The sequence below is a fragment of the Trinickia sp. NRRL B-1857 genome (assembly GCF_050470685.1).
Classification (GTDB): domain Bacteria; phylum Pseudomonadota; class Gammaproteobacteria; order Burkholderiales; family Burkholderiaceae; genus Trinickia.
Genome location: NZ_JBFLUK010000001.1, coordinates 4,013,543 through 4,128,409 on the forward strand (window position 1 = coordinate 4,013,543; position 114,867 = coordinate 4,128,409).

At 62.6% G+C, this 114,867-nt stretch carries 105 protein-coding genes and 3 tRNA genes (2 of these 108 only partly in view); 60 read left to right on the forward strand and 48 right to left on the reverse strand.

What is annotated here, in order from left to right:
* The 9 genes from folP to phoR all read left to right on the forward strand — a co-directional run.
* On the forward strand, positions 1-643 hold the 3' portion of the coding sequence (folP, locus tag AB1286_RS17990; RefSeq protein WP_430364530.1) for a dihydropteroate synthase. 260 nt of this gene lie to the left of the window's left edge; the window shows 643 of its 903 coding nt (coding positions 261-903); its start codon lies beyond the left edge, outside the window; the stop codon is at positions 641-643.
* A gap of 56 nt (positions 644-699) precedes the next feature.
* Positions 700-2,058: a phosphoglucosamine mutase gene (gene glmM / locus AB1286_RS17995; RefSeq protein WP_430364531.1), complete on the forward strand. Its 1,359-nt coding sequence runs from the start codon at positions 700-702 to the stop codon at positions 2,056-2,058.
* A gap of 245 nt (positions 2,059-2,303) precedes the next feature.
* On the forward strand, positions 2,304-3,335 hold the full coding sequence (gene pstS, locus AB1286_RS18000; protein ID WP_430364532.1) for a phosphate ABC transporter substrate-binding protein PstS: 1,032 nt from the start codon (positions 2,304-2,306) through the stop codon (positions 3,333-3,335).
* A 97-nt stretch (positions 3,336-3,432) separates the two neighbouring features.
* Entirely contained in the window at positions 3,433-4,416 is a 984-nt protein-coding gene (pstC, locus tag AB1286_RS18005) for a phosphate ABC transporter permease PstC (protein ID WP_430364533.1), read from the forward strand.
* Complete coding sequence (pstA, locus tag AB1286_RS18010; RefSeq protein ID WP_430364534.1) at positions 4,413-5,309, forward strand: phosphate ABC transporter permease PstA; 897 nt, start codon at positions 4,413-4,415, stop codon at positions 5,307-5,309. Before pstC ends, pstA begins: the two co-directional genes overlap by 4 nt.
* A 15-nt stretch (positions 5,310-5,324) precedes the next feature.
* Positions 5,325-6,173, forward strand: coding sequence for a phosphate ABC transporter ATP-binding protein PstB (gene pstB / locus AB1286_RS18015; protein ID WP_430364535.1), 849 nt, complete (start codon positions 5,325-5,327; stop codon positions 6,171-6,173).
* 18 nt (positions 6,174-6,191) lie between these two features.
* The gene (gene phoU, locus AB1286_RS18020; protein WP_430364536.1) at positions 6,192-6,896 is read left to right on the forward strand and encodes a phosphate signaling complex protein PhoU; all 705 of its coding nucleotides are present in this window, start codon (positions 6,192-6,194) and stop codon (positions 6,894-6,896) included.
* 30 nt (positions 6,897-6,926) lie between these two features.
* Positions 6,927-7,628: a phosphate regulon transcriptional regulator PhoB gene (phoB, locus tag AB1286_RS18025; RefSeq protein ID WP_430364537.1), complete on the forward strand. Its 702-nt coding sequence runs from the start codon at positions 6,927-6,929 to the stop codon at positions 7,626-7,628.
* An 88-nt stretch (positions 7,629-7,716) separates the two neighbouring features.
* A complete protein-coding gene (phoR, locus tag AB1286_RS18030; protein WP_430364538.1) occupies positions 7,717-9,030 on the forward strand; it encodes a phosphate regulon sensor histidine kinase PhoR in 1,314 nt (437 codons plus the stop codon).
* 53 nt (positions 9,031-9,083) lie between these two features.
* On the opposite strand, the gene ppk1 is transcribed toward phoR, so the two are convergent.
* Complete coding sequence (ppk1, locus tag AB1286_RS18035) at positions 9,084-11,147, reverse strand: polyphosphate kinase 1 (protein ID WP_430365113.1); 2,064 nt, start codon at positions 11,145-11,147, stop codon at positions 9,084-9,086.
* A 346-nt stretch (positions 11,148-11,493) separates the two neighbouring features.
* On the opposite strand from ppk1, the gene ppx reads away from it, so the two are divergent.
* Positions 11,494-13,005, forward strand: a complete 1,512-nt coding sequence (gene ppx, locus AB1286_RS18040; RefSeq protein WP_430364539.1) for an exopolyphosphatase — start codon at positions 11,494-11,496, stop codon at positions 13,003-13,005.
* Between the two features lie 146 nt (positions 13,006-13,151).
* On the opposite strand, the gene AB1286_RS18045 is transcribed toward ppx, so the two are convergent.
* Positions 13,152-13,955, reverse strand: a complete 804-nt coding sequence (locus tag AB1286_RS18045; RefSeq protein WP_430364540.1) for a GNAT family N-acetyltransferase — start codon at positions 13,953-13,955, stop codon at positions 13,152-13,154.
* A gap of 139 nt (positions 13,956-14,094) precedes the next feature.
* On the reverse strand, positions 14,095-14,568 hold the full coding sequence (locus tag AB1286_RS18050; RefSeq protein ID WP_430364541.1) for a SixA phosphatase family protein: 474 nt from the start codon (positions 14,566-14,568) through the stop codon (positions 14,095-14,097).
* An 82-nt stretch (positions 14,569-14,650) separates the two neighbouring features.
* Here AB1286_RS18050 and AB1286_RS18055 point away from each other — a divergent pair.
* Positions 14,651-14,727 (forward strand) — tRNA-Pro (locus AB1286_RS18055).
* A 109-nt stretch (positions 14,728-14,836) separates the two neighbouring features.
* Here AB1286_RS18055 and AB1286_RS18060 read toward each other — a convergent pair.
* From AB1286_RS18060 to AB1286_RS18165, 22 genes are all read right to left on the reverse strand, one after another.
* Entirely contained in the window at positions 14,837-15,703 is an 867-nt protein-coding gene (locus AB1286_RS18060) for a glycosyltransferase family 2 protein (protein WP_430364542.1), read from the reverse strand.
* A 78-nt stretch (positions 15,704-15,781) separates the two neighbouring features.
* Positions 15,782-16,822: a glycosyltransferase family 2 protein gene (locus AB1286_RS18065; RefSeq protein ID WP_430364543.1), complete on the reverse strand. Its 1,041-nt coding sequence runs from the start codon at positions 16,820-16,822 to the stop codon at positions 15,782-15,784.
* Positions 16,819-18,153 (reverse strand): hypothetical protein, encoded by a 1,335-nt coding sequence (locus AB1286_RS18070; RefSeq protein WP_430364544.1) that lies wholly within the window; start codon positions 18,151-18,153, stop codon positions 16,819-16,821. Before AB1286_RS18070 ends, AB1286_RS18065 begins: the two co-directional genes overlap by 4 nt.
* 10 nt (positions 18,154-18,163) lie before the next feature.
* On the reverse strand, positions 18,164-19,234 hold the full coding sequence (locus tag AB1286_RS18075; RefSeq protein WP_430364545.1) for a nucleotidyltransferase family protein: 1,071 nt from the start codon (positions 19,232-19,234) through the stop codon (positions 18,164-18,166).
* Between the two features lie 90 nt (positions 19,235-19,324).
* Positions 19,325-20,482 carry a UDP-N-acetylglucosamine 2-epimerase gene (gene neuC, locus AB1286_RS18080; protein ID WP_430364546.1) on the reverse strand — a complete coding sequence of 386 codons (1,158 nt, stop codon included), beginning with the start codon at positions 20,480-20,482 and terminating at the stop codon, positions 19,325-19,327.
* A gap of 35 nt (positions 20,483-20,517) precedes the next feature.
* Complete coding sequence (locus tag AB1286_RS18085; RefSeq protein WP_430364547.1) at positions 20,518-22,650, reverse strand: hypothetical protein; 2,133 nt, start codon at positions 22,648-22,650, stop codon at positions 20,518-20,520.
* Positions 22,651-22,683: 33 nt separating this feature from the next.
* Positions 22,684-23,478 (reverse strand): SDR family oxidoreductase, encoded by a 795-nt coding sequence (locus AB1286_RS18090; RefSeq protein WP_430364548.1) that lies wholly within the window; start codon positions 23,476-23,478, stop codon positions 22,684-22,686.
* A gap of 64 nt (positions 23,479-23,542) precedes the next feature.
* Complete coding sequence (locus AB1286_RS18095) at positions 23,543-24,541, reverse strand: Gfo/Idh/MocA family protein (protein ID WP_430364549.1); 999 nt, start codon at positions 24,539-24,541, stop codon at positions 23,543-23,545.
* Between the two features lies 1 nt (position 24,542).
* A complete protein-coding gene (gene neuB / locus AB1286_RS18100) occupies positions 24,543-25,547 on the reverse strand; it encodes an N-acetylneuraminate synthase (RefSeq protein WP_430364550.1) in 1,005 nt (334 codons plus the stop codon).
* Positions 25,544-26,167 carry an acetyltransferase gene (locus AB1286_RS18105; protein WP_430364551.1) on the reverse strand — a complete coding sequence of 208 codons (624 nt, stop codon included), beginning with the start codon at positions 26,165-26,167 and terminating at the stop codon, positions 25,544-25,546. The genes neuB and AB1286_RS18105 overlap by 4 nt, the downstream gene beginning before the upstream one ends.
* Positions 26,164-27,255, reverse strand: coding sequence for a LegC family aminotransferase (locus AB1286_RS18110; protein ID WP_430364552.1), 1,092 nt, complete (start codon positions 27,253-27,255; stop codon positions 26,164-26,166). The genes AB1286_RS18105 and AB1286_RS18110 overlap by 4 nt, the downstream gene beginning before the upstream one ends.
* A 69-nt stretch (positions 27,256-27,324) precedes the next feature.
* On the reverse strand, positions 27,325-28,329 hold the full coding sequence (locus tag AB1286_RS18115; protein ID WP_430364553.1) for an NAD-dependent 4,6-dehydratase LegB: 1,005 nt from the start codon (positions 28,327-28,329) through the stop codon (positions 27,325-27,327).
* Positions 28,330-28,347: 18 nt separating this feature from the next.
* A complete protein-coding gene (locus AB1286_RS18120) occupies positions 28,348-30,141 on the reverse strand; it encodes a thiamine pyrophosphate-binding protein (RefSeq protein WP_430364554.1) in 1,794 nt (597 codons plus the stop codon).
* A 92-nt stretch (positions 30,142-30,233) separates the two neighbouring features.
* Positions 30,234-31,310 (reverse strand): NAD-dependent epimerase/dehydratase family protein, encoded by a 1,077-nt coding sequence (locus tag AB1286_RS18125; RefSeq protein WP_430364555.1) that lies wholly within the window; start codon positions 31,308-31,310, stop codon positions 30,234-30,236.
* On the reverse strand, positions 31,303-32,283 hold the full coding sequence (locus tag AB1286_RS18130) for a glycosyltransferase family 2 protein (protein WP_430364556.1): 981 nt from the start codon (positions 32,281-32,283) through the stop codon (positions 31,303-31,305). The genes AB1286_RS18125 and AB1286_RS18130 overlap by 8 nt, the downstream gene beginning before the upstream one ends.
* Positions 32,280-32,756, reverse strand: coding sequence for a GtrA family protein (locus tag AB1286_RS18135; protein ID WP_430364557.1), 477 nt, complete (start codon positions 32,754-32,756; stop codon positions 32,280-32,282). Before AB1286_RS18135 ends, AB1286_RS18130 begins: the two co-directional genes overlap by 4 nt.
* On the reverse strand, positions 32,753-34,072 hold the full coding sequence (gene rfbH, locus AB1286_RS18140; RefSeq protein ID WP_430364558.1) for a lipopolysaccharide biosynthesis protein RfbH: 1,320 nt from the start codon (positions 34,070-34,072) through the stop codon (positions 32,753-32,755). Before rfbH ends, AB1286_RS18135 begins: the two co-directional genes overlap by 4 nt.
* Positions 34,069-35,151, reverse strand: coding sequence for a CDP-glucose 4,6-dehydratase (gene rfbG, locus AB1286_RS18145; RefSeq protein ID WP_430364559.1), 1,083 nt, complete (start codon positions 35,149-35,151; stop codon positions 34,069-34,071). Before rfbG ends, rfbH begins: the two co-directional genes overlap by 4 nt.
* Positions 35,133-35,903, reverse strand: coding sequence for a glucose-1-phosphate cytidylyltransferase (gene rfbF / locus AB1286_RS18150; RefSeq protein WP_430364560.1), 771 nt, complete (start codon positions 35,901-35,903; stop codon positions 35,133-35,135). Before rfbF ends, rfbG begins: the two co-directional genes overlap by 19 nt.
* A gap of 296 nt (positions 35,904-36,199) precedes the next feature.
* Positions 36,200-37,009: an ankyrin repeat domain-containing protein gene (locus AB1286_RS18155; protein WP_430364561.1), complete on the reverse strand. Its 810-nt coding sequence runs from the start codon at positions 37,007-37,009 to the stop codon at positions 36,200-36,202.
* Complete coding sequence (locus AB1286_RS18160) at positions 37,006-38,253, reverse strand: acyltransferase family protein (RefSeq protein WP_430364562.1); 1,248 nt, start codon at positions 38,251-38,253, stop codon at positions 37,006-37,008. Before AB1286_RS18160 ends, AB1286_RS18155 begins: the two co-directional genes overlap by 4 nt.
* Positions 38,254-38,378: 125 nt before the next feature.
* Positions 38,379-39,617 (reverse strand): acyltransferase family protein, encoded by a 1,239-nt coding sequence (locus AB1286_RS18165; RefSeq protein ID WP_430364563.1) that lies wholly within the window; start codon positions 39,615-39,617, stop codon positions 38,379-38,381.
* Between the two features lie 269 nt (positions 39,618-39,886).
* Here AB1286_RS18165 and AB1286_RS18170 point away from each other — a divergent pair, with 269 nt between their 5' ends.
* The gene (locus AB1286_RS18170; RefSeq protein ID WP_430365114.1) at positions 39,887-41,605 is read left to right on the forward strand and encodes a sensor histidine kinase; all 1,719 of its coding nucleotides are present in this window, start codon (positions 39,887-39,889) and stop codon (positions 41,603-41,605) included.
* A gap of 30 nt (positions 41,606-41,635) precedes the next feature.
* Here AB1286_RS18170 and AB1286_RS18175 read toward each other — a convergent pair whose 3' ends face one another.
* The 4 genes from AB1286_RS18175 to wrbA all read right to left on the reverse strand — a co-directional run bounded on the left by AB1286_RS18175 (position 41,636) and on the right by wrbA (position 45,011).
* The gene (locus AB1286_RS18175) at positions 41,636-42,451 is read right to left on the reverse strand and encodes a metallophosphoesterase (RefSeq protein WP_430364564.1); all 816 of its coding nucleotides are present in this window, start codon (positions 42,449-42,451) and stop codon (positions 41,636-41,638) included.
* 79 nt (positions 42,452-42,530) lie between these two features.
* Complete coding sequence (locus AB1286_RS18180) at positions 42,531-43,967, reverse strand: FAD-binding oxidoreductase (protein ID WP_430364565.1); 1,437 nt, start codon at positions 43,965-43,967, stop codon at positions 42,531-42,533.
* Between the two features lie 10 nt (positions 43,968-43,977).
* Positions 43,978-44,412 carry a DUF2069 domain-containing protein gene (locus AB1286_RS18185; protein ID WP_430364566.1) on the reverse strand — a complete coding sequence of 145 codons (435 nt, stop codon included), beginning with the start codon at positions 44,410-44,412 and terminating at the stop codon, positions 43,978-43,980.
* On the reverse strand, positions 44,409-45,011 hold the full coding sequence (wrbA, locus tag AB1286_RS18190) for an NAD(P)H:quinone oxidoreductase (protein WP_430364567.1): 603 nt from the start codon (positions 45,009-45,011) through the stop codon (positions 44,409-44,411). Before wrbA ends, AB1286_RS18185 begins: the two co-directional genes overlap by 4 nt.
* 91 nt (positions 45,012-45,102) lie before the next feature.
* Here wrbA and AB1286_RS18195 point away from each other — a divergent pair, with 91 nt between their 5' ends.
* Positions 45,103-46,404, forward strand: coding sequence for a YihY family inner membrane protein (locus AB1286_RS18195; RefSeq protein ID WP_430364568.1), 1,302 nt, complete (start codon positions 45,103-45,105; stop codon positions 46,402-46,404).
* A 10-nt stretch (positions 46,405-46,414) separates the two neighbouring features.
* Here AB1286_RS18195 and AB1286_RS18200 read toward each other — a convergent pair whose 3' ends face one another.
* The 3 genes from AB1286_RS18200 to AB1286_RS18210 all read right to left on the reverse strand — a co-directional run bounded on the left by AB1286_RS18200 (position 46,415) and on the right by AB1286_RS18210 (position 49,040).
* Positions 46,415-46,735, reverse strand: coding sequence for an Mpo1-like protein (locus tag AB1286_RS18200; protein ID WP_430364569.1), 321 nt, complete (start codon positions 46,733-46,735; stop codon positions 46,415-46,417).
* 140 nt (positions 46,736-46,875) lie between these two features.
* Positions 46,876-47,712 carry an alpha/beta fold hydrolase gene (locus AB1286_RS18205; RefSeq protein ID WP_430364570.1) on the reverse strand — a complete coding sequence of 279 codons (837 nt, stop codon included), beginning with the start codon at positions 47,710-47,712 and terminating at the stop codon, positions 46,876-46,878.
* Positions 47,709-49,040, reverse strand: coding sequence for an O-acetylhomoserine aminocarboxypropyltransferase (locus AB1286_RS18210; protein ID WP_430364571.1), 1,332 nt, complete (start codon positions 49,038-49,040; stop codon positions 47,709-47,711). Before AB1286_RS18210 ends, AB1286_RS18205 begins: the two co-directional genes overlap by 4 nt.
* A gap of 181 nt (positions 49,041-49,221) precedes the next feature.
* On the opposite strand from AB1286_RS18210, the gene AB1286_RS18215 reads away from it, so the two are divergent.
* The 3 genes from AB1286_RS18215 to aroC all read left to right on the forward strand — a co-directional run bounded on the left by AB1286_RS18215 (position 49,222) and on the right by aroC (position 52,844).
* Positions 49,222-49,680, forward strand: coding sequence for a CBS domain-containing protein (locus AB1286_RS18215; RefSeq protein WP_430364572.1), 459 nt, complete (start codon positions 49,222-49,224; stop codon positions 49,678-49,680).
* A gap of 4 nt (positions 49,681-49,684) precedes the next feature.
* Entirely contained in the window at positions 49,685-51,622 is a 1,938-nt protein-coding gene (locus tag AB1286_RS18220; RefSeq protein ID WP_430364573.1) for an MFS transporter, read from the forward strand.
* 121 nt (positions 51,623-51,743) lie between these two features.
* Positions 51,744-52,844, forward strand: coding sequence for a chorismate synthase (aroC, locus tag AB1286_RS18225; RefSeq protein WP_430364574.1), 1,101 nt, complete (start codon positions 51,744-51,746; stop codon positions 52,842-52,844).
* A gap of 90 nt (positions 52,845-52,934) precedes the next feature.
* Here the strand turns inward: aroC and AB1286_RS18230 are convergent, their stop codons facing one another.
* Positions 52,935-54,608, reverse strand: a complete 1,674-nt coding sequence (locus AB1286_RS18230) for an electron transfer flavoprotein-ubiquinone oxidoreductase (protein ID WP_430364575.1) — start codon at positions 54,606-54,608, stop codon at positions 52,935-52,937.
* A gap of 187 nt (positions 54,609-54,795) precedes the next feature.
* On the opposite strand from AB1286_RS18230, the gene AB1286_RS18235 reads away from it, so the two are divergent.
* Positions 54,796-55,575 carry an SDR family oxidoreductase gene (locus tag AB1286_RS18235; RefSeq protein ID WP_430364576.1) on the forward strand — a complete coding sequence of 260 codons (780 nt, stop codon included), beginning with the start codon at positions 54,796-54,798 and terminating at the stop codon, positions 55,573-55,575.
* 77 nt (positions 55,576-55,652) lie between these two features.
* Positions 55,653-56,084 carry an acyl-CoA thioesterase gene (locus AB1286_RS18240; protein WP_430365115.1) on the forward strand — a complete coding sequence of 144 codons (432 nt, stop codon included), beginning with the start codon at positions 55,653-55,655 and terminating at the stop codon, positions 56,082-56,084.
* A gap of 34 nt (positions 56,085-56,118) precedes the next feature.
* Here the strand turns inward: AB1286_RS18240 and AB1286_RS18245 are convergent, their stop codons facing one another.
* The gene (locus tag AB1286_RS18245) at positions 56,119-56,664 is read right to left on the reverse strand and encodes a LuxR C-terminal-related transcriptional regulator (protein ID WP_430364577.1); all 546 of its coding nucleotides are present in this window, start codon (positions 56,662-56,664) and stop codon (positions 56,119-56,121) included.
* 234 nt (positions 56,665-56,898) lie between these two features.
* On the opposite strand from AB1286_RS18245, the gene AB1286_RS18250 reads away from it, so the two are divergent.
* From AB1286_RS18250 to AB1286_RS18325, 16 genes are all read left to right on the forward strand, one after another.
* Positions 56,899-57,603: a CoA transferase subunit A gene (locus tag AB1286_RS18250; RefSeq protein WP_430364578.1), complete on the forward strand. Its 705-nt coding sequence runs from the start codon at positions 56,899-56,901 to the stop codon at positions 57,601-57,603.
* A gap of 1 nt (position 57,604) precedes the next feature.
* Entirely contained in the window at positions 57,605-58,246 is a 642-nt protein-coding gene (locus AB1286_RS18255) for a CoA transferase subunit B (protein ID WP_430364579.1), read from the forward strand.
* A gap of 299 nt (positions 58,247-58,545) precedes the next feature.
* Positions 58,546-59,460, forward strand: a complete 915-nt coding sequence (locus AB1286_RS18260; RefSeq protein WP_430364580.1) for an alpha/beta fold hydrolase — start codon at positions 58,546-58,548, stop codon at positions 59,458-59,460.
* 87 nt (positions 59,461-59,547) lie between these two features.
* On the forward strand, positions 59,548-59,901 hold the full coding sequence (locus AB1286_RS18265) for a RidA family protein (RefSeq protein WP_430364581.1): 354 nt from the start codon (positions 59,548-59,550) through the stop codon (positions 59,899-59,901).
* Between the two features lie 45 nt (positions 59,902-59,946).
* On the forward strand, positions 59,947-62,181 hold the full coding sequence (locus AB1286_RS18270; protein ID WP_430364582.1) for a RelA/SpoT family protein: 2,235 nt from the start codon (positions 59,947-59,949) through the stop codon (positions 62,179-62,181).
* A gap of 69 nt (positions 62,182-62,250) precedes the next feature.
* Positions 62,251-62,327: transfer RNA gene (locus AB1286_RS18275), tRNA-Val, on the forward strand.
* Positions 62,328-62,622: 295 nt separating this feature from the next.
* Positions 62,623-64,530, forward strand: coding sequence for a threonine--tRNA ligase (gene thrS / locus AB1286_RS18280; RefSeq protein WP_430364583.1), 1,908 nt, complete (start codon positions 62,623-62,625; stop codon positions 64,528-64,530).
* Positions 64,531-64,580: 50 nt separating this feature from the next.
* Positions 64,581-65,102 carry a translation initiation factor IF-3 gene (gene infC, locus AB1286_RS18285; protein WP_102648581.1) on the forward strand — a complete coding sequence of 174 codons (522 nt, stop codon included), beginning with the start codon at positions 64,581-64,583 and terminating at the stop codon, positions 65,100-65,102.
* 236 nt (positions 65,103-65,338) lie between these two features.
* On the forward strand, positions 65,339-65,536 hold the full coding sequence (gene rpmI, locus AB1286_RS18290; protein WP_102648611.1) for a 50S ribosomal protein L35: 198 nt from the start codon (positions 65,339-65,341) through the stop codon (positions 65,534-65,536).
* 29 nt (positions 65,537-65,565) lie between these two features.
* The gene (gene rplT, locus AB1286_RS18295; RefSeq protein ID WP_004192938.1) at positions 65,566-65,925 is read left to right on the forward strand and encodes a 50S ribosomal protein L20; all 360 of its coding nucleotides are present in this window, start codon (positions 65,566-65,568) and stop codon (positions 65,923-65,925) included.
* Between the two features lie 142 nt (positions 65,926-66,067).
* Entirely contained in the window at positions 66,068-67,081 is a 1,014-nt protein-coding gene (pheS, locus tag AB1286_RS18300) for a phenylalanine--tRNA ligase subunit alpha (RefSeq protein ID WP_430364584.1), read from the forward strand.
* A gap of 91 nt (positions 67,082-67,172) precedes the next feature.
* The gene (gene pheT, locus AB1286_RS18305) at positions 67,173-69,605 is read left to right on the forward strand and encodes a phenylalanine--tRNA ligase subunit beta (RefSeq protein ID WP_430364585.1); all 2,433 of its coding nucleotides are present in this window, start codon (positions 67,173-67,175) and stop codon (positions 69,603-69,605) included.
* 65 nt (positions 69,606-69,670) lie between these two features.
* A complete protein-coding gene (locus AB1286_RS18310; RefSeq protein WP_430364586.1) occupies positions 69,671-70,069 on the forward strand; it encodes an integration host factor subunit alpha in 399 nt (132 codons plus the stop codon).
* 72 nt (positions 70,070-70,141) lie between these two features.
* Positions 70,142-70,573 carry a MerR family transcriptional regulator gene (locus AB1286_RS18315; RefSeq protein ID WP_430364587.1) on the forward strand — a complete coding sequence of 144 codons (432 nt, stop codon included), beginning with the start codon at positions 70,142-70,144 and terminating at the stop codon, positions 70,571-70,573.
* Between the two features lie 53 nt (positions 70,574-70,626).
* A tRNA-Pro gene (locus AB1286_RS18320) sits at positions 70,627-70,703 on the forward strand.
* 924 nt (positions 70,704-71,627) lie between these two features.
* Positions 71,628-72,086 carry a DUF2846 domain-containing protein gene (locus AB1286_RS18325; protein ID WP_430364588.1) on the forward strand — a complete coding sequence of 153 codons (459 nt, stop codon included), beginning with the start codon at positions 71,628-71,630 and terminating at the stop codon, positions 72,084-72,086.
* 141 nt (positions 72,087-72,227) lie between these two features.
* Here AB1286_RS18325 and AB1286_RS18330 read toward each other — a convergent pair whose 3' ends face one another.
* Entirely contained in the window at positions 72,228-72,608 is a 381-nt protein-coding gene (locus AB1286_RS18330) for a hypothetical protein (protein ID WP_430364589.1), read from the reverse strand.
* A 228-nt stretch (positions 72,609-72,836) separates the two neighbouring features.
* The gene (locus AB1286_RS18335) at positions 72,837-73,727 is read right to left on the reverse strand and encodes a LysR substrate-binding domain-containing protein (RefSeq protein WP_430364590.1); all 891 of its coding nucleotides are present in this window, start codon (positions 73,725-73,727) and stop codon (positions 72,837-72,839) included.
* Positions 73,728-74,355: 628 nt separating this feature from the next.
* Between AB1286_RS18335 and AB1286_RS18340 the strand changes: the two genes are divergently transcribed.
* Positions 74,356-75,642, forward strand: coding sequence for an SGNH/GDSL hydrolase family protein (locus tag AB1286_RS18340; protein ID WP_430364591.1), 1,287 nt, complete (start codon positions 74,356-74,358; stop codon positions 75,640-75,642).
* Positions 75,643-75,759: 117 nt separating this feature from the next.
* Here the strand turns inward: AB1286_RS18340 and AB1286_RS18345 are convergent, their stop codons facing one another.
* Positions 75,760-77,850, reverse strand: a complete 2,091-nt coding sequence (locus tag AB1286_RS18345) for a hypothetical protein (protein ID WP_430364592.1) — start codon at positions 77,848-77,850, stop codon at positions 75,760-75,762.
* A 382-nt stretch (positions 77,851-78,232) separates the two neighbouring features.
* On the opposite strand from AB1286_RS18345, the gene kdpA (AB1286_RS18350) reads away from it, so the two are divergent.
* The 7 genes from kdpA (AB1286_RS18350) (at position 78,233) to AB1286_RS18380 (ending at position 88,650) form a co-directional block, all read left to right on the forward strand.
* Positions 78,233-80,071, forward strand: coding sequence for a potassium-transporting ATPase subunit KdpA (kdpA, locus tag AB1286_RS18350; RefSeq protein ID WP_430364593.1), 1,839 nt, complete (start codon positions 78,233-78,235; stop codon positions 80,069-80,071).
* A gap of 267 nt (positions 80,072-80,338) precedes the next feature.
* Positions 80,339-80,431 carry a potassium-transporting ATPase subunit F gene (locus tag AB1286_RS18355; RefSeq protein WP_102648608.1) on the forward strand — a complete coding sequence of 31 codons (93 nt, stop codon included), beginning with the start codon at positions 80,339-80,341 and terminating at the stop codon, positions 80,429-80,431.
* Positions 80,428-82,236: a potassium-transporting ATPase subunit KdpA gene (gene kdpA, locus AB1286_RS18360; protein ID WP_430364594.1), complete on the forward strand. Its 1,809-nt coding sequence runs from the start codon at positions 80,428-80,430 to the stop codon at positions 82,234-82,236. The genes AB1286_RS18355 and kdpA (AB1286_RS18360) overlap by 4 nt, the downstream gene beginning before the upstream one ends.
* A gap of 13 nt (positions 82,237-82,249) precedes the next feature.
* Positions 82,250-84,379, forward strand: a complete 2,130-nt coding sequence (kdpB, locus tag AB1286_RS18365) for a potassium-transporting ATPase subunit KdpB (RefSeq protein WP_430364595.1) — start codon at positions 82,250-82,252, stop codon at positions 84,377-84,379.
* Between the two features lie 92 nt (positions 84,380-84,471).
* On the forward strand, positions 84,472-85,053 hold the full coding sequence (gene kdpC / locus AB1286_RS18370; protein ID WP_430364596.1) for a potassium-transporting ATPase subunit KdpC: 582 nt from the start codon (positions 84,472-84,474) through the stop codon (positions 85,051-85,053).
* Between the two features lie 82 nt (positions 85,054-85,135).
* Entirely contained in the window at positions 85,136-87,949 is a 2,814-nt protein-coding gene (locus AB1286_RS18375; RefSeq protein WP_430364597.1) for a DUF4118 domain-containing protein, read from the forward strand.
* Positions 87,950-87,951: 2 nt separating this feature from the next.
* A complete protein-coding gene (locus AB1286_RS18380) occupies positions 87,952-88,650 on the forward strand; it encodes a response regulator (protein WP_430364598.1) in 699 nt (232 codons plus the stop codon).
* Here the strand turns inward: AB1286_RS18380 and AB1286_RS18385 are convergent.
* From AB1286_RS18385 to AB1286_RS18400, 4 genes are all read right to left on the reverse strand, one after another.
* Positions 88,626-88,910: a hypothetical protein gene (locus AB1286_RS18385; RefSeq protein WP_430365116.1), complete on the reverse strand. Its 285-nt coding sequence runs from the start codon at positions 88,908-88,910 to the stop codon at positions 88,626-88,628. The two genes, AB1286_RS18380 and AB1286_RS18385, sit on opposite strands and share 25 nt — an antisense overlap.
* Before the next feature lie 85 nt (positions 88,911-88,995).
* Positions 88,996-89,505, reverse strand: a complete 510-nt coding sequence (locus AB1286_RS18390; RefSeq protein ID WP_430364599.1) for an ureidoglycolate lyase — start codon at positions 89,503-89,505, stop codon at positions 88,996-88,998.
* Between the two features lie 10 nt (positions 89,506-89,515).
* A complete protein-coding gene (gene alc, locus AB1286_RS18395; protein WP_430364600.1) occupies positions 89,516-90,532 on the reverse strand; it encodes an allantoicase in 1,017 nt (338 codons plus the stop codon).
* Positions 90,533-90,642: 110 nt separating this feature from the next.
* Complete coding sequence (locus AB1286_RS18400) at positions 90,643-91,968, reverse strand: C4-dicarboxylate transporter DctA (protein WP_430364601.1); 1,326 nt, start codon at positions 91,966-91,968, stop codon at positions 90,643-90,645.
* Positions 91,969-92,180: 212 nt separating this feature from the next.
* Here AB1286_RS18400 and AB1286_RS18405 point away from each other — a divergent pair, with 212 nt between their 5' ends.
* The 3 genes from AB1286_RS18405 to AB1286_RS18415 all read left to right on the forward strand — a co-directional run bounded on the left by AB1286_RS18405 (position 92,181) and on the right by AB1286_RS18415 (position 93,716).
* On the forward strand, positions 92,181-92,885 hold the full coding sequence (locus tag AB1286_RS18405) for a FadR/GntR family transcriptional regulator (protein WP_430364602.1): 705 nt from the start codon (positions 92,181-92,183) through the stop codon (positions 92,883-92,885).
* Between the two features lie 232 nt (positions 92,886-93,117).
* Positions 93,118-93,390 (forward strand): type II toxin-antitoxin system Phd/YefM family antitoxin, encoded by a 273-nt coding sequence (locus AB1286_RS18410; protein ID WP_430364603.1) that lies wholly within the window; start codon positions 93,118-93,120, stop codon positions 93,388-93,390.
* Complete coding sequence (locus tag AB1286_RS18415) at positions 93,390-93,716, forward strand: type II toxin-antitoxin system RelE/ParE family toxin (protein ID WP_430364604.1); 327 nt, start codon at positions 93,390-93,392, stop codon at positions 93,714-93,716. Before AB1286_RS18410 ends, AB1286_RS18415 begins: the two co-directional genes overlap by 1 nt.
* Here the strand turns inward: AB1286_RS18415 and AB1286_RS18420 are convergent.
* Positions 93,713-94,705 carry a LysR family transcriptional regulator gene (locus AB1286_RS18420; protein ID WP_430364605.1) on the reverse strand — a complete coding sequence of 331 codons (993 nt, stop codon included), beginning with the start codon at positions 94,703-94,705 and terminating at the stop codon, positions 93,713-93,715. The two genes, AB1286_RS18415 and AB1286_RS18420, sit on opposite strands and share 4 nt — an antisense overlap.
* A gap of 78 nt (positions 94,706-94,783) precedes the next feature.
* On the opposite strand from AB1286_RS18420, the gene AB1286_RS18425 reads away from it, so the two are divergent.
* Both AB1286_RS18425 and AB1286_RS18430 read left to right on the forward strand, forming a co-directional pair.
* A complete protein-coding gene (locus AB1286_RS18425; protein ID WP_430364606.1) occupies positions 94,784-95,806 on the forward strand; it encodes a carbon-nitrogen hydrolase family protein in 1,023 nt (340 codons plus the stop codon).
* Positions 95,803-96,786: a threonine ammonia-lyase gene (locus AB1286_RS18430; protein ID WP_430364607.1), complete on the forward strand. Its 984-nt coding sequence runs from the start codon at positions 95,803-95,805 to the stop codon at positions 96,784-96,786. Before AB1286_RS18425 ends, AB1286_RS18430 begins: the two co-directional genes overlap by 4 nt.
* Positions 96,787-96,790: 4 nt before the next feature.
* On the opposite strand, the gene AB1286_RS18435 is transcribed toward AB1286_RS18430, so the two are convergent.
* Complete coding sequence (locus AB1286_RS18435) at positions 96,791-97,690, reverse strand: autoinducer binding domain-containing protein (protein WP_430364608.1); 900 nt, start codon at positions 97,688-97,690, stop codon at positions 96,791-96,793.
* Between the two features lie 130 nt (positions 97,691-97,820).
* On the opposite strand from AB1286_RS18435, the gene AB1286_RS18440 reads away from it, so the two are divergent.
* Positions 97,821-98,618 (forward strand): autoinducer binding domain-containing protein, encoded by a 798-nt coding sequence (locus AB1286_RS18440; RefSeq protein WP_430364609.1) that lies wholly within the window; start codon positions 97,821-97,823, stop codon positions 98,616-98,618.
* On the opposite strand, the gene AB1286_RS18445 is transcribed toward AB1286_RS18440, so the two are convergent.
* The 5 genes from AB1286_RS18445 to AB1286_RS18465 form a co-directional block, all read right to left on the reverse strand.
* Complete coding sequence (locus AB1286_RS18445) at positions 98,615-99,541, reverse strand: autoinducer binding domain-containing protein (RefSeq protein WP_430364610.1); 927 nt, start codon at positions 99,539-99,541, stop codon at positions 98,615-98,617. The two genes, AB1286_RS18440 and AB1286_RS18445, sit on opposite strands and share 4 nt — an antisense overlap.
* A 358-nt stretch (positions 99,542-99,899) precedes the next feature.
* A complete protein-coding gene (locus tag AB1286_RS18450) occupies positions 99,900-100,622 on the reverse strand; it encodes a lytic transglycosylase domain-containing protein (protein ID WP_430364611.1) in 723 nt (240 codons plus the stop codon).
* 15 nt (positions 100,623-100,637) lie between these two features.
* Complete coding sequence (sctR, locus tag AB1286_RS18455; protein ID WP_430364612.1) at positions 100,638-101,297, reverse strand: type III secretion system export apparatus subunit SctR; 660 nt, start codon at positions 101,295-101,297, stop codon at positions 100,638-100,640.
* A complete protein-coding gene (gene sctQ, locus AB1286_RS18460) occupies positions 101,290-102,486 on the reverse strand; it encodes a type III secretion system cytoplasmic ring protein SctQ (protein WP_430364613.1) in 1,197 nt (398 codons plus the stop codon). The genes sctR and sctQ overlap by 8 nt, the downstream gene beginning before the upstream one ends.
* Before the next feature lie 5 nt (positions 102,487-102,491).
* Positions 102,492-103,367 (reverse strand): helix-turn-helix transcriptional regulator, encoded by an 876-nt coding sequence (locus AB1286_RS18465; RefSeq protein WP_430364614.1) that lies wholly within the window; start codon positions 103,365-103,367, stop codon positions 102,492-102,494.
* Positions 103,368-103,630: 263 nt separating this feature from the next.
* Here AB1286_RS18465 and AB1286_RS18470 point away from each other — a divergent pair, with 263 nt between their 5' ends.
* From AB1286_RS18470 to sctT, 12 genes are all read left to right on the forward strand, one after another.
* Entirely contained in the window at positions 103,631-105,829 is a 2,199-nt protein-coding gene (locus tag AB1286_RS18470) for an FHIPEP family type III secretion protein (RefSeq protein WP_430364615.1), read from the forward strand.
* Positions 105,830-105,891: 62 nt separating this feature from the next.
* Positions 105,892-106,149: a type III secretion system export apparatus subunit SctS gene (gene sctS, locus AB1286_RS18475; protein ID WP_116136849.1), complete on the forward strand. Its 258-nt coding sequence runs from the start codon at positions 105,892-105,894 to the stop codon at positions 106,147-106,149.
* A gap of 8 nt (positions 106,150-106,157) precedes the next feature.
* Positions 106,158-108,203 (forward strand): type III secretion system outer membrane ring subunit SctC, encoded by a 2,046-nt coding sequence (gene sctC / locus AB1286_RS18480; RefSeq protein ID WP_430364616.1) that lies wholly within the window; start codon positions 106,158-106,160, stop codon positions 108,201-108,203.
* A complete protein-coding gene (locus AB1286_RS18485) occupies positions 108,204-109,376 on the forward strand; it encodes an FHA domain-containing protein (RefSeq protein ID WP_430364617.1) in 1,173 nt (390 codons plus the stop codon). It abuts the gene before it with no gap.
* Positions 109,377-109,535: 159 nt separating this feature from the next.
* Positions 109,536-109,745, forward strand: coding sequence for a hypothetical protein (locus AB1286_RS18490; RefSeq protein ID WP_430364618.1), 210 nt, complete (start codon positions 109,536-109,538; stop codon positions 109,743-109,745).
* Between the two features lie 100 nt (positions 109,746-109,845).
* Positions 109,846-110,307, forward strand: coding sequence for a hypothetical protein (locus AB1286_RS18495; RefSeq protein WP_430364619.1), 462 nt, complete (start codon positions 109,846-109,848; stop codon positions 110,305-110,307).
* A 71-nt stretch (positions 110,308-110,378) separates the two neighbouring features.
* The gene (gene sctJ / locus AB1286_RS18500) at positions 110,379-111,158 is read left to right on the forward strand and encodes a type III secretion system inner membrane ring lipoprotein SctJ (RefSeq protein ID WP_430364620.1); all 780 of its coding nucleotides are present in this window, start codon (positions 110,379-110,381) and stop codon (positions 111,156-111,158) included.
* A complete protein-coding gene (locus AB1286_RS18505; protein WP_430364621.1) occupies positions 111,148-111,882 on the forward strand; it encodes a SctK family type III secretion system sorting platform protein in 735 nt (244 codons plus the stop codon). Before sctJ ends, AB1286_RS18505 begins: the two co-directional genes overlap by 11 nt.
* Positions 111,864-112,511 carry a type III secretion system stator protein SctL gene (gene sctL, locus AB1286_RS18510; protein WP_430364622.1) on the forward strand — a complete coding sequence of 216 codons (648 nt, stop codon included), beginning with the start codon at positions 111,864-111,866 and terminating at the stop codon, positions 112,509-112,511. The genes AB1286_RS18505 and sctL overlap by 19 nt, the downstream gene beginning before the upstream one ends.
* A complete protein-coding gene (locus tag AB1286_RS18515) occupies positions 112,508-113,875 on the forward strand; it encodes a FliI/YscN family ATPase (protein WP_430364623.1) in 1,368 nt (455 codons plus the stop codon). Before sctL ends, AB1286_RS18515 begins: the two co-directional genes overlap by 4 nt.
* On the forward strand, positions 113,868-114,362 hold the full coding sequence (locus tag AB1286_RS18520; protein WP_430364624.1) for a hypothetical protein: 495 nt from the start codon (positions 113,868-113,870) through the stop codon (positions 114,360-114,362). The genes AB1286_RS18515 and AB1286_RS18520 overlap by 8 nt, the downstream gene beginning before the upstream one ends.
* 2 nt (positions 114,363-114,364) lie before the next feature.
* A protein-coding gene (sctT, locus tag AB1286_RS18525) for a type III secretion system export apparatus subunit SctT (RefSeq protein ID WP_430364625.1) crosses the window boundary here: on the forward strand, positions 114,365-114,867 show its 5' portion. It continues 286 nt past the right edge of the window; the window shows 503 of its 789 coding nt (coding positions 1-503); its start codon is at positions 114,365-114,367; its stop codon lies off the right edge, out of view.

Consider the following 114,867-nt stretch of genomic DNA (forward strand, 5'->3'; position numbering starts at 1 on the left):
CGAACGGGTCGTACCCGTCGTCGAAGCGCTCGTTACGGCCGGCGTGCCGCTGTCGATCGATACCTACAAGCCCGAAGTCATGCGCGCGACGCTCGCCGCGGGGGCCGATCTCATCAACGATATTTGGGGATTTCGGCGTCCCGGCGCGCTCGATGCCGTTCGCGACAGCGGTTGCGGGCTGTGTGTGATGCATATGCTCGGAGAGCCGCAGACGATGCAGCGCACTGAGATCGACTATGAGGATGTGGTGGCGGACGTGCGCGCGTTCCTGCAAGGGAGAGTCGAGGCGTTGAAGGAGGCGGGGATCGCTCGTGCGCGTATCAGCGTCGATCCGGGCTTCGGTTTCGGCAAGGCAACGCGCGAGCACAATTACGCGTTGCTCGCCCGCCTGCGCGAGACGGCGCCCCGGCCCGCAGCCGGCGAGGCGCCGTATCCGATTCTTGCCGGCATGTCGCGCAAATCGATGTTGGGCGCGGTGACGGGGCGATCGGCACCGGCCGAGCGCGTCGCGGCGAGCGTGGCGGCGGCTGTCTGCGCGGTCGAACGCGGCGCGGCGATCGTGCGCGTGCACGATGTCGCCGAGACCGTCGACGCGCTCAAGGTGTGGGCGGCCGTACGCGACGCGCACAACGCCGTGCGCTGACGGCGAGGCGCACGCGGTCAATCATTCAATACGTTTGGAAGCGGGGGAAGTGGACAATGGCACGTCGTTATTTCGGCACGGATGGTATTCGGGGCAAAGTGGGCGAGAGCCCCATCACGCCCGATTTCGTGCTCCGGCTGGGCTATGCCGCCGGCAAGGTGCTGGCGCAAGCCGATCGATGGGCGAAGGCCGGCTCGCGGCCGACGGTGCTGATCGGCAAAGACACGCGCGTCTCGGGCTACATGCTCGAAGCCGCGCTCGAATCGGGTTTTTCGGCGGCCGGCGTGGACGTCATGCTGGCCGGGCCGATGCCTACGCCGGGCGTCGCTTATTTGACGCGCGCGTTGCGGTTGGCGGCGGGCGTGGTGATTAGCGCTTCGCACAATCCCTACTACGACAACGGCATCAAGTTTTTCAGCGCCGACGGCAACAAGCTGCCCGACGAAGTCGAATTGGCGATCGAAGCGCAGCTCGAGCAGCCGCTCGCTTGCGCGGCGTCGGAGCAGCTTGGCAAGGCACGTCGGCTCGACGACGCAGCCGGCCGTTACATCGAGTTTTGCAAGAGCACGTTTCCGGCCGCGTTCGATTTGCACGGACTGAAGTTGGTCGTCGATTGCGCACATGGCGCCGCCTACGACATTGCGCCGCACGTGTTCCATGAACTTGGCGCCGATATCGTACCGATCGGCGTGGCGCCGAACGGTTTCAACATCAACGACGGCGTAGGCGCGACAGCGCCGGACGCGCTGATTCGCGCGGTTCGCGCGAATCGGGCCGACCTCGGGATCGCGCTCGACGGCGATGCGGACCGCTTGCAGATCGTCGACTCGTCGGGCCGGCTTTTCAACGGCGACGAGTTGCTTTACGTGCTGGTCAAAGACCGCATGGCGACCGACGGCAAGGTGCCGGGAGCCGTCGGTACGTTGATGACGAATATGGCGGTCGAAGTCGCGCTCGGCCGCGAGGGCGTGCCGTTCGTGCGAGCAGCCGTCGGCGACCGTTACGTTCTCGAGCAACTGCGCGAGCGCGGCTGGCAACTGGGCGCCGAAGGCTCGGGCCACATCTTGTCGCTCGATCGGCATACGACTGGCGACGGCATCGTCTCGGCGCTGCTCGTGCTCGCTGCGATCAAACGAAGCGGCCGCACGCTGGCCGAGCTGCTGGACGGCGTGACCCTGTTTCCGCAAAAGCTCATCAACGTTCGCATGCGGGGAGGCGCCGATTGGAAGAGCAGCGCCGCGATCAAACAGGCCGTGGCCGACGCGGAGCAGGCATTGGAGGGCAGCGGCCGCGTGCTGATCCGGGCCTCGGGCACCGAGCCCGTGCTGCGCGTGATGGTCGAGGCGAGTCAACATGATGCAGCAGTGCGTCATGCGCAAGAGATTGCTCGGGTCGTCGAACAGGCCACGTCGTAACCGATCCCACAGAAAAGCGCTGCATCGGCGGCGCTTTTCTCCTACGCTAGTGTCAGCGGCGCAAGGGGCGCCGTGCTCTTATCTTCCCCTAATTCCTCACATCTAATGCTATCTTCATGACAAATCTTTCATGAAGTAAGGTAGCTGTCACGTTACCTTCATCGACAGTCATATTACTGTCACAGTTTCGACCTAATCTTCGCGGTGTCGCGTTTTCCACGACCACACCACTAGGGGTTAAATTCATGAAATTGATGCAAACCGTGTTCGCTGGCCTGGCCGGCGTGCTTTTCGCCGTTTCCGCGCAAGCCGCCGACATCACCGGCGCAGGCAGCACGTTCGCCGCTCCGCTCTACACGAAGTGGGCCGATTCGTACGTCAAGTCGGGCGGCGGCAAGGTCAACTACCAGGGCATCGGTTCGGCTGGCGGCATCAAGCAAATCGAAGCGAAGACCGTTGATTTCGCTGGCTCGGATATGCCGCTGAAGGACGACGAACTCGCCAAGCAAGGCCTGTTTCAATTCCCGACGGTGGTCGGCGGCGTGGTGCCGGCGGTCAACCTGCCGGGCGTGAAGTCCGGTGAGCTGACGCTTTCGGGCGAAGTGCTGGCCGACATCTACCTGAACAAGATCACGAAGTGGAACGACCCGGCGATCGCCAAGCTGAACCCCGGCGTGAAGCTGCCGGATACGGCCATCGCCGTGGTGCGCCGCGCCGACGGTTCGGGCACGACGTTCATTTGGTCGAACTACCTCTCGAAGGTTAGCTCGGAGTGGAAGTCGAAGGTCGGCGAAGGCACGACGGTCAATTGGCCGACGGGCACGGGCGGCAAGGGTAACGACGGCGTTGCCGCGTTCATCCAACGTCTGCCGGGCGCGATCGGTTATGTCGAGTGGGCCTACGTGAAGCAAAACCACATGGTCTACACGAAGATGATGAACCACGACGGCAAGGTCGTGACGCCGGATACGGCAACGTTCGCCGCCGCCGCGAAGGGCGCCGAGTGGAACAAGTCGTTCTACCAGATCCTGACGGACGAGCCGGGCGCACAAGCATGGCCGATCGTCGGCGCGACGTTCGTGCTCGTGCACAAGTCGCAAGAGAAGCCGGCGGAAGGCGCGGAAACGCTGAAGTTCTTCGGCTGGGGCTTCAAGAACGGCTCCGACGCCGTGACGTCGCTCGATTACATCCCGTTGCCGGCATCGGTCACGGCTGAAATCGAGAAGCAGTGGAAGGCGAATGTGAAGGATGCATCGGGCAAGCCGGTCGCTGAATAAGCGCCGTAGGTAGGAACGGCCCGGCAAGGCGAACGCTTTGCCGGGCATCGCCATCGCTTGCGCCCATCCCGGGCGCCGCAATCGTAAACGGGTTCACATGTCCGACACTCGACTCATGTCGACGGCCCCCGCCGAACACGCGCAACGCGCGCCGAGCCAACTCGGCGATGTCATTTTCGGCAATCTGGCGCGCCTCGCAGCCATCGTCACGCTGTTGCTGCTCGGCGGCATCATCGTGTCGCTGATCGTCGAATCGCTGCCGTCGATCCAAAAATTCGGGCTCCACTTCCTCTGGTCTGCCGATTGGGATCCGCCCAACGATAACTACGGCGCGCTCGTGCCTGTGTACGGCACGCTGGCGACGTCCATCATCGCACTCATCATCGCGGTGCCTGTGAGCTTCGGCATCGCGCTTTTTCTGACCGAGCTTTCGCCTGCCTGGTTGCGCCGCCCGCTCGGCATCGCCATCGAACTGCTGGCCGCGATCCCCTCGATCGTCTACGGCATGTGGGGCTTGCTCGTGTTCTCGCCGATCTTCGCGACCTACTTCGAACAGCCGATCGGCAACGTTCTCGGGTCCATGCCGATCATCGGCGCGCTGTTCCAGGGACCGCCGATCGGTATCGGCATCCTGTGCGCCGGCGTGATCCTCGCGATCATGATCATCCCGTACATCGCCTCGGTCATGCGCGACGTGTTCGAAGTCACGCCCGTGCTGCTTAAGGAATCCGCGTACGGCATCGGCTGCACGACTTGGGAAGTCATGTGGAAGATCGTGCTGCCCTTCACGAAGAGCGGCGTCATCGGCGGCGTGATGCTCGGCCTCGGCCGCGCGCTCGGCGAAACGATGGCGGTCACGTTCGTGATCGGCAACACCAACTTGCTCAGCAACATCTCGCTGTTCTCGCCGGGCAACAGCATTACCTCGGCACTCGCCAACGAGTTCGCCGAAGCGGGCCCCGGTCTGCATACCGCCGCGTTGATGGAACTCGGTTTGATTCTCTTCGTCATCACGTTCATCGTGCTTGCCATCTCGAAGATCATGCTGCTGCGCCTCGAAAAGGCAGAGGGGGCGAAATGAGCGGTCCTTCGATGCAAATCCCCGGTTCGGCGAGCCCCGAAGCGTTCGCCGCCACGCGCGACCGCTTGCAGCGCCGCCGGCGCGTGGTCAACGCGATCGCGCTGACGATGTCGCTCGCCGCGATGGCATTCGGCCTGCTGTGGCTCGTATGGATTCTTTACACGACGCTTAGCCTCGGTGTGGGCGGTTTGTCGGCGTCGCTGTTCACGCAATCGACGCCGCCCCCGAACACCGACGGCGGCGGCTTGGCCAACGCCATCGTCGGCACGCTGATGCTGGTGGGCGCGGCAACCGTCGTCGGCACGCCGATCGGCGTGCTCGCCGGCGTCTATTTGGCCGAGTACGGCCGCAAGGGCTGGCTCGCCAGCGTCACGCGCTTCATCAACGACATTTTGCTGTCGGCGCCGTCGATCGTCGTGGGCCTTTTTGTCTATGCGATCATCGTCGAAAAGATGGGCCATTTTTCGGGGTGGGCAGGCGTCGTCTCGCTCGCGCTGTTGCAGATTCCGATCGTGATCCGCACGACCGAGAATATGCTCAAGCTCGTGCCGAATGCGCTGCGCGAAGCGGCTTTCGCGCTCGGCGTGCCGAAGTGGAAGATGGTGCTGTCGATCACGCTGAAGGCGTCGATCGCAGGTGTGGTGACGGGCGTTTTGCTCGCCATCGCGCGGATTGCCGGCGAAACGGCGCCGCTGCTGTTCACGGCCTTGTCGAATCAGTTCTTCTCGGTCGACATGAACCAGCCGCTCGCGAACCTGCCCGTCACGATTTACAAGTTTGCAATGAGCCCGTTCCCGCAGTGGCAATCGCTCGCGTGGGCCGGTGTGTTCCTGATTACCCTCGGCGTGCTCGGACTGAACATCCTCGCGCGTGCGATGTTCGGCAAGAAATAAGCCACGGAGCGTTTTATGAATATGGCTGAAAGTCACCTGTCCCAAGTCGAGCGTCCCGCCGCGCCCGCCGGTTTCGAGCCGGCCACGAGCGATCGTCCGCTGTCTCCCGTCACGCCGAAGATCGAAGTCAAGGATCTGAACTTCTTCTACGGCAAGTACCATGCGCTCAAGAACATCAACTTGAACATTCCGGAAGGCAAGGTGACCGCGTTCATCGGCCCGTCCGGCTGCGGCAAGTCGACGCTCTTGCGCACGTTCAACAAGATGTTCGCTCTGTATCCCGAGCAGCGCGCCGAAGGCGCCATCATGATGGACGGCGAAAACCTGCTCACGACGAAGCGCGATATTTCGCTGCTGCGCGCGCGCGTCGGCATGGTGTTCCAAAAGCCGACCCCGTTCCCGATGTCGATCTACGACAACATCGCATTCGGCGTGAAGATGTTCGAATCGCTGTCGCGCTCGGAGATGGACGACCGCGTCGAGTGGGCGCTCACGAAGGCGGCACTGTGGACCGAAGTGAAGGACAAGCTCAATCAGAGCGGCTATAGCCTCTCGGGTGGCCAGCAGCAGCGCCTTTGCATCGCGCGCGGCATCGCGATTCGCCCCGAGGTGCTCTTGCTCGACGAGCCGTGTTCGGCGCTCGACCCGATTTCGACGGGCCGCGTGGAAGAGCTCATCGCCGAGCTCAAGAGCGACTACACGGTGGTGATCGTCACCCACAATATGCAGCAGGCGGCGCGTTGTTCCGACTTTACGGGCTACATGTACCTCGGCGAGTTGATCGAATTCGGCGATACCGAGAAAATCTTCATCAAGCCGGTCCGCAAGGAAACCGAGGATTACATCACCGGCCGCTTCGGCTGATGGATTAAGGAGACAGCGATGTCGGACAAGCATTTGTCGAGCCAATTCGACGCAGATCTCAACCTCGTCTCGTCGAAGGTATTGGAAATGGGCGGTCTCGTCGAGGCCCAGATCACGCGTGCGATGCAGGCGCTGAACGACTTCGACATGGAGGTGGCCGATCAGGTCATCGCCGCGGAAGAGGTCGTCAACACGATGGAAGTCGAGATCGACGAGGAGTGCAGCAACGTCATCGCGCGCCGGCAGCCGGCCGCGCGCGACTTGCGTTTGCTGCTCGCGATCTCGAAGACGATCACGAATCTCGAGCGCGCGGGCGACGAGGCCGAAAAAATCGCCAAGCGCGTCAAACGTTTGATGGAAGACGGGACGTCGCGCACGGTCAATATCGCCGAGATCAAACTCTCGGGCGAGATGGCCGTGTCGATCCTGCGCCGTGCGCTCGATGCGTTCGCGCGCCTCGACACCGTGGCCGCCGCGCAGATCGTGCGCGACGACAAGGCGATCGACGAGGAATTCCGCGCGTTCGTGCGCAAGCTCGTCACGTACATGATGGAAGACCCGCGCACGATTTCCGCGGGGCTCGAGTTCTTGTTCATCGCCAAAGCGATCGAGCGTATCGGCGATCATGCGAAGAACATCGCCGAGTTCATCATCTACATCGTGAAGGGGACCGACGTGCGCCACAAATCGCGCGACGCCCTCGAGCGTGAAGCCCTTAGTTAAACGTCAGAACGTATTAAGAGGTAGGTGACGATGCCGAGCAGCATTCTCATCATCGAAGATGAGCCCGCGATTTCCGAACTGATTTCCGTCAACCTGCAACATGCGGGGCACTGCCCGATCCGCGCCTACAACGCGGAGCAGGCACAGGCGCTGATCAGCGACGTGCTGCCCGATCTCGTTTTGCTGGACTGGATGTTGCCGGGCAAGTCGGGGATCGCGTTCGCGCGCGATCTGCGCAACAACGAGCGGACGAAGCACATCCCCATCATCATGCTGACGGCGCGCGGCGACGAGCAGGACAAAGTGCTCGGACTCGAGATCGGCGCGGACGATTACGTCACGAAGCCGTTTTCGCCGAAAGAGCTGATGGCCCGCATCAAGGCCGTCCTGCGGCGGCGTGCGCCGCAGTTGACCGAAGACGTCGTCGCGATCAACGGGCTCAAGCTCGATCCGGCCACGCATCGGGTCGCCGCACATGGGTCCGGCAATGAGATCAAGCTCGACCTCGGTCCGACCGAGTTCAGGCTGTTGCACTTTTTCATGACGCACCCGGAGCGCGTGCACAGCCGCACGCAACTGCTCGATCAGGTCTGGGGCGACCACGTGTTCGTCGAGGAGCGCACGGTGGATGTGCATATCAAGCGGCTGCGCGCCGCGCTCAAGCCGGCCGGATGCGATGCTATGATCGAAACGGTACGCGGCAGCGGGTACCGTCTCGCCAAGAGCGCATAAGCGTAAAGGCGCCGTCCGGCGCCACGGGCGGGTGCGGCGACACTGCCGCTTGCGGCCGCCTCTTCGTTCTTCGGCTGATTTTGACTTCATGAACATCATTTGGGCGCGCTCGATCGTATCGCTTCTGCTGCTCGCGCTCATCTGCGCGGCGATTGCCGCCGTCACGAGCGTCCGCACCGCGTTGATCTTCGCGGTGGTGGCGCTCATTGCGCAGAGCCTTTTCACGACGTACCACACGCAGCGGTTGTGGCGCTTGCTCGATGCCCCCGTCTACGGCGAGGTGCCGAGCGCACCGGGCATTTGGGGCGAAATCTACTACCGCTTGCATAAGCTCGCCAAGCGTTGGCATGCGCAGGTTCGCCAAGTCGAACAGCAGCATTCTCGCTTCATTCAGGCGATCCAAGCGTCGCCGAACGGTGTCGCCATGCTCGACGATCACGACCAGATCGAATGGTGCAACGCCATTGCGGAAGTGCACTTCGGGCTCGATGCAAAGCGCGATCTGCGTCAGCACATCACCCATCTCGTCCGGCATCCGGATTTCGTGCGCTATCTCAACTCACATCATTACGAGCAGATGCTCGTCATGCGCGGGATGGGCGAGAAGCGGCAAAACGTGCTTTCCGTCCAAGCGTTTCCCTACGGGGAGAATCGCAAGCTCGTGCTGTCGGCGGACATTACGGAGTTGGAGCGCACCGATGCAATGCGGCGCGACTTCGTCGCGAACGTCTCGCACGAGCTCAAGACGCCGCTTACGGTGCTGTCGGGCTTTCTCGAGACGATGCGCGAGTTGCCGCTCGAACGCGAGGATCGCGAGCGTTACTTGGAGTTGATGGATCAGCAAGCGTCGCGCATGCGTAACATCGTCGACGATTTGCTGGTGCTGGCCAAGCTCGAGGGCAACGTGAAGCCGCCGAGCGATCAAGCGATCGACATGCGCGCCGTCATCTCGCATATCCGCGACGATGCGGCGACGCTATCCGGCGGGCGGCACGCCATCGAATTTACGATCGACGACGGCTTGACGGTCACCGGCGCCGAGACCGAAGTGCTCAGCGCGCTCGGCAATCTCGTGACCAATGCAATCCGCTATACGCCCGATGCCGGATCGATCAAGGTCGTTTGGAAGCAGGTGGGCAAGGATGCGGTGTTTTCAGTGACCGACACCGGCTACGGCATTCCCGCTGCCGACATACCGCGGCTCACCGAGCGCTTTTATCGCGTCGATCGCAGCCGCTCGCGCGATACGGGCGGCACCGGGCTCGGTCTGGCTATCGTCAAGCACGTGCTGCAACGGCACGATGCGACGCTCGACGTCAAAAGCGAAGAGGGCAAAGGCAGCACGTTCAGCGTGCGCTTTTCCGCCCAGCGAACGACGCGCCGCCAGCCGGTCAACGCTTAAAGCCGGTCCGCGCTGGGCCGGTGCATCGCTAGACGACGCACCGGCGCATTCGATCAGCAGCCGAATTTCGTGAGCAAGCTTGCCTGCGCGTTGCGCGAGGCTTTGCCGGGGCGGCTACGCCGATAGTGACCGTCGCTTTGCATGACCCACGCGGACTGATTGTCGCCGAGAAAGGCCGACAAGCCTTCGGCGACGACGCGCCGCTTCAGGCGTCGATCCTTGATGGGGAAAGCGACTTCGACCCGGCGGAAGAAGTTGCGATCCATCCAATCCGCGCTCGACAGGTACACGTGCTCTTCGCCGTTCGAGAAGAAATAGAAGATGCGGTGATGTTCGAGGAAGCGGCCGACGATGGAGCGCACGGAGATGTTCTCCGATAGTCCTTCCACGCCCGGCTGCAACGAGCAGACGCCGCGCACGATCAAATCGATCTTCACGCCCGCTTGCGAGGCCTCGTACAGTTCGGCGATGACGGTGGGCTCGAGCAGGGCGTTCATCTTCGCGACGATGCGCGCTTTCTTGCCGGCCCGCGCATTGTCGGCTTCCTTGCGGATCGCTTCGACGAGCTTCGGGTGCAGCGTGAACGGCGATTGCCACAGGTCGTGCAGCTTGAGTTCGCCGCCGATGCCGGTGAGTTGCTGAAACACGTGATGCACGTCTTCGCAGATACGCTGATCCGCGGTCATCAGGCCGAAGTCCGAATAGAGGCGGGCCGTGCGCGGATGGTAGTTGCCCGTGCCCAAGTGCGCGTAGCGCTTGAGCGAGGACTTGCCGTTATGCGTCGTTCGGCGCACGATCAGCATCATCTTCGCATGGCACTTGTGGCCCACGACGCCGTACACGACGTGCGCGCCCACCGCCTCGAGCTGCGATGCCCAGTTGATATTCGTTTCCTCGTCGAAGCGCGCGAGCAGCTCGACGACTACGGTCACTTCCTTGCCGTTGCGCGCGGCTTGCATGAGCGCATCCATCAGCGGCGAGTCCGTGCCTGTGCGATAGATCGTCTGCTTGATGGCGACGACGTTGGGATCTTGGGCGGCTTGCAGCAGCAATTCGAGCACGGGCTGAAAGCTCTCGTACGGATGATGCAGCAGCACGTCGCCTTGATCGAGGGTGTCGAAGAGGTTCGCGGCGTTCGCGAGAATCGGCGAAGTCGCGGGCACATGCGGCACGAATTTCAAATCGGGGCGATCGACGAGTTCGGGCAACTGCATGAGCCGCACGAGATTCACGGATCCGTCCACGCGGTAGCAGTCTTTCTCGTTCAACCCGCTTTCGTCGAGAAGACGGCGAACGAGATGCGGGGGCGTATCGGCCGACACCTCAAGCCGCACCGCGTTGCCGAGGTGGCGGGCGGGCAGCTCGCCTTGCAGCGCGACGCGCAGATTCGTGATTTCATCCTCGTCGACGAAGAGTTCGCTATTCCGCGTGATACGAAATTGATTGCAGCTACGGATGACGAGGTTCGGGAACAGCTCTTGGACGAAGCGCTGCATGAACGAGCTCAGCAACACGAACCCGTACGCGAAGCCCGACAGTTCCTGCGGCATGTGCACGAGCCGCGGCAACGCACGCGGCGCCTGCACGATCCCCATCACGGCTTGCCGGCCGAAGGCATCCTTGCCTTCGAGTTCCACGACGAAATTCAAGCTCTTGTTGAGCACGCGCGGAAAGGGGTGAGCCGGATCGAGGCCGATCGGCGTCAGCACGGGCAGCAGCTCGTCGAGGAAGTACCGGCGCGCCCATTCGGTCTGGGCTTCCGTCCAAGTGTCCCAACTATGAAAATAGATGCCTTCTTGCTCGAGCGCCGGCAAGACGGTTTCGTGCAACATGGCGTATTGCCGGTCCACGAGCTTGTGCGCGCGTTCGACGACGAGGTCGTAGACGTGCTGTAGCGACATGCCGTCGGGCGCGAGCGTGCCCGGGTTGTCGCGCATCTGCTCTTGCAGACCCGCCATGCGGATCTCGAAGAATTCGTCGAGGTTGCTGCTGGTGATGCAGATGAAGCGCAGCCGCTCGAGCAGCGGCACCGACGGATCGGCCGCCTGCGCAAGCACGCGCTCGTTGAAGCCCAGGATGCCTAACTCACGATTCAGAAGGGGATAGCGCAGCGACATCGGCAACGAAAGATGAGAGGGGTCGGATGAGGGAATGAACAGGCGCTCGGACATTCTCATGGTTCGATGTCATTTCGATGAAAAGTCATACTGTCACTCATTCTACGGATATTTGGTATGACTTGGACCGTCCGCGGTCGTGCGAGAGCGCAACGGTGCGCAAGTCTCGGGCCGCTCGGCATCGGGTGCCTGCCGAATTTGCCGCACCATTGGCGATGGACGAAGCCATATTCATCCACCGGTCGCAAATACTATGCGCTTAAAATGGCGTCTTTGAACAGTGACGCGCGTGCCGGGCGAGTCGCCCCCGGCTAGTTGGACGCGCGAACGGGAGCCTTCTTTCCTAATGCCCAATACCCCGCACCTTCTTGCATCGGTCGACCTCGGCTCGAACAGCTTCCGGCTTATCGTCGGCCGCGTCGAGGAAACGCCCGCGGGCGCACAGATCTACCAGGTCGATGCGCTGCGTGAGCCCGTGCGCCTTGCCGCGGGGCTCTCCGCCGACAAGATGCTCGATCGCGCGTCGCAGGTGCGCGCATGGGATGCGCTCAAGCGTTTCGGCGAGCGGCTGCGCGATTTCCATCCGGATCATGTGCGGGCCGTCGCGACGAACACGCTGCGGGTCGCGAAAAATGCGCCCGAGTTTCTCGTGGAGGCGCAAAGCGCCCTCGGGTTCCCGATCGAGGTGATCGCCGGGCGCGAGGAGGCTCGGCTGATCTATGCCGGCGCGGCCCATTCGGTGCCTGCGATCTCGGGCAAACGGCTTGTCGTCGACATCGGCGGCGGCTCGACCGAATTCATCATCGGCCAGCACTACACGCCGCTCGTCATGGAGAGTCTGTACATCGGCTGCGTCAGCCATAGCCGTGCGTTCTTTCCCGCGGGCAACGTCGACGATTACACGATGCGTCAGGCCGAACTTGCGGCCAAGCGGGAAATTCAAATCATCTCGCGCGAGTACAAGCAGGCCGGCTGGGATCAGGCGATCGGCTCCTCGGGTACCGCGCGGGCGCTGGCCGAACTCGTCGAAGCCAACGGCTTCAACGACCCGGGTATTTCGCACGGCATCTCGCGCGGCGGCCTCGAGCGGCTCAAGCGCGCATTGATCAAGGCCGAGAACGTCAACCGGCTCAAGCTGATCGCGCTCAAGCCCGATCGTGTGCCGGTCCTCGCCGGGGGCTTGTCGATCATGCTCGCCGTCTTCGAGGAGCTCGGTATCGATTATGTCGACACGACCGACGGCGCCTTGCGCCTGGGCGTGCTCTACGACCTGCTCGGGCGCACGCAACACGAGGACATGCGCGCCGTCACCGTGGAAGGCTTCATGCGCCGCTACGGTGTCGACCGGGCGCAGGCCGAACGCATCGCCGATCTGTCCGTGGGCTTTTACGATCAACTCGGCGAGCCCGATGCGGAGCGCTTGATCGAAGGGCGCATGTTTCTGGGCTGGGCGGCCGCGCTCCATGAAATCGGCCTATCGATTTCGCACAGCGCCTATCACAAGCATTCGGCCTACATTACGAGCAACGCCGATATGCCCGGTTTTTCGCGCACGGATCAAGCGCGGCTCGCCGTCCTCGTGCTCGGCCATGCGGGCAAGCTCGGCAAGCTTGCGCAAACGCGCGAGGTCGAATGGCCTTTGCTGTTCTGCTTGCGGCTCGCGGCGCTGCTCTGCCGCCGGCGCACCGATGCAGGGCTGCCCGGGATCCGTGTGGCGAAATCGAACGGCGGATACGAAGTGCGCTTGCCGAACGAGTGGGTGTCCGGCAATCCGCTGACCGATTACAGCTTGATTCAAGAAGCGGCCGAGTGGGAAAAGGTCGGCATCCGCTACCGCGTCATCTATACGGACGAATGAGCCATGGCGGCGGTCGCCGCCGTTTAGTGGCAAAGGCTGCGAAGGCCGTCAAGGCCATCAAGGCCGCAAAACGAACGGCCCGTGCGCTCATCGAGCGAACGGGCCGTTTTCGTTATGGATTCGGCGCCGCAGGCGCCGCGCCGGTTTTAACCGAGGAAATGGCGGGCGTAGCGGGCGTTGATGTCCGACAAGCGGAACAGCGTCAGGAAGTCCGCGCAGTTGAAGTCGGGATCCCACGCGGGCGCGCCGCAAATCTTCGCGCCGAGGCGCATATAGCCTTTGACGAGGGGCGGCGGCGCGACGCGCGCGCCCGTGCGCAATTCCTCGACCGGTAGCGGCGTGTGCGGGAAGGCGCGATACTCGGGGCTCGTCAGCGCGTTTTCGCGCAGCGATTCGTACAAGTTCGCTGCGAAATGGCCGCCGTCCGCCATCGGGACGCTCGCGCAGCCGAGCATGGTCTCGTAGCCGTTTTGCAGCATGTAGGTGCCGAGCCCGCCCCACAGCGACATGATGACCGAGCCGCTGCGATAGTCGGCATGCACGCACGAGCGGCCCACTTCGACCATCTTGGAGCGCAGATGCGCAAGGCGCGACAGGTCGAATTCGCCTTCGGCGTAAAGGCGCCCGATGCGGGCGGCTTGATGCGGCGGCAGCACGCGGTACGTACCGACGACCTTCAGCGTTTCGAGGTCGCGTACGAGCAGATGGTCGCAGTAGGCATCGAAGGCGTCGACGTCGAGGCCGGACGGTCCCGAGACGCTCGCGCCCATTTCGTCCGCGAACACGCGGTAGCGCAGGCGCTGCGCTTCGCGAAGCTCCTCGTCGGTACGCGCCCAGGCCACTTGAAGACGATGCTCTTGTGTGACGGTTTCTCTCTCGCGCGGCAGACGGCGGCGCGAATCGAGCGGAATCGAAGCGAGGGGCAGGGTAGGCGTCGGCAGATCTCGCATGGGGGTTCCTGGTTCCGAATGACTATGAAAGGAATGCTTCGGTCCCTGCCAATGTAGTAACGGGGCATGACGGTCGCGTGGCAAACGCGTGTCGCTACGATGACATGTCGCGCGCTGGACACGCGGCTTTCACGATGACTCAAGTCAGATCGGGCGATAACACTGCCCGCACGACCACTTGCACGGAGCCGTCGCGCCGGGCTTCGGGGCGCTCGCGGCTCGATAGCCACCACAGGCCGCCCTTTTTGATGGTCCATTCGGCCGCCTCGCCGGCGACGAGGCGGGACGCAACGAGGCCGAGCGTAGGCTGGTGCCCGACGATGACGACGGTGGGCGCGATTCCCTGCGGCCACCCCGCGGCGGCCAGCAAGTCATCGACGCTCGCGCCCGGCGCAATGCTCTCCACGGTTCGGTATTGATCGGTCAACGATTCCACCGTCTGGACCGTACGGGCGGCCGGGCTGGCGAGGATCACCGCGTCCGGGTCCAGGCGCGAGCGCAGCCACTTCGCCACCGCTTGCGCCTGCTTGCGGCCCCGCGTGGTCAGCTGGCGGGCGCTATCGCTTTGGGCGGTATCCTCGGCTTCCGCATGGCGCCAGAGAATCAAATCCATGTCGTCGTCTCCTAGAGTTGGGGCGTGCAATCTCGCCGTGATTGACTGCGCGATAGTGGCGAGGCTACAATCCATGATTCGTCGGAGCGTAGCGCAGCCTGGTAGCGCATCTGATTTGGGATCAGAGGGTCGAAGGTTCGAATCCTTTCGCTCCGACCAATGGATTCAAGCACTTAGCCCAGTCATTTCGACTGGGCTTTTTGCTTTTGGATCACCTGTAAACATACAAGACGAAACCACGTGCAGCACGTGGCGTGCTCGGGCGCGTCTAGGCCAGCTTCCAACCGAACCGGTTGAAGAATCGGAATGCGGACACGCTGAACATACGAATGTGCGCGAGGCCCTTTTTCGCGGCGCCTCCGCCCACGTGCAAGATGCGCACGGTCGGCACATAAGCGATGCGCGTCACCGCATGCGCGCGTAAGCTCAGGTCGTAGTCCTCGAAATAGAGGAAGTAGCGCGGATCGAAGCCGCCCAACCGTTTGAGCACGTCGGTGCGAAACAGCATGAAGCAGCCGCTCACGATCGGCGGATCCCAGACCACCTCGCGATCGTTGATCACGTCGCGCATTTCATAACGCGACAAACGCGAGCCGAACAGCGCTCGGCGGTCGCGCGAAATGAAGCCCCGCGTGAAAAGCACAAGTACCGTGGGGTAGCGACGGCACAGATACTGCATCGTGCCGTCACCGCCTACCACCTGCGGCGCCAAGAGGCCCACCTCCGGATGCATCTCTAGAAAGTCGAGCGCATTCGAGATCGCATCGAAATGGACGTCGACATCGGGGTTGAGCACAAGATGGTAACGGCTCGATACGCGCTCGATCGCAATGTTGTGACCTCGGCCGTAGCCGACGTTGCCGTTGCCTTGGATCGTCGTGCATCGAATGCGGAAACCTTCGAGCAGGTCGCCGCTCGGCTCGCGGGCCGTTAGCCCGCCGTTGTCCACGATCAACACATGAACCGGAATGTCTTCCCTTCGATACGATCGCATCGCGACCACCGAGTGGCATAGGCTCGTCAATGTTCGGGCCAGCCGCGGCAAATTGGACTGATAAACGACGATCGAGATCGTCAGCCCGAGCGTGCAATCCGATTGACTTGAAGTCGTGATCGTCACTTTGGTCGGTCCCATCGTAAATCGCCGATTCGATCGACTTCCGCCCGGACGCTCGCGTATGGCGGCGTCCAACGCAGATCGAGGCGAGAAGCGTCAGTGTTCCGTTCGATTCCGCTGCGTCAAGCGATGCCAGGCGAACGCGATACCGCGACGTAGATCCCCGTTCGATACACGCCCAGCCACGGTTGCGAAGCCGCCCCAAACCAGCGCTGCCGGCCGGGGCAACACGATGATGGGCGCCACCCATAGAAGGAATGCGAGTCGCCGGCCGAAGCGGGCACTGAAGCGTCGATATGTTTCGCGCGCGCCGAGCGTATTGGCGACGCGCTCGCGAAGCAGATAAAACGGGTGGTACGAGAGCAGCATCCTCGCCTCGAATCCGCGGATGTCTTGGTCCGTTAGTCCATTCGCGCGGTAGCTGTCGAGAATGCCGCCTAAGCGGTCGACGAAGATTTCGGGGGCGCCGTATCCGCCGGAGTTGTTGCGTTTGCAGGCGAGCGCGTATTGCGTCGAGACCGCATTGCGGCGCGCCGCGAGCGCGGCCTGCACGACCAGATTCACTTGGACGAGATGCGTGCCGCAAAATTGGCGCGCATCGACGTCGGCTAACAGCGTCCGGTTCACGATCATGGACGAGATGAAGGTGATCAGCGCGCCGGCGGCGCGCAGGAAGCTTCCCGCGCCGACGAACTCGCGAACGGGGCCGCCTCCGCCCGGACATTCGCGATCGGGGTCGCGTTCGTAGCCGAAGGGGCGCAGGCACAAGACGCCGTAATCGTTTTGCCGCAGCCAGGCGAGTACCGTCGCCAGCGCGCCGCGTACATATAAGTCGTCGTCGCCCATGATCTGCACATATCGGCCGCGCGCCTCGTTGAAACATTGGGCGATATTGGCATCCGAGCCGAGGTCGAGCCGGTTGCGGATATAACGGACCGGCAGCCCGGCCTTCACCGCTTGTGCGACGACGTCGGGCGTTTCGTCGAGCGAATGATTGTCCGACACGATGACTTCGACGTCCCCGGGCGGTAGCGTGTCCCACTCTTGCAAGAGCCGCAGCAGGTTCATTCGCAAGTAGCCGGCGCGATTGAACGTGGGAATGGCGATCGTCAGCTCGGGCGATCTGGCGCGCGTCATGGCGTTGCCCTCCAATGCCGATTGCAGCGGTACCAGATCGCGATGCCGGCCGGCAAGGTCAGCGCGACGTTGATGCTCGCCAGGACCGCGACGAGACCTGCGGACGAGTAAAGCCGCGCGGCGTATAGGGCCGCGGGCAATGTGATCGCGGTCGCGCACAGGTTGAGCCAGACGAGCGGCTCGCGCCGAAAACTGCGCAGTTGGAGCGCGAGGCCGCCGATCAGTTGCGCGGCGAATGCGAAAACGACGAGCCCGGCCAGTTGCGGCCAAGGTAGCAGCCGATGCGCGATAGGCAAGCCGGCGATCAGGCGCGCGACGCCGAGCAAGGCGGCGGAGCCCGAGGCGAATACGCCGAGCGTCATGCCGAAATCGCGCCAGAAAAGGCGGTCGAGCCTACGCCAATCCCGCGTCGCGGCGGCTTGCGCCATGGCGGGCACGCGCCGCATCAACCAGGACTGGGAGACGAGCGCAATCGTATTGACGACCGTCAGCGATAAGCCGAACTGTCCTGCCACGACGGCGCCTTGCGTATAGAACAGATACGGTGTGTAGATCTGCGTAAGCAGGTACGCGCATAGCCAGTTCAGACCGAGCCGCCATTGCAGCGGCCACACCTCGTCGCGCCACCGGTAGCCTTGTCCCGGATCGTCGCGCGCGAGCGCAACCAGCGGGCGATGGCGGCACGCGAGCCACACGAGCGGTACGCCAAGCGCCATCGCCGGCGTCATCGCGGTGGCCCAGAGGCGGCCACCGGCTGCGAGTGCGGTCCAACAGGCGAGAGAGCCGAGGACGGCCGTGGCGAGCCGCACCGAATACACCTGCGCGATCTGGCCGCTCCCCTCGAGCACGGCGAGAAACGGGAGCACGACGAGACCGCCCGCGGTGAACGTGCACAGCGCCAGCCAACAAGGACCCCATACGATATCGGCGGATGCCTTGGCGGAGAAAAAGGCCCAGCCGCCCGGCAAGAGCAGCGCGAAAAACGCGATCGCCGCAATCGCGTACCAACGTACGGATTTGCCGAGCAACGATCTAAACCGTGCGGAGCGTTCGCCCTCGAGCCGATTGCCGCTTGCCCAGCGCAGCCCGACGAACGAGTGGGCCGCGATTTGCAGCAGTACCGTAGACAACCCTAGATCGAACAGGGTGTAAAGCGATGCGACGCTCAGGAAGCTGTAGTACCAGCCCTGCAACTCCGGTGTGAGGTAGTGCACCGCGAGCAAGGTCGAGACGAGACCGGCAAGCGCCTGCCAAATGCGCAAGGCGAGAATCGACACGAGCTCGGGCCGCCAGCGCCGAGCCAACGATGCGATCGATTGCGGCACGCTCATAGCAATACGTTCAGAAGAGCTTGGCTGCGAGATCGTAGTCGCTCGGGCGACCGACATCGAGCCAATGTTCGAACACCGGGAAACACGAGACGCGTACGCCGCGGCGAATCTGCTCATGCGCGACGTCTGTCATGTGATAGGCGCCGTCCTTGGGCAGCGTGGCGAAGACCTTCGGCGAGAGAAAATAAATGCCGCTATTGACGAGAAAGCTCAGCGTCGGCTTTTCCTCGATATGCGTGACGCGCGATTGCGACGCATCGATAACGCCGAACGGCACTTGAAAGCTGTACCGCGTTGCCGCGATCGTCATCGCCGATTCGGTGCGTAGGTGATAGGCGAGAAACATGCCGATGTCCAGATTGGTGAGGATGTCGCCGTTGAAGACGAGCGTGGCTTCGTCGCGATACGAAAGGCGCGAGAGTGCGCCGCCGGTGCCGAGGGGTTCTTCTTCATGAATGTAGTCGATCGGCACACCGAACCGTTCGCCTTTACCGAAGTGATCGACGATCTTCTCGTGCAGATAGTGGGTCGAAATGAAGATGCGATTCGCGCCGTGGTTGACGAGCTTCTCGATACTGATTTCCAGCATGGGCCGACCGTTGATATGCAGCATCGGCTTCGGTGTGTGTTCCGTTAGCGGCCGCAGCCGCATGCCGAAGCCGCCCGCCATTACGACGGCCGTGAAATGGCGGTTGCAGTACGACGGCGAGGAATCGATGCTTCGATGATCGATCACCTCCACCGGTTCGCCTAGGCGGTCCACGAGGATCAGTTGGCGCAGCGAATGCTCGCGAAACAGCGCGCAGCGTTCGGCGCGGGACGAGTCGGCCCGGACGACGATGGGTGTCGGCCGCGCGGTTTGCAGCTTGATGCGGTGGACGTCGCGCGCGGTCGCGTCGAGCTGTTTTCCTTCGAGAAACGCGCGGCGAACGTCGCCGTCGGTCACGATGTTGACGAAGTGTCCTTCGTCGTCATAGATCAGCGCGCATCCCAGCGACCCGCTGGATTGGATGCGGCTCACGACATCGGCCAGGCTGTCGTCGAGCGAGACTCTGAGTTTGTCGATCTGCGCGTTTTTCATGGTTGTCTTTCCCGCAAACAAGTCGTTCTCGAAGCAATTGGGGCGTGGCCGTTAGGGGCACGCCAAACGTCGGCGCCTAGGCTCGCGCGGCTAACATCGGTCGTGAAACGTTTTGAGCGACATCGCGGTCAGATCACGCGACACGAGTTCGCGCACGATCTTGGCGCTGGTGCCCGGACGGTCGTAGGGATTGGCGGCGCGCGCGGCAAGGTCGCGAAATCCGGGCGTCAGCGCTTGCCTGATCGCCTCGACGATTCGAGCGCTGTCCTCGCCGCAGGAAATGACGCTTTCCGCGCGCACGCGCCCGGCTTGACGCGGGCCGATGTCGACGCTCGGCACCCCGAGCGACGGTACCTCGATGATCGCGCTCGAAGAATTGCCGACGACAGCCGACGCGTGGCGCGCTGCGGAAAGATAAAGCTGCGTCCCGAGCGACATGAAAAAACGATAGCGTTCGGGATTGCGCGCCGCGCGCTCGGCCAGACGTCGATTGATCGACAGGCCACCGGCATCGGCATTGGCGCCGGTGACGACCACGACGTGGTCCTCGAATCGATCGAGCGCGTCGAGCAAAGCGTCGAGCTGATCCTCGGCCGACAGCGCGGACCGCGTTGCAGGGTGAAACGTCGCAAGCAAATAGGGTTGCCGAGGCTCGAGCCGCAGGCGGCGCGCGGTCTCATATTCGTCGTGCAGCTCGACGGATCGCACGTTTTCTACGCCAAGCGCACCGACGGCGAAGACGCAATCGGGGTCCTCGCCGAGTTGAATGATGCGGTCCCGATAGGCGTCGGTGCTTGCGAAGTGCAGGTGACTCATTTTCGTGATTGCGTGTCGGAACGAGTCGTCGATTGCACCGTACGTGAGTTCGCCGCCATGCAGGTGTGCGATCGGGATAGTGCAGACTGTTGCGGCGGCCGCGGCCGAGAACGCTTCGTAGCGATCGCCGAGCAGCACGAGCAGATCGGGGGCGATGCGCATGAGCGCATCGCCGTAACGGATCATGCCCAGCCCCATCGCGGTGTACACGCCGGCGTGCGTCGCGCTGTCCATCAGCACCTCGATGCGCTCGTGAACCGCGATGCCGTCTTCCGCGATTTCTCGCCAGGTTGCCCCGTGGGTATCCGCGCAATGGGAACCCGTGACCAGCAGCCTGACGGCTATCTCGGACTCGCGTTCGAGCGCGCGGATCAACGGTCGCAGCAGGCCGTATTCGGCCCGCGTGCCGGTGAAAATGCATATCGTGCGCATAACGAAGCTCCTCTCGGATGGATGAGTCGATGACCTCACCAGTTTTTCGCGCCCGATGTCCAGGTGCCGTAAGCGGCCCGCACCGGATCGATCAACGCCGGATGGGCTTGCTTCGCGTAGGCGAGGTCGGGCGGATCGGCGTACACGAGCTTGAAATCGAGACCGTCGGAGACGTACAGATAGGTTGGCTCGCCGCTCGGATGCGGGACCATCGACGCGCAGCGCGCCATGTACCGTGGAAACAAACCGGGAATATCGCCGCGCGCGATCGGCGGCCCGATGCGCTCCGAAGGCGAAAGCGTATGGAAGGGGATGCCGTTCTCGGGCGCTTGGGCGGTCGAGGGGTACTGGCCGTGATCGAGCTTGTAGGCGTCGAGCGCCTCGACGATACGAAACAGCTCGGCAACGCGTTCTTCGGCTTGCACACGTTCGAACGCCATGCTGACGTCGATGTATTGGCCGAGCGTCCGTTGCCATGGTTCGCCGCGCAAATAGGCGCGCACGATGGCGGCCACGCGCAGATTCGTGAGCGGAACGACACCGTTGCGTACGGTGATGATCGCGTGCGGTTTGGCGAAATCGTAGTCGTTTAGGTTAAAGCGTTTTCTTAGCGATGGGTCGCGGATGAGCGGCACCTTGGGAGGCCAAGTCGCATACTCGTCAACGGAGATGCCGAGCCGCTCGCGCGTGTGATAGACGGCGAACAGGTTGCCGGTGTACTCGTAGTTCCACAGTTTGCGATCGTCGATGCGATGCGCCGCGTCGTCGAATACGAACGTGCGTACCTCATCGAGCGCATCTTGATGTGTGCGCACGAAGTCCATGATCGCGCACTGGCGGATCCAGTCGCGCCAAAGGCTGAGCCCATTGATGATGCCGCAGCCCAACGAGGCGCCGATAACATAGGCGAGGAGCAGGTCGCGTCCGGCGCTGCGCAAGACCGGCACCTTCGCGAATGCAACTTCGGCGAAGTTGACGAAGGCGATGAGAACGAGCGCCAAAGGACCGAGGGCGGGCAGGATGTTGCGGCTCTCGTAGAAGCTCGTTAGAACCGGCGGCTTATCGGCAATCAGATAGGGATAGACGGCGGCCGCGAACAGTGCCCAACCGAGCGCCGCTTGGATCAAGGCGATGCGTGCCGAGGGCCGGGATGTCTTTCGCGGTGCGACGCGAAGCAGCAAGAAGCTGACGACACAACAGGAGATGAGCACGGGCCAGGGAACGGCGCGCGCGGCAATGGCGAAGTAATCGCGCAGCACGGGCCTAATCGTCGTGAACGCGTCGACGATCGACGACAGCAGCGCGTGCGATCGAATGTCGTTATAGTCGCCGTAAAGCTTCGAGTTGACACGCGTCAGGCGCTTGAGCAACGCAAAGGCAAGCGGAAGTGCGAGCAGCGCGGCGTTTTGCAGCACGTAGCGACGAAGCGGCGCCCGGCTCGCGTGCAAGAGCGTCCGCAACAGAGCGGGTGAGGTCCGCGCGTTCGACGCCAGCGCACGCCAACTCGGCAGCGGAGTGGCTCGGCGGACTTCCCGGGCGACGTAGCAGGCCGCCAAAATGATCAAGATCGCCAGATACAAGGCGATCAGCGAGTTCAGATAGAACGAAAAGAAAAAGAACGGCAGGCCGAGCCACGGTGTACGGCGCTCGTTCGTTGCCGTCGCCAAGCACGTGCAGCCGATCCAAAACGATGCGATGTAGACGTTGTACATCGAGACGCTCGTTAGGAATCGGATCGGTGCCGCATGCGTTGCCGCGAGAATCAAAAACAGCGCGAATGCATCGGCGCCCGACACGATGCGCGATCGGCGCAAGACATAGGCGGTTGCGGCGCCCGCGACCACCCATGCCGCAAGCGCCGTGATCCGCATGGCCAGCGCGGGGTCGGCAAGCGCGTTGATCGCGTTGGTCAAATAGCCGCCCCAGAAAATGCCGAGTTCTTTCGCAATACGTATGCTTTGAGCGGGCGGCTGGAAGCGCCATGCCCAGTCGTCCCAGAAATAGCCGGGGTTGCAGACGATGAGCGCCGTGCCGAAGAAGATCGCGACGAGGGCGATCGGCGCGCGCCTGCAAAGCACGACGATCCTTGCGAGAAGCGGATGGAAATGCCCTCGCCGAGCAACGGAGCGTTGCCCCGCGGCAGGCATTTGCCCGATTTTCGATGCCATCGAGAGTTCGTCGCTATCGTTCATCGACGTCGCTCACCACGCTGTCCAACCGCCATCGACGACGATGTTTTGTCCCGTGACGTAGCTCGACATATCGCTGGCCAAAAAGAGCGCGGCCCCCTTGAAATCCTCCTCGGTCGCCATGCGGGCGAGCGGTGTGCGCTGCTCATAGCGCTCGACGAACGCGGCCGGCTGATTGCGCCATACGCCGCCTGGGCTCAACGTATTCACTCGCACGCGCGGCGCGAGCGTGGTCGCGAGCCATTGCGTCAGTTGCGCAAGCGCGCCCTTGCTTGCCGCGTAACCCGCGGGATTGGCCATTGCCGTGCCTTCGTATAGCCGCCAGTCAGGCCCGACAACGCCATAAAGAGACGATACGTTGATGACCGAGCCTTTGCCCGACTGCTTCAGGTACGGCAACGCTTGTTGAACCAATTCGAACGCGGCCGTGACGTTGACCTCGAAGGCGGCGCGCCATGCGGCGCTACGCTGTTCTTCGAACGGCGTCGCCCATCCCTCGAGCTCGGTCGTGCCGACGAACGCCGCGCAATTCACGAGAATGTCCAATCCCTTGCAACGCGCAACGACCTGGGCGGGTAGCGCGCGCACGCTTGCCTCGTCGGCGAGCTCGACTTCGAATGTCGCGAGCCGGGCATGAGGGATGCGCTGAGCGCGATCCTCCAATGCGGCAAGCCGGCGATCCGCCAGCGCCACCGTCGCGCCGGCTTCGGCGAGCGCTTCGGCGATGGCTGAGCCGATATGACCGGCCGCGCCGGTGATCAAGGCTGTTCTGCCCGACAAGGACATGAGCTCGGAGATCGTTCGCATCGTGTCGTCTATCGCGTTTCGGTTCAGGGTGGGATTTGGCGCCGATAGGGCGCGGCTCGCTCGGTTAAAGGCATACCCAACATCGGTTCGCCGCGGCCGTTTCGGCGGCGGCGATGAGCCGCATGACTTCTCGCCCTCCATCCAGATCGCACATCGTCGACGGATCGTTGGCGAAGAACGCCTTCAACTGTTCTTGGTAGGTCACGTCGCGCTCCACATGACGGACCGTGACCTCGTCGTTCAACGTCAACGTTCCGCCGACGAAATCGACGGTCGCGGTGAGATCCCGCGCATTGATCGTCAGCACGCGCTTAGGTGTGCGATCGAGGTAGTTGATCGAGATCGCTACGGCCGCGCAGCGCTCGTGGCTCGATAGGATCGAGTAGACGTCGTCGCTGTCGATCTCGAGGTTGCTGAGATGGCCGCCGACCGCGGTAATCGAACGCGCGCGGCCGCAAATCCATAGCGCGAGGTCGATTTCATGCGAGAGGTCCCGCAACACGCCGCCGCCTTGATGCTTATTGGCCGAGTAAGAAGCGCGATAGTCGGTGCCGACCCGCCACTGCGGCAGATACTGGCCCGCATAGAAGTTCGCGCTATGCAGCGGCCGGGCCGCGAGCGCGTCGCGCAATGCATGCACGAGCGGGTGAAAGCGCAGGTTATAGGCGACGCAAACTTGAAACGGCAGCATGGCCGGCATTTCGTCGAGTGTGCCGCAAAACGGTTTCTCGACCAGCACTTGACCGTCGAATCCCGCATCGGCGAGCGCTTGCAAGGCCTGCGCGTGATAGCTCGTGGCATTGGCAATGACGACGTGCCGAGGCCGCGTTTCGGCAAGGGCTTGAGCGATGCTTGCATAGCGCGGGAACGGCTCGCACGCTTGACTCGTCACATACGCGACCTTCGCGCCGAGCGCGGCCGCCAGCCTGCCGTGGCGCGCGCCGATGGAGCCGTGACCGACCACGAGCAGCGACGGGCTTGACGCACCGAGCCGGGCAAGCTCGGATGGCGGGGCCGCCGCTTGCACGGACGACGGTTGCGTGAAGGGAAGTGGCTCGCTCATGTCAGATCGGCTCGTCGGTGGCATAGGCGCGCGTGGCCGGCGTGCCGATAACGCTGTCCCAGCGCGCCGGCGAAATGCCCGAACCGGGGCGGCGCACCGCTAGGTTCTCGGACGAAAATGTCTCGCCTCGCTCGATCGGTCGGCTCGCAACGATCGATTTGCGCGCGGCGATACGGTTCGGCAACTCGGAGCGCGACGGGCGTTTGCGGCCATCGCCGAGCGCGGCGCTCACGCGGCGCACGGCTTGCACCATGCGGGCGAACTCGGGCGGCGCAAGACTCGCGCGATGATCGGGGCCTGCCATCGAACGATCCAGCGTCAGGTGCTTTTCGATCACCCGGGCGCCGAGGGCCGCGGCGGCGATGGGAATGTCGATGCCCTCGGTATGGTCGGAGTAGCCGATCGCGACCCGCGCGAACGCGGCGCCGAGCGTCGCCATGGCGCGTAGGTTCACTTCGTCGAACGGTGCCGGGTATTCGGTCGTGCAGTGAAGCACCGTGATTTGCTCGAACGGCGTGCCGGCCGATTCGAGGGCCTCGAGCGCATCTTCCACTTCGCCGAGCGTCGCCATGCCGGTGGACAGGACGATCGGCAAGCCCATGGCGCCGAGCTGGCGCAGGAAGGGGATGTCCGTGAGATCGCCCGATGCGACTTTCAGCGCACTCATGCCGAGCCCGGCGAGAAAGTTTGCCGATTCGATGTCGAACGGCGTCGACAAAAAGGCGATGCCCGTTTGCGCGCAGTGGGCGACGATGTCGCGAAATGCCGACTCGGGCAATTCGAGGCGTTTGAGCATCTCATACTGCGACTCGCTTGCGCCGCACGTCTGCTTTTGGTAGTCGGCTTTCGGCGCATGGCGCGTGACGAGCTTGTCGGCGCGAAACGTTTGGAACTTGACGTAGTCGGCGCCGGCTTGAGCGGCTTCGTCGACGAGCCGCAGCGCCAATTCGGTCGATCCGTTGTGATTGACGCCGGCCTCGGCGATGATCGCGCAGCTTGGCTTCATCTCGCTTGCCCTCCGATGAGCCGGGTGCCGTCCGGCAGCGGCTTGAAGACACGTTCGCCCATCGCGACGAGACAGTCCGCACCGATCGTCAGCCCCTCTCGGCACAGCGCGCCGCTGCCGATCAGCGTGCGGTCGCCGACCTTCGTACCGCCGTTGATCACGGCGGCGGTGGCCACATGCGCGTGGCTGCCGATTTCGGCGTCGTGCTCGATCAGCGCGCGCGTATTGACGATCGTGTTCGCACCCACACGCGCGCTCGGGCCGACGCACGCCGCATGCATGACGATCGTTCCCTCGCCGATCGTTGCGGAGCGCGCGACATGCGCGCTTGGCGAGACGATGGCCGGCAAGGCGAAGCCCGCGGCTTGCAATGCGTGAAAAAGGCGCATCCTCGTCTGTGGCGAGTGAATCTGCCCGCACGCGACGAGCGCGAACGGACAGCGCTCGCGTAGCGCGGGCAGGTCTTCGTCGAAGCCGACCACCTCATAGCCCATCACTTCGTCGATATGCGTATCGCGACGCTCGACGATGCCCGCGATGCGCCACGCCGACGTCGCTTCCAGCACGTCGATGACGGCCTTGCAGTGACCGCCGCCGCCGATCAGCAAGATCTCGTTCATGCCGACCCCTCGCCGCGCACGCCGCTTGGAATGTTGACGAGCCGCGCGGCAATGTCCTCCGTAACGGGAAGCGGTCCGCGCGGATGGACCTCGAACATCGGCAGCGTGTGCAGCGGCTGCCAGACGGGGCGTGTCATGACGCCCGCGTCGTTCGTCACTTCGAGGCAGAAATCACGTTCGGCCTCGTCGGCGAGCAGGATCGAACATAGCCAGTAGTTCGCGCGGGTCTGCAATGGCTCGGTCAGGAACGCAATACCTGCGGCGTCGAACGCCTCGCGATAGCGCGCGGCGAGATCGCGTTTGAACGCGAGGAACGCATCCAAACGTTCGAGCTGCGCGCAGCCGAGGGCGGCGTTCAAGTTCGGGAGCCTGAAGTTGTAGCCCACCTCGTCGTGCGCGAAGCGCCAGCGATGAGCGAGCTTGGCCGTCGTCGTCAAATGCTTCGCGCGGCGCGCGATCTCGGCGTCGTTCGTCATGATCGCGCCGCCGCCGCCCGTGGTGCACAGTTTGTTGCCGTTGAAGCTGAGCGTGCCGAGTTGGCCGGTCGTACCACAATGGCGCGCTGCGCGCCGGCTACCGAGCGCTTCGGCGGCATCCTCGACAAGGGCGATGCCCCAGTCGGAGCAAATGGCCGCGATTTCCTCGATGCGGCAGGGAAAGCCGAATGCGTGCATCGGCACGCACGCCGCTACCCGGCGTCCCGATTCCCGATGACGCGTCGTGCCGCTCACGCGCTCGCAACTGTGGCGAAGAAACGCGTCGAGCGCGTCGGGCGACATCCCGAGTGTCGTCGCTTCCACATCGACGAATGCCGGGATGGCACCCGCATGGGCAATGGCGTTCGAGGTGGCGACGAAGCTCAGCGATTGCGTCACGACAAGCTCGCCTTGAGCGACCTGTGCCAGGAGCAGTGCCATGTGAAGCGCCGTCGTACCGTTCGTCGTCGCGATGACGTGCTTGGCGCCGGTGATCTCGACGAGCATCCGCTCGAAGCGGTCGACGTAGGCCCCCACCGACGAGACGAAGGTCGATTCGATCGTCTCGCAGACATACGTTTTTTCGTTGCCGGCGAAGACGGGGGCGTGCAAGGCCAAAGGTCCGTGCTCGCCATATACCTCACGGACGATTCGTAGGACGTCGTGGGCGCGCGTCATGGTTTAGATGTTGTAAATGTCGGCCTTGTAGGCCGAGAGGTTGGCCGGCGCCGAGAACCACTCGACGGTTTGTGCGATGCCGCGGCGCAGCCCTTCGGGCCCGCCATACTCCGGCGTCCATCCCGTCAACGCATGCAACCGGCTCGCATCGGCGACGAGCCGCTCCACTTCACTAGTCTCGGGACGCAGCCGCGCCTCGTCGGTTTCGATTCGAACGTCGGCGTTCATGGTTTGCGCGATCAGTTTGGCCGTTTCGCCGATACTGATCTCGAATCCGCTGCCGGCATTGAGCACCTGCCCGACGGCGGCCTCGCTCTTCATCACGGCTTCGAATGCGCGCACCGTATCGGCGACGAAATTGAAGTCGCGCGTCGGATGCAGCGCGCCGAGTTTGATCGCGCGCTTGCCCGCGGCGATCTGCGTGACGATGCTCGGTATCACCGCGCGCGCCGACTGACGCGGGCCATAGGTGTTGAAAGGACGCAGGACCGAGACCGGCGTGCCGAACGACAAATGAAACGACAACGCGATCTGATCGGCGCCGATTTTCGAGGCCGAGTAGGGCGATTGCGCTTGCAAGGGATGATCTTCGCGAATCGGTACCGTTCGCGCGGTGCCGTAGACTTCGCTCGTCGACGTATGTACGACGCGCGCGCCGAGATCGCGCGCCGCTTGTACTACGTTGAGCGTGCCTTTGACGTTGGTGTCGACGTAGGTATCGGGCGAATGGTACGAGTAGGGAATGGCGATCAAGGCGGCGAGATGCAGTACGACCTCGCATCCTTGAACCGCGCGGCGCACGCCGTTCGGATCGCGGATATCGCCGGCGAACACATCGAGGTTGTCGCGGACGTCGGGGCTCGCGCGATCGAGCCAGCCCCACGTGTTGAACGAGTTGTAGAGCACGAAGGCGCGCACGTCGTAGCCGGTGCGTATCAGATGTTCGGTCAAATGCGAGCCGATGAATCCGTCGGCGCCGGTGACCAATATCTTTTTCAATGAAGCCATGAGAGCTCCTTTGCCCGCTTAGTCGTTGTCGAACATCGTCATGTTGCGTTCGAGTTCCTCGCGCGGGAGCAGCGGGTCCATGTCCTCCATGGGGCGCGAGGCCAACGTACCGTCCGGTTTGCGGTACGAGCTTGCGCGAAAACGCTGTTGCGCTTGCGAGACGCGCATCTCGACGATCCACGGGCCGTCGTCGGCGAATGCCTGTTCGATGGCCTCGCGCAGTTCGGCATTCGTTGAGATCAACACGTGACGGATGCCGAACGCGGCGGCGAGCCGTTCGAAGTCGGGATTGCCGACGCCCGACTGCGCATCGGTGCCGACCTGGCGGCCATCGAAGAAGCGCGTTTGGGTATTGCGGATGCTTTGGTAGCCGTCGTTATTGCTGATGAACAGCTTCGCATTGAGCCGGTGATGGCCGAGGAACATCAATTCCTGAATGTTGAACAAGATGCTGCCGTCGCCGGTGACGAGCACCGCGCGCCGTGCCGGGCCGCCCGCGACGGCGGCGCCCACGAGCGCGGGCAAGTCCCAACCCATGGCGCCCATGCACGCGCTCGTGAAGGCGATTTGCCCGTCCTTCACGCGGTGGTTTTGATACGCGATGATGCAGCCGTCCAGAGAGTTTCCGCTGACGACGATGTCCTGGTTTCCTAGCTGCCTGGACAGTTCATCGTAGGCGGCATAGATGTCGACGTGGTCCTTTTGAAGATGTTCGGCCCCGGGCATCGGCGGATACTCGCGCTTCCACATCGCACAGGCGTCGAGCCAGCGTTCGGGCGTCGTTCGCGCGCGCGCTTCGAGCGCCGTACGCAAACACGCGATGAAATCGCCCGCATCGGCGAGCACGCCGAGATCGATCGTGATATTGCGTTTTTCCAGATCGCCTGCGTCGATATTCACGAGGATCTTCTTCGCCTTCGGCGCGAACTTCTCGCTGAAGCCGATCGCCGAGATCGATAGGCTCGTGCCGATGGCCAGCACCAAGTCGGCGTTTTGCAACGCGAAATTGGCGCGACGCTGGCCTCCCGGTCCGATCCGGCCTTGGAAAAACGGATGGTCTTCGGCGAGGACATCCATCGCGCTGACCGTCGACATGGCAGGGATGCGCTGCTCTTCGATCAGCCGCCGAAACGCGCGGCGCGCGCCGCCCAGTACGATGCCGTTGCCGTAGAGCACGACGGGACGCTTGGACGACGCGAGGCAATCCGCGATCTCCTCGACGATCGAGCGATCGAGCTTCGGCTTGGGTTCGACTTCAGGCTCGTAGCCGCGCAGCGTGTCCGGGTCGATGGTCGCCGACTGGATGTCGAGCGGCAGATTGAGCCAAACCGGACCGGGACGGCCGGCGCGCGCGAGGTACAGGCACTTTTCGAGCTCGTAGCGAATGTCCGCTGCGTTCATGACCGTGACGGCGTGCTTCGTGACGGGCGACGCCATCGGAATGATGTTGATTTCTTGCGGACCTACTTGGCGTTGGCGCGTGTAATCGGCCATGACGCCCGTGCGGACCTGACCGGAAATGACGAGCACCGGGATCGAATCGACCCATGCCCCCGCGATCCCCGACAATGCATTGGTGCTGCCCGGGCCGGTCGTGACGAGGCAAACGCCGAGGTTTTCGGTCACGCGCGCATAGCCCTCCGCGGCGATGGCGCATGCCTGCTCGTGATAATTGCACCAGTAACGCAAATCGTTCGAGCGGCCCAATGCGTCGCACAGGTACATGATGCCTCCGCCGGACACCATGAACACGTCCTTGACGCCCGCTTGCGCCACACGTTGAAAGACATAATCGGCGACGGTGATGGCCATATTCGCTAACCCGATTCAAAAAGAAAATCTCGTCGTTCGCGCTTCGCGGCGTCACGGCATCGCCTAAGCGTGCCGCGTCGCGACGGCGCATCTCACTTCGTGTTCATTCGCTCGCGATGCCAAGCCAACGTGCGACGGATGGCGTCGTCGAGCGGGATATCGACGCGTACGCCGAGCTCCTGCCGGATACGGCCCAACGCGGGCAAATACGCGGAAGGCGCCGCGCCTGGCACGCTCGCTTGTTTGATCGTGACCATGTCCGCGGGCAACCCGACCACCGCCGCGACGCGATGGGCCAATTGCGCGATCGAAACGGCTTCGTCGCCGCCCACGTTGTACGGCACGCCGCTGCGCCCCCGCACGAGAATCGTCAGCAGCCAGACAACGAGATCCGCCGCGTGCAGATACGAGCGCAGCGGCGTGCCGTCGCCCGTCACCACAAGTTCGCGCCCCGCGAGCGCGTCGCGAAGCAAGTTGCCGATCACGTAGTTCTGCTCGAGCGGGAGGTACGGGCCGACGAACGCGAAACAGCGCGCAATCAATGCATCGAATCCATGCCGATTCGCGGCGACCGCGGTCATGACTTCGATGAGTCGTTTCGATTGTCCGTAGACGTGACGTTCGGCGATGTAGTCGGCGATGCCTGCGGGGCCTTCGACGAAGCGTGTGCCGTCGCGCGATTCCGACGGCAAATAGACCGCACCCGAGGTCGTCACCAATACCGATTTGCAACGGTGTCGCGCAGCCATGTCGACGATTCTGCGCGTGCCGTCGATCGCCGCGTCTAGGTGTCGTTGCGGCCAATCGGCCAGCGCGTCGACGTTGCTCTCGGAGGCGGCGTGCAGGATATGCGTGCAAGGCCGCTTCGGCAGTTCGAAGTCGGCGCACTCGCCTGCAACGAAGCGCAATTCCGGATACGCCCGCAGATGCTGCGCGCGCGTGTCCAGAAAGCGCTCCGGCGCGCGGCTCAGGGCCGTGATCGTCAAATCGAGCCGCTCGGCCCGGTTCGCCCAGATGAGCGATTCGAGCAGCCATATGCCGAAGAAGCCGGTCGCGCCCGTCAGGAAGAGGTGCGCGCCGCGCAACGCGGGCCACACCGGTGCGAGTTTGCGGCGGACGTGTTCGAGATCGTCCTGAAAGAGCGAAAAGCCGGGCGCGATCTCATGCATCGCTGTTCTCGAGCGCCGCCGCTTTCACGTTCGACGGAAAATTGATGCGTTCCGCTTCGACTACCATCGGACGCCTGATCGTGTGCGTGACGAGTAGACCGATATATTCGCCAAGCAAACCGACGAGCAAGAACAGCACGCCCAGAAAGAAGAACAGACTGACGGCGAGCGGTGCGATGCCCATTTGGAATTCGCTCCACGCGAGCAGCTTGCGAACCAGGTAGTAGCTCCCCATGAGAAAACTCAGGCCGCTCATCGAAAGCCCCAGTAAAGTGGCGAGCCGCAGCGGCGCTTTCGTATGGTTGACGATGCCGAGTAGGGCGCTGTCGAGATAGACGAAAAACGTGCCCTTCGATATGCCGCGCTTTCGCACGGGCTTATCGAACGGGACTTGGGCGCGAGGAAAGCCGATCTCGCAGATCAGGCCGCGAAAGTACGGATACGGATCGTCGATGTCGCGCAAGATGTCCATGACCGCGCGGTCGTACAGACCGAAGCCGGTGAAATTCGGCACTTGGTCGACGTCCGAGATGCGCGTGATGAGCGCGTAGTAGGCCTTTCGCAGCAGCGCTTTCAGGCCGCGCTCCTCGTGTGTGCGGCGAACGCCGATGGCGATCTTGAAGCCCTGTTCCCAATGCCGGATGAACTCGGGCAGCAATTCGGGCGGATCTTCGAGATCCGATGCCATGCCGATGACGGCATCACCTTCGGCCAGCAGCATCGCGTGATAGGGCGAACGGATGTGGCCGAAGTTGCGCACGTTGACGATCGCCTTTAGGCGCTTGTCCATTCGCGCGCGCGCTCGTATCACCTCGACGGTGCCGTCGGTCGAGGCGTTGTCGATCAAGATGATCTCGTAGTCGTATTGCGGCACCTGGCGCATAGCCGCGGCGATCCGCTCGTGCAGCTCCGCGATGTTTTCGCGTTCGTTGAAGCAGCCTGCGACGATGCTGATCAGTTTTCGTTTGCTCATTCGCGTTGTGCCTTATCGAAGGTGAACCGGTCGTGACCGGCATACGAAACGGCGATGCCGACGATCATCAGCAAACCCTGGGCGATCCAAAACGCGATGCCCACGACGTCCACGAGCAGCCATAAACCCAAGATGCCGATCAGCGCGTTGCCGCCATAGACGACATAGCAACGCAGATACTCCCCAAGCCAATGCCCCCGCGAGCGAAACACGAACAGCTTGTAGGCGACGAACGACTCGGTGATGCATACGACGTTCGCGATGGCCCCGATCGCGACGATGTGCAAGCGCGGCGTCAAGACGTAGTAGAGCGTGGTCGATACGGCATAAGCGAATGCTGTGTTCAGCACGCCGATGGCTAGAAAACGAATGCCTTTCGCGCGCACGGCGCCCGCGGCGGTTCGGATTCGATTCGCCGCCGCGCGTATCCGTGGTTTCTCGCTCGCCGTGCGCAAGCCGGGCTCCAAGTTCAAAAGTTGACGCCGAGAAACGTTTCGATCTTGCTCGCGGCGTAGTCGAGCTGCGCCTCGCCGAGACCGGGAAATACGCCGATCCAAAAGCTGCTTTCCATGACGGTGTCGGTATTGGCCAACTCGTCCGCCACGCGAAAATGCCTACCTGCCATATAGGGCTGTCGAGTCAGATTGCCCGCGAAAATCAAGCGCGTGCCCACTTTCTCTTGATCGAGGTAAGTGAGCAGATCGGTTCGGTTCAGATTCGCTTCGGGGCGAATCGTGATCGGGAAACCGAACCATGACGGATCGGCATTGACCGTCGCCTCGGGGAGCAAGAGCTCGCCTGCGCACGATTGCAGGCGTTCGGTAAGGTAGGCGAAATTGCGACGCCGCGCCTCGATGAAACGGGACGCGCGTTCGAGTTGCGCGAGCCCGCATGCCGCTTGCATGTCGGTAATTTTCAGGTTGTAGCCGAGGTGCGAATACGTGTATTTGTGGTCGTAGCCTTCGGGCAATTCGCCGAGCTTCCAACAAAAGCGCTTGCCGCACGTGTTGTCGGCGCCGGGGGCGCAGTAACAGTCTCGTCCCCAATCGCGAAATGAGCGCGCGATCTCTTTCAGGTCGAAGTTGTTCGTGAAGACGGCACCGCCTTCGCCCATCGTGATGTGATGCGCCGGATAGAAGCTCAGCGTAGCGATGTCGCCGAATGTACCGACAAGCTGCCCGCGATAGGTCGAACCGAGGGCATCGCAGCAATCTTCGATCAGCCAAAGGCCGTGTCGCTTGGCGAGTCCGACGATCGCGTCGAGGTCGAACGGATTGCCGAGCGTGTGCGCGAGCATGATCGCTTTCGTCTTGGGACCGATCGCTTGCTCGACTTTCGAGGCATCGATGTTGTAGGTGCCGAGCTTCACGTCGACGAATACCGGCACCGCACCGAATTGAATGATCGGATTGACCGTGGTCGGAAAGCCGGCAGCGACGCTGATGACTTCGTCGCCGGGCCGAATCGCACGCTCGCCGAGCTTGGGGGAGGTGAGCGTCGAAAAGGCGACGAGGTTCGCCGACGAGCCCGAGTTCACGGTGAGCAGGTGCTCGACCCCGAGAAAGGCGGCTAACCGCGTCTCGAACGCATCGTTGAAGCGGCCGGTCGTGAGCCAGCCGTCGAGCGAGGCTTCGACCATGGCGACCATTTCGGCAGCCCCGATGACTTTGCCCGAGGGCGGCACGCTGGAGATTCCGGGCAGGAACGGCGCGGGCCGGCTCGCGATCGAGCCGTATTCGTCGACCAACTGCAAAATCTGTGTGCGAAGCCGTTCGAGGTTCGTGGTCATGAGTCAGCGTATGCGCGGATTTGGGATCGGCTCAAAGCATGCATGTCGGCGCCGCGAAGGAAGCCTTGGTGCCACTCGACGATCTTTTCGATCGTGTTGGGAAGAGACCAGCGCGGCTTCCAACCGAGTGCCGCACGCGCTTTCGAGGCATCGAGCCGGAGCATGTTCGTTTCATGCGGATGGTCCCCGGGCTGTTCCCGCCAGGTCGCGCCGTCGCCCCAGTGCGCCAGGAATCGCTCGACGATCCACCGCACGGGGCGCGCATCGACTTCCTCGGCAGCGAAGTTCCAGGCGCCCGCATACTTGGGCCCCTCGATGTATAGGGCTTGCGCCAGCCTTAGATATCCGCATAGCGGTTCAAGCACGTGTTGCCAGGGGCGCACGGCGCCGGGGTTGCGCACGGCGACGGGCTGGCCGGCGGATAGGGCGCGCACGATATCCGGCACGAGCCGCTCGGCCGCCCAATCGCCGCCGCCTATGACATTGCCTGCGCGGGCGCTGGCTAGCGCCACGCCATGCCGATCGAAGCTGGCGGCGTTGAAAAAGCTGTTGCGATACGACTCGGTTACGAGCTCCGCGCACGCCTTGCTGTTACTGTAGGGATCGAAGCCGCCCAAGCGATCGTTTTCGCGATAGCCCCATACCCATTCGCGGTTCTCATAGCATTTATCGCTCGTCACGTTGACGACGGCGCGCACGCCTTCCGTGAGCCGTATTGCTTCGAGCAAGTTGACCGTGCCCAGCACGTTCGTCGCATAGGTTTCGACGGGCTGCTCATACGAGCGGCGCACAAGCGACTGTGCGGCCATGTGAATGACGATCTCCGGCCGATGCGTCCGGATGAGGTCGAGTAGGCACGCAAGATCGCGAATGTCGCCGAGCACCGAACGCATCGACCTGCCGGCTTGCGCGGTCTCGAACAAATTCGGGGTCGTGGGCGGGGCGAGCGCGTAGCCCGCGAGCTCCGCGCCGAGTTGCTGTAGCCACAGGCATAGCCAGCTTCCCTTGAAGCCGGTATGTCCCGTCACCAGCACGCGCTTGCCGCGCCAAAACGAATCGTCTAGTCCCACACTTTCCATGGTGCGTTGCCGGTGGCCCAGAGCTGTTCGAGGTAGGTCTTGTCCCGCAACGTGTCCATCGGCTGCCAAAAGTCGCGATGGAACCAAGTCTGCAATTCGCCTTTGGCGGCGAGCCTTTCTAGCGGTTCGCCTTCCCAAAGGGTGTCGTCGCCGTCGATATAGTCGATCACCTTCGGGTTGAGGACGAAAAAGCCGCCATTGATCCAGGAGCCGTCGCCGCGTGGCTTCTCGCGAAAGCTGCGCACGACGTGTCCTTCGAGATCCAACGCGCCGAATCGCCCCGGCTGCTGAGTGGCCGTCAACGTAGCGAGCTTGCCGCTCGAGCGATGAAATTCGATTGCCGCTGTGACGTCGACGTTGCCCACGCCGTCGCCATAGGTAAAGCAGAAATCCTCATCGTCGAGATAGGCGCGCACGCGCTTTAGGCGGCCGCCGGTCATGGTCTGCTCGCCCGTGTCTACGAGCGTGACGCGCCACGATTCGACGCCGTTCTGGAGCACGTCCATCTTGTTGCTGCGTATGTCGAACGTGATATCCGACATGTGCAGGAAATAATTTGCAAAGTATTCCTTTATTACATATCCCTTGTAGCCGCAGCAAATGATGAAATCGTTTATCCCATGTTTGGAATAAATTTTCATGATGTGCCAAAGAATAGGCTTGCCGCCGATTTCGATCATCGGCTTAGGCTTTAGATGCGTTTCCTCGGAGATGCGTGTGCCCAACCCACCAGCAAGCAAGACTGCTTTCATGTCTTTTGGGTTCCGCAGAGGTTGCTGACTTAACAACATAGCTCAGAATGCGGTAAGGGGGTAGATAATATTTCATGCAAATATTCGTTCTGATTAGATGCTGGGATATGGGGATGAATCACGTCGGAAATTGCGTTTGCCGGTAATGCTTAATTCATAGATTTCAGTGCTGCATGGTGAAATTGTTCAATGAACGGACGCTTTAAACCGTCGTGCGATCAATGCCTACTGGCTGAATGAGACGCAACGTTCGGGGATTGCGCCGGCCGGCGTCGATGCACGATGCGCCGCCCGCGTCATCGAAGTTCGGGGATGACGAAGGTTCGGTAGTCGAACGAGGCGGGCAGCGTGGGGAAGTAGCTCGGCGCGCTTCCACATCCGCCGAGAAACTTCTCGTCCCATGCGGTATCGCTTTTCCGTTCGAGGCGGAAATGCCGTTGCGGCGAGCACTGCTTATCCACGTTATCGAGGTTCGATAGCGTTTCCCATTCGACGGAGATCCGTTCGCCGTCCCGGTTGCAGATCTTTCCTTGCAACAGCAGCGTGGAACGAGGCGTCGCGCAGACGTCGGCGCGCTCGTTTGACGGAGAAAACGCCAGCGCCACTTGTGTGCCTGACGCGAAATAGTCGAGCGGATGACGGAGGAAGCCATGGCCGATCTCGTCGGCGGCCGCGGCGCCATAAAGCTGCGCGAACAGGTTTAGTGCACGGCGTTTGTCCAGTTTCGTAGCAAGTCCGAGCGCTTGCGCTACTTGCAGCCGATCCGCTTCGGCCACGACCGGCTTGAGGCTTGCGGGGTCGTCGGCGAGCACGGCTTCGGTCGCCGCGCAGTGATTCGCCGCGCTGAGCAGGTAGGGGTTGGGTCGATATTGCAGTAGCAGCTTCGTCAGTTCGCGATCGTTGGATCGTATCGCCAGCATCAACGGTGTATCGCCGTGCGCGTCCTGCGTGTTTTGCTTGGCGCCCTTGGTGATCAACAGCCGAACGAGGGGCGGGTAGTGCGCGGATACCGCGCGAATCAGATCGTCGTTGTAGTCGTACTGGGACGCAGCCATTAACGGCGTGCCGGCGAGGGCCATAGCGATAACCGCCGCGGCGATCCTCATGCGAAGGTTCCCATCAGCGAACGCGTGAGCTGTCGGCCGGCATTTCTAAACGGCGTTTCGACGAGCCGATACGACAATTCCGCCAAACCGATCGCAAGCGCAAGAAACGCCACGAATTGCAGCGCGTATCCGGTGCGGGTAAGCCGCAGCATGTCGGGAACTTGTTCGTACCAGCGGAAGTACAGGTCGTTGTACAGGTACACGATCAGCATATGGCCGAGATACAGCGAGTACGAGCGCGTGCCGATGTATTCGAGCACGGCGGACAAGCCGGGGACCGGCACGATCCATCCTCGTTCGAGTGAAGCCAGTGCCACGAGCGCGACGGATACCCCGGCATAGCTACAAAACGCCGCGCTCGAAACCGAGAAGTAAAACGGTCCCTTGGTGCCGTCCAGCACTTCCGTGTTCGTGACGCCGGGCAGCAGCGCGAGCAGGGCGCATAGCGATAATCCGGCTAGCGTTTTCGCGACCGGGCGCAGCTTGCAATTCGCCAGCGCATGGACGAATGCGGGTAGATCGCCAGATCCGCGCTTGAGCGCGTCGGAACGCAGCGCCAAGGCACGCTTGAAGGCCGGGGCAACGAGCGCAAGGATCGCACCGTCGAAGAGTTCATCGAAACGCGTATGGGACAGGTTTGCGATACCGACCGTCGTTAAGGGCCGCGCGACGAATAAAACGAGGGCAACGCCCGCACACAACGCCACGAGCCGCTTGGACGTGTTGCCGCACAACACGAGGAGCACCGGAGCGATGAGGTAAAAGTGCTCCTCGATCGTCAGGCTGTAGTAATGGGCAAGTTCGTTGGTGATGCCGCCGTAGACCATCGCGTAGTTGTAGATACCGCCCGCGAACGCGATGCCTTCGCGAAAGATCGCTTGCGGCTGGGCGTAAGGGTCGATGCTACCGGTTGCCGACATGACGAGCGCGGCGAGCCAGTACATACCGATATAGAAAAAGGCGGACGGTGCGATGCGGAAAACGCGGCGCACATAGAAGTCGAAGATGGCGCGCTGGCTGTTTTGGAGCCGCTCGCGTGCCGTGGTGCCTAGCGATTCGGGCAATGTACGCAAAAACGACTGAGTAACGACGAACCCGGAGATGACGAAAAACAAGTCGACGCCTGTGAACGTCGAATACAACAAAGGACTAAACAGCTGTTTGAAGGGGGCGTGGACAAGAATCGTAAGGAGAACGGCGATTGCACGCAGCCGCTCGATTTCGAGGTTCTTGTGTGAAGTCATCGCTACCTGTCCGAAAAAGAAAGGGGGCGCATCGACTGAGCGTCGCTGCTACGCTCAACCTCGCCCACAATATGGACAAAATAGCGATGTAATTCAAGTTTCGAGTGGCGAGTTGCGCCGGGCGATTAGGGTGGGCCGGCGAAACTGTTGATCGGTTCCGCGCTGGGCGCGTGCTCCGCCGGTGCGCGCCGGCCGATACCGAACGCACGCAAGATGACGGCCCGCGACGGCTTTTCGAGGCCTCGATAGATGAGCGCGGACAGCGCGAGGGTCAGCGCGATGAACGCGGCGCTGCGTCCGACGACCATGGGCAGGTGTTGGGCGATGGCTGTTTCCGGAGAGACGCGGAACAATGGGAAGACGAGCGTGTGGACGAAATACAGCGAATAGCTGATCTCGCCGAGCAATAGGAACGGTGCGATCGAGAGGATCTTCGCAGAGATGCCGCGCTCGCGGCTCACGAAATAGATCGCCGGCGGCACGGCCACGATATAGAAAAAGTGCATGGCCGTGCCCTCGAACACCGACGGCATCGAAAAAGCGATCTCGCTGGCGAACGATAGACCGACGCAAGCTAGCCCCCATCCGCCCGCCAGTAGGCCTAGCCGATCGAGTTTCGGTGAGCAGGCGCCTTGCCGGCGCGCAAGCCAGATCTCCCCGACGCCGACGCCGGCCAAAAATTCGAAGCAGCGTCCATAAGGGCAGTAAAAGACGAGCCACGCATAGACGCTCAGCAACGGAGACTCGCCCAGCTTCGCGGCGATCCAATGCTGGACGGCGGCGGTATCGGCCGCCATGAGAAACAGGGCGCGCGCGGCGATCGATGCGATGACGATGAAGACGCCGCGCGCAATCGATGGCGTGCTGACTTTGCGCATGAGAATCAGCGCAACGAACAGGACGTAGAAAAACAACTCGGCGCTGACGGACCATGCCGGATTGCCGAGGACCTGGGAGACGGTCACATTCGTATTGCCGATGACAGCGTACAGCCAAGACTGAATGCCGAGCAGGTAGAGCGGCAGCGTAGCGACGTAGATCGATGCATCGGCGGCGTCGCCGTGCGCGAGCGAGCGCGAAACGTTTAGGACGAAATTCACTAATACGTAGGCGGCCAGCAGCGGATAGAGTCGCGCGAATCGCGCCGCGAGAAAGTGCAACGTGCCGTCCCGGCGGCTCGCGCTAATGCGATTCGCATAGTTGTAGTACATCACGAAGCCGCTGAGCACGAAAAAGATCGTCATGCCGAGGACGCCGGTTTTAATCAACGCGGGTTTGGCTCGTGTCTGGTCCAGCGGGAGCATCAATAGGCTCGCGTGGTTGATCACGATCAAAAGAGCGGCGATACCTCTGAGACTCGTCAACGGGGGGATCGTTGGTCGCATGGCGTGCCTGGGGCTCGTTCGGTGCTCGGTGCCAGGCAGACTATCCCGAACGGGCCTGCCGGGCAACCTGCGTTTGTACAAGTACAAGTGCGGCGCCCATATCGTCCGGCGGGTGGGAACGGCGTTCGTGTCGCATTTGCATCTCTGCGGCAATCCCGTAGTTTCCCGCTTTCCACGCGGCGGGTCGCGTCCCATAATGGAAAGTCATGCGAATTTGCGTACGGCGAGCGTGCGAGTCGGGAGGTAAGTTGGGCGAGTCGGCGGGCGAGACCCGGATTTTCCTTTCGACGTTGCGGCCGGGTCGCCGAGAGCGGCAACTTGCGCTCGGTGCGGTTGCCGTGTCGGTCGTCGTGTTCGCCACGCTGGCACCGTTCGCCAAAATCCATCTTCCGATCGTTTGGGCATTCGTTCCAATCTATCAATCCGCGCTCGCGGTGTGCGATTTGCTGACGGCGGCCCTTTTCATCGGTCAATACCACATTCTGTTTTCTCGGCCGCTTTTGATCCTCGCCGGCGGCTACCTCTTGAGCGCCTGCATGGCGATCGCGCACACGCTCTCGTTTCCCGGATTGTTCTCGCCGACGGGGCTGCTCGGTGCCGGCCCCCAGACGACCGCTTGGCTTTATATGATGTGGCACGCGGCATTTCCGCTAACCGTGATCGCCTATGCGCGCGCGCGGCCCATCGCCGAATGCGCCCGGCCCGCCGCCCCTTGGCGTCATGGCGTGATTTGCATTTTCGCGGCGGTATCGGCGGCATGCGTGATGACGGCGGTTGCGACGGTGGGGCATCCATGGCTGCCGCCGCTGATGCGTGGTTCGCACGAGGCCGGCGCGATCGGCCTCGTGGTGTCGATCGTTTGGCTCATCAACTTCGCCGCGCTCGTAATCTTGATCGCACGGCGTGCGCGAACGATTCTCGATCTATGGCTGATCGTCGTACTGTGCGCGTGGGTTTTGGATATTGCGCTCTCGGCCGTACTCAATCACGCGCGCTTCGATTTGGGCTTTTACGCCGGACGTATCTACGGCTTGATTGCGTCGAGCTTCGTGCTCGTCGCGATGACGTTCGACAACATTCAACTCTATGCGCGCGTGGTGCAAGCGCTCGGGCGCGAGCGCGCGGAACGCCAACTCGTACAGCATCGAACGATGGAGTTGAACGAAGCGAAGGCGTTGCTCGAGCAGCGCGTACAGGCGCGCACGGCTGCGCTTGCGGCGTCCAATCGCGACCTGTTGCGCGAGGTGACCGAGCGGCAGCGCGCGCAGGCGGCGCTCTTACTGTCGCAGAAGGAATTGCGCGAGGTGGCGGCGATCAGTAGTTCGGCGCGCGAGCAGGAGATGCGCCGGATCTCGCGCGAATTGCACGACGAACTCGCGCAGACGCTTGCCACCTTGAGGATCGAGACCGATCGACTGCGAGAGGCGACCGCGAGTGCCCCCGATAGCGCGGTGAGCGAGGCGAGGCTTGCCGCGATGCGAACACTGCTCGACGACGCGGTTGCGTCGACGCGGCGCATCGCGTCCGATTTGCGCCCGCTCGTGCTGGACGATCTTGGCCTCGTGGCCGCCGTGCAGTGGCTCGTTCAAACGTTCACGCAGCGCACGGGCGTGTCCTGCGAACTGACGCTCGATCCGCCCGATATCGAGCTGGACGAGCCTTATGCAACGGCAACCTTCCGAATGTTGCAGGAGTCGCTGACCAACGTATCGCGTCATGCCCGTGCGTCGCACGTGGACGTAAGTCTTGCGCGGGCGCACGATCGCGTCGTGCTGAGGGTGTGCGACGACGGCGTCGGCTTCGATCCGGCGCGGCCGCGCAAGAGCGGCTCGTTTGGGTTGGCGGGGTTGCGAGAGCGCGCTTATCTCGTCGACGGCGAGTTGATCATCCGTTCTTCGCCGGGACAGGGCACGACGATCGAAGTGCGCATTCCGCTGCAAGCCGCGCAGGAGCGGGCGCTGTCCTAGGTTGCCCGGCGTGCGATCGTAGGTGCCGGCTCAGAGATCGACGATCTTGTCCCACGCGAAGAGGGGGTTTTCGAGCCGATTGCGGCGCCGATCCACGTACCCACGCGGATTGCACACGATGCGCGTGCCGTTGGCCATGTAATCGAATGGCGTATGCGTGTGGCCATGTATCCATAGGTCGATAGGCGGCCCGACGAGTTCGGTGATATGACTGATGAAACCGGCCGAGGCGAGGTCGGTTGCATACCGCTCGGCAAGGCTCTCTCGGTGCGGCGCATGATGCGTGACGACGATCGTCTTGCCGGCGAACGGTTGGGCCAATTCGCGCGCGAGCCAAGCGCGTGCATGGCGATGCATGGCGAGCGTATCGGCCGGCTCGAACAGGCGTGGGCCGGAGGTGGAGCCCGCCGCGCTCGACGGCCAAGTCACTTGGATCGGGCCGCGGAAATCGAGCATGACCTTTTGCGCGGCGGCGATCGAGGCGGCAACCGCGTCCTCGCTCGAGCCGAACAATTCGAAGTCGGTCCACAGCGTCGTGCCGAGCACCCGCCAGCGGCCGTTTGGCTCGACCAGCGTTTGGTTGTTCAGATAGTGGACATGATCCACACTTGCCGCCGCGTCGCGCATCGCCACTTCGAGCGCGCCGAATTCGCCGTCGTAATACTCGTGATTGCCGGGCACATAGACGATGGGCGTATTCGAGCCGAACGTTTCGGCAGCCCACCGAATACCCTCGGCGTGGTTATGAATATCGCCGGCCAACACGATGAGATCGGCATCGGCATGGGGAATGACGTCCGGCTCGTCGCACTCTAGGTGCAGGTCGGACAACACGCGGATTTTCACGAGGCATCCATTGGCGCGAGCTGCTGGGTGAGGGCGCGCGCCGCGGCGCCGTGCGCGGCTTGCGGCCCTTCGACGATGCTTAGCGTAGCACTTTGCCGGGGTTCATCAGGCCGAACGGGTCGAGCGCCGCTTTGAGCGTGCGCATGAGCCCGAGTTCGACAGCCGACTTGTAGTGCTCGGCATCGTCGACTTTCAATTGCCCAAGACCGTGTTCGGCGCTAAGCGTGCCGCGGTGGCGATGAACGCTGTCGTAGACGATACGGTTCAATTGCGCTTGGTGGCGCGCGAGAAACGCCGGCGCATCGACGCCTTCGGGCGCTTGCACGTTGTAGTGGAGATTGCCGTCACCGAGGTGGCCGAACGTGACCATTCGGGCGCCGGGGACCGCTTGCGCGATCGCCGCGTCGGTTTCCTCGATGAACGTGCCGATGCTCGAAATGGGCACGGCGATATCGTGTTTCACGTTCAAGCCTTCCTCGGCTTGCGCGAGCGGGATGTGTTCGCGCAAATCCCAAAACGCGCGCGACTGTGCGAGGTTTTCCGCTACGACGGCATCCTCGACGAGCCCCGATTCGAGCGCCTCTTGCATCAGTTGCTCGAACAGTGCGCGCGCGTGCGTCTCGCTTTCGTTGTCGGACAGTTCGAGCAGCACGACCTGTGCGTGCCGTTCGCCGAACGGATAGCGCATCTGCGGGAAATGCTTGCCCACTAGCCCCAGACAAAAATCGGACATGAGCTCGAAGCCCGTCAGCAGCGGGCCGGCGCAGCGATGCGCCAACGCGAGAAAGTCTAAGGCGGCGTGTGGCGAGGCGAGCGCGGCCAGCGCCGTCACGCTCGCGGCAGGTTGCGGGTAGAGCTTCATGACGGCAGCGGTGATGATGCCGAGCGTGCCTTCCGCGCCGATGAACAGATCGCGCAAGTCGTACCCGGTGTTGTCCTTGCGCAACCCGCGCAAACCATCCCAGATGTCGCCTTGCGGCGTAACGACTTCCAAGCCGAGGCAGAGCTCGCGCGTATTGCCGTAACGGAGTACGGCCGTACCGCCGGCGTTCGTCGCGAGGTTGCCCCCGATCGTGCAACTGCCTTCGGCGGCGAGGCTCAGCGGGAAAAGCCGGCCTGCATCGCGCGCATAATTTTGCACTTCGGCCAGCACGACGCCGGCCTCGACCGTGATCGTATTGTTGTGCGTATCGATCGCGCGCACGCGATTGAGCCGGGCCAGACTCACCACGGCTTGGCAGCCGCTCGTATCGGGCGTGGCACCGCCCGCGAGCCCCGTGTTGCCGCCTTGCGGCACGAGCGCTACGCGATGCGCGTTGGCGAGCTTAACGATGGCGGCGACGTCCCGCGTGGTCCCCGGCCGCAGCACGGCACAGGCAATGCCCGTGTAGCGGCGGCGCCAGTCGGTCAGGAACGGCGCGGTATCGTGCGGCTCGGTGAGCACATGCGCGGCGCCGATGGCATCGCGGCAAGCGGAGACGAACGCGGCGGGCGTAAGCGATAGAGGATCGGTCATGATGAACGTTTTATAGCGACTCGCCGGCAGTGTCGGCTTTGCGGCGCGCTGCGCGCGACGCGCGTTTGAATGGGGCGACATACGCGAGCGCGCAGGCGAGGAAGGCCGTGGCGAGCGCCACTTCGATCCAGGCTAGTCTCGACGAGACGCCGCCGTCGGTCATACCGCGCACGATGCCCTCGGCCATGTAGAGCAGCACGAGCATCGACGCCCATTGCAACGTATAGAGTTTGCGCCGCCAGACGCCGGGCAACGCGCAAACGAGCGGCACCGCCTTGAGTACGAATGCCGATCCGCCCGGGCGTAGCGGCGCAAGCCAGCATTCCCATGCGACGGACAGCGTGATCAGGGCCACGAGCGCGAGCGCCGCGCCGTGGGCCCAGTGCGTGCGCGCCGTGACGTCGGGCGCGGGCCGCGACGCGTCGCTTGCCGGGCGGCCGGTCATGAGCGGGCTGCCAAGAGCGATGCCGTGCGCGCAAGCCGAGCGCCGAGCGCGACGGCAAGCATCTTTTCATCGGCGGAAAGCGCGGATTCGCTCGCTCCCGCGCCCGAAACATGCGAGGCCCCGTAGGGCGTGCCGCCCGTTTGCGTCGTGGAGAGCGCGGTTTCGGTATAGGGAATGCCCAGCACCAACATGCCGTGGTGCAACAGGGGGAGCATCATCGACAGCAGCGTCGATTCCTGGCCGCCGTGCAAACTGCCCGTGGACGTGAACACGCAGGCGGGCTTGCCGGCCAAAGCGCCGCTCATCCATTGCGGCGCGGTACCGTCGAGAAAGTATTTCAGCGATGCAGCCATGTTGCCGAAGCGGGTGGGCGAGCCGAGCGCCAGGCCCACGCATTCCTCGAGGTCGCGTACTTCGGCGTAGGGCGGGCCGTCAAGCGGAATGGCAGGCTCGGTGGCCTCGCTCAGGGCCGACACGGCCGGTACGGTACGCACGCGCGCCTGCATACCGGGCACGCTGTCCACACCTTGGGCTACGGCCAGTGCCAAATCGCGCGTCGCGCCGTGCCGACTGTAATAGAGTATGAGAATGTCTTTCATAAGGGTGCGGTCGTGAGCGGCTTATTATAGGGGCAGGCCATACGCTCGCCGCTATGCGCCGCCGTCAGCCGAACAATAAGGAGAACGATTCTTGCGGACGCTCAGTTCCGAACTGGACACGCTTAAACGTCTGGCGCGCTTCGCCGTGAAGCGCAGCCGCGAAGACCGCATCGCGCAGGTCGCGGGCAGCCTGACGTTCACGACGATGCTCGCGATCGTTCCGCTCGCGACGGTTGCGTTCGCCCTGTTCACGGCCTTTCCGATCTTCGCGAAATTCCAGGCATCGCTGCAAATGTTCCTCGCGCAGCACTTGATGCCCGATCAGATCAACAGCCAGATCTTCAAGTATTTGAACCAGTTCGCGTCCAAGGCGAAGGGCCTGACGACGGCAGGCATGATCGTGCTGTTCGTCACCTCCGTCATGACGATGATGACGGTGGAATCGGCGTTCAACGTGATCTGGCGGGTGGCGAAGCCGCGTCCGCTCGCACAGCGCATTCTCGTGTATTGGGCGATCGTGACGCTCGGCCCGCTGCTCATCGGCGTGAGCCTGTCGATCTCGTCCTATCTGTTCGCGCGCTCGAGCGTGCTCGCCGGCGGGTACGTGCCCTCATTGTTGGAATGGGCGCTGACCGGGGCGGCGTTGCCGTTGACTGCGCTCGCATTCGCATTGCTTTATATTTATCTACCCAATTGTGCCGTGCAGTGGCGCGATGCCGTCGTGGGCGGTCTGTTGGCCGCGATCGCTTTTGAATTCGCGAAGCGCGGCTTCGGTTTTTACGTGAGGCGGATGCCGACCTATACGGCGGTGTACGGCGCCTTCGCGCTCGTGCCGATGTTCCTGCTCTGGGTCTATCTGTGCTGGTTCATCACGCTCGCCGGGGCAACATTCGTGTCCGCCATGCCCGCGATTCGCGCGGGGGAGTTCCACCGGCGCCGTTATGCGGGAAGCGACCTGCTCGATGCATTGGAATTGCTCGTGCGGCTGGACGAAGCGCGCGAGGCGGGACAGCCCGGCCGCACGCCGTTGGAGCTCGCGCGCATGCTTCGCTGCGACATCGATACGGTTACGCGGCTCTTGGGCAAGCTTGCCCGCCGGGAGTGGATCACGCGGCTCGCGGACGACACGGAACTGCGTTTTGTCTTGATCGCGAACCCGACGCAGATCACGGTCGGGCGCTTGTTCGATATGTTCGTTATCGACCGGGCCGAACTCGAATACCAGTTGCGGCTCGATTCGACGCGCGTCGATACCGCATTGCTGCTTGATGCGTTGCACAATCCGAAGCTGGACCTGACGATCGCGACGCTGGTGGCGGCGCGCAGCGCGCGCGAGTCGCTGGGCCGCGACGGCCAGCCGATTCGGGCGCCGTGGCCCCATCAGCCGGCGTAATCGCCGCGTCCTACAAGGGTATCTTGCCGATGCAGATATCCTTGAACATCACCCAATCGCCCATCAAACTGTAAAGCGGATGTCTGAACGTGGCGGGGCGGTTCTTTTCGAAGACGAAATGGCCCACCCAGGCGAAGCCGTAGCCGCAGACGAGCGCGGCGGGTAGCCATAACCAGCCGCCCGTGGCGATGGCCATCGCCAGGCAGCCGATGACGCCGAGCGAGCCGATGAAATGCAGCCGGCGGCAGGCCATGTTTCGATGCTCGCCGAGGTAGAAGGGGTAGAACTCGCTGAAGCTTGCAAAGTGGGCCGTATGAGCGCCATGAGTCATCGCTTCCTCCGTTTGCGCTTGAGGGGGTACGCCCGCCTGCCGCGAAGCGTGCCCGCCGACGAAAACCATTGTCGGGCGATTGCGGCGCAGGCGCAACCCGGCCTTCCGACCTACCGGCACGACTTGCCGCTTAACGATCCTCAAGCCGCGAGCGTTGCGGCGGCTCTGCGAGCAAACGCATACAGCGCATCGAGCGTGGCGTCCGGTTGTTCGCTCATGAGCGCGTGCCCGGCGTCGAGGGTGACGACGTCCACCGGCGCGCCTGCGGCTTTCAAGGTATCGACCAGAGCTCGCGTGGCGCGCGGCGGCGTCATCATATCTTTCGCGCCCAGTACGAGCCGTACTGGACAGCGTACCTCTGCGGCCCTCTCCAAGCCCGCGGCGTAGCCGTTGCAGGCGGCGAAGTCGGTGTGGAACAGTTGCGGTTCGCCCCGCGCGGAAACGCGCTCCATCAAGCGCTGGTTGACCCCATGCAGCCAAAAGCCCGGACCCGGACACGAGGGTTTGGCCGCGATGCCCGAGTGCGACCAGCGATTGACGAGATCGATCGCCTCCGGCTCGCGATTGAGCGCGGCGTCGAGCAGCGCATCCGAAACGGGCATTGGCACGGCGCTCGCCACGAGCGCGGCCCCGAGCGTGCGTTGCGGGTAGCGGCCGGCGAAATCGAGCGCAACGAGCGAGCCCATGCTATGCCCGATCACGATGGCCCGTTCGGCTCCCGCTGCGTCGAGCACCTGTGCGAGCCAATCGGCCAGCGCTTCGATCGTGGTTTTTGCCGGCCCTTCGCTGCGGCAATGGCCGGGCAAATCGAGCGCAAGCACGTTGAAGCCGTGGTGGGCGAAGTATCGGCTTTGCAGCGCCCAGACGCTATGGTCGTGCTGCGCGCCGTGAATGAATACGGCCGTGGGCAGCGCCGCGTCGAAGCGCTTGCTGCCCGTGTACGCATAGGCGGTTTTGCCTTGAACGGTCAGGTTCATGCGGACTCCTTCTGCGACGGTGCGCCGGCGCTCGGTTTCGCAGCCGCTTTGCTCGCGGCTTTGAGGGCGCGCTTCAAATCGTCGATCAAGTCGTCCGGATCCTCTAGGCCGATCGACAACCGGATCGTGCCTTCGGCGATGCCCGCGGCGGCGAGGGCGGCGGCATCCATGCGGAAATGCGTGGTCGAGGCCGGGTGGATGACGAGCGAACGCGCGTCGCCCACGTTGGCCAGATGCGAAAAGAGCGTCAGCGCTTCGATGAAACTGCGGCCCGCCGCGCGGTCGCCGCGCAAATTGAAGCTGATCACGGCGCCGGCGCCGCGCGGCAGGAGCCGCTTGGCCAGTGCGTGGTCGGGATGCGACTCGAGCTCGGGGTAGGCGACCGATTCGACACCGGCATGGCCGGCGAGAAATTCGACGACCCGACGCGTATTGGCGACGTGGCGCTCCATCCGCAGCGGCAACGTCTCGATGCCTTGCAGCAGTTGCCAGGCGGCTTGCGGGTGCAGACAGGCGCCGAAATCGCGCAGCCCTTCGCGACGCGCCCGCAGCAAGAACGGCGCGACCGTGCTTTCCTCGGCGAACACCATGCCGTGAAACCCGTCGTAAGGCTCCGTAAATTCGGGAAACCGCCCCGAGGCGGAAAAATCGAAGATACCGCCGTCGACGAGCACTCCGCCGATGGTCGTGCCGTGTCCGCCGAGGAATTTCGTCGCCGAGTGATAGACGAAATCGGCGCCGTGCTCGAACGGTTTGACGAGATAGGGCGTCGTAAAGGTCGAATCGACGAGCAGCGGGATGGCGTGCGCGTGGGCGATCTCGGCGATGGCTTCGATATCGAGCACATCCAGATTGGGGTTGCCGAGCGTTTCGCCGAGCATGAGACGCGTGTTCGGCCGTACGGCCGCGCGCCAAGCATCGAGGTCTCGCGGCGCGACGAACGTCGTTTCGATGCCGAAGCGGCGCAGCGTGTAGTGCAGCAAGTTGTGCGAGCCGCCGTAGAGCGCGCTCGAGGCGACGATATGCGAGCCGGCGCCCATGAGCGTAACGATGGCCAAATGCAGGGCGGCCTGGCCGCTTGCCGTGCCGATGGCGCCGACGCCGTTCTCGAGCGCGGCGACGCGCTCTTCGAAGACGGCCACGGTCGGATTCGAGATCCGCGAATAGACGTGACCCGCCCGCTCCATGTTGAATAGGGCGGCGGCGTGGTCCGCATCTCGAAAAACGAACGCCGTGCTTTGATAGATAGGGGTGGCGCGCGCGCCCGTGGTGGGATCGGGGGCCGCGCCGGCGTGCAGCGCGAGCGTGTCGAAGCGGTTGGCTGACATGACATCGGCCGGGCGAGCCCGGCAAAGGTGGCGGTGGCGGCCATCGTAACACTGGCCGGTGCCCGATCGGGACGAAGCGCGCGTGGCTGCCGTCCATCCGGCCAAGGGGCGGCTCGCTTTCCTTTTAGGGGCCTTTCCGCTAGGATCGACCGATCCACTCAAGCATCACCGGGAGATAGACATGCGAGTCAGCGACATCCTGAAGGTCAAGGGCAATACTCTGTTTACGGTTACGCCCGACACGGCGTTGCACGACGCCGTCAACACGATGGCCGAGCACGATATCGGCTCGCTCGTCGTCATGGAGTTCGGCGATCTCGTCGGCATGCTGACGTTCCGCGAAATCATTTTGACGCTGAAGAAGAACGACGGCAGCGTGGGCACGGCCACGATCCGCAAGGTCATGGACGACCATCCGATCACCTGCACGCCCGAAACGGACGTCAACGAAGTGCGCCGCATCATGCTCGAGCATCACGTCCGCTATTTGCCTGTCATGGAAAATCGCACGTTGATGGGCGTCATTTCGTTCTATGACGTGGCCAAGGCCGTGGTCGAGGAGCAGAGCTTCGAAAATCGTATGCTCAAGGCGTATATCCGCGATTGGCCGGAAGAAGGGCAGGCGAGGGAGACGCGTTGAGCGCATGAGTGACCAACCGTTGCCCGCTGCTTCGTTGCCGCGTCGCGCTCCGCGCGAAAACCATTCTCAATTCTCGCTCTTTCGCGAGCGGCGATTTGCCCCGTTCTTTTGGACACAATTTCTCGGCGCGCTGAACGATAACGTTTTCAAGGTTGGGTTCAGCTCGCTCGTGACCTATCAGGCCGCCCGATTTTCCGGTGTCGATCCGAAGACGGCGGCTTTTCTGATTTCGGCGATTTTCATCCTACCGTTCGTGCTTTTATCGGCAACGTCCGGGCAGATTGCCGACAAATTCGACAAAGCTACGCTCACGCGCTTCGTCAAGACTTTCGAGATCGTGGTCATGCTGATCGGCGGGGCGGGGTTCGTCACGCATCATGCGGCGCTGCTTTTTCTCTGCACGTTCCTCATGGGCGTGCATTCGACGCTGTTCGGGCCAGTTAAATACGCTTATTTGCCGCAGCATTTGGACGATCGCGAACTCGTCGGGGGCAACGGCCTCGTCGAAATGGGCACCTTCGTGGCGATCCTGATCGGAACCATCATCGGCGGCGCCGCGGCGGGTTCGCCGGAGCACGGCGCTTGGGTGCTGGCCGGCGCGTGCCTTTTCGTGGCGCTCGTCGGGCGTGGGATGTCGAGCAACGTACCCGTCTCGCCGGCATCGCAGCCGGGGCTGCGCATCAATTGGAATCCGTTCACCGAGACTTGGCGCAACTTAGCGCTGGCGCGCACGAATCGCACCGTCTTTTTGAGCCTGCTGGGCATTTCTTGGCTCTGGTTCGTCGGTGCGACGTTTCTCACGTCGTTCTTCAACTACGCGAAGGACGTCCTATCGGCGAATCCCGACGTCGTCACGGTGTTGCTGGCGACGTTCTCGCTGGGCATCGGAACGGGTTCGCTACTTTGCGAGCGGCTTTCGAAGCGGCGCGTCGAAATCGGGCTCGTGCCGCTCGGCTCGATCGGCATCAGCGTATTCGCGTTCGACCTCTACTGGGCAAGCCGCGGGTTCGCGCCCACGGGGCGGCTGATCGGTGTCGCCGAATTCCTGGCGCATGCGCGCGATTGGCGCATCCTCGCCGATCTATTCCTGCTCGCGATGTTCGGCGGCTTCTACAGTGTGCCGCTGTACGCGTTGATCCAGAGCCGATGCCAAAGCACGCACCGGGCACGCATCATCGCCGCCAACAATATCCTCAATGCCTTTTTCATGATCGTCTCGGCATTGATGGCGATCGGCTTGACCTCGCTCGGCGTAAGCATCCCCGGGATCTTCGCGGTCACGGCGTTGCTCAACGTGCTTGTCGCCGCTTATATCTATTCGCTCGTGCCTGAGTTCTTGCTGCGTTTCATCGCATGGATACTCGTGCATACGTTTTATCGGATTCGCCTGGTGCATGCCGAGCGCATTCCGGAGCAAGGGGCGGCGGTGCTCGTCTGCAATCATGTGAGTTATGTCGACGCGGTCGTCATCATGGCCGAGAGCCCGAGGCCGATCCGGTTCGTCATGGATCACCGAATCTTCCGCACGCGCTTTGCCGGTTGGCTGTTCCGTCATGCGAAAGCCATCCCGATCGCGCCTGCGCACGAAGACCCCGTGATGCTTGCCAATGCCTACGAAGCCTGCGCCGCTGCGTTGGCCGAGGGCGAACTCGTCTGTATTTTTCCCGAAGGCAAGATCACGCGCGATGGCGAATTAAACACGTTCCGTCACGGCATCACGCAAATCTTGGAGCGCACGCCCGTTCCCGTTATCCCCGTGGCATTGCGCGGGCTCTGGGGCAGCGTGTTTTCGCGTCATGCCGACGCACACTGGCCGCGTCCGCTGCAAAAGGGCGTGATGAGCCGGCTCACGCTGGCCGTTGCCGAACCGCTCGAACCCGCTGCCGCCACGCCCGAGGCCCTGCAAGAAATCGTAGCGGAGTTGCGCGGCGCACGGCGCTAGCGCCCGTCGCACGGCCCGCTCGGGCCGGCGCTCGGCCGGGTCGCGCCCGCCGTGGGCGCTGGGCAAGGCATAATATCGCCTTGCCCCTTCTTGCTCATCACTCCTTCTTGAGGCCATGTCCATGTCCGGCAATACTATCGGCACGCTTTTCACCGTTACGACGTTCGGTGAGTCGCACGGTCCGGCCATCGGCTGCGTGATCGACGGCTGCCCGCCGGGGATGGCGCTTGCCGAAGCCGACATTCAAGACGAACTCGATCGCCGCAAGCCCGGCACGTCGCGGCACGTCACGCAGCGCCAGGAAGAGGACAAAGTGGAAATCCTCTCCGGCGTCTTCGAAGGCGTGACCACGGGCGCGCCGATCGCGCTCCTAATTCGCAATACCGATCAGCGCAGCAAGGATTACGGCAACATCAGCGAAACGTTCCGCCCTGGGCATGCCGATTACACCTACTGGCAGAAATACGGCATCCGCGACTATCGCGGCGGCGGCCGCTCGTCGGCCCGGCTGACGGCGCCCACTGTCGCGGCCGGCGCGGTCGCGAAAAAATGGCTGCGTGAGAAATTCGGCGTCGAAGTGCGCGGCTATATGAGCGCGCTGGGCGAAATCGAGATCCCGTTCGCCGACTGGGCGCATGTTCGGGACAATCCGTTCTTCGCGCCGAACGCCGAAATCGTCCCTCAACTCGAAGCGTATATGGACGCGCTGCGCAAGGATGGCGATTCGATCGGTGCACGGATCAATACGGTCGCAACCGGGGTGCCGGTCGGTTGGGGCGAGCCGCTGTTCGATCGCCTCGACGCGGACATCGCGCACGCGATGATGGGCATCAATGCGGTCAAGGGCGTGGAGATCGGCGCCGGGTTCGCGAGCGTTGCGCAGCGCGGCTCGGTCCACGGCGATGAGTTGACGCCCGAGGGGTTCGTCGGCAATCACGCCGGTGGGGTGCTCGGGGGGATTTCGACGGGGCAGGACATTACCGTCTCGATCGCGATCAAACCGACGTCGAGCATTCGCACGCCGCGTCGTTCGATCGACAAGCAAGGCCAACCGGCGATCGTCGAGACATTCGGACGACACGACCCGTGTGTGGGTATCCGTGCGACGCCGATTACCGAGGCGATGCTCGCGCTGGTGTTGATCGATCACGCCTTGCGTCATCGCGCACAGTGCGGCGATGTGAGCGTGGCCACACCGAAAATCGCGGCCAGCGCTGCCTGAATCGCGTGAGGCTCGGGCCCGTGAACGCGTTCACGGGCAAGCCATACGGGGCCGCGGACTACGCGGCCCTTCTTTTTTGCGTGCTTCCCGTTACATATTCGCGTAGTTCGGTCCGCCGCCGCCTTCGGGCGTCACCCATACGATGTTTTGCGTCGGGTCCTTGATGTCGCACGTCTTGCAATGCACGCAGTTCTGCGCGTTGATGACGAGGCGATCGCTTCCGTCGTCGCTCTTGACGAACTCATACACGGCCGCAGGGCAGTAGCGTCCTTCGGGACCGGCATAAGTGTGCAGATTGACGTTCACGGGTACTGCGGCATCCTTGAGCGTCAAATGCGCCGGCTGATTTTCCTCGTGGTTCGTATTCGAGAGGAAAACGGAGGACAGCCGGTCGAACGTGAGCTTGCCGTCGGGCTTCGGATAGGCGATCGGCGTGCACTGCGAGGCCGGTTTGAGCATCTCATGATCGCGGTGCTGATGGTGCAGCGTCCACGGCACGTTACCGCCGAGCAGCTTTTGTTCGATGCCGACCATCAGCGTACCCAGGTACAAGCCCTTGCTCATCCACTGCTTGAAGTTGCGCGCGCGATGAAGTTCTTCGTGCAGCCACGATTGCTTGAACGAATCGGGATAGGCCGCGAGTTCGTCGCCTTGACGACCCGCTTGCACCGCGTCGAATGCAGCCTCGGCCGCGAGCATCCCGCTCTTGATCGCCGCATGGCTGCCCTTGATACGCGAGGCGTTCAAGAAGCCGGCATCGTCGCCGACGAGCGCGCCGCCCGGGAACACGAGTTTGGGCAGCGACAGGATGCCGCCGGCCGTGATGGCACGGGCGCCGTATGACAGACGCTTCCCACCCTCGAGGAATTTGCGGATCTCCGGGTGCGTCTTATAGCGCTGGAATTCCTCGAACGGCGAGAGATACGGATTCGTATAACCGAGGCCGACGACGAAGCCCACCATCACTTGATTGTTGTCGATGTGATAGAGGAACGAGCCGCCATAGGTGTTCGTATCCAACGGCCAGCCGGCCGTGTGGATGACGAGCCCCGGTTGATGCTTGGCCGGATCGATTTCCCACAACTCCTTGATGCCGATGCCGTAGACCTGCGGGTCTGCGCCCTGATCGAGCTTGAACTTGTCGTTCAACCGGCGGCCGAGATGCCCGCGTGCGCCTTCGCAAAACAGCGTGTACTTGGCGTGCAGCTCCATGCCCAGTTGGAAATTCTCGGTCGGCTCGCCGTCCTTGCCGATACCCATGTTGCCCGTCGCCACGCCCTTGACCGAGCCGTCGTCGTTATACAGCACTTCGGCGGCCGCAAAGCCGGGGAAGATCTCCACGCCGAGCGCTTCGGCTTGCTGGCCGAGCCAGCGCGTCACGTTGGCAAGACTGATGACGTAGTTGCCGTGATTCTTGAAGTTGTCCGGCAGGGCCCAGTTCGGCGTCTTGACGGCGCCTTTTTCGGTGAGAAAGAGGAAGCGGTCTTCCGTCACTTCGACGTTCAAAGGCGCGCCTTTTTCCTTCCAATCGGGGAAGAGTTCGCTAATGGCCCGAGGATCCATCACGGCGCCCGACAAGATATGCGCGCCGATCTCCGAACCCTTCTCCAGCACGCATACGCCGACGTCGACGCCCTTCTCCTGTGCGAGCTGCTTGAGCCGGATGGCCGCGGACAGACCGGCGGGGCCGCCGCCCACGATGACGACGTCGTATTCCATCGACTCGCGCGGGCCGTACTGCTCGATCAGACTTTCGGGGGTCATTTGGGCTCCTTAACCATTAGAATGCTTTTTTTCGGGTTCGTATTGTCAGCGAACGATAGGCACGCTGCAACCGCATGGATCAAGATTAGCACGATCGTTCTATTTCCATGGTAGAGTGGCGGCATGCCAGCGGCAGGTCACGCATTCGATCGCACATCGCACAACTTCATCGATCAAAGGAATGAGAATGGGCCGTTCGATCAACCTGGAAGGTAAGGTCGCGCTGATTACCGGCGCGTCAAGCGGGCTTGGCAAGCGTTTCGCGCTGGTGCTGTCGCAGGCGGGCGCGAAGGTCGTGCTCGCGAGCCGTCGTGTGGACCGTCTGAAGGAATTGCGCGCCGAAATCGAGGCGTCGGGCGGGGCGGCGCACGTCGTCTCCCTCGATGTCACCGATTACCAGAGCATCAAATCGGCCGTCGCGCATGCCGAAACCGAGGCGGGGACGATCGACATCCTCGTCAACAACTCCGGTGTGTCGACCACGCAAAAGCTGTCCGAGGTCACGCCGGCCGACTACGAATACGTGTTCGATACGAACACGCGCGGCGCATTCTTCGTCGCTCAGGAAGTGGCCAAGCGGATGATCATGCGTTCGGCCGGCGCCGCTCAGAAGCCCGCTTACCGGATCATCAACATCGCCTCGGTGGCGGGATTGCGCGTGTTGCCGCAGATCGGCCTATATTCGATGAGCAAGGCGGCGGTCGTTCACATGACGAAGGCGATGGCCCTCGAATGGGGCCGGCACGGCATCAACGTGAACGCCATCGCGCCGGGCTATATCGATACCGAAATCAATCATCACCATTGGTCGACCGATCAGGGTCAGAAGCTGCTGTCGATGCTGCCCCGGCGCCGCGTGGGCCGGCCGGAGGATTTGGACGGTCTGCTGTTGCTGCTCGCCGCCGACGAATCGCAATTCATCAACGGCGCCGTGATCGCGGCCGACGACGGGTTCGGCCTTGCTTAACCCCGCCGGGCCAGGCGGATCGGCGCCCCGGATTTTTTTGTTTTAGGTAGAAAGAAGTGGAACAAGCAGAAGCGACGATCAACGACTACCAGCGCGTGTTCGAAATGTCGATGCCCATCCGTTGGGGCGACATGGATGCGTTCGGACACGTCAACAATACCGTGTACTTTCGCTACATGGAGCAGGTGCGGATTAGCTGGTTCGAATCGATCGGCATCATCGGCGGCGCCGACGAGGGGCAGGGGCCCGTGATCGTCAATGCCTCGATGGATTTCCTGCGGCAACTGCATTACCCGGGCGACATCGTCGCGGCGATGTCGGTGGGCAAGCCCGGGCGCAGCAGCTTCGATACGGGGTTCGAGCTGCGTCGTTCGGACGATCCGGGCACGCTCTATGCGCGCGGGACGGCACGCTGCGTCTGGATCGATTACGCCGCGGGCCGTTCGGTGCCTTTGCCCGAGCGTCTGCGCACGCTGCTCGACCATCCGCGTCTCGTCACCGCGGGCTAACGCCGCTCGCGCAGTTGCTTGACGGTACGCTCGGTCAATGGCCGAGCAGCCGTTGCATGAGTTCGGTCGCGTTACCGGTGCCGTATTTACGCATGAGACGCGCGCGATAGATGTCGACCGTGCGCGAGCTGATGTCGAGCGCGCGGCCGATCTGCTTGCTCGTTTTTCCGGTCGCCAACTGGGCGGCCACCTCGCGTTCGCGCGGCGTCAACTCGATGGCCACGCGGCGCGTGGCGCTCAAATCCTCGAACGTCCAGACGCCCGCGGCGAGGGGGGCTTGGCGCTCCAGCGCGCGCCCCGTCACGTGACACCAGAAGAGTTCGCCGTCGGCGCGCTTCATGATCCGATCGTCGGCGTAGCTGCCTTGCGCCGTCATGATCGGCCCGATCCGCTCGCCGATACGCATGAACTCGTCCGACGACGGGTAGAGCACTTCGAAGGAACGGCCGAGCAAGGCCGAACGATCGCAGCGGAAGATGGCGGCCACCGCGTCGTTGCAGTCTTCGATGACCCGATCGCGCGACAGCACGAGGCCGATCGGCGCTAGATGGAAAGCGGTTTGATAATCGATTTTGGGCATGATTCGCGGCAAGCGGGCGCGGATTTCACGGGCTTTCGCTTATGTATTTTTGCGTATTGTGCCGCATGCGCGGAGCATCGTACCCTTTGGGCCATTAAATCGAGTGTGGCGCGCGTATCGCCGATGAACGGATGCGCGCGCGACGACTAAAATGGGCATCGATTGCGTTCGATGTCGACCATTGCACTCGTGCCGATCCGATTGTCGGATTTCCATCATGGAAGGGACACACAGATGAATAAAGTCTATCCAAGCGCGGCCGCCGCGCTCGAAGGCGTCGTCGCGGACGGTCAGACGTTCGCCGTCGGCGGCTTCGGCCTGTGCGGCATCCCCGAAGCGTTGATCGCGGCGCTGCGCGATTCGGGCGTAAAGGGCATCACCTGCATCAGCAACAATGCGGGCGTCGACGGCTTCGGCCTCGGTGTGTTGCTGGAAACGCGCCAGATCAAGAAAATGATCTCGTCGTATGTCGGCGAGAACAAGGAATTCGAGCGCCAGTATCTGTCGGGCGAACTCGAACTCGAATTTACGCCGCAAGGTACGCTCGCCGAAAAGTTGCGCGCCGGCGGGGCGGGCATTCCGGCCTTCTTCACGCGCACCGGTTACGGCACGATCATCGCCGAGGGCAAGGAAACGCGTCAGTTCGGCGACAGCCAATACGTGCTCGAGCATTCGCTGACGGCCGACGTCGCGCTCGTGAAGGCGTGGAAGGCCGATAAGGCCGGCAACCTCATCTATCGTCGCACCGCGCGTAACTTCAACCCGATGTGCGCGATGGCGGGGCGCATCACGGTGGCCGAGGTCGAGGAGATCGTCGAAGTGGGCGAACTCGATCCGGATGCGATCCACACGCCTGGCATCTTCGTGCAGCGCATCGTGCTCAATGCGCACCCGGAAAAACGCATCGAACAACGCGTCGTGCGCGCGAAAGGAGACTGACATGGCTTGGACACGTGACGAGATGGCCGCGCGTGCGGCGCAGGAGCTGCAAGACGGCTTCTACGTGAACCTCGGCATCGGGCTGCCGACGCTCGTGGCGAATTACGTGCCGGCGGGCATGGACGTGTGGCTGCAATCGGAGAACGGGCTGCTCGGTATCGGCCCGTCGCCGACGGAAGAGGAACTCGACGCCGACCTCATCAACGCAGGCAAGCAGACGATTACGACGCTGCCCGGTTCGTCGATTTTTTCATCGGCCGATTCGTTCGCGATGATTCGCGGCGGCCACATCAATCTGGCGATCCTCGGTGCAATGCAGATCAGCAAGAACGGCGATCTCGCGAACTGGATGATCCCCGGCAAGATGATCAAGGGCATGGGCGGCGCGATGGATCTCGTGGCCGGCGTCAAGCGCGTCGTCGTGCTCATGGAGCACGTGGCCAAGGGCGATCAGCACAAGATCCTCGACGCCTGCACGCTGCCGCTGACGGGCGTAGGCGTCGTCAATCGCATCATCACGGACCTGGGCGTGATCGACGTGACCGAGGCAGGCCTGAAACTCGTCGAACTCGCGTCGGGCGTGACCGTCGACGAAATCAAAGCGAAGACGGGCGCCCCGCTCGATACGAGCGCGGTGAGCTGAACATCGCGTCCCGCGTAGCTCGCGGGCGACGCCAGAACGAACGGGCGGCCAGGTGCCGCCCGTTTTCGTTGAGGCGTAGAAGCATTGAGGCATGGAAAGAGTTAAAGGTGCGTCGCCTCGACTGTCATCCGCAAGACAATGACGGCTCGTCGATCGTCCTAGACTGTGCGCTGCACGAATCTGCTTCACGGCGGGGCGCGAGACATCCCCCTTCGTGAAATGACTACAATCGATGGCAGCCGCGACCTGCACGCTTCATATCGCGTCGCGCGCCGTATCCACCCGAGGACGACGATACGATGACCCAAACCACGCTCACTTCCGCCAAGAAATTCGCTCCGGTGCAACGTTACGTACAGTGCGCGAGCCCCACGGGGCTGCACCGGATGGCCTACACCGAATGGGGCGATCCCGCCAATAAGCGGGTCCTCGTGTGCGTGCACGGGCTGACGCGCTCGGGTCGGGATTTCGACCGCGTCGCGGCCGCTCTCGCGGATGTGTATCGCGTCGTTTGTCCCGACGTCGTGGGCCGCGGCCTCTCCGATTGGCTCGGCGATGCCAACCGCTACATCGTGCCGCAGTACGTCACCGATATGGTCACACTGATCGCGCGGCTCGACGTCGAGTCGGTCGACTGGTTCGGAACGTCGATGGGCGGTTTGATCGGAATGACGTTGGCCGGTTTGCCCGAATCGCCGATCCGTAAGCTGCTCGTGAACGATATCGGGCCACATATCGAGCCGGGCGCGCTCGATCGGATCCGCGACTATGTCGGCAAGAGCTTGAGTTTCGGCACGCTCGGCGAAGCCGTCGATTACGCGGCGTCGCTCGCGCCGGGTTTCGGCCGGCTGAGCGCCGACGAGTGGCATGAGATCAACGCGCCGCTCATGTGCGAGCGCGAGGACGGCACGTGGGGATTTCGCTACGACCCGGCCATCGCGCAGCCGTTCGCGGCCGTCAATCCCGATGCCGGCCTCGGTGCGGAGGCGCTGCTGTGGCGTTTGTTCGAAGCGATTCCGGGCCCTGTGCTCGTTGCGCGCGGCGCCGAATCGGACTTGCTCTCGGCGCAGACGGCGGCAAGTATGGTCGAACGCGGCAAAGCGGTTTCCAGCGTCGAAATCGAGGGCACGGGGCATGCGCCGGCCTTCCTCGACGCCGAGCAAATTGCCATCGCGCGCCGTTTCTTCGTCGGCGACGACGCGCTCGCGTCATAATAGCGGTTTGTCGCCTCGCGCGGCCCGCCGAAGGCGAGGCCGCACGAGCCGGCCCGTGCAACCTTTCGTACCGGATCAGGACTTCATATGGCAGTCATTCGTCATCACGTCGGCAAGCGCCTCTCGGAAATTGCGATTCACAACGGCACGATCTACTTGGCCGGCCAGATCGCCGAAGATACGAATCAGGACATCGGCGGCCAAACGCGCGAGGTGCTCGGCCATATCGATCGCCTGCTTGCAGAAGCGGACAGCGACAAGACGCAGCTGTTGTCGGTGCAGATCTACTTGTCCGACATGGTTCATTTCCAAGGCATGAACGCCGCGTGGGACGAATGGGTTCCGCAAGGCGCCACGCCGCCGCGTGCCACCGTCGAGGCGAAGCTTGCCAATCCCGAGTGCCTCGTCGAAATCGTCGTCGTTGCGGCCCAGCGCGGCTGACATTATCGAATTTCGTAGTTCCGCCCCACGCAAGAGAGTCGAACGATGAACGCCGATACGGTCGTCGCCGGCGCGCCGTCGTTGCCGTCCTTTGAAGAAGCGCTCGCATTCGTGCGCGAGCACGCGGGCGACGCTCGCCTAGCGTCGGGAGAGTTGCTCGCCGAGCATGCGGCCGGTACCGCGTCGATCGTCGGCAAACTCAACGTCGATCCATCTGCCGTGCTGGCAGCGGCGCTCTTCGCGCTCACGCCTCATCTGGCCGATCCCGAGCGCATCATCGCCGAGCGTTTCGGCGAGGAGGTGGGACAGCTCGTGGGCGACGTACGCAAGCTGCTGCGTCTCGGCACCGTCAGCCTGAAAGCGGCGAGCAACGCGATGCCCGAGGCGGGCCGCGACGCGCAGGCGGCCCGGCGCGCGCAGATCGAGGCGCTACGCAAGATGTTGCTCGCGTTCGCGCAGGACATCCGCGTGGTGCTGATCCGGCTCGCGTCGCGCTTGCAGACGCTGCGCTACTACGCCGCCGCGAAAATCTCCCCGGGACCGGACGTCGCGCGCGAGACGCTCGAAATCTACGCGCCGCTCGCGAACCGGCTCGGGATTTGGCAACTGAAGTGGGAACTCGAGGATCTCGCGTTCCGTTTTCAGGACCCCGATACCTACAAGCGCATCGCCAAGCTGCTCGACGAAAAGCGGGTCGAGCGCGAGACCTACGTCGCGCAGGCGATCGAACGGTTGCAGCAGGAACTCGCGGCCGCGCATATCCCGGCCGAGGTCAGCGGGCGTCCGAAGCATATCTACAGCATTTGGCGCAAGATGCGCGGCAAGGCGCTCGACTTCGCCGAGCTCTACGACGTGCGCGCGTTTCGCGTCATCGTCCCGGACATCAAAGATTGCTACGCGGTGCTCGGCATCGTGCACAACCTTTGGCAGCCCGTGCCGAAGGAGTTCGACGACTACATTTCGCGGCCGAAGCCGAACGGCTATAAGTCGTTGCATACGGTCGTGATCGGCGACGACGGTCGCGCCTTCGAGGTTCAGATCCGTACGCACGAGATGCATCGCTTCGCCGAGTATGGCGTGGCCGCGCACTGGCGCTATAAGGAAGCGGGCGTGCGCGGCTATGGCGGCCAATTCAGCGCTAGCGAGAAATACGACGAGAAGATCGCCTGGTTGCGTCAACTCCTCGCATGGAAGGAAGACGTCGCCGAGAGCGAGCCGTCCGCGGCGAAGCCGTGGGAGCAGTTGCGCCATGCCACGCTCGACGACGATCACATCTACGTACTCACGCCGCAAGCACGCGTGATTGCGTTGCCGCAGGGCGCGACGGCGCTCGACTTCGCCTATCACTTGCATAGCGAGCTCGGTCACCGCTGCCGCGGCGCGCGTGTCGACGGCGCGATGGTGCCGCTGAACAAGCCGCTACATAACGGCCAGACGGTGGAGGTCGTCGCGGTGAAGGAGGGCGGTCCTTCGCGCGATTGGCTCAATCCGCAGCTCGGCTATTTGCAAAGCAATCGCGCAAGGCAAAAGGTCCGCGCGTGGTTCAACGCGATCGAATTGCAGGAGCACATCGCGAGCGGTCGCGCGATGGTCGAAAAGACGTTGCAGCGGGAAGGCAAGACTTCGGTCAATCTCGATCAGCTTGCGTCCAAGCTCGGCTTCAAGTCCCCCGACGATCTCTTCAACGTCGTCGGCAAGGAAGAGTTCAGTCTTCGCAACATCGAGCAGGCGCTCTCGGATACCGCGCCGCCCGAGCCGCAGGTCGATACGCCCGAGCAATTCGAGAAACGCGGCAGCGGTGCGAGCGTCGCGCGCGGCGCGTCGACGGGGGTGCTCGTCGTCGGCGTCGATGCGTTGCTCACGCAGCTCGCGCGCTGCTGCCGTCCCGCGCCGCCCGACGAGATCAGCGGCTTCGTCACGCGCGGCAAGGGCATGTCGATACACCGCAGCGACTGCACGATGTTCATGCGCATGGCGGCGCGCGCGCCCGAACGCGTGTTGGCCGCCGCATGGTCGGCGGATGTGATGGGCGGGCGCGGCTCGTCGGTCTATCCCGTCGACATCACCATCGAAGCGCAAGACCGGCAAGGCTTGTTGCGCGACATCTCCGAAGTGTTCGCGCGCGAGAAGATGAATGTCGTCGGCGTGAAGACGATGAGCCGACGCACGAGCGCGTTCATGCAATTCACGGTGGAAGTCTCGAGCTCGTCGCAGATACAACGCGCGTGCACGTTGCTCGGCGAAGTGGCCGGCGTCGTGAGCGCAACGCGCAAGTCGTAACTTTTTGCATGTGAAAGCATAAAAGTACTTGCCAACTTTCAATAGGGTCCATATAATCGCTTCTTCTTCAGGCTCGTAGCTCAGCTGGTTAGAGCACCACCTTGACATGGTGGGGGTCGTTGGTTCGAGTCCAATCGAGCCTACCAACGAAAATCGAATGTCCGGTCCGCCGGGTGTTCAAAAGCAGTCAAAGGCGCGAAAGCGCACAAGGCGAATACGGTTATGACACCGCGAACGTTGACCGAAACTTTTTCGGAGCGACGCTAGTCGAGGACCTCTTTCGCCCTGTTAGTCTGCTAGTTAGTGAAAGTGAATGCGGCCCCTCGAAAGCGGGGCCGCATTTTTTTTATCCGTCTTTTGCTTGGCAAGTTCTTGCAGTTTTGATTGTTGCCGCCAATCGATTGTTTTCGATGCCCCGCGTGGCATCTCGGAGAGAACGCAATGGTTTCGATACGCCTGCCCGACGGTTCGTCTCGACAATACGATCACCCGGTGACGGTAGTCGAGGTTGCTGCCTCGATCGGTCCGGGTCTCGCTAAGGCCGCGCTGGGCGGCAAACTCGATGGCGAGCTCGTCGATACCTCCACGTTGATCGACCGCGACGCCTCGCTCGCGATCGTGACGGAGAAGGACCCGGACGGCCTCGATATCATTCGTCACTCGGCGGCGCACTTGCTCGCGTATGCCGTGAAAGATCTCTATCCCGAAGCGCAAGTGACGATCGGGCCTGTGATCGACAACGGCTTTTACTACGACTTCGCTTATCAACGGCCGTTTACGCCCGAGGATCTGGAGAAGATCGAAAAGCGCATGCAAGAACTCGCGAAGAAGGACGAGCCCGTGTCGCGTCGCGTCGTCTCGCGCGACGAGGCGGTGGACTACTTCAAGAGCATCGGCGAGAAGTACAAGGCCGAGATCATCGAATCGATCCCGGCCAGCGACGAAATCAAGCTCTATTCGCACGGCGGTTTCACCGATTTGTGCCGCGGCCCGCACGTGCCGTCCACGGGCAAGCTCAAGGTCTTCAAGCTGATGAAGGTCGCCGGCGCCTATTGGCGCGGCGATTCGAAGAACGAGCAATTGCAGCGTATCTACGGCACGGCTTGGGCGAAGAAGGAAGAGCAAGACGCGTATCTGCACATGCTCGAGGAAGCCGAGAAGCGCGATCACCGCAAGCTCGGCCGTCAACTCGATTTGTTCCATTTGCAAGACGAATCGCCGGGCATGGTGTTTTGGCATCCGAAGGGCTGGTCGCTTTGGCAGCAGGTCGAGCAGTACATGCGCCGCCGCGTGAACGCCGACGGATATCTCGAGATCAAGACGCCGATGATCATGGACCGCTCGCTCTGGGAAGCGTCGGGCCACTGGCAGAACTATCGCGAGAACATGTTCACGACGGAGTCGGAGAAGCGCGACTACGCGATCAAGCCGATGAACTGTCCCGGTCACGTGCAGGTGTTCAAGCACGGTCTGCGCTCGTATCGCGATTTGCCGCTGCGTTACGCCGAGTTCGGCTCATGCCATCGCAACGAGGCATCGGGCGCGCTGCACGGCTTGATGCGCGTGCGCGGCTTCGTTCAGGACGATGCGCACATCTTCTGTACGGAAGAGCAGTTCATCGAGGAGTCGATCAAGTTCAACACGCTTGCGATGAGCGTGTACCGCGATTTCGGCTTCGAAAAGATCGACATCAAGCTTTCGTTGCGTCCGGAGCAGCGCGCGGGGACGGATGAGACTTGGGACCGTGCCGAGGAAGGTCTGCGCCAAGCGTTGCGGGCTTGCGGTCTGACCTGGGAGGAGCTTGACGGCGAGGGCGCGTTCTACGGCCCGAAGATCGAGTACCACATCAAGGACGCGCTCGGCCGGTCCTGGCAGTGCGGCACGCTCCAGCTCGATATGGTGCTGCCGGAGCGGCTCGGCGCCGAGTACGTGTCCGAGGACAACAGCCGCCGCCGGCCCGTGATGTTGCACCGGGCGATCGTCGGTTCGATGGAGCGTTTCCTCGGGATTTTGATCGAGCACCATGCCGGCGCAATGCCGCCGTGGCTGGCGCCGACGCAGGCTGTCGTCATGAATATCGCCGAAAGCCAGGCCGAGTATGCGCAGAGTTTGGCCCAAACGTTGCAAAAACAAGGGCTTAGAATCGAGCTCGATTTGCGCAACGAGAAAATTAGCTATAAAATACGCGAGCATACGCTCGAAAAAGTGCCGTACCTGCTCGTGGTAGGCGACAAAGAGCGTGAAGCACAAACGGTAGCCGTGCGTGCCCGTGGCGGTGTCGATCTGGGCGTGATGCCGATCGACGCCTTCGTTGAGCGCCTGCGTGAAGACGTCCAGGCGTTCAAGTAAGCCACTGCGGCAGCGCGGCTCGTTTTTTTAATTTTTAGAGGACACGGAACATCGCTACTGATAAGGGGCACCGCATCAACGGTGAGATTACCGCACCCGAGGTGCGTCTAGTCGGAGTCGACAACGAACCGCTCGGCATCGTGAAACTGGCTGATGCTTTCCGCATGTCGGAACAGCAGGACGTCGATTTGGTGGAAATCGCCCCTCAGGCGGTCCCGCCGGTCTGCCGTTTGATGGATTACGGCAAGTTCAAGTACCAGGAAGCGAAGAAGCAGCACGAAGCGAAGCTCAAGCAGAAGGTCATCCAGGTCAAGGAAGTGAAGTTCCGCCCGGGTACCGACGACGGCGATTACAACGTCAAGCTACGCAATCTCGTGCGCTTTCTGGATGAGGGCGACAAGACGAAGATCACGTTGCGTTTTCGCGGTCGTGAAATGGCGCACCAGGAAATCGGCATGCGGATGCTCGAGCGCTTGCGCACCGACCTAGAGGAAGTGGGTCAGGTCGAGCAAATGCCGAAGATGGAAGGGCGCCAGATGATCATGGTGCTCGCGCCGAAGAAAAAGAAGTAACGTGCGGCTCGCCGCCGATCGCCCGTAAGTGGCGAATGGCGGCGCGTGCGACGAAGCAGTTAAAGAAGTGCCAAGCAGGTTTCGGCGCGGCGCCCGGCGGTATCGGGCGGCGTGCCTGAAAACGCGGCGGCCGGCAACGGTCAAGCCGCAGACAAGTGGACTGGGTTTCAAAGGGCGGAGCCAGGGCTTTTTGCCGGCCGCACACCCATCGCCATCAAATAACGGAGTTGTTCGTCATGCCTAAGATGAAGACCAAGAAGAGCGCTGCAAAGCGCTTCGTGGTGCGTCCGGGCGGTACCGTCAAGCGCGGTCAAGCCTTCAAGCGCCACATTCTCACGAAGAAAACCACGAAGAATAAGCGTCACCTGCGCGGTTCGGCAGCGGTGCACGAGTCCAATTTGGATTCCGTGCGCGCCATGATGCCCTTCGCCTAACCCTCAACCTTTACTCATAGGAGCGAAACATGCCTCGAGTCAAACGTGGGGTTACGGCACGTGCCCGCCACAAGAAGATCATCAACCTGGCCAAGGGTTACCGCGGCCGTCGCAATAACGTCTACCGCATCGCGAAGCAAGCGGTCATGCGCGCAGGCCAATACGCCTACCGCGACCGCCGCAACAAGAAGCGCGTATTCCGTGCACTGTGGATCACGCGTATCAACGCGGCCGTCCGTCAGCACGATATGACGTACAGCGTGTTCATCAACGGCCTGAAGAAGGCGTCGATCGAACTCGACCGCAAGGTGCTGGCCGATATGGCCGTGTTCGACAAGGCTGCTTTTGCCGCGATCGTGAAGCAGGTGAAAGCCGCCGTTGCAGCCTAATTGATAGATTAGTCACTGCGTGGTTCGTCTGGAGCGTCGGTGCAAGCCGGTGCTTCAGACAAGAAAACGGGGCTCCTCACCGAGCCCCTTTTTTTTGCTGGCCGCACTTACGTAAAACACCGACGTTGAAATGATGGGATCAATGGATCTGGACCGGATTGTCGCCGACGCGCAAGAAGCTTTCTCGCAAGCGCTCGATAGCGCCACGCTCGAGAACGAGAAGGCTCGCTTTCTCGGCAAGGCGGGCATGTTGACCGAGCTCCTGAAGGGGCTGGGCAAGCTCGACCCCGAGGCGCGCAAGACCGAGGGCGCGCGCATCAACGTCGCGAAGCAGCAAGTCGAAGCGGCGCTGACCGCACGGCGCGACGCGCTCGCGCAGGCGTTGCTCGAACAACGCTTAACGGCCGAGGCGATCGACGTGACGCTGCCCGGCCGCGGTGCCGGCGCCGGCAGTCTGCATCCTGTGATGCAGACGTGGGAGCGCGTCGAACAAATTTTCGGGTCGATCGGTTTCGACGTGGCCGACGGCCCCGAAATCGAAACCGACTGGTACAACTTCACGGCCCTCAACAGCCCGGAAAACCATCCGGCGCGGTCGATGCAAGATACGTTTTACGTCGACGGAAAAGATGCGGGCGGTCGTCCGCTGCTGCTGCGTACGCATACGAGCCCGATGCAGGTTCGCTACGCGCGCAGCAATACGCCGCCGATCAAGGTCATCGTGCCGGGGCGCACGTATCGCGTCGACAGCGACGCGACGCACTCGCCGATGTTCAATCAAGTCGAAGGTTTGTGGATCGACGAGAACATCAGCTTCGCCGATTTGAAGGGCGTGTACACCGATTTCCTGAAGAAGTTCTTCGAGCGCGACGACATCCTCGTGCGCTTCCGGCCGTCGTATTTCCCGTTCACGGAACCTTCGGCTGAAATCGACATGAAGTTCGAAGAAGGCAAGAACGCCGGCAAGTGGCTCGAGATCTCGGGCTCGGGCCAAGTGCACCCGAACGTCATTCGCAACATGGGCCTCGATCCCGAGCGCTACATCGGATTCGCGTTCGGCAGCGGCCTCGAGCGTTTGACGATGCTGCGCTATGGCGTGCAGGATCTGCGGCTGTTCTTCGAGAACGATCTGCGCTTCTTGCGGCAGTTCGCGTAACGCGCCAAGCGCGTAGCGATAACCGCAAGCGGTGCCGGGGCAGAGCGTACGCCGGCCCGGCATGGACCCACTCCTTCGAACGTAGACACACATGCAATTCCCTGAATCCTGGCTCCGAACGTTTGCCGATCCGCAACTGACGACGGAGGAACTGTCGCATGCGTTGACGATGGCCGGCCTCGAAGTCGAATCGTTGCGCCCAGCCGCACCGCCTACGACGAAGATCGTGGTCGGCCGCGTGCTCGAGGTGGTGAAGCACCCCGACGCCGACAAGCTTAACGTCTGTCAGGTCGATGCCGGAACGGGCTCGGTGCTCAATATCGTGTGCGGCGCGCCGAACGTCGCCCCTGGGATCAAGGTTCCCGTCGCGCTCGTCGGTGCTCAACTGCCGCCGGCCGAGGAGGGCGGGGCGCCGTTCATGATCAAGCTGTCGAAGCTGCGCGGCGTGCAAAGCGAAGGCATGCTCTGTTCGGCACGCGAGTTGAAGCTCTCGGAAGATCACAGCGGTCTCATGATCTTGCCCGAGGACACTCCGATCGGGCAGGACATTCGCGAAACGTTGAACCTCGACGACACCGTTTTCGAAATCAAGCTGACGCCGAACAAGGCCGATTGCTTGTCGGTATTCGGCGTTGCGCGCGAGACGGCTGCGATCACGGGTACGCCGCTCAAGCCGCTGGCGATCGAGCCGGTGCAAGTGAAGCTGACCGAACGTCTGCCCGTCAAAATCGCGGCGCCGGATTTGTGCGGCCGTTTTTCGGGCCGTGTGATTCGCGGCGTGAACGCGCGCGCGAAGACGCCGCAATGGATGGTGGAGCGGCTCGAGCGTTCAGGACAACGAAGCATTTCGGCGCTCGTCGACATCTCGAACTACGTGATGCTCGAGTTGGGTCGTCCGTCGCACGTGTTCGATCTCGATAAGATCCACGGCGGTATCGAGGTGCGTTGGGCGCGTCACGGCGAGAGCCTGAAGCTGCTGAACGGCAACACGGTCGAACTCGACGAATCGGTCGGCGTGATCGCAGACGATCGGCAAGTCGAGAGTCTGGCCGGCATCATGGGCGGCGATAGCACGGCGGTAACGCTCGATACGACGAACGTCTACCTCGAAGCCGCGTTCTGGTGGCCCGATAGCATTCGCGGCCGGGCGCGCAAGTACAACTTCTCGACCGATGCGGCGCATCGTTTCGAACGCGGTGTCGATTACGAAACGACGGTTGCGCATATCGAGCGCATCACCGGTTTGATTCTCGACATCTGCGGCGGCGAGGCAGGTCCCGTCGACGACCAAGTCGTCAATTTGCCGCAGCGTGCACCGGTGGCGATGCGTGTAGCGCGTGCGCAGCGCGTGATCGGCATCGCGATCGAAGCCGAGGAAATGGCGCGGATCTTCACGCGTCTCGGCCTCGAGTATGAATTCGACGGCGAGATTTTCGCCGTCACGCCGCCTTCGTATCGCTTCGACATCGAGATCGAGGAAGATCTGATCGAGGAAGTCGCGCGCATCTACGGCTTCGAGAAGATTCCGGCGCGTCCTCCCGTTGCGGCCAATGCGATGCGCGCGACGAACGAGACATGCCGATCGATTCACTCGCTGCGTCATGCGCTCGCCGCGCGCGACTATGCGGAGACGATCAATTTCAGCTTCGTCGACGAAAGCTGGGAGCGCGATTTCGCGGGCAACGATGCGCCGGTGCGCGTGCTCAATCCGATCGCCAGTCAGTTGTCGGTGATGCGTACGACGCTGTTCGGTAGCCTGATCGACGTATTGCGTCACAACTTGAATCGCCGCGCGGACCGTGTGCGCGTGTTCGAGGCGGGGCGCGTGTTCTTGCGCGATCCATCGGTCGGGGCTAGCGAGCTGACTGTCGAGGGTTATGCGCAGCCCAAGCACATCGGCGCGCTCGCTTATGGTCCGGCAGTGGACGAGCAGTGGGGCACGTCGACGCGGATGGTCGATTTCTTCGACGTCAAAGGCGACGTCGAAGCGCTGTTCGCACCGCGCGTTGCACGCTTCGTCAAAGCGGCGCACCCGGCGTTGCATCCGGGGCGCAGCGCCCGTATCGAACTCGACGGACAGGCCGTGGGGTGGATCGGTGAACTGCACCCGCGCTGGATGCAGCAATACGATCTGCCGCACGCGCCGATCCTATTCGAAGTGGATGCGCAGGCGCTCATGGGCCGTGCGTTGCCGTCGCTGACGGAAGTGTCGAAATATCCGCCCGTTCGGCGCGATATCGCCGTGGTCGTCGATCAAAGCGTGGAGGTTCAGGCGCTACTCGACGAGATGCAAAAGGCGCTTGGCGAACCGGCATGCAAGTTCGTTCAAAGGGTTGCACTATTCGATGAATTTCGTGCAAAATCAAGCACTTCCGGTGGGATGGCGGCGCACGAGAAAAGCCTTGCCTTCCGCGTGACCCTGCAAGATACTGGCGGCACGCTTCAGGATGAGACGGTCGATTTGGCCGTCAAGGCCTTGGTGGATTGCTTGGCTCGAGTCTACGGTGCGCGGTTGCGCGGATAAGCGTATGAACGCTCGAAAGAGCGTTTATACGATGGGTCGCCATCGGTTAGTCGCCGTTTTTAGACATGAATGAAATGAACTCGAGTGATTTCGAAGCCCTACTTGCGGCGCAGCGTGGCGCCATGATTCGCGAGATACCGACACCGTTTGTCGGCGTATCCACCTCCCCGGAAACGCCGACCCTGACCAAAGCCGAGTTGGCCGAGTTGCTGTTCGACAATGTGGGATTGAACAAGCGCGAGGCCAAGGACATGGTCGAGGCGTTTTTCGAGGTGATCCGCGATGCGCTTGAGGGGGGGGATAGCGTCAAGCTGTCCGGCTTCGGCAATTTTCAGTTGCGTGACAAGCCGCAACGGCCTGGGCGCAATCCCAAGACGGGCGAGGCGATTCCGATCGCCGCGCGCCGTGTCGTAACGTTCCATGCAAGTCAAAAGCTGAAGGCGCTGGTGGAAAACGGCGCTTGAGCGGCTCTGCCGCGCTGATCGCGAGGTTTCGACGCGTTGCAGCGCGCCTTTCACCACGACGGTTAACCGACGATGACTACGACGGTCGAGAAAGTCGTCTTGCCTCCGATCCCGGCGAAGCGCTATTTCACGATCGGTGAAGTGAGCGAGCTGTGCGGCGTGAAGCCGCACGTATTGCGGTACTGGGAGCAGGAGTTCACGCAACTGCGTCCCGTGAAGCGTCGTGGCAACCGTCGTTACTATCAGCACCACGAGGTGCTGTTGATACGCCGTATTCGTGACCTGCTCTACGAGCAAGGTTTCACGATCAACGGTGCGCGCAACAAGCTCGATGCGCGCGGCGCGGTGATCGAGGAAGAAGCGGATACGAAGCTTGAGCCGCAAGGGCAGCATGAAGCGGCGCCCGTATCGACGTTGCCTTCGGCTTTGCAAGCCGGCGGCGATGTCGATGTCGGACAGCTGAGAAAGGATCTGATCGGCATCATCGAACTGCTGCGCAGATAGTTGATTGAAGGTGGTTCTATTTAGTGAAAGTGTCTGTTATACTTTCACGCTTTCGGGGCGTAGCGCAGCCTGGTAGCGTACCTGCATGGGGTGCAGGTGGTCGGAGGTTCAAATCCTCTCGCCCCGACCAGATTTAAAAAACCCGCGTCAGCTTAGGCTGTCGCGGGTTTTTTATTTGGATCGGTCTAAAGCGTTCGAAGGCGTCGCACGTCGTCGGCGACCGCCGCGCTTGTTGGGGGGACATCGACTAGCGCATGCGCTACGTGAGCCAATCTCAACAAATTGACAACATCTGATCTGCGTAAGCATGGCGGCGGAGCATCCCGATATGGTCTCTACTTAAAGGGATCGATCGATAAAGGTGTACCGGTCTGGCTAATAAAAAGGAACGAGCGCCCGATCGGTCATTTCGTCAATTTTGCATGATTTTTCAAATCAGCGTGGCTGATGAATGCTATCGCATACCATTGCGTCAACATTTTTATATAAAAAGCTGCGCGACGCCGTTATTCGAATGATGGTCCGCCAAGAATAGAAGATCGTTTTTAGACAAAAATCTACAAATCCGCACTTGATTGTCATCGATTGCTGGCCATACGATTGCGGTTTCGACGGAATAGTCCGAGCAGGTTGTATCGTGTGGACGGCGATGTTCACTGGCTCCTAGCGCAATGCAGTATGCAGCTGGTCCTGGTGAATAGGCCCACGACTGGGCTGCACAGGCCGTCGTGGACGCTTCCTCGAATGGTGCGGCGGGAGCTTCAATCCCGATGCGTTCGATCTGACCTCGCAAAGCAACCGCTCTTCGAAGTCAAAGGCAGAATGTCAATGCCATCTTGAGACGATGCTTATGGTAGTCATTCAGCATATTCATTATAAAAAAGTAAAGCGCAACCCTCGTAGATTTCCTCGACCAATCTATCTGCCTCGACTGGATACATCTAAAGACTATACTCCGCGAGCCGTTATATAGAAGCGGCGGATGCAAGCGAAAATCGAGGGCTCGCCCGCCGCTCGCGATTTCTTTGAAGAGTCAATCTAAGGAGACCATTTAATGAAGAAGCTTTTTCGAGCACTGTTGATTTCAGCCGGCGTGGCTTTAGTTGCGACAGGTTGTGCGTCCGGTCCGCAGTACAAGGACGTGGCGTCTGCCATCCCGACGCTCGCCGCCGATCACGGTCGCATCTATTTCTACCGCTCCGATAGTCTTGGCGGCGGGATGATCCAGCCTGAGATCAAGCTCAACGATAAGGTCGTAGGACGTTCGGTTCCGGGCGGCTTCTTCTTTCTTGACGAAGAGCCGGGCGACTATACGGTGTCGACATCGACCGAAGTAACGCGCGAGGTCAAGTTCGCGCTGCACGCCGGGGATACGAAATATGTGCAGACGTCCGTGAGTATGGGACTGCTGGTCGGTCACGTCACGCCGACGCTCGAGGACGCAGAAACGGCTGAGCCGGAAGTCGAGACGCTGAAGTATACGGGCACGCCGATGAGCACCGCGGCGAAATAAGCGCTTGTTGCGGCCGATCGGTTTCGTTCGAGATTCGCGGATCGATCGGCAGCAAGGTGTTTGTATGCGCCTGCGGCGTAGGACCTGTCCGTACTTTTATGGGTGAGGCGGTTAAACAACGTGTTCGCCGCCGCGTGTCAATCACTCCCTCGTCGGACCGATTGTTTGTTGTCCCTGCTGGAACGCGGAGATCACCGTTTGCGCCATGCCTAGGTGAGACGACTGCGTCGCGTAATAGGCCGCTATGACGGTGCCTGATACCGCGATGATGACTGTCGTCGTGGCGAGCCACATATGTCCTTTGAGATTCGATGCGCTTTTCGCCGCGGCGGCCACTTGCTGGGCAAGCAACTCGATTCGCTTGTCGCGCTCATCGCACCGCTCGTTGAAGCGCCGCTCGCGTTCCTCGGCCCGTATCGTAAATGCGTCGAGTCGCGCTCCCATCGCCGAGACACGCGCGTCCATGCGGGCCTCTACGGCCTCGATACGTGCCTCGAATTCTTCTCTCAATACCGCACTCATCTTTTCCGCCTGCTCGAAATCCAACATTGGAGAAGCCCCGCCGCAGCGTTGGATATGTGTAATACGATGCGCGGCGGTTGACCAACTGCAAGCGATAAGTAACGGGTTGTACGTTGCGGTTCCCGTCTACCACGGATGGCCGGCCCAGAGTACCTTGGCTGACGTGGCGTCGATTCATGGATGAGTACGATCCCAACAAGCCAACGCGCCACTTTCGTCCCGAAGTACTCAGCGATTCGCGAATCTCGCCGTCAGATATTCGATGAATACGCGCTCTCGCAATGGCTGATATCGGCGTGGCGGGTAGAGCAAGAAGAGTTCATGTGGTGACGCGCGCCACGCCGGTAAGACGCGCTGCAAGCGCCCATTCTCGAGCAAATCTGCGACGAGCCAATCGGGAGCGAGGCCGACGCCCGCGCCGGCCAGCAGGGCCTCCCGAATCGCCAGCGAGTTATTGATGCGATAGCGTGCCTGTGTCAGCACGGTCGTCTGCCGTCCATCGCGGTGAGCAAGGGTGAGCGAATCGCCCTGAGCGAGCCATGCAAAACGTAGGTAGGCGTGTTTGGCGAGATCCTCCGGCCGGCGAATGGCCGGATGCGAACGGATATAGGCGGGCGTTGCGACGACCGTGCGCTCGTACGCCGCGATCGGACGCGCGACGACGTCGAGCGGCAAGTCGCCGCCGATGCGCAGGGCGATATCGACCCCTTCGACAGCCAAATCGATGAAGCGATCGTTCAGCGTGACGTCTACTTCGATCTGCGGATAGTGCTCCATGAATTCGAGCACGAGCTTGTTCAAGTGCAATACGCCGAAACTGACGGGCGCGGCAATGCGCAGTCGTCCCTCGGGACGTTCGATCAAACCGCGCACGTCGGACTTCGCCTCGTCATACGCTTCGACCATTTGACGTGCGCGCAGATAGAGCCGCTGGCCTTGTTCCGTACACGAAAGCGAGGTGGTGGTGCGCGCGAGCAGGCGGGCGCCCATCTCGGCCTCCAGTCCCGCAATGATCTTGCTGACGGTGGGTTGGGTGGTATTGAGTTCGCGCGCTACGGCAGACAAGCTGCCGAGATCAACCGCACGAATAAATGCCCGCATCGCTCTGATCGAATCCATGTGCGCTATTTATTGATAAGGGGGTAGCGTTTCTGCCTAATACATGTTTGGCCCGGCACCGAGACTCATGGACGCGGGGGCTTTTTCATACACGGAGGGGCCGAGCCCGGTAGTGCTGGATGTATCGATCTCTATAGAGGGATGGACGCGTTTGTCGCGGACCTGCGCGACGCGACGAAAGACGTGAGAGACTGCTACATACCTCTCTCAGTCCAATACCCGTAATGAATCCTCGACGACTCGTTCAGGCCTCCATAGGCGCGATCTTACTTACCTTTATCGCGGGCGTTGCTGTATTCAACGGGATCAACCTCGTTGAAGCTTATGGGAGCGGAGAGCCATACTATTCAAGAACAACGAACATGGACAAATGGTCGGATCCTTTGCCGGCGCTCTACACAACCGATACCATAACGGTCGCGCTTACGATCGGCTATTTCCTCTGGACGAGGCGCAAGGGCTAGCGCGCCCGCACGAATAAATGCACGCATCGCTCTGATCGAATCCATGCACATTCTGGAATGGAATGGGTGATATGCGAGTTTGCCTTCTTCTAAGCCGAAAAGGAATGGCCTAACTTGGCGTCTCCTGGCGCGCAAACCGCGCGCTTACTGTCTGGAGCGACAAGATGAAAACTCAACGGTCTTTCGGGGCGGCTACTTCCCACCTTTTGCGTAACACCGCAAATGTCGTTGTAACCGGCGCCGTGATCGCCGGCGGCATGGCCGCTCACTCTGCTCATGCCGCATGGATCGATACCTGGGCCGCGAGCATCCAACCGGTTTGGACCGCCGATGCCTTGCCACTCCCCAAGGGCATTCCCGATACGTTGACTAAGAGTACGATCCGACAGATCGTCCGTCTGAGCGTCGGCGGCCAGCGAATTCGCATCGCCATATCGAATGAATACGGCGCGATGCCCGTCACCGTCGGCGGTGCACATATCGCAAAGCTGACGGATACATCGCAGAAAATCGATACCTCAACCGATCGAAGCGTGACCTTTCATGGCCAATCGAGTACAACGATTCCCCCGGGAAAGCGTGTCGTGTCCGATCCGATCGATATGCCCGTCGCGTCGCTCGCGCGTCTTGCAGTAAGTCTGTACTTGCCGCGACGCACACCGTTGACCACGTTTCACTGGGATGGCCGGCAGCAAGCGGAGGTAATCGCCGGCGATCGTTTAGGGGACGCACAACTCGCCAATCCCTCCTTGCTCGATGCGAGGCTATTGCTCAGTGAGGTACTCGTCGATGCGCAACAAGGCACCAGCACGATCGTTGCCCTCGGCGATTCGATAACGGACGGGCGTGGCACGACGATCGATGCAGGCCGTCGTTGGACGGACGATCTGGCGCACCGTGTCGCCGACGACCATATCGCTGTGATCAATGCCGGAATCTCCGGTGCGCGCTTGCTGCGCGATGGCATGGGTGTGAAGGCAATGGCTCGGCTTGAGCGCGATGTGCTCGACCGCCCGAACGTAAAAACCGTGATCGTCCTGCTTGGAACGAACGATATCGGCTGGCCCGGATCGAGCTTCGCATCGAATGAAGAACCGATGACCGCACAAGCGCTGATCGAGGGTTATCGCCAATTGATCGAGCGTGCTCATACGCGCGGTATACGTGTCGTGGGCGGTACGATCGCGCCGTTCGAAGGCGCCTTGGAAGGCAGCGATGTCAAGGGGTACTACACGGCAGGAAAAGACAAGGTCCGCCAAGAAATCAATGCGTGGATTCGTACGAGCGGAGCGTTCGATGCAGTAGCCGATTTCGATTCGGTGCTACGCGATCCGGCGCATCCGACGCGTATGTTGCCCGCGTTCGACGTCGGCGACCATCTGCATCCGAACGATGCGGGAAATGCTGCCATGGCCCAGGCGTTGACGCCTGCGATCTTGTTCGGTAAGTGACGCGGCGGTGCCGAAACTCGCGACCATGAAACCGGCCGTGAAGGCGACCGGTGTGCAGACATCGGCACCGGTAGTGCCGATGTCCCTTGTCGATATCACCTCATATCGTTAGCGGCTTCACATCTCCAGCGGCTCTGCGCTGGCCCCGCGAAGCGGGTAGGCAGTCACGACCATGCCGTTTTGGCCCAAGACGATTCGCACGTTCCTGATTGCGAACGGGATATTGCCGTGCATGAAAACGAAGTATTGAAACGTGCGCGCGACGTTGCCGTTTCGCGAGCGCAATTGCGTGAAGCGCGCGTTTGGATCCGTCAACGCAGCCATAACGATCTGTATCAACAGCTCCCGGCTCTCCACGGGTAGACCTTTGAGCTTTTCCCAATCTTGCCGGTGCCCTGCATTCTCATTGCCGCCGCCACCGGAAGCCCAGATATGCTCGACGCCGTACGGAAAGCGTGCGGCCCCGCCGCGAAGCGCTGGATCGTTGATGAATACAAAGCCGAGGTTGTCACCGGCAGGTGCGACGTCCCTACCCATGGCCGCGGTAAAGGTTGCGAATTGTTCTTCGGATATCCCGCGCGGCATCCCCCTCCCGGTGTTTCTAAACTCCCTGACATAGCGATTGAATTGCTCCGTCCCGCGCCGGCTATAGCGGTCGCGGCTCGCCACCTGCGGGGTGAGCGCGACCGTCACCGCGGCCGCCTCGCCGGTTCCGTGCAGGAGCGCTTTCGCCGCACCGACGCATTTCTGCGCCCTGTCTCCTGGGGCGGTCTGCGCCTTATGGTTTTCGACGCAGCTCGCCTTCACCACCTGCTGCCGGTTCCTGTTCCTCTTTTTCTTCTTCTTGACCGGTTCGTTTGGCTCCTCTCGCGCATCCGATACGTGCACGATGGCCTGCGCGGCGTTCAGCGCATTTTCGGCGCGCACCAGATCGGCGTTCAGCCATCGGCTCAGTTCGTCGTCGTCCGTGCGTAAGGTGGCCGGCCCTGCTTGCTGCGCGTCGTACATGCGTTCGATCTGCGCGAGCAAGTCGTCGATTTGCAATGGCGTCAGCTCTCCGAGCGCCGCGGCGGCGCGCCTGTCGGCGTCGGTGCAAGCATCCTCGCCGGTGCCCTGAGCGTGGTTCGAATTGCAGAACTGGATATTCATTGCGGCTTCGAACGCGTCCGATGCGCCCAATTCTTCAGGCGCTTGCGCGATCGCCTCGAAAACCGTCGAGTCGGGCAAGCGCGGGATATCGTCTCGATTCGCCACTTCGACCAGAGCCAGCGGCGCGGCGATATCTTGGTTCGGATGCGGATCCAACGTGCATAGATCCGATCGGCCGAAATAGACTTCCAAGAGCGCGGGAAACAGCAAATTGCTCATCTCGTACGCGACGCTGGTCATGCAGCGCTTGTCACGTCGGCGTCCGCCAGCGTCGTGGCTCAGATCGATCGTTCGCTGTTCCACGAATGGCAAGCGCTTCTCAAAGGCCGCGGGAAGCACGAAGGTCCCGTTGCCATCGGGCATCATCCCTGCCCGAATAGGCTGCTCGCGCCAGGCTAGCCAGTCGGCATCGCTGACGGCGAGCGTTACGTTATCGGCCAGCGGTCGACCGCTAACCACGTGCATGCCTTGCACCGTCGCTTCGTTGAGCCTCAGCGTCACGTTGGGTGCGCTCGCAGTTTGCGTTGCGTTGTCTAGTCGAGGCACGACGTAGAGCGTGACGAGTACATGGGTTGCCTTGGGAGACATCCGGCGACCGATGTTGAACACCCGCGACCACCTGGGATCGTCGTTGCTTTGCCGGACGGATTCTTTCTGGGTTCCCCAAAACGGCGTGGGCGACTGCGTAATCGAAGGGCCGCCGTAGCCGACGAGCACGGCATGGTTGAACAAGTCGAACGTGAGATAGGCCGATCCGTTCGGTAAAGCGAGTACGAACGTGGTATCGCCCTTGGCGGGAATCAGCGCGCGAACGGAGCGCATTCGGTCGGTCCCGACCGCCGGGGTATCGGTATCCGGCGACTTTGGAGGCGAGCCTTCGAATTGGGGGAAAGCGACCGCGTCGACTTGCTGGGCAACTCGAACGCCCGTCGAAAGCAATTCTTCTCTGACGCGGTAGTGGCCGGATTCGGCCAGCGCGTCGATCGAACAAGCTAGCGACGCGCAAATCAGCAACGAACGCGCAAGCGCGCCGATGCGGGCAGGGGAGCAGCTAAACATCTTTCCCTCGTTGAGATGAAAAAGTGAGCGGTGAATTGCGCGAAGAGCCTTCGCTTCATACGCCAAGGCGCGCAGGCTAGTCGCTGGACACAAAGAGATCGTCGTCGGACGAAAATCTAGGACTGGTCTTATGCGAAATAGACGCTTCTTTCATCGGGTAGGGGCAGAGTCGACCATATTCATTGGCTTCGTGACCTTATCGATCTCGCGGCAATGCGCTGTATCCGGCATCCGTAGCCCAGGCATCGAGGCGGCTACGGGAGATAGGATCACTTGACACAATCTTTACGTCACATAGCCAAAACTTTTCACTATCTTGACGTTACATGACATGCAATAACGGTCAGCGGATGTGATTCGACGTCCCGCTTAAGGGGAATCCATGGTGGCTTACGCAGGTACTCAAATCGGCTTGTTTGTCTTCGTGCTGCTCTTGCTTGCGTGGCCGCTTGGCGAATATATGGCGAGAGTGGCACAAGGCAATGCGCCGCTGCTCGGACGGGTCGGACGTCCGCTCGAGCGCTTAATTTATCGGGCCGCGAGGCTCGATCCGTCAGTCGAAATGGATTGGAAGCGTTATGCAATCGGGTTAATCGCATTCAACGGGCTAGGCGCGTTGTTCTTATACGCGCTTCAGCGCGCGCAGTACTGGCTGCCGCTCAACCCGCAAAGGCTGCCGGGCGTTTCACCCGATTTGGCGTTCAACACTGCGGTCAGTTTCGTCACCAATACTAGTTGGCAGGGATATGCCGGAGAGACGACACTCAGCTATGTCAGCCAGATGCTCGGTATCAGTGTCCAGTCTTTCCTTTCGGCCGCTTGTGGAATGGCCGTACTCTTCGCATTGACGCGGGCATTCGCCCGTCGAGACGCACGGACCATCGGAAATGTGTGGGTCGATCTGACGCGCGTCACGCTGTACGTGCTCCTGCCGCTCTCAATCCTTTTCGCGCTTGCGTTCATTTGGCAAGGCACGCTCCAAAATTTCAAGCCGTACCGGACGATACAGACGGTGCAAGGGACATCCTATAGCGCCCCTCGAATAGATGCCGCCGGCGTAACGATAAAGGATGTCGCAGGCCGCCCCGTGGTAGATGATGTTGCCGTGACATCGCAACTGCTGCCGATGGGCCCGGTCGCCTCACAAGAGTCGATCAAACTGCTCAGCGGCGACGGTGGAGGCTTTTTCAACGCCAATTCAGCACACCCGTATGAAAACCCGACGCCGCTTACGAACTTTCTACAGATGATCGCCATCTTGCTTATCCCGGCCGCGTTATGTCATACGTTCGGCGCGATGCTCGGCGATCGGCGACAAGGTCTCGCGCTGCTTGCGGCGATGACGATTTTATTCGTGTTCTCGGCGGCGATAACCATTCATGCGGAGCAAGCCGAGACAGCGCAGGTCGCAACCGCGCTGACGGAACCCTCGTCCACGACCGCGGCCAGCGCCACAACCACGGCGCGAGAGCGGATGCGGCTGGGCAACTGGGAGGGGAAGGAGGCCCGGTTCGGCATTGTGTCCTCGGCGCTTTACGCAGCCGTGACGACGAGCGGCGGGGATGGGGCCGTTGATGCGATGCACGATTCGTTTACGCCGATCGGCGGCATGATGCCGATGGCATTGATGCAAACAAGCGAGGTCGTGTTCGGGGGGGCGGGATCCGGGTTGTTCGGCATGATCATCGATGCAATGCTCGCTGTCTTTGTCGCAGGTTTGATGATCGGCCGCGCGCCCGAGTACCTCGGCAAGAAAATCGATGCGTTCGACATCAAGATGGTGGCGATCGCGATCTTGGCCACGCCTGTTCTCGTTCTAACCGGAACCGCGATATCGGTTTTACTGCCAGCGGGTACTGCCGGCATTGCAAACCCGGGTCCGCACGGCTTAAGCGAAATCCTATATGCATTTACATCGGCCGCGAATAATAACGGCAGTGCATTCGCCGGGTTGTCCGCCAATACGCCGTTTTATAACGTGATGCTGGCGATCGCCATGTGGTTCGGCCGCTTCGCAGTGATGATCGCTGTACTGGCGATCGCTGGGTCGTTGGCTTCGAAGCAGCGGCGAGCCGAGGGCCCTGGCACGCTGCCGACTCACCAACCCCTATTCGTCGCCGTTTTGATCGGCACGATCGTACTCGTGGCATCGCTCACGTTCATCCCGGCGATGGTGCTCGGTCCCGTGGCGGAGCAACTGAGCGTATTGTCAGTCCATTGAGCGGTTTGGCGGCTCCGCCCGCGCGCAAACTGTGCCCGAACAGACAAATCGGCCGCGCGTTTACGCCTTTTTTACAGGTCCTCCTTCACTCTTATCGTGGCGTTTACGCGATCTCCTCTACGCTTCACGCTGTCCTGATCCGCTACGGGAGAACACAAAAATGGACTTTATCTACCTCGTCGGCATAGCCATTTTCTTAGGGCTATGCGTGGCGCTTACCGCCGGCTGCGATAAGCTTCGCGGCCGCGGACCGGGAGGCCGGCCGTGATTGCTTGGATGATGTGGCTCGCAGGGGCATCGACGCTGCTATTGCTGGCGTATCTCGTCTACGCGCTGCTGCGCGCGGAGGATTTGGAATGAACGCCAATAACTTTCTTCAGACCGCTCTATTTATTGTCGTATTGATCGCGCTGGCGTTTCCGGTCGGCCGTTACATGAGCGCCGTGCTTGACGGCTCTTCCGTGGTCGTCCGGAAAATCGGCCGCCCGCTCGAAAAGCTGCTCTACAAAATTGCCGGCGTGGATGAACACGCCGAGATGTCGTGGAAGCATTATGCGCTAGCCGTGCTGCTGTTCAACGCACTCGGCGCGTTGGCCGTTTACGGCTTCTTGCGTCTGCAACAATGGCTACCCGCCAATCCGCAGGCATTCGGGCCGATGACACCCGACGCGGCGTTCAACACGGCAGTCAGCTTCGTGACGAACACGAACTGGCAGGATTACACGCCCGAGGCAACCGTCAGCTATCTGTCGCAGATGGCGGGCCTCACGGTGCAAAACTTCCTGTCGGCGGCAACCGGTATTGCCGTGGTCATCGCGTTGATCCGCGGTTTCGCGCGGCACTCGATGCAAACGATCGGCAACTTCTGGGTCGACCTCACGCGCACCACGCTGTATATCCTTGCACCGCTGGCGACGATCATTGCGTTGGTCTTCATCAGCCAAGGCGCGATCCAGAACTTCAAGTCGTATCAAGACGTTCCCACGGTGCAAGTCACCACGTACCAAGCGCCGAAAACCGACGCGCAAGGCAACCCCGTGAAGGATGCGAAGGGCAACCCGGTCATGGTGGACGTGAAGGCCGACAAGCAGACGATCGCCATGGGCCCCGTGGCCTCGCAAGAAGCGATCAAGATGCTCGGCACGAACGGCGGCGGCTTCTTCAACGCGAACTCCTCGCACCCGTACGAGAATCCGACGCCGCTGTCGAACTTCCTACAGATCCTCTCGATCCTCATCATCCCGGCGGGCCTGTGTGTCGTATTCGGCCGGATGATCGGCGATCGCCGCCAAGGCTATGCCGTGCTCGCGGCAATGACGATCGCGTTCGCCGTTGCCTGCTGGGGCGAGATTTCAGCCGAACAAAGCGGCAATCCGCTGTTCGCTTCGCTCCACGTCGATCAAAGCACGACGGGGATGCAGCCGGGCGGCAACGCTGAGGGCAAGGAAGTGCGTTTCGGTATCGCTCAGACGGGCATCTTCACGGTGGCGACGACGGCTGCGTCGTGCGGCGCCGTGGATGCGATGCACGATTCGCTGACGCCGATGGGCGGTTTCACGCCGTTGCTGCTGATGCAATTGGGCGAAGTGATTTTCGGCGGGGTCGGCTCAGGCCTGTACGGCATGCTCGTTTTCGCGCTTCTGGCCGTGTTCGTGGCGGGCCTCATGATCGGCCGCACGCCCGAGTACGTCGGCAAGAAGATCGAAGCGTACGAAATGAAGATGGTGTCGATCGCGATCTTGCTCACGCCGCTGCTCGTGCTCGTCGGCACGTCGATCGCGGTGCTTTCGCCGCTCGGCACAGCAGGCATTTCGAACCCCGGCGCGCATGGTTTCTCTGAAATCCTCTACGCGTTCAGCTCGGCCGCCAATAACAACGGTAGCGCATTCGCGGGTCTGACCGTCAGCACCCCGTTCTACAACGTGCTGACCGCGATCGCGATGTGGTTCGGCCGCTTCGGCACGATCGTGGCGGTGCTCGCCATCGCCGGCTCGCTCGCGAACAAGAAGCGCATCGCCGCCACGTCCGGCACGCTGCCGACGCACGGGCCGCTGTTCGTCGTGCTGCTGCTCGGCACGCTCGTGCTCGTAGGCGCGCTCACGTATGTGCCCGCATTGGCGCTCGGCCCTGTTGCCGAACATCTCACGATGATCTCGGGTCATTGATTTCGAGGAAAGCATGACTACTGTGACTCAACCGCCTGTCCATCGTCCCGACAATCTCGGGCAGGCACGTACCGCTGTGCATTCGATGTTCGACCCGGCGCTCTTGAAACCGGCGATCGTCGATGCATTCAAGAAGCTCGGGCCGCGCACGCAGCTGCGCAACCCGGTGATGTTCTGCGTGTATGTCGGCAGCATTTTGACGACGATCCTCTGGATTGCCGCGCTCGCCGGCCAAGCCGAGGCACCGGCCGGCTTCATCCTCGCCATTGCGTTGTGGCTCTGGTTTACGGTGCTGTTCGCCAATTTCGCCGAAGCGCTGGCGGAAGGGCGCTCGAAAGCGCAGGCCGCATCGCTGCGCAGCGCCAAGCACAATGTGATGGCCAAGAAGCTGAACGAGCCGCATCCGAAAGCGCCCGTTCTGCTCGTCACATCTACCGATCTGCGCAAAGGCGATGTCGTGCTGATCGAGGCGGGCGATACGATTCCCGCCGACGGCGAGGTGATCGAAGGCGTTGCCTCCGTCGACGAGTCGGCGATCACGGGTGAATCCGCGCCCGTGATTCGCGAATCGGGCGGCGACTTCTCGTCGGTGACGGGCGGCACGCGCGTGCTCTCGGATTGGATCGTGGTGCGCGTGAGCGTCAATCCCGGCGAGGCCTTTCTCGACCGCATGATCGCGATGGTGGAAGGTGCCAAGCGCCAAAAGACGCCGAATGAAATCGCCCTGACGATCTTGCTCGTCGCGCTCACGCTCGTGCTGCTCTTCGCCACCGCAACGCTGCTGCCGTTCTCGATCTTCTCGGTCGCCGCCGCCCACGCGGGCCACGTGGTGACGATCACGGCGCTGGTCGCGCTGCTCGTATGTCTGATTCCGACGACGATCGGCGGCCTGCTCTCGGCGATCGGCGTGGCCGGCATGAGCCGGATGATGCAGGCGAACGTCATCGCGACATCGGGACGCGCGGTGGAAGCGGCGGGCGACGTCGACGTGCTGCTGCTCGACAAGACCGGCACGATCACGCTCGGCAACCGGCAAGCCTCGTCGTTCGTTCCGGCGCCGGGCGTATCGGAGGAGGCGCTCGCCGATGCGGCTCAGTTGTCCTCGCTGGCCGACGAAACGCCCGAGGGACGCAGCATCGTCGTACTCGCGAAGCAACGCTTCAACATCCGCGAGCGCGACATGCACGCCCTGCAAGCCGAATTCCTGGGCTTTACCGCGCAAACGCGCATGAGCGGCGTCGATCTGCCTAACCGCGAAATTCGCAAAGGCGCGTCCGATGCCGTGAAGCGCTACGTCGAAGAGAACGGCGGCCGCTATCCGCAAGAAGTGATCAAGGCCGTGGACGACGTCGCGCGTCGTGGCAGTACGCCCTTGGTCGTGGCGGAAAAGACGAACGGCGCGGCCCGTATCCTCGGCGTGATCGAGTTAAAGGATATCGTCAAGGGCGGGATCAAGGAGCGCTTCGCCGAGTTGCGCAAGATGGGCATCAAGACGGTGATGATCACGGGCGACAACCGCTTGACGGCCGCCGCGATCGCCGCCGAAGCCGGCGTGGACGACTTCCTCGCGGAAGCGACGCCCGAGGCGAAGCTCAAGATGATCCGTTCGCATCAAGCGGAAGGTCGCCTCGTGGCGATGACGGGCGACGGCACGAACGACGCCCCGGCGCTCGCGCAAGCGGATGTGGCCGTGGCCATGAACACCGGCACGCAGGCGGCGAAAGAGGCGGGCAACATGGTCGACCTCGATTCGAATCCGACCAAGCTGATCGAGATCGTGGAAATCGGCAAGCAGATGCTGATGACGCGCGGCTCGCTCACGACGTTTTCGATCGCCAACGACGTGGCCAAGTACTTCGCCATCATTCCGGCCGCGTTCGCGACGACGTACCCGCAACTGCGTGTGCTCGACATCATGCACTTGACTTCGCCGGCCTCGGCCATCTTGTCGGCCGTCATCTTCAATGCGTTGATCATCGTCTTTTTGATCCCGCTCGCATTGAAGGGCGTGAAGTACCGTGCGCTCGGCGCCGCGTCGCTATTGCGTCGCAATTTGCTGATCTACGGGCTCGGCGGCATCTTGCTTCCGTTCCCGTTCATGAAATTGATCGACATGCTGATCACGGCGATGGGTTGGGCGTAAGGTCCGGCCATCCATAGCGAGTACGGGCTCCGCTCGACGCGCTTAGCGCGAGCGGACCCACCCAGAACATCATTTGTTGGTATCGATTAATCATGAAAAATATGCTGAGACCCGTGCTGGTGTTGTTTGCCGCATTGACGGTGGTCACGGGCATCGTCTATCCGGTCGTCGTCACGGCGATCGGGCAGGCTGTCTTTCCGCACCAAGCGAACGGCAGCTTGATCGAAAAGGACGGCAAGGCGGTCGGCTCCGAGCTGATCGGGCAGCAATTCGACGCGCCCGGTTATTTTTGGGGTCGTCTGTCGGCGACGTCGCCGAATCCATACAACGCCCAAAGCTCGGGCGGCTCGAATCTCGGGCCGACGAATCCTGCGCTCGCCGATGAAGTGAAAGGGCGCTTGAGTGCGCTGCACGACGCGGACCCGACCAATACGCTTCCCGTTCCTGTGGATCTCGTCACCTCCTCGGGTAGCGGCCTCGATCCCGACATTTCGCCGGCGGCTGCCGCGTATCAAACGGCACGCGTCGCCAAGGCGCGCGGATTGACGGCGGGGCAAGTCGATGCCCTTATCGTTGAGAACACGTCGGGACGGCAACTGGGCGTGCTCGGCGAGCCGCGCGTGAATGTGCTCAAGCTCAATCTCGCGCTCGATCGGCTGAAACCGCTACACTGACGAGAAGGTGGCTAGTGTCGGCGAACTTAGTGTCGCCGATGCCGATGCCAGTTGTGCGGTCATGATCAATTGAAGACGCTCTATGGAAAGACCCGATCCCGATGCGCTGCTCGATAAGATCCAGCGCGATGAGGAAAAGCGTCAACGCGGCCGGTTAAAGGTGTTCTTCGGCGCATCGGCAGGCGTCGGCAAGACCTTTGCGATGTTGCAGGCAGCGCGTCGCCGGCTCGAGGAGGGCGTCGATGTCGTCGTCGGTCTCGTGGAAACGCACGGCCGCAAAGAGACGCTTGCACTGCTCGATGGATTGGAGATCCTGCCGGCCGCCCGTATCGAATATCGCGGGCGCGAGCTCGCGGAATTCGATCTCGATGCCGCGCTCGTGCGCAAGCCCGGCTTGATTCTCGTCGACGAACTCGCGCACTCGAACGTGCAAGGCTCGCGTCATCTGAAGCGCTGGCAGGACGTGCACGAGTTGCTCGACGCGGGGATCGACGTCTACACGACTGTCAACGTTCAGCATCTGGAGAGCTTGAACGACATCGTCGGCCAGATTACGGGGATCCGGGTGTGGGAGACCGTGCCCGATCGGGTCTTCGATCTGGCGGACGAGGTCACGCTCGTCGATTTGCCGGCCGAGGAATTGCTCGATCGCTTGCGCGAGGGCAAGGTCTATCTGCCGCGTCAAGCGGAACATGCGGTTCGCAATTTCTTTCGCAAGGGCAATCTCATCGCGCTACGCGAGCTCGCGTTGCGGCGCACCGCCGATCGCGTCGATGCGCAAATGCGCGAGTACCGAGCGGATCAATCGATCGAGCGCATTTGGCAAGCGCGCGAACGCATTATCGTTTGCGTCGGGGCCGGGCCGGAGAGCGCGACGCTCGTGCGCGCGGCCGCGCGTCTGGCCTCGAGCCTGAAAGCCGATTGGCTTGCCGTCTATGTCGAAACGCCGAAGCTGCAACGGCTACCCGATGCAATTCGCAAGCGCACCCTCGACGCCTTGAAGCTCGCCTCGGAATTGGGCGCGGAAACGGTCACGTTGCAAGGGCAGGATGCGACCCAAACGCTGATCGCTTACGCCCGTATGCGCAACGTGTCCAAGCTCGTCATGGGCGCGACCGCCAGGTTGGGCGGGCTCGGATGGCTGCGGCGCTCGACGGGCGAGCGGCTGATCCGAGCGGCGCGCGATATCGACGTCACGCTCGTGAATTCCGGTACGGTACGCGAGACGGCGGAGCGTGGAGAGGTGGTGTCGCGCTTCGCGGGAATCGGCGCGGAAGGGGGGCGCTCCAAGCTCGTTTCGTACTCCTACGCATTTGGAATTTGCGCCGCGATTACGTTGGTCGAGAGTCTTTTCGTCGATCGTATTTCGCTCGCGAATCTCGTCATGCTCTACTTGCTCGGCACGATTTTCACGGCCGCGAAGTTAGGGCGTGGGCCCGGGGTGATGTTCTCGTTTCTGGGTGTGGGTGCGTTCGATTTCTTCTTCGTGCCGCCGCGGATGTCGTTTACCGTGGCCGATACGCAGTATCTGCTGACCTTCGGCGTCATGCTGATGACGTCGCTGACGATCAGTAACTTGACGGCGAACATGCGCCGTCAAGCCCGCATTGCGACGATGCGCGAGCGCCGTACCGGTGCGATGTTCGCGATGGCGCGCGAGCTCGGCGCCGCATTGACGACGGGGCAGATCATCGAAATCGGCACGCGCCATGTGGCCGAGGTGTTTCAAGCGCGTGTCGCGATCTTGCTGCCCGACAGCGGGGAGAAGGTTAAGCAAAAGCTCGAGAATCCGGATGAGGTGCTGACGCTCGACGCATCGACGGTCGATTTGGATATCGCGCAGTGGGTCTACGATCAGCAAAAGAACGCAGGGCACGGTACCGATACGTTGCCCGCCGCCCCCGCGTTGTATTTGCCGCTGAAGGCGCCGATGCGTACGCGCGGCGTCATCGCCATCTTATCGCCGCGCATGGAAGAACTCGAGATCCCGGAGCAGCGCCGGATGATCGACACGTTCGCGTCGCAGATTGCGCTGGCGCTCGAGCGCGTGCACTACGTGGAGATCGCGCAGGATGCGCTCGTCAATATGGAATCGGAGCGATTGCGCAATTCGTTGCTGTCGGCGATTTCACACGATCTGCGTACGCCGCTGACGTCGATCGTCGGTTTCGCGTCGATGCTCGCGGAGGCGCCGGGCGGGCAATCCATGAGCCCGAGCCAGCAGGAACTGGCCGAAGCGATTCACGATGAGGCGTTGCGCATGACGGGGCTTGTGACGAATCTGCTCGATATGGCGCGGCTGCAAGAAGGGAGCATGCGGTTGAATCGGCAATGGTCGTCGATCGAAGAGGTGGTGGGCGCCGCATTGTCGGCTTGCCGCCGCATGCTGGCCGGCCGGACGATCGAGGCGCGTGTGCCGCCCGATTTGCCGCTAGTGCAGCTCGATGCCGTGCTTGTGGAGCGGCTTTTCGCGAACCTGCTCGAGAACGCATCGAAATATACGCCCGCCGCCTCGCCGATCACGATCGCCGCATCGACGCTCGAGATCGATTCGCAACGCTACGTCAAAGTCCAGGTGCTCGATCGCGGACCCGGGCTGCCGCCGGGCATGGAGTCGCGCTTGTTCGAAAAGTTTACGCGTGGCGAGAAGGAGTCGGCCAAGCCCGGCATCGGGTTGGGCTTGGCGATTTGTCGCGCGATCGTCGAGGCCCACGGCGGGCAAATCGGCGCGGACAATCGTCGCGATGCCGATGGCGTAACGATCGGCGCGACGTTTTGGTTCACGCTGCCGGCGAACGAAACGCCGACGATCGAGGCCGAACCGATCGACGACGAAGCTAACCACCTCGATTCGGCGGCATTGCCATCGATGCCGGTGACCGGCCGGAAAAACTAACGATGTCCGAATCCACTATTACCGTCGTTCTGATCGAGGACGACAAAGCCATTCGCCGCTTCGTGCAAGCGTCGCTCGAATCCGAGCAGATCCGCGTGGTCGAGGCCGAATTGGGCAAGCGAGGGCTGTCGCTTGCGGCCAGCGCGCGGCCCGATCTGGTCATTGTCGACCTGGGCTTGCCCGATATCGACGGTGCGGATGTCATTCGCCAGTTGCGCGACTGGTCCTCGGTACCCGTCATTGTCCTATCGGCGCGTACCCGCGAGGAGGAGAAAGTGGCGGCGCTCGATGCCGGCGCGGACGATTACCTGACGAAGCCGTTCGGCGTCGCCGAGTTGCTCGCACGCATTCGCGCGCAATTGCGCCGCTCCAATCGCGGTGCGTCGGCCGATGCATCGAAGCTGCGCTTTGGAGCGGTGGAGGTGGACTTCGAGATGCGGACGGTCGAGCGGGACGGGCAACCGATACACCTGACGCCGATCGAGTACCGCCTGCTCGTTTCGTTGGCGCGCCATGCGGGGCGCGTGTTGACTCATCGGCAATTGCTACAGGAAGTCTGGGGGCCGTCGCGTGTCGATAGTGCGCACTATTTGCGCATCTATATGGGGCATTTGCGTCAAAAGCTCGAGCGCGATCCGGCACAGCCCGAACATATCGTGACGGAAACGGGTGTCGGCTACCGGCTGGTCGGCGCGCTCTGAGGCGCCTGTTCATACCCTTCCGCCTCGCGTTGCTCGCGCCGTTCCTCGTTCGCGCGGCGCGCCCGCAAGCGCTGCCGCGACAGGACGGCGATCACCTCGCTCGTGCTGGCGCCGGCGGGCACTTCGTTGCGGATGACGTTCGCCACCATCGGCAAGCCGGAGCGGTGCCGGCGCAGCGCTTTCGCGATCGCGGTGCGGCACTCTTGCCCATGGCATTCCCATTCGTCGCGGATTTTTCCGCAATACTGGCACTTGTCCATGCCGGCCATTTTACCGGCATTCTCCGCGCGGCTCAGGACGCGCAGCCGGCGCGCCACGATAGGGCCGCGCCGGCTCCCGAGCGGTTCAGGTCACGGCGAGTTCGTCGACGGAAAGCCGGTACCTGCGCGCGAGTTCGACCTCATCGCAGTTGGGCTCGCTGCCGCCGCGATCGATGACGAGGAAATCGGCGACGGCATCGAGCGCGATCAGCGGGTGGTGCCAGACGCCGCGCGCGTAGTTCACGCCGACTTGCCCTTCGACGGCAAAGGCCCGTAGGCGCCGCTCGTCGAGATCCCCCGCCGGCGCCACGACGACGAGGTAACGCGTAGCAGACAGCGGAATGAATGCCTGACTGCCGAGGGGGTGACGCTCCATCATCGTCACGTCGAACGGTAGCGCGCGCGGCTGTCCGCGAAAGACGTTGACGAGCGTTCGCCCGCCCGCTTCGCCGACATCGATCGTCGCGAGGTCGTGAAAGCGTTCGGTCGTTCCGCCGTTGATCGGGAAATGGCGCGCACCGTCGAGCGCGATGACGTCGCCGAACGGTGCGAACGCCTCGCGTGTGATCGGTTCTATCCGTAGGAGCTCGGTCATCGTCGCGTCCTTATGCCAACTCGCCCCAGAGTCGCAAGCGCGATACGCCTCCATCCGGGAAGATATTGAACCGCACGTGCGTGACGGCGCCGATCGCGGCGATCTCGTGCTCATAATGATGCTGGTTGTCCATCCGCAGCGCTTGTTCGGGGAGCAGGACCGGCCAGAACATCGATTGCGTGACGAGCGATTCGTCGGTTCCGCCTGCGACATAGGCCGCTTGCAGCGAGCACCGATCGGGATAGTTGCCTTTGAAGAAGGCGGTATCGACTTCGACCTTGCGGATGATGCCCGGCCGCGCGAGCGCGACGATGGCCCAGTCGTTGCCGGGTTCGCGGCGCCGCCGCGTTTCCCATCCGTCGCCCATGTTCGCGCCGCGGCCCGGCATGAGCATATTGGCCGCGAGCCCGAAATGCTGATTGTTCGCGCCTACGACGCGTGCGCCGTTGAGGGCGGCCGCGAGGTCGAGCAGGCCGTCGCGGGTGGAGGAGGCGAGCGCTTCTTCGAGCACGGGCCGTCCATAGACGCGCAGCCGCGCGACGCCGCCGTCGGGGAAGAGGGTGATGCGGATGTGCGTGAACGCTTCTGCGTGGTGCACCGGGATGTAATGGTGCTGGTTGCCTTGCAGCGGCGTGGGCGCAACGAGCATATGCCAGCGAGCGTCGTCGGGCGGCAACTCGCTGGCACTCGCGCAGGCTTCGATCGATGCGGCCGGCGGGAAATTGCCCGTGAAGTGGCTCGTGTCGATATCGACGCCGTCGATGGTACCGAGGCGAGACAGCTTCACGACGCACCAGTCTTGGCCGGTCGTGCGCTTGCGGCGCGTCTCCCATCCGTCCATCCACTTGCCGTGGTCGTCGTACTTGCCGGGAATGAAGACGGCCGGCTCGGGGTCGAGCATGCGTTCTTTCGGGGCGAAGAATTCGTCGCTGGCAGCGAGCGCTTTCGCGCCGAGGCGCGGATCGGCCAGATTCAAGCAGCGGCGCGTGAAATCGGGGGCGTTGGGATCGAGAGTCGGGATGGCCATGGCAGATGAGGTGAGTGATCTACAGTATCGTGCCGGGAAGAGGCCGTGACGGCCTCTATCGCCGGTCCATCGGGCAAAGGGCTAGGGCGGGGCGGTGCGGGCGATTTCGCTCAGATTGCGACGGCACCGCGAGCCGGCGTATCGAGCTGCGGCACGTCCGCTTCTTGCACGAAGCGCATATCGGGATCCTGATCGAGTACGCGATGAGCGCGCGCTCGATCGATGTCGCGCTCCCAGGCCGCGACGACCACGGTCGCCACGCAGTTGCCGATCAGGTTCGTCACCGCACGGGCGATGCCCACGAACCAGTCCACGGGAAGGATCAGGACAAGACCCAGCACGGGAATCGCCGGGATCGCGGACAGCGTGGCCGCCAAGATGACGATGGCGGATCCGGGAATGCCGTGCGCGCCCTTGGACGTGACGAGCGAAACCAGCACCACGACGATCAAGTCGTGCATCGAAAGCGGCGTATTGGTGGCCTGGGCGATGAACAGGACGGCGAGGGTCAGGTAGATCGAGAAGCCGTCGAGGTTGAACGAGTAGCCGGTGGGAATGACGAGACCGACCGTCGAATCCTTCACGCCCATCCATTCGAGCTTGCGCATGACTTGCGGCAGGACGGCGTCGGACGACGCCGTGCCGAGCACGATCGCCAGTTCTTCGCGCAGATAGCGGATCAGCTTGAAAACGTTGAATCCGGCGAGGCGCATGACGACACCGAGCACGAGCACGACGAACAGCGCGCAGCTTACGTAGAAGACGAGTACGAGCAGGCCGAGTTGTTCGAGCGAGGCGACGCCGTAGGTGCCTGTCGTGAACGCGATGGCGCCGAGTACGCCGAGCGGCGCGAGCTTGATGATGAAGCCCATGATGCGGAAGAACACCTGCGCGAGTTCGTCGATCAGCGAACTGACGCGTTTGGCTTTGTCGCCGAGCAGCGAGAGCGCCGAACCGAAGAGCACGGCGAATACGAGCACTTGCAAGATGTCGCCTTTGGCGAAGGCATCGAAAGCCGTGCTCGGAATGATCTTCAGCAGAAACGCCGCGACGTCTTTCAAGCTCTTGGCGTGCTCGGTGTAGGTGCTCAGCGCTTGCGCATCGAGCGTGCGTACATCGACATTCATGCCGGCGCCGGGTTTCAGTACCAGGGCGAGCACGGCGCCGATCATCAGCGCGATCGACGTCATGACTTCGAAGTAGACGATGGCCTTGCCGCCCACGCGGCCCACCTTTTTTAGATTGCCGGCGCTGGCCATTCCGCTGACCACCACGCAAAAAACGATCGGGGCGATCACCATCGTGATCAATTTCAGAAAGCCGTCTCCGAACGGCCGTAGCGATTGCGCGAAATGCGGGAACAGCGCGCCGATCGCGATGCCGGCCACAAGCGCGATCACGACGCGGCCGAACAGCGAGTTGATGAATCTGAGCACGGCTTTCTCCAAGAGGTGGCGGGCAAAAATTCGTCTGGTCTAACTGGTAAGACCGCAAGACTTATGGCGAAGATTAGGAAGCCGATATAGTCGCGTCAAGCTCGGTGAACGTAGGGGTATACCCGTCGCGACCCGTTGGCCGCGGCAGGGCGGCGTGCGGGGGCTTGAGGCCGCGCTACAATGCTGGTCCGACCAGGCGATTCTTCTGCACGATGAGAAGCAATACACAGACGGTGACGGAAGCCGCGACCGAGACGATCCGCGAGCGCATCGAGCGCGGCGAATATCCCGTGGGCAGCGCGTTGCCTGCGCAGCGGCAGCTTTCGGAGGAACTCGACATCAGCCGGGCTGCGTTGCGCGAAGCGCTATCGACGCTCGAGGCACTCGGTATGTTGACGATCCGCGCGGGCAAGGGCGTGTACGTGCAAAGCGAGCGCGCGCCAAGCGGGCCCGCTTGGCGTTACGCCGAGCACTCGTCGCTGCCCGATACCTACCAGGTGCGTTATGCGCTGGAAGGGTTCGCCGCTCGTATGGCGGCCGTGGCGATGACCGACGAGGTCATCACTTCGCTTGAAGAGAACATGGAGCGGCTGCACGAGGCGTTGACGGAAGGCGATCTCGATACGGCCGCAAGCCTGGATTTCGCGTTTCACATGCGTATCGTCGCGGTGGCCGGCAACGGCGCGATCGAAGCGATCTTGCGCAGCAGCAGCGAAATCATGCAGGAGAGCCAGCGCTTGCCGTTCTACCGGCGCGAATTGCTCCAATCGACGTACAGCGAACATCGCGCGATTCTCGATGCTTTGAAGGCGCGCGATTGCGAGGCGGCGGGGCGCAGCATCGAGGCGCACATCACGGCGGCGGCGCAGCGCGCCGGCGTGCATTTTCCGGCGCCGCCGCGGGTGAATGGGCGTTGAACCGGCTTGCCGCAGCCGATCTGCTCTCGCTGCCCGGGCGGCCCGGGGTGCGCCTGCCGGCATATTGCCGCAATGTGCTCCCGTTACGCATCCTGACTTCGACTTGGCCGTTAGGCCGAGTTGTGCGCCACCTATAGCTTGGCGATCATAACCAGGCTCTTAGCGGCTCGTTGCGCGGCTTCAGACTGAATTCGGACTATAATCGGTCTTATTGCGGCGAAATGAGGTCATGATGAAACTCTCCACCCAGGTGAAACCGATTAGCTATCTTAAGAGTCACGCGGCCGACATCGTCAAAGAGATCTCGGAAAGTCGCGAGCCGATGCTCATCACGCAAAACGGCGAAGCCAAGCTCGTTGTCATGGACGTTCGCTCGTATGAGGACTATGAACAAACGCTCGCCTTGTTGAAGATATTGACACTAGGCAATCGTGAGATCGAGCAAGGGCGCTTTCGTACCGCGGATGACGTGTTCGCCGACTTGGACCGTGAAGACGATCAGTGATGGCCCATGTTGTATTTCTTCAGTCCGCCGAATCGGATGTCAAGGATCTTCGCCGCTACGTGGTGAAAAATTTCGGCACGCAAGCGTGGCAAGTCAGCTATAGCAAGCTCAAAGACTCCATCGCAGTGATTCAGTCGCACCCCGAGAGCGGGAGCATCCCTGGCGAGTTGACCAAGCTCGGCCTCGGTCGATACAGACAGGTTCTCAGTGGGATGAATCGGATCATCTACGAGTTGCGCGGCGATACCGCGTACGTTCATCTCATCTGCGATGCACGCCGAGATTTGCAGTCGATGCTCACGCGGCGACTGCTAACGGCTCTTTAGCGAACCGCTGTTTCACCACCGCGAATCTTGCGCCCCGCAGATCGCCCCGGCTCGATCGCCTTCGTTTCTTCGAAGGCGAGCGCGAACGCCTCTTTGACCTGTTCCCTCATCCAAGCGAGCGCGCTTTCGCCGTCGCTGTCGCGCCGCCACAGTAGCTGCACCGGGTAGCTTCCTAAATCGAGCGGCACCGCGCACGCGGTCAGGCTTGATACCCTCGCAAGCGCGGCAGCCGCATGCGAAGGCAGCGTGACGACGGCACGCGTTTTTGCGAGGAAAGCCGGCACAGCCGAGAAATGCGTCAGCGCGGCATAAACATGACGCTCGCGCTTAAGCGCCTGCAACGCCGTATCGACGATCCCCGTCCTGCCCGAAAACGACACCAGCAAATGCGGAAGCGCGAGGTACGCATCGAGCGATAGCGGCAACGGCTCGCGTACCGCGCGCGCATCGAGCACGCAAGCGTAGCCGCTTTGTCCGATTTGCTCCTGTGCGATCCAAGCGCGCTTGACGGTGTCCGATACGATGGCCAATTCGATTTCGCGATCGTTCAGCATCTGCTCCACCGTATGGCGATTCGTTTGCCGAAACATGACCGAAAGCTGCGGGCCGGCTTGCCGGACGAGCCGGGCGATATGCGGGCCGAGGGCGATCTCGAAGTCGTCCGACATGCCGATCGAGAAGCGGCGCGACGCGCTCGACGGATCGAAGGCCTGCCGATGCGTCAACACTTCCCATAAATTGGCGATGCCGGCTTCGAGCCGCTCGGCCATCGCCTGCGCACGCGGCGTGGGCGCCATGCCGCCGCGCACGCGAACGAACAGCGGATCGCCGCAGGCCTCGCGCAAGCGTGCGAGCGCAGTGCTCGTCGCAGCTTGACTCAGCGCGAGGCGCGCGGCCGCTTTGGTCACGCTGCGCTCCTGCCAGATCGCGACGAAAACCACGGCCAGATTTAAATCCAACCGCTTAATATCGAGCACGTTGATTTTCATCTTCGAGACAATTTGTTTGATCGATAAACGGCAGGATAGCAAACTGTGTCCCTCACTCGATCGACGATGGGAGCGGCAATGGCAAAACAGCGCGTGGCGGTGGTGCAGACGGGCAGCCGGCTATTCGATACGGCGGCGACGTTGGCACGTATGGAGCAACTGACCGAGGAGGCCAGCGCAGAAGGCGCGCGGCTCATCGTATTTCCCGAGGCGTATATCGGCGGTTATCCGAAGGGGCTCGATTTCGGCGCGCGCGTCGGCTCGCGTTCGCCCGCCGGTCGCGACGATTTCCTGCGCTATTGGCAAGGCGCGATCGATGTACCCGGGCCCGAAGTTGCGGCGATCGGCGAGATGGCGCGCCGCGCGCACGCATGGCTCGTCGTCGGGGTGATCGAACGCGAAGGCGCCACGCTTTATTGCACGGCCCTTATGTTCGGGCCCGATGGGGCATTGCAGGGCCGCCATCGTAAATTGATGCCGACCGCAAGCGAACGCTTGATTTGGGGAATGGGCGACGGCTCGACATTGCCTGTCCTCGCCACGCACGAACTCGGCAACATCGGTGCGGCGATCTGCTGGGAAAACTATATGCCGGCGCTGCGCATGGCGATGTACGCGCAAGGCATCGGCATTTGGTGCGCGCCGACCGTGGACGATCGCGATATCTGGCAATGCACGATGCGGCACATCGCGTACGAAGGGCGGTGTTTCGTGTTGAGCGCGTGCCAGTATTTGACGCGCGCCGACTGCCCGGAGCATTACGACTGCATCCAAGGCAACGCCCCGGAGACGACACTGATTCGAGGCGGGAGCGTCATCGTGGATCCGCTGGGCCAGGTTTTGGCCGGTCCCGTCTACGATCGCGAAGCGATATTGACGGCCGAACTCGATCTGGACGACATCGTTCGCGGCCGGTTCGATCTCGATGCGACCGGGCACTATTCGCGGCCGGACGTGTTCGCATTGAGCGTGGATACGCGGGGGCGTCGTGCCGTTTCGTTCCAAGGCGAGCCGAGCGAACGCAATGCGCAAGAGCAAAAACAACCGCAAGAACGCGCACAAGCGCCGGCCGATCCCGAGGCGCAGGCAGCCGGCCGATGAACCTTCCCTTGTCCGACATTCACGCCGCCGCCGATTTCTTGCGCGGCACGCTCGGCTCGTCGCCGCTTATCGAAGTGAGCCGCTGGCGCACCGCCTCGGACGCGTCGATCGTCGTCAAAGCCGAATGCTTGCTGCCGACGGGTTCGTTCAAGATCCGCGGCGCGACTTGGCGCATCGCGACGCTGACGCCCGACGAACGCGCCCGAGGCGTGATCGCTTACTCGACAGGTAACCATGCGCAAGCGGTCGCCAAAGCGGCGGCCGATGCCGGACTGGGCGCGACGATCGTGATGTCGCCGGACGTGCCGCTCGCCAAAATCGAGGCGACCGAGCGCTGGGGGGCTCGCGTCGTTATAGCCGAACCGTCGTCGCATGCGCGGCGCGCGCTCGCTGAAAGCTTGGCGCATACGCACGGCTATACGCTTATCGCGCCCTACGACGATCGCCAAGTGATGGCCGGGCAGGCATCGATCGGCGTCGAATTGTTGCAGCAATGCAGCACGAATTTGCCCGCGGCCGTGTTCGTGCCGATCGGCGGTGGCGGGCTCATCGCGGGCGTGGCGGCAGCCATCAAGCAGCTTGCACCGCAAGTGGCCATCGTCGGTGTAGAGCCTTCGCTCGAAGACGACGCACGCCGATCGTTCCGAGCGGGGCGGCTCATTTCGACGGAAGCGCCGAGCGCGAGTATTGCCGATGCAATCAAAGTGCAATGTCTCGGCAATCTGACGTTCCCGCTGATTCGACGCTACGTCGACGACATCGTGACCGTCGACGAAGCGCAGATCGCGGCAGCGAGCTTGCGCTATTTCGACGAGGCGAAGCTCGTCGTGGAGCCGGGCGGGGCGGTGGCGCTTGCGGCGGCATTCGAAAGCCGGCTCGCCGTGCCGCGAGGTGGGCGCGTCGCCGTTCTCGCTTGCGGAGGCAACATCGTTATGGAGCGGCTGGCGAGCCTAAAAGCGCTCGCCGGCTTGAGCGGCTAGGCGTTTAAATCAGCTCGAGCTTCGATGTGAGGTAGGTGAGTTCGGTACGATTCGCTACGTTGAAGCGCTTGCGCAACTTACGCAAGTGATAGTCCACATTGTGGGCACTCGTATCCAAACGGCGCCCGATTTCTTTGTCCGATGCGCCTTCGGCGATCCCGAGCAACAATTCGCGCTCGAACGCCGTCAGTCCGTCGGACGTGCGGTCGCGGGCGGCGGCGGTCAGTTGCTGCGAGGCGATCGTATGGACCGACATGCCGATCGAAAGCGCCTGCTCGAGCGTCGTGGAGGTGATCCAATCGCGCGTGCGACGCTGGCCCGTGAAGCTCATGAACGCATGCATACGCGTGCCCGGTATCGACATCGCGAACATGAGTCCGCTTCGCATGCCGTCGTCGCGCATCATTTTGATGAAGCCGTCGAGCCCTTCTTGCGCCGTATCGTCGTGCAGCAAGCTCGGCGATTGCGCGTGCAGATGCTGCAAATCCCATACGAGCGGCAGCCGGCCCTGACGTGCCGCGAGCGTGCGCGGATCGACGTCGTGATAGCGTTCGCGTACGTAATCTCCGCGATAAGTCCCGGGAATGAACGCCTCGTGCAAAAACAGGCGTTCGACGCGGTCGCGAGCGAATTCGAGCGCGAAATAAGCGAACGTGGAAAAGCCGATCAGATGCAAGAAGCCGTTGACCATACGGCTGCGCTCGCAAGCGCTTTGCGCCGCGGCTAGCGCCTGCGCGATGCCGAGGCGCGGGCTATGACGTTGCGTCAGGCTCAATTGCCGCGGATCGTTGCACCAGACGACCTCGATCGTCCGGCCGCGAGCGGATGCAGCCGGTTCGGCGCCACACGAATGCGAAAGCGGCGCAAGTGCCGAATCGTCCTTGCGCAAGGCGGGGTAGTGCATCGATAAGCCTCCGATCGAGGATTTACGTTACGTCACATGCCCCTTAGTTTGATTCGCCTATGTTCGAGCGCGTAACATCGCGTAATAATAAACGCAAAAAAACGATACCGGTGGGAGAGGTCATTCGCTGATGACAACCGATGACGGATTTCCGGCGCTCGTATGGTTTTCGCAAGCCGATGCACTTGCTTACTTTGCCCAGCTCGATGCGACGCTGGATGCGGGAAGGCAAGAATGCGAACTGCGCGAATGCCGCGAGCGCTTGCAGCAAGCCGGCTTTTCGACATTCTCTTACATGGCCTTGGAATCCATTGGGAGGCGCATCTTGCGTGCCTACGCGATGCGTGAAATGGGAAACGTCGGGTTTACGACAATCTATTTGAAGAGCCGGCTGTATGAAACGGACCCGCGACTCGCGGTATTGCGCGAAAGCGGTCTTCCCGTAACTTGGAATGTGGATCAATTGGAGGCGCGGTCGAATGTCGGCGACCCGCGCGTGAGGAGCCTGATTTCGGCATTGCGCGCACATGGAATGCACACCGGGCTCATCTTGGGCTTGCCGGCGCCGCGCGCCGACTTGCGTATCGCGCTGACCTTGAGTTCGCAAGCGTGCGATACGGATTGGATCGACGATCGCGTGATGGGCAGCGTGCTCGCGTCGTGCATGACGATCGGCCGCTTGATGCAGCCGTACGTCGAGGAGTGCGCCCGCGCCGCGCGCGTCGTCACGCTGACCGACGAGCAGGCGGCGGTGCTGGATCGGCTCGTGCGCGGGCTTTCCGATCATGAGATCGCCGTCGATGTGATGGCTTCGCTGCATCGCGTCACGCAACACGTGAAGACGTTGCAAAGAATGTTCAACGTCGAAAACCGGGCCCAGCTCGCGTATCTGGCCGCGCGCTGGGGATGGAGCCGGTCGAGCGGCTAATTCGTCTCCCTGCACGTGGCCGGCGCGGCCAATACGCGTCCTGCGATATAGGCGAGCTGCACGCGGTTGGTCGCGTGATAGAGCTTCTTGAGCTGGCGCAGGTAGTAATCGACGTTGTGATGCGACGTGCCGAGTCGCTCCGCGATGTCTTTGTCGTTCATCCCGAGCGTGACGAGTTCGAGGATCGAGCGTTGGATATCGCTCAGCTCCGCGGTGTGAGCCGGACGATGCATCTGCGGCGCGCGCATCGAGAGGAATTCGTGCAGGCCCACGGCGAGCGCATAGGCATGGCCGATCGCCATGTCCGGAAGCCGCGCCTTGGACGCGTGCGAATTAGCGAAGATGACGACGCTCGCGTCGAGTGCATTGGGCGTGTTCAGGCCGAAGGACACGCCCGAGAGCATGCCGGCGTCGCGCGCCGCGGCCGCGAAGCGCTCCGCGCGCGCTGCTGTCGTTGCGCTGGGCGCTCCCGTCGTACTTGCGGCCCCTGCGGCGTTCGTGCCCGCGAGCGAGGTCGTCGATGCGATCGACGACAAATCCCACAACATCGGCCACTCGTGCCGGCACGAGTAGGCTAGGCGCGCGTCGATTTCGTAGAAGCGCTCGCGCAAATAGCGTTGCGCCCAGCCGGTCGGCGAGAACGCATTGAAGTAAGCGATTCGATTGACGGTGTCGCCGATGCGCGAGACGCGCAGGTAGCAAAGCGAATCGAAGCCGGCCGCGCGCAGCGCCGGACGCAGAAGCGCATGCCGTGCCTCGGCCGTGCCGACTTTCGCCAAGTCGTGCGCGATTCCGGCAAGACGCTGCCCGTCGGGGGCGTCTTCCTCGATCGGCGCATCGGCCACGCTATCGAGGTCCGCGTCGCCATAAACCAAGAAGTTCGAAACATCGTTGTCTGCATCGATGGTGCCGTACTGACTCATCTCTCGTGCTCCATGAAATGCGCGCGGACCCAAGGCCGCGAGAGGCAACAGTATCCAGCGTCAGCGCGTCATGAGCGATCGTTGAACCAGTAGTTCTACTGGGGTTTTGCATAGACGCATTACGTGGAACTACGAAAGTGAGGTATGCCTGAAAACGGCGCTGTCGAACGAGGGATGAAATCGGTAAGACGTACGACTGGCGCGGGTTTCGACCGGTAAGATGCACCGAAAATCGTCGCTGTCGGAAGGGGATATTTTGCGTGCGACTACGCGGTTTCGCAGTGGCGAGAACGAACGAGACCGTGGCCGTCGGCGCCGGATAGCAAGGCGTTTTTTGGGGCGACGAGGGACGCGTTCATCACGGGAGGATCGTGACGCTACGCGGGTGTGGCTGGACACCGCCGGCGCAGTCGGACAGCACGACGATGCCCAGCGCGCAGCGCGAGCGGCGGCTGACCGAGGCGGGCACCGAAGCCGAGCTCGTGCTGCCTCGCGCCGGCATCGGGCCGGGGGGCGAGGCGCCCACCGAGGCAAGCGGAATCGGCATGACGGCGTGATGGCCGTCGTCGAGTGCGTGGGAGACGACGCGTTCGACGTAGCCGGCCGAGAATCCCGTCGAGAAATTGCCGCTGTAGTAGCACGACAGCGCCTTGCGCAGTGCATATTGCGTATCGGCTTCGACGTGCTGCGCCCGTGCGAAACACTCGGAGAGGATCGAGCCCGCGACGCGCAAGTTCGCGCAAGGGTCGAAGATCGAGGTCATGGTCTCGCCGAAGCGCGCGAGGTTGTAGCGGTTGACCTGTCCGAGCCCCATGCTGAAGTTGTAGCCGAGTCGCGTCAGGTTCTGGACGGTGGCGATGGCTTCGTCGAGCGAGGTGGGCTGACGTACGAGATGCGCGCCTACCACGCCGATCGCGTAGGGGTTGTAACCCGATTCCACGCTGACGAGCGCCGCGAGCGTATGGGCTTCGACGGTCGGGGCGCAGCGCATCGCGAGCGCCATGAAATCGTCGGCGCGCGCGCCGCCCGACGCTATGCACGTCAAGAATGCGAGAAGGGCGGTGACGAGCGCGCGGCGCATGGCGATGCCGATCCGCTAGCGGTACGACAGCACGAGGCCGTGCACGAGCACCGACCAGCCGTCGAGCATCACGAACAGCAGTAGCTTGAACGGGATCGAGATCGTCGTCGGCGAAATCATCTGCATGCCCAGCGCGAGCAAGACGTTCGCGACGATGAGGTCGGTCACGACGAACACGACATAGATCACGAAGCCGATTTGAAAGGCCCGGGTGAGTTCGGAGAGCATGAAGCTCGGCACCAGTACCATCAAGTCGTCGGACTGGAGCGCTTGCACGCGTTCGGCCGGCCAGATGGCCGTGGCCGAGCGCATGAAGAAGTTGCGTTCGCCCGGCGCCGTATGCTGAGAGAGAAATTTTTTGACCGGCGGGGCAATCGACTGCCCGATGGCCATGACATCGTCGATGCTCATCGACCCGTCGATCGTTACATGATTGGATTGCATGGTGTCGACGATCGAGCTGCCGACCGGCGCCATGATGTAGATCGTCAAAATCAGCGCGATGCCGTTCAAGACGATGTTCGGCGGCACCTGCTGAACGCCCAGCGCGGTACGCAACAGTCCCAGCACGACGACGAGCTTGGTGTAGCTCGTGACCATCAGCGCGGCAAAGGGAATCGTGCCGAGCGCGACGATCAAGAACAGCATCGTGACGGGACTCGGCATGTTACTCATCGCCGCTCTCCGAAAAACGCGAAACGCGCACGCCGAGCTTGTTGCCGACGGCAACCAGATGCCCTTGTCCGAGCAGCGCCCCGTTTGCGCGGATATGAACGGTGCTTTGATTGAGGGGCTGATCGAGTTCGATCACGTAGCCGCTTTTGAGCGCTTTCAACTGCGCGAGCGGCATCGATCGCTCATCGAGTTCGAACGTGACGCGCACTTCCAGCGCGTCGAGTTGAGTCAGCGTGGGTTCGCCCGCGGTCCCGGCGGACGATGCGGGCGTGCGTGTCTCGAGCGTGCCCGACGGACCGGCGGCCGGCGCATCGGGCCGGGTGGATGGCGTCACGGGATTCTCCTCGATATGGTCGATGACGATGCGCGAGCCGACGGCTTTCGCGAGCACGGTCACGTGCCCGTCGCTCGTGGTTGCGACGCAGCGCAGCGCGCTTCCGAACGATTGCCAGCGCTCGATGCCGATGATGTCGCCGCGTGCGATCGAGTGCAGTTCGGCCACGCTGAGCATCGTCGAGCCCAAGACGAAACGCAGCGCGATCGGCAACGCGTCGAAGTCGGTATCGCGTAGCGTGGCCGGGGGCGGCTCCGCCGGGCACGCCAGGCCCAGAAAGCGTTCCTCGGCAAAGCGCAACGCACCGTGGCAATACCATTCGCTGCCTGGCCGCGTGACCCTGAAACGCAGGGCATCTTGCTCGCGTGCAAGGTCGTCTTTGAGCGCCGCGCCGGCTGTCGCAACGCCGAGTTCGATGCGTTGCCGGGTGCGCGTCTCCAATGCCTCGATGAGCGGTGCAAGGGCATCGGCGAGCAGCGCGCAGCGGATCTCGGCCGGCACGGCATCGCTCGCCGCATCCCCGATCAATGCGTGTTCGCCGATCGAGTCGAGCACGAACCGGCCTTCGGCGGGGCCGAAGCGAAACGTATAGACGTGTCCGGGCGCTTTCGGTTGCGCGTCCGCTTGCCAGCGCAACTCGTAGTGGCCGTGTGCGGTCGCGAACGCGAGCGGCGTCGGCCAGGCATAGGCGCGGTTCAACGCCTGCGCGGCCAGCGCGCTGATGCGCGGTAGGCCGGACGCGTTGCCGAGCGGTTGCGCAGCGCTTGGCGGCGGCGGTGACGCGGCCGTAGGCGCAGCCGCAGCCGAAAGCGGCGCGCTCGCCTTGGGCGGCGCACTTGCCAAAGTAGCGGACATGTTGGTCAGACGACGTAAAGCCGTCCCGCCAAGTACGCAAGCTGCACACGGTTCAAGACCCCGTACTTCTTGCGGATTTGGCGCATGTGATAGTCGACGTTGCTGCGCGACATGTTCAGCTGCTGGGCAATCTCGCGATCGCTCAGGCCGCTGGCCGTGAAGTTCAGGATGCGGCGCTGTAGATCGGATAGCGTGGGCGTTTGCACCATCGAGGCCATTTGCTCGGCGAGGAACGCATGCACGCCGAGACCGAGCGCATACGCCTGTCCCACGACGCGATCGTTGATCCATCCGCTCGTGGGATTGGCCGAGCTGAAGATCATCACGCTATGCTCGAGGCTACCCGGATCGACGAGCCCGAACGCGATGCCGCTGCGCGTGCCGCACGCTTGTGCATCTTCGAGGAAGCGCTGCATACGCTCGTTCGATTGCCCCGCGATCGTGGGTTCCGCGGCGAGCGATTCTTGATCCCAGACGAGCGGCCAGTCGTGGCGGCAGGCAAATGCCATACGCGGGTCGACGTCGAAATAGCGCGCGTCGACATAGCGCTGCGCCCAGCCGGGCGGAGAGCACAGATCGAAATAGCGCGCCCGATTGACCATTTCTCCAAGCCGCGTCAGGCGGCAATAACAGAACCAATCGAAGCCGATGGTCCGCAGCGCGATGCGCAGAAGCTGCTTGCGTTCGTGCGGCGAATGCGCCGCGGCGAGGTCGGCGGCGATTTCGGACACGCGGTCGCTGCCGTTCGTCTCGCCGTGACGTGTCGCGTGTTTGCTGACTACGAGCTGGCAATCGGCCAGTTCGATGAAGTCGATCGCGTGCCGCGGATCGCGTTCGCTACTTCCTTTCGACAGGCGCTTGCGCGCCTCGGGGTTTGCCATGCAGTCCTCCATGTCGTAAGCGGCGCATTGCGTATTCGAACGCCGCTTCATGGCTTTCGACTATATCCGCGCGTGTGGGCCGCTTGGAACTGCACTGTTCAGTAGTGTTTCGAACTTGCGTAGTGGTCGACGCGCGATTTACTACGAATCTGACGATTGAGACGCCTTTGCCTCGCTCTTACACTTTTCGTCGCGGATTCCCATTTCCGCGTGGCGATCTATCGAAGAGGGATTTCATGTCCGTGGCGGCGCTCAGGAAGCAGATGAAAGGCTGGTTGCCGGGTCAAAGCGGCGCCGACGACACACGTCGCCCGGTGCGCCCCTACGATCTTGCGTTGGCCGGCTTCATGGCGATCGTCGTTTCCCTATTCGTCTTGCCGCTGCCGACAGCGGTGATGGACGCGCTCATCTCGCTCAATCTAGCCATTAGCGTCGTGTTGCTGACGGTATCGACCTACCTCCCGTCGGCGCTGAGCTTTTCGTCGTTTCCGGCGATGCTGCTGTTTACGACGCTTTTGCGTTTGTCGTTGAACATCGCATCGTGCAAGCTGATCTTGCTTCACGCCAATGCGGGACACATCATCGATGCGTTCGGGCGGCTCGTCGTCGGCAACAACTTCGTAGTGGGCGGCGTCGTGTTCCTCGTCATCGCGATCGTGCAATTCATCGTGATCGCGAAAGGCTCCGAGCGTGTCGCCGAAGTCGGGGCGCGCTTCTCGCTCGATGCGATGCCCGGCAAGCAAATGAGTATCGATGCCGATCTGCGCGCGGGCATCATCAGCTCGGAAGAAGCGAAGCATCGCCGCGAGCGGCTCGAGCAGGAGTCGCAGTTGCACGGCGCCATGGACGGCGCGATGAAGTTCGTCAAAGGCGATGCGATCGCGGGCACGGTCATCGCGTTCGTCAATATTCTCGCGGGTATCGCCGTCGGCACGATCATGAAGGACATGAGCGTATCGGACGCGCTGCACCGCTACGCCATTCTGACCGTCGGCGACGGGATGTCGGCGCAGATTCCGTCCCTGCTCGTGTCGATCGCGGCCGGTGTCGTGACGACGCGGGTTGCGACGCGCGATGCCAACGACAGCCAGCTCGGCGAGCAAATCGGCAAGCAAATCACGGCTCATCCGCGTGCGCTTTTGATCGCATCCGCGGTGCTGCTCGCGTTTGCCTTCGTGCCCGGATTTCCGGTGTGGTCGTTCGCCGCGCTCGCGCTTGTAACCGGTGGCGGGGGCGCGCTGCTGCTTCGCCGGCGCAAAACGATGCCGCCGCTGAAACTTATCACGCTGGCCGAGCCGCTCGTGCCCGGAGAGAGCGAGTCGCAGGTGGGGCCGCATACGTCGGGCGTGACGTCGCCCGTTGCGGTGACGCTTGCAAGAACGATCGCGCCGCACCTCAACCTCGTGCGCTTGCAAGAAGCGTTGGCGGCGGCCAAGTCGAACGTCGAAGCCGATATCGGCCCGATCTTTCCGCGCGTCCACGTGGCGTTCGAGACGGCGTTGCCCGATGGCACTTACCAAGTGTTCGTGCAGGACGTGCTCGCATCGGAAGGTCAGTTGCGGCTCGATCGGCTGCTGTGGGACGGCGTCACGCCGTTGGCCGACAGCGTCGAGCGCACGCCGGGCGAGCCGTTCGGACCGTTTGCGCAGCCGATCTGGCTGCCGCTCGACGCCACGCCGGCACAATTGCCCGAGAAGCCCGCGGCGCCTACGGGCGTGATATCGATGCTGTCCGGCGAGACACGCGCGCCGGACCCGTTGGTAGGTCTGCGCACGGAGCAAGTGCTCGCACGGCACGTGGAAAGCGAGGTGCGCAAGCACGCGGCCGCGCTGATCGGGATTCAGGAGGCGCAGCATCTGATCCGGCTCGTGCGGCGCGACTATGCCGAGCTCGTGGCCGAGTTGATGCGTCTCGTGCCGCTACAGCGCATTACGGAAGTATTGCGGCGCTTGCTGCTCGAAGACATCCCCATCCGTAACTTGCGCATCATTTTCGAAAGCATGATCACGTGGGCGCCGCGCGAGCCCGACGACACGATCGCGCTCGTCGAACTCGTGCGCGTGGATTTGCGCCGCATGATCACCGACCGGCACGTGGGCAACGCCCGCAAGCTCGACGTCATTTTGTTCGAACCCGTATTGCAGGAGCGCTTCGAGCAGGCGGTATTGCGCACGAAGCAAGGCAACGTGCTGGGCCTGGCCCGCGAAGTGAAGGACGACGTCTGTCTGCAAGTGCGCAAGCTCTTCGATACGCACCACCAAAGCGCGGGCAGCGCGGGGATGCCGCGCAAACGCGCGACCTCCGTGCGCACGGCCGTCGTCGTCTCGCTGAACGTGCGCCGCTACGTGCGCACGACATTGGCCGCGGTGCTCCCGGATTTGCCGGTGCTGTCGTATCAGGAACTCGAGGAAGACGTGGAATTGCGCACCATCGGTTGGGTGTCCAATCCCGCGATCGCTTAGCGAGGCGCTTCGGCGCATCAACGGTCAAACGATTGCGAATCTACGAGAGCAAGGACGACTCGATGACGACGGAAACGATTCTCGACATTACGCGACAGGCGCTTTTGCTGGTGTTGATGTTGTCTTTGCCGGTGGTACTCGTCGCGGCGGGCGTCGCGCTGTTAGTCGCGCTCGCGCAAGCCGTGACGCAATTGCAGGATCAAACGATCGGCCTTGCCGCGCGCATGATCGCGGTGATGGTGGCGATCATCGTGACGGGCGGCTGGATTGGGCGCTCGGTTCTGTTGTTCGGTCAGCAGTCTTTTGCGAGGTTGTTTTGAGCACCCAGATGCTTTCTCCTCGGGCGCGCCGCGCCTTTGCCAACCATTCAAGCGGCATCTTCGTGTTGTCTCGGTTCGCGCTCGGCGCGCTCGCGCTCTCGCTCGCCGGTATGCTCGGTGCACCGAGCGTGGCGCACGCGGCCGAGCTGCAATGGCGCGATCGTCCCTATACGATCGTCGCCGACGGCAAGAAAGTCAGCGACTTCATCCGCGAGCTCGCCTCCGCGCAGGGCATCACTGCCGTCATCGATTCGAAGGTGGACGGCACGATCAGCGGCCATTTCTCGGGTTCTCCGCTGGCGACGCTACGCAGTGTCTGCGCGACCTACGGCCTGACGTACTACTTCGACGGGTCGCTGCTGTATATCGACCGCGCCGAGGATGGGCAGACGCAAGTCTTCCCGATTCCGAAGGGCAGCGCGGGGGAGCTGTCGCGCACGCTCGAGGCGATGCGGATTCCCGACAAGCGGTTCCCGCTCATCATCAGCGATCGCGAGAACACGATCTACGTCTCGGGGCCGCAGCGCTACGTCGAGCTCGTGCGCCAAGCGATTTCGACGATCACCGATCCGAGCCGCGGGCTCGATCGCGCGGAGATTCGCGCGTTTCCGCTGCGCTATGCATACGCGACCGATTTCCAAATCAATCGCGCGGGCAAGGAAGTCGAGATTCCCGGCGTGGCGACGACGCTCGGCCGCCTGTTCGGCAAGAACGACAGCAATATCGGCTCGCCCGGCTACGGCGCGCGGCTAGGCGGCGCCTCGCGACAGGTGAAGCTGTCCTCGGGCGACATGGTCAACGTGCCCAGACTGACGCTCGGCGCGGCGAACGCGACCACGACGGAAGCACCGAACGGGGGCGCGGCCGAGCCGGCGCTGTCGACGGGGCAGCCCATCGCGCTGCCGCAGATCGTGGCCGATGCGGGGACGAACTCGGTGATCGTGCGCGACGTGCCCGAGCATATGCCGCAATACGCGCAGTTGATCTCGGCGCTCGATGCGCGGCCGCGCTTGATCGAAGTGGGGCTGACGATCATCGACATCGACGAAAGCGCGCTCGATTCGTTCGGCGTCGATTGGCGGTTGCATACGCCTCATGGCGACTTCCAATTCGGCGACGGCAGCAACCCGCCGCTCACGTTCAACGCCGGCAACTCGGAGGCGGGCCAAACGGGTGCCTCGACGCCGATCGGCATGGCGCTGACGGCGTCGATCGGCGGCGCGATGCGCGACTACCTGCTCTCGCGCATCAACTTGCTGCAACAGACGGGTAAGGCGCAGACGTTGTCCAAGCCGATGATTCTGACGCTGGACAATAACGAAGCGATTCTTGAAAACCTGACCGAATTCTACGTGCAGGTTGCGGGTTATCAAGACTCTTCGCTGTATGGCATCACGACGGGCACGAGCGTGAAGGTGACGCCGCGCATCGTCGAGGACGGCGGCAAGCCGGGCGTGATGATGTCGATCGACATCGACGACGGTCAATTGAACAGCGCGCTGACGGTGACGCAAGTGCCGGCCGTGATTCAACGCAATATCGTGACGAAGGCGATGATCGACGAGGGTAGGAGCTTGCTCATCGCGGGGTTCAACAACGACACGTTCACGACGAGCAAGACGGGCATTCCGTGGATCTCGGATATCCCTTGGATTGGCAACCTGTTCAAGTACACGAAGAAGAACGGCGAGCGCAGCGATCGGTTTTATCTGTTGACGCCGCGCGTGGTGCAGACGGCGAGCGCGTTCGAGCCGAGCGCGTCGCCGATGGGCGTCGAGCCGCCGCTGCCGGGGCAGCCGTTCAATTCAGGCGAACCCACGCCAGGCAAGACGCCCGCGCCGCTCGTCGTTCCGCCGAGCGCGGTGCCGGGTATGCCGGCGCCGGCGCCGGGTACGGGACCGTCTGCGCCGGCACCGGCGCCGACCCCGGCTCCGGGCGCTCAAGCGCAGCCCGCTTTGCGCGGCGACGCGGGTAAGCCGGGACCGAAATCGAGCGTGGGGGCATCGACGCAGATCGTGTCGTCGATCGCACCGGCGCCCGTGCTGGAGCATTGAATGACCGACGACGCGACGTCCGTGGCCAGATCGAGCGCGATGCCTTCGACGAAAGCGCCCTGGAGCCTGTCGTTTTTGAGCGGGCCGCTCTCGGGGCGCACGCTCGCGCTGAAGGTAGGCGAGAACTGGGTGGGCTCGGGAGCGCAATGCGACGTGATCGTGCCCGATCGCGAATTAGCGCCGCGGCAGTTGCGTTTGTCGGTCGGGCACATCGCGGTATCGGTGCAAAACGTCGGCGAGGGCGAGGTGACGTTGAACGGCGTCGCGCTCGATACGACGCGCCGCGCGTTACGGCATGGCGACGTCGTCGAGATCGGCGCGCTGAAACTTGGCATCGTCCCAGCGGCGGAGCCGCGCCCGATTGCGGCCGCCGAGGCGAGTCAGCCGGCGGGTTCGCGGCTGGGCCGTTGGGCCGCGGCGCCGTGGGCGGCATGGATGGCGAGCCGGCGCTTCGTGCTCGGGTTGTGTGTGTTGTGGGGCGTTTTGGCGTTGGCGGGTGGCGCCTATCTGGCGATCGGCGCGACCGATCCGTTCTGGTTTCAAGCCAGCGCGACGGAGCGGATGCAGCAGGTTCAGCAGGCGCTGCACGACTACCCCGAGGTGAGCGTGAAGCCGACGAATACGGGCTTTCTCGTCTCCGGCTACGTCAATGCGCTATCGGATCGCGATCGAGTTCAGCGCATCGCCCAAACGTTTCCGCAAACGACGGTGGGCGACGTCTACGTGATCGACGAGTTGCTGGGATCGGCGCGGCTCTATTTCAGCGATACGCCGCTTACGGTGACCTACGGCGGGCACGGCACGTTGATCGTGGGCGGCACGGCGAATCGGGCGATGCAACAACGCGTTGCCAATTTCACGAAGGATGCGCGCCCGGCATTGCAGGTCATCGACCGTGTGGCGTATGCGGGCGCACCCGAGGTTGCCCAGAAGAAAGCGCCCCCGATGGCGGGCAGCGTGCCGGATATCGTCGGCGTCTACGACGACGGTCTCGGGACGCGGTTCATCGAGACGTCGGATGGGGCCCGCTATTTCGAAGGGTCTCGGCTACCCGGCGGGCTCGAGGTGAGGCAGATCGAAACGGATCGCGTGATCTTCGCGCGTGGGGAGGATCGGTTTTTCATGGATGTGGGCTCGGCGGCCGTGCACGACTTCGTGCCGCCGCCGGGCTAGTTTTCGCGGATGCGGTGTCGATGCGCATGACCGCCGCAAAGCGTGGACGGGTTCACGCGAGGCGAAGCGCCTCGCATGAGCAGGCAAGCGCGGCAACGCGCGACTAGGTTGGACCCCCGGCTGCCGGGGCAATCACTTTCACTGCAAAGGAGAGTAGCAATGACCGTGTCATCGACGAACATGAACTCGGGCGACATCCAAGCCCAGATGAACGATATGCAGAAGCAGGAAATGAATTTCCAATTGTGGTCGATGCAGTTGAGCAACACGCAGGACATGTGCAAGACCGTGATGTCGGCGCGTCAAGGCGAGAGCAGCACGGTGGATACGGCGTGCCAGAACATGCAGCGCGGCGCGCACGTTTCTTGATGTAAGTCTTAGGCATTAGAGGTCCGGGCGCCGCGCGAGCGGCGCCCGCTAGAGGTCTCATCCGGCGCTTGTCGCCGATCAATCGTAAGGTGAGGTTCACATGACCGTTCCAGCTGCCGCGGCGGTTCAGTTAACGGATGCGAAAGGTCCGAGCGGCGTGGGCGTGAGCGCGGCTCAGGCTATGCCGGCCGCACCCGCCGGCCAAGCGGATCCTGCGCAAGCAAGCGCGTTCGATGCGCACATGGGCGCGCAGGCCGAGCAGACCGCACCCGCGGGCACGATTCGAATGCATAGCGCGCACGAGACGCACAGCCTCGACGCCGTCGTGACGCATATGCGCAACGAAACCGCTGCGCTCGATGCGCGTTATCAAGCCGCGATGTCGCAAATGGAGCATCCGGCCACGCTGATCGATGCCGGCGATCCGATGATGACGATGGTGCGTCTGACCGATTTCACGCTGAGCACGTCGGTGACGATGCAGCAGTATCAGTTCAGCATGGCCATGGCCGATGCATCCAACGGCGTCACCCATTCGCTGCTGAAGAACAACGCCGAATGAACGACGCGCCATAGCCGGTTACCGCACGACGCGCGTGTTCAAGCGCGCGCGGTGCGCATTTGGGAAAGCCTATGAAAACGCTGCTGCGCGCATGCGTTGCGCTCGCGTGCGCCCTGTTGCTGGCGGCATGTCAGCAAGAACTGTATATGGATTTGACCGAGACATCGGCCAATGAAATGATCCAGGCGCTCGCGAACGCCGGCATCAGCGCGTCGAAATCGCAAGTGCCCGACCACGGTTGGGAGTTGACGGTCGACGGTTCGTCCGTGCCGGCCGCATTGAATGCGCTGAAGGCGGTCGGATTGCCACGCCAGCCGACCGAAAATCTCGGCGAACTCTTTCGCAAGCAAGGGCTCGTTTCGACGCCGGCCGAGGAGCGCATCCGCTACGTCTACGGCGCCGAGCAAGAGCTCGATCGAACGCTGCTCGACGTGAACGGCGTGATCGTCGCGCACGTGCACGTCGTGATCCCCGAGAACGATCCGCTCTCGGACAAGCTCAAGCCGTCGTCGGCCTCGGTCTACATCAAGTACCGGCCCGGTATCGACTTGAAGATGATGGCGCCGATGGTCAAAGATCTCGTCGCGCATAGCATCGAAGGATTGTCATACGACAACGTCTCGTTGTTCTTGCAGGCTGCGCCGCCAAAAGAAAGCGAGCAGCCCGAGGGCATGCAAGGCGGCATGCTCGCGCGTGCGCTGTCGTTCGGCGCGCTTGCGTTGGTGCTGTCGACGTTCGTCGTGCTCGTGGTGCTGCTTCTGCGGCGCGGTCAGTTCAAGCTGATGGCGCGAGGCTCCGGGGCGGGGGCGGATTCGGCCAATATGCCGCACGAGCGAACGCATGCGGGTTGACGATGACGCAAGCGGGCTGGACGATCACGCGCACGAGCTCTGGCGCGCGCCGGTCAATCGAGGCCGCTTCGCGCAACTCGTCGCCGAGTTCAACCTGCATCCCGAGCGCTACGTCGATCCCAGTTGGCCGCTCGGCATTTGGCCGGCGCCGTACAACGAGATTGCACGCTTCGGCGAGCGCGGCCGGCGTGTCCTTGCGAAGGCGCTGTTGGAGAACGTCGGCTTGCACGAGGATGCGTCGGGCAACGTCCCCGCCGATTACGCGTTCGATTCGCGCGAGAAGCGGCTCGCGCTCTTGCCACGCGAGGCTTTCGAACAACTGGCTCGCTTGTGCGGTCTGTGCCTGCACAAGTCCTGGCTTGCGAGCGGCGAGCTCACGCGCGGCGTGGAAAAAGCGCTCGTGCTCGGGTTCGGTCCGGAGACGATTGCGTTCGTGCGAGGTCAGACGCCGTCGTTCGATGCCGTCAGCGAAACGCTCGAGCCGATGCGGCGTTATCCGAAGCTCGTCGTGCAAAAGATCGGCGCGCGCGGCGCGCGCTTGCTGCTCGATTTCATCGCGCCGGCCGGGGCGCCCATATTCGCGCGTACGCGTCTGAAACTGCCGCGTATCGCCGACGTGCAGCCGGCTTACCAACTGGGCGACGCGCAACGCGCGGAGTTCGCCGAGCTGCTGTTTCTTTGCCTCATTCCCGAGAGATTGCGAGCATGGGACTGGCTTTTCTGATCACGAGCGAAAACTTGCAGATGCTGTCGGAGCGCCGCGTGCTCAAGGAGCACGAGTATTCGGCGTTGCTCGATGCCAATTCGGTCGTGCTGACCGCGAAGAAGGAGGCCGAACGCATCATTGCCGATGCCGAGCGGCGCAAGGAGGAAATGCTGCGCCAGGGTTACGACGAAGGCTTTGCGCGCGGCGAGCGAGAGGGTGCCGAGCGCGCCTACGGCGCCGCGCTCGATACGGCGCACGCGCTGGCGCTCTCGCGCGGGAAGATGGCCGACATGGTGGTGCGCGGACTGCGCGAGCTCGTCGGCGAATTCGAACGCGAGCGCATTTTCGCGCTTGCGTTAAAGCGTATCGATGCGTTCGTGCGCGACGAAGCATTCCTCGTCGTGCGCGTGGCACCCGCGTCGGTGGAGGTGATGAAGCAGGCCGTCGCGCATCGTCGCGCGGCGCTCGAGGACGAAGCCCACGCGGCCGATGCGGCGGTGCGCGCCCAAGCCGTGCGCGTGGTGGCGGACGCCTCGCTGGGTAACGACGACTGCGTGGTGGAAACGCCCGCGGGGAGCATCGATGCGCGATTGTCGACGCAAATCGATGCGATCCGCTCGGCCATCGAAGCGAGGAGGGGCCTATGAGCGAATCGGATTGGAGCTGGCGCGATGCGCTATTCGCCGAGTTGCACGGCGATGCGGATGACGACGGATTCGCCAAGGCGCTCGAAAACGTGAACCCGTTGCGGATGCGCGGCCGTGTCACGCAGACGGCGGGACTGCTCATTCATGCCTCGGGCATCCACGCTCGCCTGGGGGAAGTGTGCGAGCTGCATACGCCGGGGCTCGAGCCGATGTTCGCCGAAGTCGTCGGGTTCTCGCGGCAAACGGCGGTGCTTACGCCGCTCGGCAGCCTCGCCGGTTTGTCGAGTGCGACCGAGGTATTGCCTACGGGGCACGCGCATACGTTCGAAGTCGGCGACGGGCTGCTTGGGCGCGTTTTGAACGGCTTGGGCGAACCGCTCGACGGGCGCGGGCCGATTGCAAAGGGCACGCGCGTGAGCGCATTCGCCGAGCCGGTCGGCGCGCTCGAACGCACGCTGATCGACGAGTCGCTGCCGACGGGCGTGCGCGCGATCGACGCTTTTCTGACGACGGGGATCGGCCAGCGCGTCGGTATCTTCGCGCCGGCCGGCGTCGGCAAGAGCACGTTGCTCGGCATGATCGCGCGCGGTGCCGGTTGCGACGTCGCGGTCGTCGGCCTCATCGGCGAGCGCGGACGCGAAGTGCGCGAGTTCATCGAGCACAACTTGTCGCCCGAGGCGCTTGCGCGCACGGTCCTCGTCGTCTCGACCTCCGACCGGCCCGCGATGGAGCGCGTCAAGTCGGCTTATGTGGCGACGGCGGTGGCCGAATATTTCCGTGACAAAGGGCAACGCGTTTTGCTGCTCGTCGATTCGCTGACGCGTTTCGCGCGTGCGCAGCGCGAGGTGGGCCTCGCCTCGGGCGAGCCGCCGACGCGCCGCAGCTTTCCGCCCTCGACGTTCTCGGTGTTGCCGCAGTTGCTCGAGCGTGCCGGGCAGGGGGCGCGCGGTTCGATCACGGCGTTTTACACGGTGCTGGTCGAAGGCGACGACGAAAGCGATCCCATTGCCGAGGAAGTGCGCTCGATTCTCGACGGCCACATCATCTTGTCGCGCAAGCTCGCGCAGGCCGGCCATCATCCGGCTATCGACGTGCTCGCCAGCGCCTCGCGCGTGATGACGCGCGTTGCCGACGAAGCCCATGTGCGGCGCGCAGCGTGGGCGCGCGAGCTACTGGCGAAATACCAAGAGATCGAGCTGCTGGTGCAGATCGGCGAATACCGCGCGGGCAGCGATGCGTTGGCCGATGCGGCGTTGGCCGCGCGCGGCGCGCTGCGCGAATTCGCCTGCCAATCGCCCGCGTGGTTGGAAGATTACGAGCAGACGCTCGCCAAGCTCGTCGCCCTCGAGGAACAGTATGGATAAGCTCATCGCGAAGCTCACGCGTGTTCGGGAAATGCGGCGCGATGTCGTGCTCGCGCAGGTGCGTCGTCAAGAGGCGGTGGTGGAGACCGCGCGCGACGCGCTGCGGCGAGCCGAGGCTGAGGTCGTGCGGCTCGTCGCGGCGAAGGTGGCGGCGGGGCGCTCGCTGGCGTCGCAGATGCTGGCCGGGCCGCATTCGGCGCGCGAACTGGTGGGTGCCGGGATCGATTGGCAACTGTTCGACGATCGTATCGAAGCCGCGCGCGAAAAGACGCTGCCGGAGCAGGCGCGCCTGCGTGAGGAGACCGAGAAACTGGAAGCGTTGCGCGATACGCTGCGGCGGGCCGATGCCAAGCGCGATCAGGCCGAACGCACGGGCGAGCGGCTCGAGCGCATGGCGGCGCAGCGTGCCGAAGCGGCCGACGAGGCTCGCGCCGAGGAAGCGGCGCTACGTACGGCGATCGCGCCGCTCGGCCGCTACGAGGCATGACGGTGGTCTCGAGCGAAGCTTTCGATGCCGCCGTTCAGGCGGTGCGCCCGGCGGTGATCGTGCTGCCGCGTGTGCTGCCGATCATGATGATCGTTCCCGCGTTCAGTTCCACCGTGCTGACCGGGCTCGTTCGCAACGGTTTCATGGCCGTCATCATCTTGTTCCTGGGCCCCGCGATGGACATGAGTTCGCTCCAAGGTCTGGCGCCGCTCATGTGGGCGGGACTCGTGGCCAAGGAGGCGTTGATCGGCATTTTGCTAGGCTACACGTTCGGCGCCGTGATGTGGGCGATCGCGGCGGCCGGTTCGATGATCGACTTCCAGACGGGGGCGAGCAACCAGTCGTTTTTCGATCCGATCGCGCAATATGAGACCGGCCCGTGCGCGGGCTTTCTGAACATGCTCGCCATCACGCTGTTCGTGACGAGCGGCGGCCTCAATCTATTGCTATCGGCGCTGTTCGCTTCGTATCGGCTGTGGCCGATCGCATCGTTCGCGCCGAAATT

Coding starts and splice junctions, on each gene's coding strand:
- AB1286_RS18115 (WP_430364553.1), bottom strand. CDS start 28,329: ATGGCTTCATTGAAAAAGATATTGGTCACCGGCGCCGACGGATTCATC.
- phoB (WP_430364537.1), top strand. CDS start 6,927: ATGCCGAGCAGCATTCTCATCATCGAAGATGAGCCCGCGATTTCCGAA.
- wrbA (WP_430364567.1), bottom strand. CDS start 45,011: ATGAAAGACATTCTCATACTCTATTACAGTCGGCACGGCGCGACGCGC.
- rfbG (WP_430364559.1), bottom strand. CDS start 35,151: ATGGAAAGTGTGGGACTAGACGATTCGTTTTGGCGCGGCAAGCGCGTG.
- AB1286_RS18450 (WP_430364611.1), bottom strand. CDS start 100,622: ATGCGCCGCGCGCTCGTCACCGCCCTTCTCGCATTCTTGACGTGCATA.
- AB1286_RS18215 (WP_430364572.1), top strand. CDS start 49,222: ATGCGAGTCAGCGACATCCTGAAGGTCAAGGGCAATACTCTGTTTACG.
- AB1286_RS18085 (WP_430364547.1), bottom strand. CDS start 22,650: ATGGCATCGAAAATCGGGCAAATGCCTGCCGCGGGGCAACGCTCCGTT.
- alc (WP_430364600.1), bottom strand. CDS start 90,532: ATGGCCATCCCGACTCTCGATCCCAACGCCCCCGATTTCACGCGCCGC.
- AB1286_RS18385 (WP_430365116.1), bottom strand. CDS start 88,910: ATGGACAAGTGCCAGTATTGCGGAAAAATCCGCGACGAATGGGAATGC.
- sctS (WP_116136849.1), top strand. CDS start 105,892: ATGACGACGGAAACGATTCTCGACATTACGCGACAGGCGCTTTTGCTG.
- rpmI (WP_102648611.1), top strand. CDS start 65,339: ATGCCTAAGATGAAGACCAAGAAGAGCGCTGCAAAGCGCTTCGTGGTG.
- AB1286_RS18255 (WP_430364579.1), top strand. CDS start 57,605: ATGGCTTGGACACGTGACGAGATGGCCGCGCGTGCGGCGCAGGAGCTG.
- AB1286_RS18345 (WP_430364592.1), bottom strand. CDS start 77,850: ATGTTTAGCTGCTCCCCTGCCCGCATCGGCGCGCTTGCGCGTTCGTTG.
- kdpA (WP_430364593.1), top strand. CDS start 78,233: ATGGTGGCTTACGCAGGTACTCAAATCGGCTTGTTTGTCTTCGTGCTG.
- AB1286_RS18070 (WP_430364544.1), bottom strand. CDS start 18,153: ATGAGCGTGCCGCAATCGATCGCATCGTTGGCTCGGCGCTGGCGGCCC.
- AB1286_RS18160 (WP_430364562.1), bottom strand. CDS start 38,253: ATGACTTCACACAAGAACCTCGAAATCGAGCGGCTGCGTGCAATCGCC.
- AB1286_RS18065 (WP_430364543.1), bottom strand. CDS start 16,822: ATGACGCGCGCCAGATCGCCCGAGCTGACGATCGCCATTCCCACGTTC.
- AB1286_RS18185 (WP_430364566.1), bottom strand. CDS start 44,412: ATGACCGGCCGCCCGGCAAGCGACGCGTCGCGGCCCGCGCCCGACGTC.
- pstA (WP_430364534.1), top strand. CDS start 4,413: ATGAGCGGTCCTTCGATGCAAATCCCCGGTTCGGCGAGCCCCGAAGCG.
- AB1286_RS18410 (WP_430364603.1), top strand. CDS start 93,118: ATGAAACTCTCCACCCAGGTGAAACCGATTAGCTATCTTAAGAGTCAC.
- AB1286_RS18495 (WP_430364619.1), top strand. CDS start 109,846: ATGACCGTTCCAGCTGCCGCGGCGGTTCAGTTAACGGATGCGAAAGGT.
- AB1286_RS18075 (WP_430364545.1), bottom strand. CDS start 19,234: ATGAAAAACGCGCAGATCGACAAACTCAGAGTCTCGCTCGACGACAGC.
- AB1286_RS18515 (WP_430364623.1), top strand. CDS start 112,508: ATGAGCGAATCGGATTGGAGCTGGCGCGATGCGCTATTCGCCGAGTTG.
- kdpC (WP_430364596.1), top strand. CDS start 84,472: ATGAAAAATATGCTGAGACCCGTGCTGGTGTTGTTTGCCGCATTGACG.
- rplT (WP_004192938.1), top strand. CDS start 65,566: ATGCCTCGAGTCAAACGTGGGGTTACGGCACGTGCCCGCCACAAGAAG.
- AB1286_RS18445 (WP_430364610.1), bottom strand. CDS start 99,541: ATGAGTCAGTACGGCACCATCGATGCAGACAACGATGTTTCGAACTTC.
- pheS (WP_430364584.1), top strand. CDS start 66,068: ATGGATCTGGACCGGATTGTCGCCGACGCGCAAGAAGCTTTCTCGCAA.
- AB1286_RS18390 (WP_430364599.1), bottom strand. CDS start 89,505: ATGACCGAGCTCCTACGGATAGAACCGATCACACGCGAGGCGTTCGCA.
- pheT (WP_430364585.1), top strand. CDS start 67,173: ATGCAATTCCCTGAATCCTGGCTCCGAACGTTTGCCGATCCGCAACTG.
- AB1286_RS18505 (WP_430364621.1), top strand. CDS start 111,148: ATGCGGGTTGACGATGACGCAAGCGGGCTGGACGATCACGCGCACGAG.
- pstS (WP_430364532.1), top strand. CDS start 2,304: ATGAAATTGATGCAAACCGTGTTCGCTGGCCTGGCCGGCGTGCTTTTC.
- phoU (WP_430364536.1), top strand. CDS start 6,192: ATGTCGGACAAGCATTTGTCGAGCCAATTCGACGCAGATCTCAACCTC.
- AB1286_RS18155 (WP_430364561.1), bottom strand. CDS start 37,009: ATGAGGATCGCCGCGGCGGTTATCGCTATGGCCCTCGCCGGCACGCCG.
- AB1286_RS18405 (WP_430364602.1), top strand. CDS start 92,181: ATGAGAAGCAATACACAGACGGTGACGGAAGCCGCGACCGAGACGATC.
- AB1286_RS18205 (WP_430364570.1), bottom strand. CDS start 47,712: ATGAACCTGACCGTTCAAGGCAAAACCGCCTATGCGTACACGGGCAGC.
- AB1286_RS18415 (WP_430364604.1), top strand. CDS start 93,390: ATGGCCCATGTTGTATTTCTTCAGTCCGCCGAATCGGATGTCAAGGAT.
- AB1286_RS18060 (WP_430364542.1), bottom strand. CDS start 15,703: ATGGGACCGACCAAAGTGACGATCACGACTTCAAGTCAATCGGATTGC.
- AB1286_RS18180 (WP_430364565.1), bottom strand. CDS start 43,967: ATGACCGATCCTCTATCGCTTACGCCCGCCGCGTTCGTCTCCGCTTGC.
- neuC (WP_430364546.1), bottom strand. CDS start 20,482: ATGCGCACGATATGCATTTTCACCGGCACGCGGGCCGAATACGGCCTG.
- AB1286_RS18310 (WP_430364586.1), top strand. CDS start 69,671: ATGAATGAAATGAACTCGAGTGATTTCGAAGCCCTACTTGCGGCGCAG.
- AB1286_RS18220 (WP_430364573.1), top strand. CDS start 49,685: ATGAGTGACCAACCGTTGCCCGCTGCTTCGTTGCCGCGTCGCGCTCCG.
- AB1286_RS18265 (WP_430364581.1), top strand. CDS start 59,548: ATGGCAGTCATTCGTCATCACGTCGGCAAGCGCCTCTCGGAAATTGCG.
- neuB (WP_430364550.1), bottom strand. CDS start 25,547: ATGAAGCCAAGCTGCGCGATCATCGCCGAGGCCGGCGTCAATCACAAC.
- AB1286_RS18260 (WP_430364580.1), top strand. CDS start 58,546: ATGACCCAAACCACGCTCACTTCCGCCAAGAAATTCGCTCCGGTGCAA.
- AB1286_RS18325 (WP_430364588.1), top strand. CDS start 71,628: ATGAAGAAGCTTTTTCGAGCACTGTTGATTTCAGCCGGCGTGGCTTTA.
- AB1286_RS18090 (WP_430364548.1), bottom strand. CDS start 23,478: ATGCGAACGATCTCCGAGCTCATGTCCTTGTCGGGCAGAACAGCCTTG.
- AB1286_RS18045 (WP_430364540.1), bottom strand. CDS start 13,955: ATGCGAGATCTGCCGACGCCTACCCTGCCCCTCGCTTCGATTCCGCTC.
- AB1286_RS18200 (WP_430364569.1), bottom strand. CDS start 46,735: ATGACTCATGGCGCTCATACGGCCCACTTTGCAAGCTTCAGCGAGTTC.
- AB1286_RS18095 (WP_430364549.1), bottom strand. CDS start 24,541: ATGAGCGAGCCACTTCCCTTCACGCAACCGTCGTCCGTGCAAGCGGCG.
- AB1286_RS18430 (WP_430364607.1), top strand. CDS start 95,803: ATGAACCTTCCCTTGTCCGACATTCACGCCGCCGCCGATTTCTTGCGC.
- AB1286_RS18210 (WP_430364571.1), bottom strand. CDS start 49,040: ATGTCAGCCAACCGCTTCGACACGCTCGCGCTGCACGCCGGCGCGGCC.
- AB1286_RS18425 (WP_430364606.1), top strand. CDS start 94,784: ATGGCAAAACAGCGCGTGGCGGTGGTGCAGACGGGCAGCCGGCTATTC.
- AB1286_RS18435 (WP_430364608.1), bottom strand. CDS start 97,690: ATGCACTACCCCGCCTTGCGCAAGGACGATTCGGCACTTGCGCCGCTT.
- AB1286_RS18235 (WP_430364576.1), top strand. CDS start 54,796: ATGGGCCGTTCGATCAACCTGGAAGGTAAGGTCGCGCTGATTACCGGC.
- rfbH (WP_430364558.1), bottom strand. CDS start 34,072: ATGACCACGAACCTCGAACGGCTTCGCACACAGATTTTGCAGTTGGTC.
- sctR (WP_430364612.1), bottom strand. CDS start 101,297: ATGAGTAACATGCCGAGTCCCGTCACGATGCTGTTCTTGATCGTCGCG.
- AB1286_RS18490 (WP_430364618.1), top strand. CDS start 109,536: ATGACCGTGTCATCGACGAACATGAACTCGGGCGACATCCAAGCCCAG.
- AB1286_RS18470 (WP_430364615.1), top strand. CDS start 103,631: ATGAAAGGCTGGTTGCCGGGTCAAAGCGGCGCCGACGACACACGTCGC.
- pstB (WP_430364535.1), top strand. CDS start 5,325: ATGAATATGGCTGAAAGTCACCTGTCCCAAGTCGAGCGTCCCGCCGCG.
- AB1286_RS18330 (WP_430364589.1), bottom strand. CDS start 72,608: ATGAGTGCGGTATTGAGAGAAGAATTCGAGGCACGTATCGAGGCCGTA.
- AB1286_RS18270 (WP_430364582.1), top strand. CDS start 59,947: ATGAACGCCGATACGGTCGTCGCCGGCGCGCCGTCGTTGCCGTCCTTT.
- AB1286_RS18520 (WP_430364624.1), top strand. CDS start 113,868: ATGGATAAGCTCATCGCGAAGCTCACGCGTGTTCGGGAAATGCGGCGC.
- phoR (WP_430364538.1), top strand. CDS start 7,717: ATGAACATCATTTGGGCGCGCTCGATCGTATCGCTTCTGCTGCTCGCG.
- sctJ (WP_430364620.1), top strand. CDS start 110,379: ATGAAAACGCTGCTGCGCGCATGCGTTGCGCTCGCGTGCGCCCTGTTG.
- AB1286_RS18440 (WP_430364609.1), top strand. CDS start 97,821: ATGACAACCGATGACGGATTTCCGGCGCTCGTATGGTTTTCGCAAGCC.
- AB1286_RS18340 (WP_430364591.1), top strand. CDS start 74,356: ATGAAAACTCAACGGTCTTTCGGGGCGGCTACTTCCCACCTTTTGCGT.
- AB1286_RS18125 (WP_430364555.1), bottom strand. CDS start 31,310: ATGCATGAGATCGCGCCCGGCTTTTCGCTCTTTCAGGACGATCTCGAA.
- AB1286_RS18130 (WP_430364556.1), bottom strand. CDS start 32,283: ATGAGCAAACGAAAACTGATCAGCATCGTCGCAGGCTGCTTCAACGAA.
- AB1286_RS18380 (WP_430364598.1), top strand. CDS start 87,952: ATGTCCGAATCCACTATTACCGTCGTTCTGATCGAGGACGACAAAGCC.
- rfbF (WP_430364560.1), bottom strand. CDS start 35,903: ATGAAAGCAGTCTTGCTTGCTGGTGGGTTGGGCACACGCATCTCCGAG.
- pstC (WP_430364533.1), top strand. CDS start 3,433: ATGTCCGACACTCGACTCATGTCGACGGCCCCCGCCGAACACGCGCAA.
- AB1286_RS18315 (WP_430364587.1), top strand. CDS start 70,142: ATGACTACGACGGTCGAGAAAGTCGTCTTGCCTCCGATCCCGGCGAAG.
- thrS (WP_430364583.1), top strand. CDS start 62,623: ATGGTTTCGATACGCCTGCCCGACGGTTCGTCTCGACAATACGATCAC.
- aroC (WP_430364574.1), top strand. CDS start 51,744: ATGTCCGGCAATACTATCGGCACGCTTTTCACCGTTACGACGTTCGGT.
- sctQ (WP_430364613.1), bottom strand. CDS start 102,486: ATGTCCGCTACTTTGGCAAGTGCGCCGCCCAAGGCGAGCGCGCCGCTT.
- ppx (WP_430364539.1), top strand. CDS start 11,494: ATGCCCAATACCCCGCACCTTCTTGCATCGGTCGACCTCGGCTCGAAC.
- AB1286_RS18375 (WP_430364597.1), top strand. CDS start 85,136: ATGGAAAGACCCGATCCCGATGCGCTGCTCGATAAGATCCAGCGCGAT.
- sctL (WP_430364622.1), top strand. CDS start 111,864: ATGGGACTGGCTTTTCTGATCACGAGCGAAAACTTGCAGATGCTGTCG.
- glmM (WP_430364531.1), top strand. CDS start 700: ATGGCACGTCGTTATTTCGGCACGGATGGTATTCGGGGCAAAGTGGGC.
- ppk1 (WP_430365113.1), bottom strand. CDS start 11,147: ATGTCGCTGCGCTATCCCCTTCTGAATCGTGAGTTAGGCATCCTGGGC.
- AB1286_RS18120 (WP_430364554.1), bottom strand. CDS start 30,141: ATGGCCATCACCGTCGCCGATTATGTCTTTCAACGTGTGGCGCAAGCG.
- AB1286_RS18245 (WP_430364577.1), bottom strand. CDS start 56,664: ATGCCCAAAATCGATTATCAAACCGCTTTCCATCTAGCGCCGATCGGC.
- AB1286_RS18420 (WP_430364605.1), bottom strand. CDS start 94,705: ATGAAAATCAACGTGCTCGATATTAAGCGGTTGGATTTAAATCTGGCC.
- AB1286_RS18105 (WP_430364551.1), bottom strand. CDS start 26,167: ATGAACGAGATCTTGCTGATCGGCGGCGGCGGTCACTGCAAGGCCGTC.
- sctC (WP_430364616.1), top strand. CDS start 106,158: ATGCTTTCTCCTCGGGCGCGCCGCGCCTTTGCCAACCATTCAAGCGGC.
- kdpB (WP_430364595.1), top strand. CDS start 82,250: ATGACTACTGTGACTCAACCGCCTGTCCATCGTCCCGACAATCTCGGG.
- AB1286_RS18335 (WP_430364590.1), bottom strand. CDS start 73,727: ATGGATTCGATCAGAGCGATGCGGGCATTTATTCGTGCGGTTGATCTC.
- AB1286_RS18050 (WP_430364541.1), bottom strand. CDS start 14,568: ATGGATTTGATTCTCTGGCGCCATGCGGAAGCCGAGGATACCGCCCAA.
- kdpA (WP_430364594.1), top strand. CDS start 80,428: ATGAACGCCAATAACTTTCTTCAGACCGCTCTATTTATTGTCGTATTG.
- AB1286_RS18230 (WP_430364575.1), bottom strand. CDS start 54,608: ATGACCCCCGAAAGTCTGATCGAGCAGTACGGCCCGCGCGAGTCGATG.
- AB1286_RS18485 (WP_430364617.1), top strand. CDS start 108,204: ATGACCGACGACGCGACGTCCGTGGCCAGATCGAGCGCGATGCCTTCG.
- AB1286_RS18250 (WP_430364578.1), top strand. CDS start 56,899: ATGAATAAAGTCTATCCAAGCGCGGCCGCCGCGCTCGAAGGCGTCGTC.
- AB1286_RS18465 (WP_430364614.1), bottom strand. CDS start 103,367: ATGGCAAACCCCGAGGCGCGCAAGCGCCTGTCGAAAGGAAGTAGCGAA.